General features: G+C 68.8%; 99 protein-coding genes, 1 tRNA gene and 1 pseudogene (2 of these 101 cut by a window edge). 47 read left to right on the top strand and 54 right to left on the bottom strand.

What is annotated here, in order from left to right:
• A protein-coding gene (locus tag OHA77_RS00810) for an ATP-binding cassette domain-containing protein (protein WP_406315332.1) crosses the window boundary here: on the bottom strand, positions 1-1,295 show its 5' portion. The gene continues 628 nt to the left of window position 1, outside the view; the window shows 1,295 of its 1,923 coding nt (coding positions 1-1,295); it begins with the start codon at positions 1,293-1,295; the stop codon falls past the left edge of the window.
• Positions 1,296-1,791: 496 nt separating this feature from the next.
• Here OHA77_RS00810 and OHA77_RS00805 point away from each other — a divergent pair, with 496 nt between their 5' ends.
• A complete protein-coding gene (locus OHA77_RS00805) occupies positions 1,792-2,349 on the top strand; it encodes an NUDIX hydrolase (RefSeq protein WP_406315331.1) in 558 nt (185 codons plus the stop codon).
• Here the strand turns inward: OHA77_RS00805 and OHA77_RS00800 are convergent.
• Complete coding sequence (locus tag OHA77_RS00800) at positions 2,324-3,574, bottom strand: hypothetical protein (RefSeq protein ID WP_406315330.1); 1,251 nt, start codon at positions 3,572-3,574, stop codon at positions 2,324-2,326. The genes OHA77_RS00805 and OHA77_RS00800 overlap by 26 nt on opposite strands.
• A 79-nt stretch (positions 3,575-3,653) precedes the next feature.
• Between OHA77_RS00800 and OHA77_RS00795 the strand changes: the two genes are divergently transcribed.
• Entirely contained in the window at positions 3,654-4,184 is a 531-nt protein-coding gene (locus tag OHA77_RS00795) for an NUDIX hydrolase (protein ID WP_406315329.1), read from the top strand.
• 20 nt (positions 4,185-4,204) lie between these two features.
• Here the strand turns inward: OHA77_RS00795 and OHA77_RS00790 are convergent, their stop codons facing one another.
• The 12 genes from OHA77_RS00790 to OHA77_RS00735 all read right to left on the bottom strand — a co-directional run bounded on the left by OHA77_RS00790 (position 4,205) and on the right by OHA77_RS00735 (position 12,661).
• Entirely contained in the window at positions 4,205-4,744 is a 540-nt protein-coding gene (locus tag OHA77_RS00790) for an NUDIX domain-containing protein (RefSeq protein ID WP_406315327.1), read from the bottom strand.
• Positions 4,741-5,583, bottom strand: a complete 843-nt coding sequence (locus tag OHA77_RS00785; RefSeq protein WP_406315325.1) for a class I SAM-dependent methyltransferase — start codon at positions 5,581-5,583, stop codon at positions 4,741-4,743. Before OHA77_RS00785 ends, OHA77_RS00790 begins: the two co-directional genes overlap by 4 nt.
• Positions 5,584-5,641: 58 nt before the next feature.
• Entirely contained in the window at positions 5,642-6,565 is a 924-nt protein-coding gene (locus OHA77_RS00780; RefSeq protein ID WP_406315324.1) for a DUF2797 domain-containing protein, read from the bottom strand.
• Positions 6,566-6,598: 33 nt separating this feature from the next.
• Entirely contained in the window at positions 6,599-7,294 is a 696-nt protein-coding gene (locus tag OHA77_RS00775) for a dTMP kinase (protein ID WP_406315323.1), read from the bottom strand.
• 20 nt (positions 7,295-7,314) lie between these two features.
• Positions 7,315-8,388, bottom strand: coding sequence for a hypothetical protein (locus tag OHA77_RS00770; protein ID WP_406315321.1), 1,074 nt, complete (start codon positions 8,386-8,388; stop codon positions 7,315-7,317).
• A complete protein-coding gene (locus OHA77_RS00765; protein WP_406315319.1) occupies positions 8,385-9,206 on the bottom strand; it encodes a hypothetical protein in 822 nt (273 codons plus the stop codon). Before OHA77_RS00765 ends, OHA77_RS00770 begins: the two co-directional genes overlap by 4 nt.
• On the bottom strand, positions 9,206-9,751 hold the full coding sequence (gene folE, locus OHA77_RS00760; protein ID WP_406315318.1) for a GTP cyclohydrolase I: 546 nt from the start codon (positions 9,749-9,751) through the stop codon (positions 9,206-9,208). Before folE ends, OHA77_RS00765 begins: the two co-directional genes overlap by 1 nt.
• 154 nt (positions 9,752-9,905) lie before the next feature.
• Entirely contained in the window at positions 9,906-10,631 is a 726-nt protein-coding gene (locus tag OHA77_RS00755) for a 7-carboxy-7-deazaguanine synthase QueE (RefSeq protein ID WP_406315316.1), read from the bottom strand.
• The gene (locus OHA77_RS00750) at positions 10,628-11,068 is read right to left on the bottom strand and encodes a 6-pyruvoyl trahydropterin synthase family protein (protein WP_406315315.1); all 441 of its coding nucleotides are present in this window, start codon (positions 11,066-11,068) and stop codon (positions 10,628-10,630) included. The genes OHA77_RS00755 and OHA77_RS00750 overlap by 4 nt, the downstream gene beginning before the upstream one ends.
• 304 nt (positions 11,069-11,372) lie before the next feature.
• Complete coding sequence (locus OHA77_RS00745; RefSeq protein WP_406315314.1) at positions 11,373-11,690, bottom strand: hypothetical protein; 318 nt, start codon at positions 11,688-11,690, stop codon at positions 11,373-11,375.
• Positions 11,691-11,787: 97 nt separating this feature from the next.
• Positions 11,788-12,117: a hypothetical protein gene (locus OHA77_RS00740; RefSeq protein WP_406315312.1), complete on the bottom strand. Its 330-nt coding sequence runs from the start codon at positions 12,115-12,117 to the stop codon at positions 11,788-11,790.
• Between the two features lie 223 nt (positions 12,118-12,340).
• Positions 12,341-12,661, bottom strand: a complete 321-nt coding sequence (locus tag OHA77_RS00735) for a hypothetical protein (RefSeq protein ID WP_406315310.1) — start codon at positions 12,659-12,661, stop codon at positions 12,341-12,343.
• Between the two features lie 522 nt (positions 12,662-13,183).
• On the opposite strand from OHA77_RS00735, the gene OHA77_RS00730 reads away from it, so the two are divergent.
• From OHA77_RS00730 to OHA77_RS00720, 3 genes are all read left to right on the top strand, one after another.
• Positions 13,184-14,494 carry a hypothetical protein gene (locus OHA77_RS00730; RefSeq protein ID WP_406315308.1) on the top strand — a complete coding sequence of 437 codons (1,311 nt, stop codon included), beginning with the start codon at positions 13,184-13,186 and terminating at the stop codon, positions 14,492-14,494.
• Positions 14,491-15,384: a phosphotransferase family protein gene (locus OHA77_RS00725; protein ID WP_406315306.1), complete on the top strand. Its 894-nt coding sequence runs from the start codon at positions 14,491-14,493 to the stop codon at positions 15,382-15,384. Before OHA77_RS00730 ends, OHA77_RS00725 begins: the two co-directional genes overlap by 4 nt.
• Before the next feature lie 84 nt (positions 15,385-15,468).
• Positions 15,469-15,542 (top strand) — tRNA-Ile (locus tag OHA77_RS00720).
• Here the strand turns inward: OHA77_RS00720 and OHA77_RS00715 are convergent.
• The 5 genes and pseudogenes from OHA77_RS00715 to OHA77_RS00695 all read right to left on the bottom strand — a co-directional run.
• Positions 15,540-16,451 carry a 1-aminocyclopropane-1-carboxylate deaminase/D-cysteine desulfhydrase gene (locus OHA77_RS00715; protein WP_406315304.1) on the bottom strand — a complete coding sequence of 304 codons (912 nt, stop codon included), beginning with the start codon at positions 16,449-16,451 and terminating at the stop codon, positions 15,540-15,542. The two genes, OHA77_RS00720 and OHA77_RS00715, sit on opposite strands and share 3 nt — an antisense overlap.
• Positions 16,452-16,897: 446 nt before the next feature.
• Entirely contained in the window at positions 16,898-23,569 is a 6,672-nt protein-coding gene (locus tag OHA77_RS00710) for a LamG-like jellyroll fold domain-containing protein (protein ID WP_406315302.1), read from the bottom strand.
• A gap of 1,043 nt (positions 23,570-24,612) precedes the next feature.
• Positions 24,613-24,960 carry a DUF6262 family protein gene (locus OHA77_RS00705; RefSeq protein ID WP_406315300.1) on the bottom strand — a complete coding sequence of 116 codons (348 nt, stop codon included), beginning with the start codon at positions 24,958-24,960 and terminating at the stop codon, positions 24,613-24,615.
• 59 nt (positions 24,961-25,019) lie between these two features.
• On the bottom strand, positions 25,020-26,261 hold the full coding sequence (locus OHA77_RS00700) for an IS256 family transposase (RefSeq protein ID WP_406315298.1): 1,242 nt from the start codon (positions 26,259-26,261) through the stop codon (positions 25,020-25,022).
• Between the two features lie 122 nt (positions 26,262-26,383).
• Positions 26,384-27,316: pseudogene (locus tag OHA77_RS00695) on the bottom strand (IS701 family transposase); the annotation flags it as partial.
• A 649-nt stretch (positions 27,317-27,965) separates the two neighbouring features.
• Between OHA77_RS00695 and OHA77_RS00690 the strand changes: the two are divergent.
• Complete coding sequence (locus tag OHA77_RS00690) at positions 27,966-28,478, top strand: DUF6624 domain-containing protein (protein ID WP_406315296.1); 513 nt, start codon at positions 27,966-27,968, stop codon at positions 28,476-28,478.
• A gap of 35 nt (positions 28,479-28,513) precedes the next feature.
• Here the strand turns inward: OHA77_RS00690 and OHA77_RS00685 are convergent, their stop codons facing one another.
• The 3 genes from OHA77_RS00685 to OHA77_RS00675 all read right to left on the bottom strand — a co-directional run bounded on the left by OHA77_RS00685 (position 28,514) and on the right by OHA77_RS00675 (position 31,298).
• Entirely contained in the window at positions 28,514-29,074 is a 561-nt protein-coding gene (locus OHA77_RS00685) for an AAA family ATPase (RefSeq protein ID WP_406315294.1), read from the bottom strand.
• A 141-nt stretch (positions 29,075-29,215) separates the two neighbouring features.
• Positions 29,216-29,917, bottom strand: coding sequence for a PolC-type DNA polymerase III (locus OHA77_RS00680; RefSeq protein WP_406315293.1), 702 nt, complete (start codon positions 29,915-29,917; stop codon positions 29,216-29,218).
• 493 nt (positions 29,918-30,410) lie between these two features.
• Positions 30,411-31,298 (bottom strand): NAD(P)-dependent oxidoreductase, encoded by an 888-nt coding sequence (locus tag OHA77_RS00675; RefSeq protein WP_406315291.1) that lies wholly within the window; start codon positions 31,296-31,298, stop codon positions 30,411-30,413.
• 31 nt (positions 31,299-31,329) lie between these two features.
• Between OHA77_RS00675 and OHA77_RS00670 the strand changes: the two genes are divergently transcribed.
• On the top strand, positions 31,330-31,695 hold the full coding sequence (locus tag OHA77_RS00670; protein WP_406315290.1) for a helix-turn-helix domain-containing protein: 366 nt from the start codon (positions 31,330-31,332) through the stop codon (positions 31,693-31,695).
• A gap of 208 nt (positions 31,696-31,903) precedes the next feature.
• Here the strand turns inward: OHA77_RS00670 and fxlM are convergent, their stop codons facing one another.
• From fxlM to OHA77_RS00625, 9 genes are all read right to left on the bottom strand, one after another.
• Positions 31,904-33,127 carry a methyltransferase, FxLD system gene (gene fxlM, locus OHA77_RS00665; RefSeq protein WP_406315288.1) on the bottom strand — a complete coding sequence of 408 codons (1,224 nt, stop codon included), beginning with the start codon at positions 33,125-33,127 and terminating at the stop codon, positions 31,904-31,906.
• A gap of 98 nt (positions 33,128-33,225) precedes the next feature.
• On the bottom strand, positions 33,226-33,753 hold the full coding sequence (locus OHA77_RS00660; RefSeq protein ID WP_406315287.1) for an NUDIX domain-containing protein: 528 nt from the start codon (positions 33,751-33,753) through the stop codon (positions 33,226-33,228).
• A gap of 114 nt (positions 33,754-33,867) precedes the next feature.
• The gene (locus OHA77_RS00655) at positions 33,868-35,910 is read right to left on the bottom strand and encodes a PQQ-binding-like beta-propeller repeat protein (RefSeq protein ID WP_406315285.1); all 2,043 of its coding nucleotides are present in this window, start codon (positions 35,908-35,910) and stop codon (positions 33,868-33,870) included.
• 215 nt (positions 35,911-36,125) lie between these two features.
• Positions 36,126-36,827, bottom strand: coding sequence for an ABC transporter ATP-binding protein (locus OHA77_RS00650; protein WP_326822617.1), 702 nt, complete (start codon positions 36,825-36,827; stop codon positions 36,126-36,128).
• On the bottom strand, positions 36,824-38,620 hold the full coding sequence (locus tag OHA77_RS00645) for an ABC transporter permease subunit (RefSeq protein WP_406315283.1): 1,797 nt from the start codon (positions 38,618-38,620) through the stop codon (positions 36,824-36,826). Before OHA77_RS00645 ends, OHA77_RS00650 begins: the two co-directional genes overlap by 4 nt.
• Before the next feature lie 50 nt (positions 38,621-38,670).
• Positions 38,671-39,540, bottom strand: a complete 870-nt coding sequence (locus OHA77_RS00640) for a branched-chain amino acid ABC transporter permease (protein WP_406315281.1) — start codon at positions 39,538-39,540, stop codon at positions 38,671-38,673.
• 1 nt (position 39,541) lies between these two features.
• Complete coding sequence (locus tag OHA77_RS00635) at positions 39,542-40,684, bottom strand: ABC transporter substrate-binding protein (protein ID WP_406315279.1); 1,143 nt, start codon at positions 40,682-40,684, stop codon at positions 39,542-39,544.
• 124 nt (positions 40,685-40,808) lie between these two features.
• The gene (locus tag OHA77_RS00630) at positions 40,809-42,524 is read right to left on the bottom strand and encodes a thiamine pyrophosphate-binding protein (RefSeq protein ID WP_406315278.1); all 1,716 of its coding nucleotides are present in this window, start codon (positions 42,522-42,524) and stop codon (positions 40,809-40,811) included.
• Positions 42,521-43,969: an aldehyde dehydrogenase family protein gene (locus OHA77_RS00625; RefSeq protein ID WP_406315276.1), complete on the bottom strand. Its 1,449-nt coding sequence runs from the start codon at positions 43,967-43,969 to the stop codon at positions 42,521-42,523. Before OHA77_RS00625 ends, OHA77_RS00630 begins: the two co-directional genes overlap by 4 nt.
• Positions 43,970-44,172: 203 nt before the next feature.
• Here OHA77_RS00625 and OHA77_RS00620 point away from each other — a divergent pair, with 203 nt between their 5' ends.
• From OHA77_RS00620 to katG, 6 genes are all read left to right on the top strand, one after another.
• On the top strand, positions 44,173-44,952 hold the full coding sequence (locus OHA77_RS00620) for an IclR family transcriptional regulator (RefSeq protein WP_406315274.1): 780 nt from the start codon (positions 44,173-44,175) through the stop codon (positions 44,950-44,952).
• Positions 44,953-44,967: 15 nt separating this feature from the next.
• On the top strand, positions 44,968-46,125 hold the full coding sequence (locus OHA77_RS00615; protein WP_406315272.1) for a CaiB/BaiF CoA transferase family protein: 1,158 nt from the start codon (positions 44,968-44,970) through the stop codon (positions 46,123-46,125).
• A complete protein-coding gene (locus OHA77_RS00610; RefSeq protein WP_406315271.1) occupies positions 46,122-46,865 on the top strand; it encodes a citryl-CoA lyase in 744 nt (247 codons plus the stop codon). The genes OHA77_RS00615 and OHA77_RS00610 overlap by 4 nt, the downstream gene beginning before the upstream one ends.
• A 165-nt stretch (positions 46,866-47,030) precedes the next feature.
• Entirely contained in the window at positions 47,031-47,990 is a 960-nt protein-coding gene (locus tag OHA77_RS00605) for a ThuA domain-containing protein (protein WP_406315270.1), read from the top strand.
• A gap of 131 nt (positions 47,991-48,121) precedes the next feature.
• Positions 48,122-48,559, top strand: a complete 438-nt coding sequence (locus OHA77_RS00600) for a Fur family transcriptional regulator (protein WP_406315268.1) — start codon at positions 48,122-48,124, stop codon at positions 48,557-48,559.
• A 32-nt stretch (positions 48,560-48,591) separates the two neighbouring features.
• The gene (gene katG, locus OHA77_RS00595; RefSeq protein ID WP_406315266.1) at positions 48,592-50,823 is read left to right on the top strand and encodes a catalase/peroxidase HPI; all 2,232 of its coding nucleotides are present in this window, start codon (positions 48,592-48,594) and stop codon (positions 50,821-50,823) included.
• A gap of 72 nt (positions 50,824-50,895) precedes the next feature.
• Here katG and OHA77_RS00590 read toward each other — a convergent pair whose 3' ends face one another.
• The 4 genes from OHA77_RS00590 to OHA77_RS00575 are packed head-to-tail and all read right to left on the bottom strand — an operon-like array spanning position 50,896 to position 55,321.
• On the bottom strand, positions 50,896-52,191 hold the full coding sequence (locus OHA77_RS00590; RefSeq protein ID WP_406315265.1) for an ABC transporter substrate-binding protein: 1,296 nt from the start codon (positions 52,189-52,191) through the stop codon (positions 50,896-50,898).
• A 6-nt stretch (positions 52,192-52,197) separates the two neighbouring features.
• Positions 52,198-53,610, bottom strand: coding sequence for a glycoside hydrolase 43 family protein (locus OHA77_RS00585; RefSeq protein WP_406315264.1), 1,413 nt, complete (start codon positions 53,608-53,610; stop codon positions 52,198-52,200).
• Complete coding sequence (locus tag OHA77_RS00580) at positions 53,607-54,476, bottom strand: carbohydrate ABC transporter permease (RefSeq protein WP_406315262.1); 870 nt, start codon at positions 54,474-54,476, stop codon at positions 53,607-53,609. Before OHA77_RS00580 ends, OHA77_RS00585 begins: the two co-directional genes overlap by 4 nt.
• Positions 54,473-55,321: a carbohydrate ABC transporter permease gene (locus OHA77_RS00575; protein ID WP_406315260.1), complete on the bottom strand. Its 849-nt coding sequence runs from the start codon at positions 55,319-55,321 to the stop codon at positions 54,473-54,475. Before OHA77_RS00575 ends, OHA77_RS00580 begins: the two co-directional genes overlap by 4 nt.
• A gap of 257 nt (positions 55,322-55,578) precedes the next feature.
• Here OHA77_RS00575 and OHA77_RS00570 point away from each other — a divergent pair, with 257 nt between their 5' ends.
• The 3 genes from OHA77_RS00570 (at position 55,579) to OHA77_RS00560 (ending at position 59,628) form a co-directional block, all read left to right on the top strand.
• Positions 55,579-56,592 carry a LacI family DNA-binding transcriptional regulator gene (locus OHA77_RS00570; RefSeq protein ID WP_406315258.1) on the top strand — a complete coding sequence of 338 codons (1,014 nt, stop codon included), beginning with the start codon at positions 55,579-55,581 and terminating at the stop codon, positions 56,590-56,592.
• A 113-nt stretch (positions 56,593-56,705) separates the two neighbouring features.
• Positions 56,706-58,124, top strand: coding sequence for a pectinesterase family protein (locus tag OHA77_RS00565; RefSeq protein ID WP_406315256.1), 1,419 nt, complete (start codon positions 56,706-56,708; stop codon positions 58,122-58,124).
• 40 nt (positions 58,125-58,164) lie between these two features.
• Positions 58,165-59,628, top strand: a complete 1,464-nt coding sequence (locus tag OHA77_RS00560; RefSeq protein ID WP_406315254.1) for an RICIN domain-containing protein — start codon at positions 58,165-58,167, stop codon at positions 59,626-59,628.
• Between the two features lie 268 nt (positions 59,629-59,896).
• Here the strand turns inward: OHA77_RS00560 and OHA77_RS00555 are convergent, their stop codons facing one another.
• Positions 59,897-60,490: a TetR/AcrR family transcriptional regulator gene (locus OHA77_RS00555; protein ID WP_326822636.1), complete on the bottom strand. Its 594-nt coding sequence runs from the start codon at positions 60,488-60,490 to the stop codon at positions 59,897-59,899.
• A gap of 187 nt (positions 60,491-60,677) precedes the next feature.
• Here OHA77_RS00555 and OHA77_RS00550 point away from each other — a divergent pair, with 187 nt between their 5' ends.
• The 6 genes from OHA77_RS00550 to OHA77_RS00525 all read left to right on the top strand — a co-directional run bounded on the left by OHA77_RS00550 (position 60,678) and on the right by OHA77_RS00525 (position 68,019).
• Entirely contained in the window at positions 60,678-61,871 is a 1,194-nt protein-coding gene (locus OHA77_RS00550) for an NAD(P)/FAD-dependent oxidoreductase (RefSeq protein WP_406315252.1), read from the top strand.
• Positions 61,872-61,958: 87 nt separating this feature from the next.
• Positions 61,959-63,170 (top strand): cytochrome P450, encoded by a 1,212-nt coding sequence (locus OHA77_RS00545; RefSeq protein ID WP_406315250.1) that lies wholly within the window; start codon positions 61,959-61,961, stop codon positions 63,168-63,170.
• A gap of 43 nt (positions 63,171-63,213) precedes the next feature.
• The gene (locus OHA77_RS00540; protein ID WP_406315248.1) at positions 63,214-63,414 is read left to right on the top strand and encodes a ferredoxin; all 201 of its coding nucleotides are present in this window, start codon (positions 63,214-63,216) and stop codon (positions 63,412-63,414) included.
• A 263-nt stretch (positions 63,415-63,677) separates the two neighbouring features.
• On the top strand, positions 63,678-66,770 hold the full coding sequence (locus OHA77_RS00535) for a BTAD domain-containing putative transcriptional regulator (protein WP_406315247.1): 3,093 nt from the start codon (positions 63,678-63,680) through the stop codon (positions 66,768-66,770).
• 77 nt (positions 66,771-66,847) lie between these two features.
• A complete protein-coding gene (locus OHA77_RS00530; protein WP_406315245.1) occupies positions 66,848-67,459 on the top strand; it encodes a TetR/AcrR family transcriptional regulator in 612 nt (203 codons plus the stop codon).
• The gene (locus OHA77_RS00525; protein WP_406315244.1) at positions 67,456-68,019 is read left to right on the top strand and encodes a carboxymuconolactone decarboxylase family protein; all 564 of its coding nucleotides are present in this window, start codon (positions 67,456-67,458) and stop codon (positions 68,017-68,019) included. The genes OHA77_RS00530 and OHA77_RS00525 overlap by 4 nt, the downstream gene beginning before the upstream one ends.
• Before the next feature lie 117 nt (positions 68,020-68,136).
• On the opposite strand, the gene OHA77_RS00520 is transcribed toward OHA77_RS00525, so the two are convergent.
• Complete coding sequence (locus OHA77_RS00520) at positions 68,137-68,580, bottom strand: hypothetical protein (protein ID WP_326822643.1); 444 nt, start codon at positions 68,578-68,580, stop codon at positions 68,137-68,139.
• Positions 68,581-69,340: 760 nt separating this feature from the next.
• Positions 69,341-70,366, bottom strand: coding sequence for a hypothetical protein (locus OHA77_RS00515; protein ID WP_406315242.1), 1,026 nt, complete (start codon positions 70,364-70,366; stop codon positions 69,341-69,343).
• 203 nt (positions 70,367-70,569) lie between these two features.
• On the opposite strand from OHA77_RS00515, the gene OHA77_RS00510 reads away from it, so the two are divergent.
• Positions 70,570-71,103: a TetR/AcrR family transcriptional regulator gene (locus OHA77_RS00510; protein WP_406315240.1), complete on the top strand. Its 534-nt coding sequence runs from the start codon at positions 70,570-70,572 to the stop codon at positions 71,101-71,103.
• A 46-nt stretch (positions 71,104-71,149) separates the two neighbouring features.
• On the opposite strand, the gene OHA77_RS00505 is transcribed toward OHA77_RS00510, so the two are convergent.
• Positions 71,150-71,470, bottom strand: coding sequence for a hypothetical protein (locus OHA77_RS00505; protein WP_406315239.1), 321 nt, complete (start codon positions 71,468-71,470; stop codon positions 71,150-71,152).
• A gap of 91 nt (positions 71,471-71,561) precedes the next feature.
• Between OHA77_RS00505 and OHA77_RS00500 the strand changes: the two genes are divergently transcribed.
• From OHA77_RS00500 to OHA77_RS00485, 4 genes are all read left to right on the top strand, one after another.
• On the top strand, positions 71,562-72,161 hold the full coding sequence (locus OHA77_RS00500; RefSeq protein ID WP_406315237.1) for a TetR/AcrR family transcriptional regulator: 600 nt from the start codon (positions 71,562-71,564) through the stop codon (positions 72,159-72,161).
• Positions 72,158-73,573 (top strand): MFS transporter, encoded by a 1,416-nt coding sequence (locus OHA77_RS00495; protein WP_406315235.1) that lies wholly within the window; start codon positions 72,158-72,160, stop codon positions 73,571-73,573. The genes OHA77_RS00500 and OHA77_RS00495 overlap by 4 nt, the downstream gene beginning before the upstream one ends.
• A 96-nt stretch (positions 73,574-73,669) precedes the next feature.
• Positions 73,670-74,305 carry a hypothetical protein gene (locus OHA77_RS00490; protein WP_406315233.1) on the top strand — a complete coding sequence of 212 codons (636 nt, stop codon included), beginning with the start codon at positions 73,670-73,672 and terminating at the stop codon, positions 74,303-74,305.
• A 279-nt stretch (positions 74,306-74,584) separates the two neighbouring features.
• A complete protein-coding gene (locus tag OHA77_RS00485; RefSeq protein WP_406315231.1) occupies positions 74,585-80,074 on the top strand; it encodes a carboxyl transferase domain-containing protein in 5,490 nt (1,829 codons plus the stop codon).
• Positions 80,075-80,185: 111 nt separating this feature from the next.
• On the opposite strand, the gene OHA77_RS00480 is transcribed toward OHA77_RS00485, so the two are convergent.
• On the bottom strand, positions 80,186-81,019 hold the full coding sequence (locus tag OHA77_RS00480) for an EamA family transporter (protein WP_406319966.1): 834 nt from the start codon (positions 81,017-81,019) through the stop codon (positions 80,186-80,188).
• A 56-nt stretch (positions 81,020-81,075) separates the two neighbouring features.
• Here OHA77_RS00480 and OHA77_RS00475 point away from each other — a divergent pair, with 56 nt between their 5' ends.
• From OHA77_RS00475 to OHA77_RS00440, 8 genes are all read left to right on the top strand, one after another.
• On the top strand, positions 81,076-82,041 hold the full coding sequence (locus tag OHA77_RS00475; protein WP_406315230.1) for an ArsR family transcriptional regulator: 966 nt from the start codon (positions 81,076-81,078) through the stop codon (positions 82,039-82,041).
• 235 nt (positions 82,042-82,276) lie between these two features.
• Positions 82,277-82,843: a hypothetical protein gene (locus OHA77_RS00470; RefSeq protein ID WP_406315228.1), complete on the top strand. Its 567-nt coding sequence runs from the start codon at positions 82,277-82,279 to the stop codon at positions 82,841-82,843.
• The gene (locus tag OHA77_RS00465) at positions 82,840-84,411 is read left to right on the top strand and encodes a hypothetical protein (RefSeq protein ID WP_406315226.1); all 1,572 of its coding nucleotides are present in this window, start codon (positions 82,840-82,842) and stop codon (positions 84,409-84,411) included. The genes OHA77_RS00470 and OHA77_RS00465 overlap by 4 nt, the downstream gene beginning before the upstream one ends.
• A 35-nt stretch (positions 84,412-84,446) precedes the next feature.
• Complete coding sequence (locus OHA77_RS00460) at positions 84,447-85,376, top strand: polyprenyl synthetase family protein (RefSeq protein WP_406315224.1); 930 nt, start codon at positions 84,447-84,449, stop codon at positions 85,374-85,376.
• Complete coding sequence (locus OHA77_RS00455; RefSeq protein ID WP_406315222.1) at positions 85,373-87,424, top strand: FAD-dependent monooxygenase; 2,052 nt, start codon at positions 85,373-85,375, stop codon at positions 87,422-87,424. The genes OHA77_RS00460 and OHA77_RS00455 overlap by 4 nt, the downstream gene beginning before the upstream one ends.
• A 58-nt stretch (positions 87,425-87,482) precedes the next feature.
• Positions 87,483-87,857, top strand: coding sequence for a hypothetical protein (locus OHA77_RS00450; protein WP_406315220.1), 375 nt, complete (start codon positions 87,483-87,485; stop codon positions 87,855-87,857).
• A gap of 276 nt (positions 87,858-88,133) precedes the next feature.
• A complete protein-coding gene (locus tag OHA77_RS00445; RefSeq protein ID WP_326822664.1) occupies positions 88,134-88,364 on the top strand; it encodes a hypothetical protein in 231 nt (76 codons plus the stop codon).
• A 59-nt stretch (positions 88,365-88,423) separates the two neighbouring features.
• Entirely contained in the window at positions 88,424-89,659 is a 1,236-nt protein-coding gene (locus OHA77_RS00440; RefSeq protein ID WP_406315218.1) for a DUF1996 domain-containing protein, read from the top strand.
• Between the two features lie 50 nt (positions 89,660-89,709).
• On the opposite strand, the gene OHA77_RS00435 is transcribed toward OHA77_RS00440, so the two are convergent.
• Complete coding sequence (locus tag OHA77_RS00435; protein ID WP_406315217.1) at positions 89,710-90,531, bottom strand: SDR family NAD(P)-dependent oxidoreductase; 822 nt, start codon at positions 90,529-90,531, stop codon at positions 89,710-89,712.
• A 110-nt stretch (positions 90,532-90,641) separates the two neighbouring features.
• On the opposite strand from OHA77_RS00435, the gene OHA77_RS00430 reads away from it, so the two are divergent.
• Both OHA77_RS00430 and OHA77_RS00425 read left to right on the top strand, forming a co-directional pair.
• Complete coding sequence (locus OHA77_RS00430; RefSeq protein WP_406315215.1) at positions 90,642-91,241, top strand: TetR/AcrR family transcriptional regulator; 600 nt, start codon at positions 90,642-90,644, stop codon at positions 91,239-91,241.
• Positions 91,207-92,325, top strand: coding sequence for an SMI1/KNR4 family protein (locus OHA77_RS00425; RefSeq protein ID WP_406315213.1), 1,119 nt, complete (start codon positions 91,207-91,209; stop codon positions 92,323-92,325). The genes OHA77_RS00430 and OHA77_RS00425 overlap by 35 nt, the downstream gene beginning before the upstream one ends.
• A gap of 18 nt (positions 92,326-92,343) precedes the next feature.
• On the opposite strand, the gene OHA77_RS00420 is transcribed toward OHA77_RS00425, so the two are convergent.
• Entirely contained in the window at positions 92,344-93,540 is a 1,197-nt protein-coding gene (locus OHA77_RS00420) for an MFS transporter (RefSeq protein ID WP_406315211.1), read from the bottom strand.
• A gap of 128 nt (positions 93,541-93,668) precedes the next feature.
• Here OHA77_RS00420 and OHA77_RS00415 point away from each other — a divergent pair, with 128 nt between their 5' ends.
• A complete protein-coding gene (locus OHA77_RS00415; RefSeq protein WP_406315209.1) occupies positions 93,669-94,019 on the top strand; it encodes an ArsR/SmtB family transcription factor in 351 nt (116 codons plus the stop codon).
• 81 nt (positions 94,020-94,100) lie between these two features.
• Here the strand turns inward: OHA77_RS00415 and OHA77_RS00410 are convergent, their stop codons facing one another.
• Positions 94,101-94,688, bottom strand: a complete 588-nt coding sequence (locus OHA77_RS00410; RefSeq protein WP_406315208.1) for a TetR/AcrR family transcriptional regulator — start codon at positions 94,686-94,688, stop codon at positions 94,101-94,103.
• A gap of 79 nt (positions 94,689-94,767) precedes the next feature.
• Between OHA77_RS00410 and OHA77_RS00405 the strand changes: the two genes are divergently transcribed.
• Together OHA77_RS00405 and OHA77_RS00400 are read left to right on the top strand one after the other, a co-directional pair.
• Positions 94,768-95,598, top strand: a complete 831-nt coding sequence (locus OHA77_RS00405) for an alpha/beta hydrolase family protein (RefSeq protein WP_406315205.1) — start codon at positions 94,768-94,770, stop codon at positions 95,596-95,598.
• A complete protein-coding gene (locus OHA77_RS00400) occupies positions 95,595-96,773 on the top strand; it encodes a YbfB/YjiJ family MFS transporter (protein ID WP_406315203.1) in 1,179 nt (392 codons plus the stop codon). The genes OHA77_RS00405 and OHA77_RS00400 overlap by 4 nt, the downstream gene beginning before the upstream one ends.
• Before the next feature lie 449 nt (positions 96,774-97,222).
• On the opposite strand, the gene OHA77_RS00395 is transcribed toward OHA77_RS00400, so the two are convergent.
• Both OHA77_RS00395 and OHA77_RS00390 read right to left on the bottom strand, forming a co-directional pair.
• Complete coding sequence (locus OHA77_RS00395; protein WP_406315202.1) at positions 97,223-97,375, bottom strand: AbfB domain-containing protein; 153 nt, start codon at positions 97,373-97,375, stop codon at positions 97,223-97,225.
• A 101-nt stretch (positions 97,376-97,476) separates the two neighbouring features.
• Positions 97,477-97,884, bottom strand: a complete 408-nt coding sequence (locus OHA77_RS00390; RefSeq protein ID WP_406315200.1) for a nuclear transport factor 2 family protein — start codon at positions 97,882-97,884, stop codon at positions 97,477-97,479.
• A 684-nt stretch (positions 97,885-98,568) separates the two neighbouring features.
• On the opposite strand from OHA77_RS00390, the gene OHA77_RS00385 reads away from it, so the two are divergent.
• Positions 98,569-99,555 carry a DUF1838 family protein gene (locus OHA77_RS00385; protein ID WP_406315198.1) on the top strand — a complete coding sequence of 329 codons (987 nt, stop codon included), beginning with the start codon at positions 98,569-98,571 and terminating at the stop codon, positions 99,553-99,555.
• A 61-nt stretch (positions 99,556-99,616) separates the two neighbouring features.
• Here the strand turns inward: OHA77_RS00385 and OHA77_RS00380 are convergent, their stop codons facing one another.
• From OHA77_RS00380 to OHA77_RS00365, 4 genes are all read right to left on the bottom strand, one after another.
• Positions 99,617-101,317 (bottom strand): nickel/cobalt transporter, encoded by a 1,701-nt coding sequence (locus OHA77_RS00380; RefSeq protein WP_406315197.1) that lies wholly within the window; start codon positions 101,315-101,317, stop codon positions 99,617-99,619.
• Positions 101,317-102,606: a tetratricopeptide repeat protein gene (locus OHA77_RS00375; RefSeq protein WP_406315196.1), complete on the bottom strand. Its 1,290-nt coding sequence runs from the start codon at positions 102,604-102,606 to the stop codon at positions 101,317-101,319. Before OHA77_RS00375 ends, OHA77_RS00380 begins: the two co-directional genes overlap by 1 nt.
• 57 nt (positions 102,607-102,663) lie before the next feature.
• Positions 102,664-104,046 carry a DUF4331 domain-containing protein gene (locus OHA77_RS00370; RefSeq protein ID WP_406315194.1) on the bottom strand — a complete coding sequence of 461 codons (1,383 nt, stop codon included), beginning with the start codon at positions 104,044-104,046 and terminating at the stop codon, positions 102,664-102,666.
• 162 nt (positions 104,047-104,208) lie between these two features.
• Positions 104,209-104,400, bottom strand: coding sequence for a hypothetical protein (locus OHA77_RS00365; protein WP_406315192.1), 192 nt, complete (start codon positions 104,398-104,400; stop codon positions 104,209-104,211).
• Positions 104,401-104,564: 164 nt separating this feature from the next.
• On the opposite strand from OHA77_RS00365, the gene sigK reads away from it, so the two are divergent.
• Positions 104,565-105,158 carry an ECF RNA polymerase sigma factor SigK gene (gene sigK / locus OHA77_RS00360; RefSeq protein ID WP_406315190.1) on the top strand — a complete coding sequence of 198 codons (594 nt, stop codon included), beginning with the start codon at positions 104,565-104,567 and terminating at the stop codon, positions 105,156-105,158.
• Positions 105,155-105,910 carry an anti-sigma factor domain-containing protein gene (locus OHA77_RS00355; protein WP_406315188.1) on the top strand — a complete coding sequence of 252 codons (756 nt, stop codon included), beginning with the start codon at positions 105,155-105,157 and terminating at the stop codon, positions 105,908-105,910. The genes sigK and OHA77_RS00355 overlap by 4 nt, the downstream gene beginning before the upstream one ends.
• Positions 105,911-106,062: 152 nt before the next feature.
• On the opposite strand, the gene OHA77_RS00350 is transcribed toward OHA77_RS00355, so the two are convergent.
• Complete coding sequence (locus OHA77_RS00350; RefSeq protein WP_406315186.1) at positions 106,063-106,692, bottom strand: TetR/AcrR family transcriptional regulator C-terminal domain-containing protein; 630 nt, start codon at positions 106,690-106,692, stop codon at positions 106,063-106,065.
• Between the two features lie 68 nt (positions 106,693-106,760).
• On the opposite strand from OHA77_RS00350, the gene OHA77_RS00345 reads away from it, so the two are divergent.
• The gene (locus OHA77_RS00345) at positions 106,761-108,410 is read left to right on the top strand and encodes an FAD-dependent monooxygenase (RefSeq protein WP_406315184.1); all 1,650 of its coding nucleotides are present in this window, start codon (positions 106,761-106,763) and stop codon (positions 108,408-108,410) included.
• A gap of 353 nt (positions 108,411-108,763) precedes the next feature.
• Here OHA77_RS00345 and OHA77_RS00340 read toward each other — a convergent pair whose 3' ends face one another.
• The 3 genes from OHA77_RS00340 to OHA77_RS00330 form a co-directional block, all read right to left on the bottom strand.
• On the bottom strand, positions 108,764-109,393 hold the full coding sequence (locus OHA77_RS00340) for a DJ-1/PfpI family protein (RefSeq protein ID WP_406315183.1): 630 nt from the start codon (positions 109,391-109,393) through the stop codon (positions 108,764-108,766).
• 63 nt (positions 109,394-109,456) lie between these two features.
• Positions 109,457-110,428: a GlxA family transcriptional regulator gene (locus OHA77_RS00335; RefSeq protein WP_406315182.1), complete on the bottom strand. Its 972-nt coding sequence runs from the start codon at positions 110,426-110,428 to the stop codon at positions 109,457-109,459.
• Positions 110,429-110,856: 428 nt separating this feature from the next.
• The gene (locus tag OHA77_RS00330; RefSeq protein ID WP_326822688.1) at positions 110,857-111,234 is read right to left on the bottom strand and encodes a helix-turn-helix domain-containing protein; all 378 of its coding nucleotides are present in this window, start codon (positions 111,232-111,234) and stop codon (positions 110,857-110,859) included.
• A 131-nt stretch (positions 111,235-111,365) separates the two neighbouring features.
• Between OHA77_RS00330 and OHA77_RS00325 the strand changes: the two genes are divergently transcribed.
• Positions 111,366-111,731: a DoxX family protein gene (locus tag OHA77_RS00325; protein WP_406315180.1), complete on the top strand. Its 366-nt coding sequence runs from the start codon at positions 111,366-111,368 to the stop codon at positions 111,729-111,731.
• A gap of 167 nt (positions 111,732-111,898) precedes the next feature.
• Here OHA77_RS00325 and OHA77_RS00320 read toward each other — a convergent pair whose 3' ends face one another.
• Entirely contained in the window at positions 111,899-114,739 is a 2,841-nt protein-coding gene (locus tag OHA77_RS00320) for a BTAD domain-containing putative transcriptional regulator (RefSeq protein WP_406315178.1), read from the bottom strand.
• A 97-nt stretch (positions 114,740-114,836) separates the two neighbouring features.
• Here OHA77_RS00320 and OHA77_RS00315 point away from each other — a divergent pair, with 97 nt between their 5' ends.
• Together OHA77_RS00315 and OHA77_RS00310 are read left to right on the top strand one after the other, a co-directional pair.
• Positions 114,837-115,289 (top strand): carboxymuconolactone decarboxylase family protein, encoded by a 453-nt coding sequence (locus OHA77_RS00315; RefSeq protein ID WP_406315177.1) that lies wholly within the window; start codon positions 114,837-114,839, stop codon positions 115,287-115,289.
• 34 nt (positions 115,290-115,323) lie between these two features.
• Positions 115,324-115,343: the start of a hypothetical protein gene (locus tag OHA77_RS00310; RefSeq protein ID WP_406315176.1), read on the top strand. It continues 271 nt past the right edge of the window; 20 of the gene's 291 nt are visible here — the first part of the coding sequence; it begins with the start codon at positions 115,324-115,326; the stop codon falls past the right edge of the window.

Below are 115,343 nucleotides of genomic sequence, written 5' to 3'. Positions count from 1 at the left end.
AGCTTCATGAGGGTGGTCTTGCCGGAGCCGTTCTCGCCCACCACGGCGACGATCTCGCCTTGCCGGACCTCGAAGTCCACCTTGTGCAGAGTGTCGCTGTCGGCTTCGGGGTAGCGGTAGGTGACCTGGTGCAGCGCCACATGCCGGGGGCGGTCCGGCACGATGGTGCCGCGATCCAGGCGTTGCCCGGCCGCCTCCTGGACGAACGCCTCCCAGTCGTCGAGGTAGCGGCCGGTGCGCATCAGCTCTGAGCCGTATCCGACGATGCCGGACAGTCCGCTGGAGGCCGAGCGCAGCGCGAAGACCAGGGTGCCGGCGGCTGCGGCGCTGATGGTCGCGGTGCCGAGCAGCACCATCACCCCGGCCCACATAAGGGCCGAGGCCAGGCCGCTGACAGCGGACCCCACGACGTTGATCCTGACGCGTTGCCAAGCGGCCTGGTCGTTGACCCGGTCCACCCGCACGCCGCTGGCCCGGTACTTGTCCAGCAGGTACGGCGCGAAGGTGTCGGTGCGGATCTGGTCGGCCTGCTCCTTGTGGGTCAGGTGCCAGCGCAGCATGCTCAGCATCCGCCGCTCATGAAATGTTTTCAATATCGCCAGGTAGGAGACCCGCTCACCCGCGATGGATGCCAGCGCTTGCGGAACCGCGGTCAGCAGGAGCAACGGCAGCAGGATCGGCGCCAGCGCGGTGATGACCACGGCCGCGGCGACCAACGTGGCCAGGGAGGCCACCAGGTTCTGCGACTGGCCGATCATGTCCTGGCTGACCTCCACGCCCCGGTCGGCCTTGTCGCAGCGATCATTGAACCCGGGGTGGTCGTAGGCGGCCATCTCCGCGTTCGTGGCCGCCTCCAGCATGCGGTATTCCGCCTCCCTGGCGATCCGTGGGCCCAGCCGGCGAGACAGTCCCTGGATGGCGATGCCCAGAACCGCGCGAAGGCCGGCCGCTGCGGCCAGGACCGCGATCGAGGGCAGGGCCGTGCGTAGGCGCGAAGGGTCGTGGGCGGATTGGATCAGCGCACCGAGCGCCGCGGTCGTGGCGAGCAGGCCGAGCGCTTCCAGCAGGCCGGAGATCACCTGGCAGACCAGCAGGACGATCACCGAACGCCGGTCCACGGCCCAGGCCAGGGCGTAGGAGCGGCGGACCAGGTGCGGTAGCCGTCGGCTCAAACGCCTCCAGGTGAGGTGATCCACCCATTCGGTGTTGTCCCCGCCGTTGAAGTTGAACGTCAGCTCTTCGCTGTGCTGTTGCTTTTGGGGGGCGGTGTCGGTGACGGCCGTCTCGTCAGCCACGTCGGCGGCTCCTGTTTCGGGGATGGAGGAGGGTGTATCTGCGGGCCGGACACGCGGTGGCCGCGTCGGCGAGGTCGGTGTGTCTTGCCCTGTGGGGTGCGCGGTTCGGCGGCGTGGTGGGGCGGAGTTCCGTTACGGTTCCGCAGGTTTGCATGGACGCATCACCTCTCATCGCAGTGACGATCAGTTCTCACATGTGCGCTGTGCGTAACGTCTCAGACGGCACTGACATTTACGTGACCTCCGGCGCTTCGCAGGTCACGGGCGGGAGACTGCGGTCCTCCAGCTTCCGGCCGATTCGCCCTAAACGGAGTGCGGGCGCCTGCCGTGCCTGTCCGGCGTGGCCTGCGCGCACCGGTCGGGCCCAACTTGTAAGGTGCCAACCCCTTCGTACGCCACGCGCTTTCTAAGGAGCTGACTGTGCCAATGCTCGTCGCTCACATCAGAGCAATCGGTCATGGAGAGCTTTGCTCTCCGGCTGGTGTGGGGGTGCCTCGTGGCGATCAGTGACTCGGACATCTCGAGCGCGCTATCGGCCTATCTCAAGCGCTACCCGGACGAGGCCACGCTGTTGGCTGAGCCGGTGCAACTGCTGTCTCGGGGAGGGGATTTCGCCTCGCGGCGGAATTTTCCGATGCACGTGACTGTCGGTGCGCTACTGGTCCGCGGTGAGGAGATCCTGCTTATCGAGCACCGCGCGTACGGGATCACGTTGCAGCCGGGAGGTCACCTTGAGCCGACCGATGCCACACTGATCGACGCGGCAGCGCGCGAGTTGGCGGAGGAGACCGGGGTTGACCCCGGCCAGGTCTTCCCAGCATCACAGACTCCCATCTACGTCGAGTACGGCCGGGTGCCGGCACGACCGGAGAAGGACGAACCGGATCACTACCACCTCGACATCGGGTACTCCTTCGTGACAGCGCATGCGGACGTGGGGCGCATCCAGGAGTCCGAGGTGACAGGTGCCGCCTGGTACTCGCTCGATGCGGCCGAGCGCCTTGTCGGGCACCGCATCGCGCGAGCGGTCAGCGCACCGGCCCGGATCGATTGATCGGACCCGTCGAACGCTCCGGTCGGCAGAGGTCAGGCCGAGCGGCGACTGCATCGCGGAGGAAGGTGCGCTTGGAGTAGTAGGTGCGCTCCTGCGTCAGCTCGTGCGCGGTGAGGTAGTCCTGGAGCCAATGGCTGATGCGTTCCATCTCTGCCAGCACCCTGTCCTGATCGTGGTCCAAAAGGTCGCGCGAGCGCCGGTATTCCAGCTCGCATTGCGAGAGCACCACATCCGGTGCGGCAAGAAGTGAACAGCGATCGAGGAAGATGCCGTAGATGTGGCCGGTGACCATGGATTCGCACTGGATGTCGTAGCGGACGCGACGGAAGGGCGGCATGGCCCGCACCTGAAGGCCCATCTCCTCGCGCAGATACTCCTCAAAGTTACTTGGGGGAACGTCCACGCCGGCAGAAAGCTGCTCGCGGCGCGCGAAGGTGTCCTCCATATACCACTTCCGCTTCAACACGTGACCGCCGTCCACCGTCCGGATGAAGGAGGCGTAGCCGAGTTCTTCCTCGGGGCCGGTGACGTCGAAGAGGTGGTTCTCGGTGAAGTAGATCTGGAACTCATCCCGGTACTCCGGTCGGCAGCCTTCCAGGACGCCGTGACGCAGAGCCCGTAGTAACTCCATGGCGGCCGCCCAGATGTCCGTTCCCGGCGTCAGGTTGTACTTGTGCTCCAGCTCGGTCCCGGCGAAGTGAGTCCGGAAGTACCGCTTGTGGTTGTTGAGGCGGAGTACCGCGGAGGCGTGGGCCTCGAGTGCGGGGTCCAACCAGCGCAGGGCCTCCACTGGTCCATCGCCAATCGGCAAGGGGGTGGTGCGGATGAAGCAGGCGTCTTCGGGGTGGAAGCGGATCTGGGCGAAGGCGTGGTAGCCGCTGGCTTGTTGCGCCAGGTAGCACAGCGGTACGAGGCCGGGAGCCGCGGTGGGGCCAGCCATGGCCATTAGGTCGGGGCCGGCAATGGCGTCGGGGAACAGGGCGCTGCCGTCGATCTCTCGGTTCGGTGCGAGCGCGTCGCCGGAGGAGGCCAGCGGGCGGACGGGGCAGGGGCCGAGCGTGTCCCAGCGGACGACTACGGTGGTAGTCGGGGAAGTGCTCACTTCCTGGGGTGGGACCTGAACCAGGACGATGGGGTCGTCCGGCCGACGCGGCGCGGTCTGGTTGAGCAGGTGGATTCCGCCCAGGACGATCCAGGCCCTGCGTTGGGCCGTTTCACGATGCATGGTGGGCCGCTCTTTCCGGAGTCGTGTTCGTGTCGGTGGCTGGCATCCCGTACGGAGGCAGCGACATAAGGTGTACGGGGTGATCCACCGCGAGAACGAAGAGACGATCTTGAATGCCGCGGCCGTCGATGCCGGCCTGGCGGCTTTTGAGTTCGACGGCGCGCGGGTCTGGCTGGAGCAGGCGCGTCGACACCCGATGGAGCCGCTGGCGGCGGATGTCTGGGTGACCGATCCGGACTTCGGGCATGTCCTGCTGGTGAAGCACCGGGTGCGCGGCTGGGTGCCGCCCGGTGGCAAGGTCGAGCCGGGAGAGACCCCTCGCGCCGCAGCAGCACGCGAACTGGTTGAGGAGACCGGGTTGCACGCGGAACTGCTGGACGTGCCGGCCGCGGTTTGTGTGCGTTCCTACCGCTCGGACTGGTCGCCGACGCTTGGTCTGTCGTACGCCGCGATCGCCGGTCTCGACGTGCCGCTGGGCGGGGAGAGCGGGCAGCCGCCGCGCTGGTTCGCCCTCGATGAGGAGTGGGAGTCGGTGTTTCCCGAGGATCGCGCCCGGATCCGGTCGCACGTGGCCCGACTGGTGGCCGCCCGCGCTGTCGGAGCGCGCTGAGCATCGGCTACAGGACATGATCAGATCACCTCGTCGATCTGGTCGAGGGCCTCGCCGGGCATGGTGACGAGCTGGAGGTCGTGGAGGAAACGAACCCAGACCGGTTCCAGTCCCGGCCGGGCCTCGAACTCAGCCGCGGTGACCTGTCCGGCGGCGAAGGCGGCGGTGCGCTGGGCGTACTGCTGGACCTCGTCGGGGTGCAGCCACCGGGGGGCGCGCACCTCGTGGGCCGAAGGGTGGAGCTGCCCGAAGGTCTGGGCCTCGAAGATCGTCCACTGGTGGCCGACAGTGCCATCCGTGGGTCTGCGGCATCGGTTGGTCCGCCAGCCTTCGTGCAGCAGGTGGAGGCGGGTCACGGTCAGGCCGACCTCCTCGGTAACCTCGTTCATGGCGGCCTGCTCGGGGCCGCCATGGGCGTCGATATGTCCGGCGACAGGCGCAATCCCGACCGGTGAGGTGGCACGCTCGAAGACCAGGAGGCCGACTGTGCTGGAGATGAGCACGCCGACGCTGGTGTGGTCGCAGGGCGCGGGGACGGCATCGGAAAGCGGCTGGGTCACGGCCGGCTCCCGGGCTGCTGGACGACGACGACGAGCCAGCTCGTGACGGTCGGCGCGTCGGGATTGGTCTGGGCGTACGCCTTGGCGAGGATGTCCATACGTTGGGCGTGAGTGAAGTCGCCGGTCGGGCGGGCGAAGACGGGAATGGACAGCCACGCCTTCTTCTCCGCCATGGTGCTGTGCTGTGCTGTGACCTCGGCGTCGACCATGGTTAGCCCGGCGGCGGCGAGCTGCTCGGTGATGGTCTCCAGCGACAGCTTGGGGCGGTTCCGGTCAGCTGTCGGAGGCGGGGCGTATCCGTAGTCGCGTGCGGCGATCTGGCGGATCAGCGTGTTCAGCGAAGGGCTGGTACGGCCGGTCTGCTCGTCGGGGTGGGTTACGTCGGCGAAGCCGCCGCCGACATTGAAGACGAATCGGCCGCCGGGCCGCAGGACGCGGCGAACCGCGGCGAACACCGCCGGGGTGTGCGTCTTCCAGATCGCCGAGTTGCACACCACGGCGTCGACGCCGCAGACCGGGGCATGCTGGGCGAGGTCCTCGGCCGGGGCGGTCACCCATGACAGCCGCGGGTCGGTCAGGGTGCGGTGGCCGATGCGCTGCATGGCGACCGCGTTGTCGAGGGAGATAACCCGGGCGTCGGCCGGGGCCAGGGCGAGGATCGCCTCGGCGGTCGCGCCGGTCCCTCCGCACAGATCGACTACCAGACGGCTGTCGGCGAGGTGGGCCCGGCGGGCGAGGTCGCGGCTGGTGGAGCTGTACATGGGGTGGGCGCGGGTGAACGCCGCGTACGCCTCGGCGGTGGTGTTCTCGTCCCAGCCGAGGAGCGCATCCTGGGGCATGGTGTGCCTCATTTCGCAGGGGATGGGCCCGCTCGGCGCAGCGGGGGCGGGCCGGGGGTTAGAAGAGGGAGGCCTGGACGGCGGCGCCGGGCGAGGTGAACGCGCCGCCGAGGGTGATGCGGCGTCCCTTGAGCGTGCCGAGGTCCAGCAGGTAGCCCAGGTCGTCGCTGTCTAACACGACGAGGACTTGGGAGCCGATGCAGGAGAGCGGGGTGAAGCCGTGCTCTCCCTCGTTCACCTCGTGCGGGTACAGCATCCGCGCGCCGTCGGCGTGGCGCAGACGGTTGCCTTCGTCCGGCGGGCACCAGGCTTCCAGGGCGGTCGCGGTGCCGAACTCGGCGAGCGTTTTGGCCGCGCGGTCGACGGCCTGCCGGTGGGCTTCCTCGGCGGCAGGCAAGTCGGCGAGGTCACTCAAGGCTTTGAGCTTGGCCGCGGCCCGAACGGTCTGGGGAATGCCCAGGTGGCGGGTGAGGGCATCTTCGAGATAGCGCACGGCGCGGCCGTCTGGACTCATGGCCAGGTAGGTCGCGAACAACGCCCCCTGTTCGTCGAGGCGGGAGCGCTTGCGCGGCTCGGCTGCGGTGCCGACCTTGGTGGTGCCATCGGCGAAGGTCGCCGCGTACAGCCAATGCGGCTGAGCCATGTACCGCTGGAGTGCTGCGGAGGCGTGGCCACCTTGGTGGAACTGGTGGGCGAAGCGGAAATCGTCTTGCCCCGTGCACCGGGTGCACTGCCCGCTCTGGACAGCCGGTGCGCGGTCGGGGCAAGCGACAGCTTCGACGCGGACGGTGTCGGCGAACCGGTATCGGCCGGTGCACCACCGGCCGGTACCAGTCACGCGGAAGCCGAGGCGCCGGTTCATGAACTCGGCGTAGGTCAGCGGCCCACCGGGCAGCGGGGCGAGCAGCAGCCGGGGGTCCCCGGTGGCCCAGGTGATGCCGTGGCAGATGTACTTGCCGCTGTCGGGCATGGGCACTGGCATGGTGCGTTCCTCGCGAGGATGGGACGGGCGGGATCAGATGGTGAGCTGGAGGCGGTCGGCGAGGGTGCCGGCCGCGGTCTTGAACACGGTGTCGCGGTCCATGCTGGTGACGTCCAGGGACAGCCAGCCGCCGTCCTCGCTCTGCTCCTGGAGTTGGGCGAGGACGGTGTTCTGGTAGCGGATGAAGTCCTCGTCGCCGCTGCCGGAATGGCCGGTCTCCAGGGAGGTGAACTCTCCCTTGCGCAGCAGAGCTTCGCGGGCGCCAACGCGCAGGAAGATCACCAGGTCGGGTTCGGTGAGGTGGGCGAAGACCTGTTCGGCGAGGCGGGTGGAGACGCCGGGGTTGACCGCGTAGCGGGCGAGGATCTTGTGGTGGGCGTTGTCGAGGACGACGTGGGTACCGGCGGCGAGCGCGGGCTGGATGACGAGCTTGTCCTGGAGGGTGTACCAGGCGGCCAACGCCAGCAGCCAGTAGTGATCACCGCAGGCCTGGGCGACGCGGGTGTCGCGCCGGTAGACGACCTCGTTAAGCCGGTCGAGGTAGGCGGACAGCTCCGCGTCCATGGGGACGGCGGTGCTGTGCTTGCCGATGAGGATCGAAGGGTGTCCGGCATCGTTCAGGGCCTGGTGCAGTCGGGCGGCGAGGGTGGACTTGCCTGCCCCGTCGATACCGGTGACCGTGATCTCCCGGCCGCGGGCAAGGGTGGCGGGGCGCGCTTCGACCGTCATGGTCGATTTCCTCCAGGTAGTCAGATCAGGCGGCAGGCCAGGCGGGCCGCGATGATGTCACGGATCCGGTCGACCAGGACGGCACGTCGCCGCAGGACATCGCGGTGACGCTCATTGGACAGGTCCGCCGGGTAGCGGCGGGCGAGATTGTTGGAAATGACGTGGAGGTAGCCGAACCCGATCCCCGCGTGGCTCGCGGCGGCCCCCATGGGACCGATCTCGGGGTCGACGAAGGCGTGTTCAGCGTGCTTGGTCAGCCAGTCGCGGTTCTCCAGCAGGATCGACGGCGACGTCACGTGGACGCCGCTGTGCACCCCGGCCTCAGCGACGGCGACATCGCCGAAGAAGTCGTCCCAGATGACGAGCTCGCCGTCGATGAGGCTCTCGCGGCCGGTGGCGAGCAGCGTGTTCGGCTCGATCTCGGGGGCGAGCGCTCCGACCTTGCCGACGTAGACGACGTCGCGGGCACCGAGGCGGGCGAGTCGGGTGACGACCCGGCCGGCCACGTCGCCCCAGATGCTGTGCTCGAACCCGAGGTAGATCACCGGCCGCCTGTGCACGACGGTGCGCTGCCAGGCGTAGCCTGGGCCGCGCTGCCAGGCGCCTCCGGCCGGGGCGAGGCGCTCCAGCGCCCAGCCGACGATGACGAGATCGCCGTCCAGGTCGAGGTCGAGCCGGTCGATCCCCGCCTCACACGCGGCTGCCTTCGGCGGCTGGTAGGTGATGGTGTTCGCGGGCCGGCCGGTCATCGCAAGGTAGGTGGCGATGATCAGGGCGTAGTGGTGGACGTAGTCGACGCCGGGGAACGCCTTGAGCACCAGCTCGCGGCCGTGGATCTCGGCAGTGGGGCGCTGCCAGTTGAACAGCTTGCCGGTCTTCTCGTGCCGGGAGACCACCGCCGCCCGGTCGTAGCTCCCGACGATCCGGATGCCGTCCCAGGGGTGCTCCTGGATGAGGTGGTGGACCTTGATCTGAAGGTAGCGCAGCAGGCTGTCCGGGCCCATGGTGTGCCCGTTGACCGTGATCGGTGCGGCGCGCAGCAACACGTGCTCGTGCGCGGGGTTGGCGAGGAGGGGGTCAGGCTGGAGACTCACGGGCAGACCTCCGCGATCTGCACGCTGCTGCCGGCCGCCTCGCGTACGACGGCGATATTCCGCCGGATCAGGTCGAAGCGGTCCTCGGGGATCGGGCCGAGCTTCTCGATACGGGGCGTGCTGGGCTTCTCGTACGGACCTTCGGGCAGCAGGGCGATGCCCATCGCGCCGAGGATGACCGGGGCCGCGCCGTCCACGGAGGCGATCCACTCGTGCTCGCGCTGCTCAACCAGCTCCAGGTGTCCGGTCCGGCTCAGCCCGAGCAGCCGGTAGACGATCCGGTCCTCAACCAGGCCGCGGTCTTCCAGGTAGCGGGTGGCCGCCCACCGGGTGCGGCACAGCCGCCCGTCGGGGTCCGGGCGCCGGGAGGCAGGCAGGGCGATGGCACCGACGTAATCGCTGGAGACGAGCGCGTCGTACGTGCGCAGCCACTCCTCGTCGTCCGCGGCGTGCAGGACGGCGCATAGCCGGAAGTCATCTCCGGCTCGGTCGCGGATCTCCCGGGCGGCCTGCTCGCTCGCCTTGAGAGTCGCCGGGCCGTCCCGCATGACGTCAGGCAGGATGATCTCCGCCGCCCCGACGGCGCGCCCGGCTTCGACGAGATCAGCGGCCGGCAGGGCGCACCCGAGGTCGAAGACCCCGTTGTCGACGATGATGTCCGCGCCGCGCTCGGCCTCAAGGGCGAAGAACGCCCGGTACGTCTCGTCGCACAGGACCCGCTGGGCGGCCACGTGGTGAACGCGGGCCGGGTCCTGGGCGACGAAGGCGTCCAGGTAAGCGGGCGGTGCGACGACGGAGAAGTCGATGCTTTGGGCCATCACACGGCCCTCCACTGCCCGGCAACGGTGAGGAACTGCTGCGAGAGGACCGGATCGGTCCGGAAGCGGCCGCCTGTGTGCAGCGTGGTGGTACGGGCCGCCTCCATCCGGACGCCGCGCATGCTCATGCACAGGTGCACGCCGTGCACTGTGACGGCCACGTCCTCGCTGCCGATGGCTGCGGCTACCTCGTCGGCGAGCTGGCGGGTGAAGCGCTCCTGCACCTGGAGGCGCCCGGCGTGGCGTTGCGCGATCCGGCCGAACTTCGACAACCCCAGGACGGTGCGGTCGGCGAGGTAGCCGACGTGCGCGTCCAGCTTCATGGGCAGCATGTGGTGCTCACATAGGGACCACACGTTCAGCCCTCCGACCACGACCAACTGGTCACTGGCGTGGGTTTCGGTGAAGCACGTCGCCATCGCCGAGGGGTCCGGCGACAGGAAGTCGCGCCACCAGGCCGCGACACGGGCCGGCGTGTTGAGCAGGCCCTCGCGGTGGGGGTCCTCTCCGAGAGCGATGAGCAGTTCGCGGACGAGCTCGCTCACGCGGGGCGTGTCTACCGTCGAGCCCGGTACGTCATGGGCCGGCTGTGAAACGGCTCGGTCGGGATGCGCCGTATCAGGGGAGCGCACAGCGTTCGTGGTCATGTTTCTTCCTCGCTTCCAGGGGCTGGGCCAGGAGGTGCGGAGCGGTGGCCGGTTATCGGCCACGTTCGTCGCCCCACAGCAGGACGTGCTGGCGTAGCGACAGCGACCAACCGCGCGCGATCACCGCGTCGACCAGCAGCCGGGCCCGCGTGATGACCTGTTCCGGTGTGGCGCCTTCCGGCATCACCCACACGTCCGGCAGGGCGAAGCGTTCCTGCAGTTGGCTGATTTCCTCCAGGTCGGCCAGGTCGCAGGCGACGAACTTAAACAACGCGTGGCCGCTGGCGGCCAGTACGGTCAGCGTGTCGCCGACGATGCGTTTGTGCTGGGGCAGGTGCGCGTTGGCGAGTTTGGGTGAGACGTTGAACCGCACCCCGTCGACCAGCAGGTCAGAATGCGGCAGCACGGTGCCGTTGGTCTCGATCTCCACCCGCCGTCCTGCCCGCAGCAAGGCACCAACCAATGTGACCAGCGGAAGCTGTTGCAGCAGCGGTTCCCCGCCGGTGATGACGATGAGGTCGACCGGACTGCTCAGCGCCCAGGCGAGAACGTCCGCGACCGACATGCGCGTGGTCTGTTGCCGCAGATCGAATCGGGAGGTGTCCCACGTGAACGGGGTGTCGCAAAACGTGCAGGACAGATTGCACCGCGACAGGCGCACGAACTTGGCGGGCCGGCCGCTGCTGGGCCCCTCACCCTGCAGGGTGGGTCCGAAGCACTCGGCCACCAGGAGAAACTGCTCGCCGGCTGCATCCTGGACCGTTAGGAGGCTGGTCATTTTCGCTCGCTCACCGTGCAGGTGGCGGAGGTTTTCGCGGTCTCGCTGACGACGACCGCGACCAGCCGGCCGGGGATGGCCGGTTCCACGTGCTCGATGAACCATCGCGCCAGGTGCACCGCCAGCAGTTCAGAGGTCGGTTCGACGTTCAGCACCTCGTTGAGGTCGCGGTGGTCGAAACTCTGCTTGATGTAGGCGGCGAACGGCTCCAGCTCACCGAAGTCGGTGATGAATCCCGGGCCGGTCAGCTTGTCTGCGGTCAGCCGTACCTCAACGCGGTAGCTGTGTCCGTGATGGCGGCCGCACTGATGCCCTTCGGGCAGCCCGCCGAGATGATGGGCGGCCTCGAAGGTGAAGTGCTTGCTGATCTCGACATGGAAGCCGTTCAGGCCGTCGCTGCCGTGCGGTGCCCCTGCAGAGGCCTGATGTCCGCTCACCGCTGGCTCTTCTTTCCGCCGCGGCGTGAGGGCGGGGGCCGACCGGTTTTGCTGGTCAGCATCGTTTTCTGGCACTGCCGTTGCCTCCTTATCGGTCTGCTACGGCGCTCTCGGAGGGGGTGGTGTCCCGCTCGGAGGAGGAGTCAAAGCGGGACACCACTGCGACCGGCCGAATGGCTCACGACAGGGGTTGAGGTGTCGTGTGGTCGCATCTGCCCCCGCGAGCGGCCCCTTGGTACGCACCACCGCTCGCGGGAGTTCTGGCGTGACGGCACGGGAGGGTGATCACTGTGCCGTCACGGGTTCATGGCGTCGCCGAGTTCGTGTAGACCTGCTCGGCGATCTTCTGCGCGGCCTTGATCAGGTCACTGCTTGGCGCCTGCCCGGCGGGCTCCTTGTCGGGGTCGGTGCCCCAGTAGATGACGGTGCCGACGTGGTTGGTCCATACGGTCAGGTTGCCGCTGATCACCAGGCGGGGCACTCCCCTCGCGTAGACGATGGACGGGTAGATCTCGTGGGTGTTGAGGGCGGTGCGCAGGCGCTGGATGACGAGGCCGGAAGGGGGGCGTCTGGTGGCCTCGATCAGCCGGTCACCTGCTGGCGTGATGTCGGGCGGACTCACGGTTGTCTCCTTCGGGAAGGGGCCGAGGGGGTGGAGCGGCGCGGCGACCCGTGGGTACCCACCCGCTGGTCGGCTCCAGCAGGCCGCCGCACCGGTCTCACAGCGCCGCCGTCGCCGGCGTCTCTACTGGTTCGGCGAGCTGAGTGGCGATGCGCTGCGCGACTTTCTCCAACTCGGCAACCGGGCCGCGCTCAGCGCGTCGCTCCGGGCCGGTGGACCAGAAGAACGTCAGCCCCTCCGGGTCACCCCACACGGTGAGATCGCTCTTGGCGCGCAGCTGCGGCTGCTCGTCGTCGTAGGCGATCGCGGTGTAGATGTTGTGGGTGTGGAGCAGCTTCTGTAGGCGGTGGAGTGCGACGACCGCGACCTGCCGGGACGTGATCGCGTTCAATCGATTAGCTGCCGGTGTGCCGGGATAGGGGATCACGACCGGGCTCCTTCCATGTTGGTGGGGTGTGGCCCCGGGAGGTGTTCCTCTTGACGCGTCCCAAGGCCGCTCGGAGTGGCAGACCCTTGGTGGCCCCGCAGGCTGGGTATCGAGCGGGCCCGAGGTAAGGGCGAAGGGCCTGCCACAGGTCTGTCGACGGGGAGGTACTGGGGGCCTGCACCCGCACGATTCCCCCGGGCAACCGAGGTGAGTAGGTCGTCGGTCAGCAGCGGGCCCTGAGGACGGTGGCCGTCACGGATTGGGTACGGAGCTGCTCATACTCGATAGCCAACCGAGCGGCGGCGCGGGCCGGCCTGCTTGCGTACGTCCACAACGGCCGGCCACGGCGGTAGGCGGAGCCGGGGACGACCCACTGGTACCGGTGGGTACTCGCACGGACGACCAGGCCCGCGCAGACGGAGATCAGCGCCTCCCCGTGCAGCAAGAACCCGTGCAGGTCGGCGACGATGCCGTGGGTTCTCGCCAGCACCGTGGTGAGGTTCAAGGCCATCCGCACGGCAGGAGGCAGGTCAACGGTGCCCATCAAGATCCGTTCCGAACGTTGTAGGGGTTCGCGTGCCACAGCGGGAGAGCAGACAGTCGCCAAGGTGGAGTCAGTCATCCTTAGCCTCCAGCAGTCGGCTCGCCGTCGCTGCGGAGCGACACGACCGGCGATGTGGTGAGGGGGAGCTCCTCCCACCGCTGGCGAGCCAAGCGAGTGCCTTCCACATGGTGTTCGCGACGTGTCCCTCGGCCACCACGCTCATGGCCGTCATAAGGAAGAGACGCGCGCCCACGTCGCGTCCCTGTCGAGCGATACCAGGAAAGTGAGCCAGGTGGACGGGCCCGGCGGTCTGGCCGGGCAGGCGCGGAGCTTGATGGGGTTCCGCTTCGAGTGCGTGCATCTGGCATCGTCCTTACGTGCGGTGAGGAGTCCTCTTCACCTTGGAGTCATAGCGAGCGCTTGGGAACGCCATCGAGTGGGGCGGTCAAGGGGCAGATTGAGGGCAGATTCGCGGGCCCCCGGATGCCTCGCCGTGCGACGATGCCCGCGAGGAGGTGGGCTGTGGCGAAACCCAACGTGCTCCTGCAGCAGGCGCGTGAACGCGTGCCGTCACCGTCAGCGCCAGGGGAACCCGCGTCGCGGCAGGACCTTGCAGACCTGGTCAACGCCTGGATGCTGAACGAGAAGAACCGGGTGGGGACGTGGACGGCCAATTACGTCGGCAAGCTGGAGCGCGGTCTCGTACGCTGGCCCAATGCCGATTGCCGGGCAGCGCTGCGTGCCATCCTCGGCGTCACACAGGACAAGGACCTCGGGTTTGCCCGACCGCAACGAGCCAGACCGCCCGTTACCGTGATAAGTGTGGATCGACAAACGTTCATCCGTACCGCTGCTCTGGGGATGGCTGCGGCTCTCCCGCTCGCCGAACTCGTGCCCGCCAAACCTGCGAATCTGCCCGCTCAAGTGTCGGCCAACGATGTCCGCGAACTGAAGCACATGGCCAGCGCCTTCCTCACGTGGGATCACACCTACGGCGGCGGCCTGGTGCGAGAGGCAGTCGCCGCGCAACTGCGTTACTCCGTGGCCCTGCTTGAGCAGGCTCGCTGCCCGCCAAGGCTGCGCAGCGAGCTGTTCGTCGCAGTGGGTTGGCTGGGCCAGGTTGCCGCCGCCATGGCGTTCGACTCCTACGTGCACGACGACGCCCGCAAGATGTTCCGGCTCGCGCTTACCTGCGCGGAGGAAGCCGGTGACTGGCATCTGCGGGCCAAGGTGCTGTCCTCGATGGCGCGGCAAGCCATCTGGTGCGGGGACGCCGACAACGGGCTCACCCTTATTGAGCTCGCCATGGTACGGGCAGATCGGCTGACGCCAGCCGAACGCGCCATGCTGCTGTCGGCCAGAGCCAGAGCCCTCGGCAAGCTGGGTATGGTGCCGGAGACCTTGGAGACGATCGGGCACGCCGACGACCAGTTCGCTCGGATTCGACCGGGTGAGGAACCGCCCTGGATGCGCTACTACGACGCCGCTCAGCACGCCGGCGACACCGGGCACGCCCTGTACGACCTCGCCATTGACGGCCGATTCATCGGGGAAGCTTCTACGCGGCTGGCCAGCGCGGTGGCGGGGCACAGTGCCGCCTACGTCCGGTCCCGGGCGATCAGCGGCATCAAGCTCGCCTCGCTCACCATGGCGACCGGAGACCCCGAGGAGGCCGCAGCGATCGGCGCTCGCGCGGTGATCGACGCGGGCACGGTGCGGTCCTGCCGTGCTCAAGACGACATGCGGGAACTGTCCCGGCTTGCCCGCCCCCACGATAAGCGCACGCCCGTCGCCGAGCTGCGGCACCGCATCGCCGCGGCGGTCAAGGCATGACCCAGGTCAGCGCCGAGACGGCCGCCAGAGCAGTTCTCGATACCGCTGGCCGTCGTGCCGGGATCGACGTCGCCAAGGCCGAGCTGATGCGACTCGGCGAGAACGCCCTCTACCGGCTGCCGAACAGGATCATCGCCCGCATCGCCCGTTCCGGCCAGTTGGCCGCGGCCGCGCGAGAGGTGGCGGTGGCGCGTTGGTTGGAAGCCAGCGGCGTGGATGCCGTCCGAGTATTGCCAGATGTTGCGCAGCCTGTCGACGTGGACGGCCGGGCTGTCACCTGGTGGCAGGAGTTGCCACCTCATCGGGAGGGCACCGCGCTACAGGTGGCTACCGCGCTGCGGCGCCTGCACGATTTGCCGCCGCCGACCGGATTCAACATCGGTCGGCTGGATCCGTTCGTGCGGCTGGCCGAGCGGATCGACCGGGCGGTCACGCTGTCGGAGGCGGATCGGGCGTGGATGCGCGCCCATCTGTCGGATTTGGCGGTTCGGTACGCGGCCTTGCCCGAGACTCTGCCCGAGAGCGTGGTGCACGGTGACGCCTGGATCGGGAACGTCGTCAGCGCCGGGAATCGCGTGGTGTTTCTCGATTTGGAGCGTTGCTCAGTGGGACCCCCGGAATGGGACCTGACCTCCACGGCCGTGAAGACGTTCACGCTGGCCGGGATCAGTGTCGAGGACTACGCGGTATTCGTGCGAGCGTACGGGTACGACGTGACGGCGTGGGCGGGGTTCGAGGTCCTGCGGGACATCCGTGAGTTCCGGATGACGTGCATGGCCGCGCAAGTGGCCGCGGAGAACCCTGCGCGGCATGACGAGATCGTGCTGCGGTTGGCGTGCCTGCGCGGCGAGCGCGGGTCGCGCCCATGGCTCTGGACGCCAGTGCCATGATATCGCGGAGCTGACCTGGGTCGATGGCTCCCTACCGGTTCGTGATCTTCGCCGGTAGCATCACAAAATATGAAGCACGATCTCGGGGCGGTAGCTCAGCTGGTTAGAGCAACAGACTCATAATCTGATGGTCGGGGGTTCAAGTCCCTCCCGCCCTACTCCGATCCCGTCTTCATCGGGCCCGTCACTACGGCGACGATCACCGTGCCTGGCATGAAGGTGCCTTGCTCAACCATGGTGAAGATCCCCCACATCATCTTCGCCACATACACCCACTCCAGCAGCATTGCGTGCCGTTCGGCGAAGTCGTCGATGAACGTGTCGAGCTCGGGGCTGCGTTTGGCGTACCCGCCAGCGTGGAAGTCGTAGGCGATCGACCAGTTGGCCGACACCTCACCGTAGGTCGCGGCCTGGAGCCTGGCGACGTCGTCGGCCAGGAACTGACCCCCTTTCAAGATGGAGAAACCCAGCGCCCGCTGACCGACGTTCAGGCCGGCTGCGATGCCCGCGAGCGTGCCCCCAGTACCGACCGGGCAGCAGATGACATCGAACGGTACGTCGATCTCCGCGGGGAGTTCCGCACAACCACGGACGGCCAGCTCGTTGCTGCCGCCCTCCGGCAGCAGGTAGAAGGGCCCGAACTCCTGCCGGAGCGCGTCGATGACAGGCACGGTGTCCTTGGCCCGATAGGTGGCGCGGTCCATGTAGGTCAGTCGCATCCCGCAGTCGGCGGCGAAGGTCAAGACGTCGTTGAGCGGCTGGTGCTCCTCGCCGCGGATGACGCCGATGGTCTGAAACCCGCAGAGGGGGCCGGCTGCGGCGACGGCCCGCACGTGGTTGGAGTAGGCACCGCCGAAGGTCAGCAGAGTCTCATGACCCAGCTCAGCGGCTCGCGTCAGGTTGTGTTGCAGCTTGCGCCACTTGTTGCCGGGCAGGAGTGGGTGGATCAGGTCGTCGCGTTTGAGAAGCAGGCGCACCCCCGCGCGGGCAAGGCGCGCATCGAGGAGTTCCGTCAGGGGCGGTGAGGCTTGCGCTGGCTCGTGCCGGCCGTGCCTCAGGTGGCTCATGTCTTCAGGATGTCAAGCTCATGGTGTAGGATCCGCGTTCCAATGTCACATGGCGAGTCCGTGAGCTGGGCGCTCCTCTGAGTCCGCGCTCCGTGTCACCTTGATCGTTCCGGGTTACGTGTCATTTCCCTGAGCGGAGTGCTGTTCTCCTGCAGTGCCGCCTTCGGTTCCTCTTCAGATGCTTTCAGTACCTCTCGCAACTGATCACGTTCTGCTTCGACCTCCCGTAGTTGGGCTGTTCCCGCCTTGAGCCGGTCGCGTTCCGCGCGCAGGGTTCCGAGCTCGGCCGTGGCCAGTTCTAGGGCCTGTACGGGATTGAGATCAGCGGAATTCGCCTGCGCGATGATCTGTGATCTTGGTAAGTGTGTCGGGCCGACCCTGTGGCGCCGGGCGAGGTCGCCCGGCGCCACAGGTGATCTGGCAGGTGGTTCGTCAGTGGCGATGGGTCATGTCACGGTGAACATGAGGACGCCTGTCAGAGCGGTGTAGCCGTCGTTGTGGAGGTACCAGGCCGCGTACGTTCCCGGGCCGGGCAGGGCGGTGGTGGGGATGGCGATGGCGCCCTGAGCGTCGGGGGCGTATTTCCAGGCGAGGGCCTCCACCTCCGAGGGTTTTTTGTCGACCGGATACAGGCCGATCCAGTTCTTGGCGCTGACGGTGCCGGGCGGGGTGGAGTAGTGGAAGGTGATGTTCGTTCCCCTGGCGACGGACTTGGTGGTGCTGGTGAGGGTGCTCACGGGCGCCGGTGCGGCGGACGTGATGACGAGGGTGTCAGGGGAGAGGTTGTAGTAGGCAGCCAGGCGGCCCACGATGGTTTCGGCGTAGGAGGCCAGGCTGGTGAAGTGGGTGGCCAGCGCGGTTTTGGCTGCTGCGCTCAACGCGGTGAAGTCGCCGGTGGCGCCGACCAGGTAGGGCTGCAGGCGACTGATGAGCTCATAATCGCTGGTGATGCCGAGGGCCCCCATGGCCTGGGCCAGAGACGGGGTGGTGGTGGCGGTGTCCAGGACGCGGCTGACGAAGGTGACCCGGTGCATAATGCGCCAGCAGGGGGGTTTGCGATCAGATTGCTGGGCGCGCTTGAGGGCCAGCGCGTTGGGGTCCTTGCCGCGGTCCAGCCATTCGGGGTCGATGACCTTGCCGTAGAAGTCCTCGAAGTTGTCGGTGGTGGTGTCGAGGTAGAGGGTCATGAAGCGGTAGGCGTCGACGCGGCCGGGCACCAGGATCGGCTTGCCGTCGGTGTCGAACGAGGGGGTGCCGTTGTTGTGTTTTTGCAACTGGTTGCCGGGCGCGCAGGTGACGTCCAGGCTGAAGGTCCGGGTGGCGTCCTTGGACTTGCTGCGAGTGATGCTGTAGCCGGTGGTCGTGGTGGACTCAAAACCGAACTTGGCGCCGACGTTGCCGATCGCGAAGCCCCCGACCTCGCTCCAGCCGATGGCGGCGGTGAAGCTGAAGGAGCCGGCCGTGGTCTCGGTGACCTGGTCGGTGGTGCCGGTGGTTTCGGCGAAGAACCCGCCGGCGGCGGTCCACACGTAGGTGTTGACGATGTTGCGGCGTGAGGCGGCCCGGGTGGCCGCGCGTCCGGTCTCGGGGTTGCCGCCCTGGGTGACCTCGGCGCCGGTGCCGCCCATCATGCCGTTCAGCACCTTGGCCGCCTGGCCGTGGGTGGGGTCGGGGGCGTGGGTCTCGGTGGACACCGATTCGTAGAAGCCCTGGAGCTGCTGCTGTTCGCGCTGGATCCGCTTCTTGATCCGGTAAGCCTCCACCGGCCGGTAGTAGCTGAACTCGCCGCGCTCCCCCTGGCCCGCCTTGGGGAAGTGCGGGTCGGGGAAGGGGCGCAGCCCTTGGGTTTTCTCGTCCTTGGCGTAGCCGACGACGCCGTCCAAGGTGCCCTGCTTGGTGTAGCGGGGATTGATCGGGAAGGGAATCAGGTTCCAGTCGCGGGGTATGTCGGGCGAGGGGAGCATCCGGTAGGCCACCAGGGCGCCGCTGTGGACCAGGCGCAGCGCGTACAGGTCGGCGGTCTCGGACTGCACCACGGCGAATCCGGTGTTGGCCGGCACCCAGCGCCGCCCGGCGGTGGGATTGACCTGCTTGGCCGGGTCGGTGTCCTCCCAGCCGCCGATGACCTCTACCTTGCTGGTTCGGGTGGTGTTGGTGCCTTGGGAGACCTTGGTCTCGTTGCTCCAGGTGTTGGCGTACTTGAGTTCGACGTTGAGCCCGAGATCCAAGGTGGATTCGGCCAGGGGTTGCGCCGTGCCGGCGCCCAGGGGGGCGGCGACGGTCCAGATGCTCTGGGCGGTCGCGATCTCGAATTTCACCTTCGCGGACGTGTCGATGCTGTTGTTTTTGTTCGATGACAGGGCGTTGACGACGTTGTCGGCCTGGACGAAGGCGACGGAGGAGGCGCCCTTGTAGTCGTCGGCGGTGCCGGTGATGAGGTTTTCTGAGGGGATCGGCGGGGCGCCTTCGATGTAGCCGATCAGTTGCGGGTCGAACTGGGCCTGGCCCACCCAGGTGGTGGTCAGCTCGCCGACCTTGTACCCGGTGCTCAGTGCCCAGGACTTGTCGGTTTGCAGGTAGGTGTAAGCCCGTTTCAGCACCCCGATGAGCGAGTCGTCGGTAAGGCGTTGGATGTCGCCGTACTCGGTGGCGGCCGGGGTGGCTGCGATCGTGGTGTGGAAGGCGGTGCGGATGCCGGTCAGCGCGGAGCGGATTTGGGCGGTGTCGGTGGAGATCGGCGCGGTGGACAATACGATCTTGGGGGCCGGAGTTGACTGGGTCAGGTGATGGCCGCTGAGGCCGGCGTCCTTCACCGACGCTCCGGCCACGGTGTCGTCGGCGTCGAAGGGGTAGTAGGCCAGCAGGTCCTGGCGGTCGCCGCGGACGCGGCCGAACATGTTGTCCAGGATCTGTTCTTGGGTGCGGGCGGTGCGCCAGGCCCGGATTTCGTCCAGGTCGCCGGTGAATCCGTCGGCCACCACCGAGCGCGGGGAGGTGGGCCGCACCACGCTCGACGTCGTCCAGATCGTCTTGTCCGAGGAGATGGGGCTGCCGTTGCGGTAGAAGGTGAATCGGTTTCCGTCGGGGTCGGGGGTGCGGACGCGACTCACCGCGTGCAGCGTGGCCGGGTAGGAGCCGCACAGGTCCTCGGTCTGAGATCCCTTGCTCTCGGGGAAGGTCCACCACGCGATCAGGCCGGAGGCCTTGGTGGTGATCGGGACGCCGATCTGGTCGCCGCCCCTGACGACGGTCCAGATCCGCACCTCCGACAGCGCGCCCTTCAAACCGGACGCTGCCTTACCCACCGTCATCCGGCCCAGTTCGACCGGCGCGTCGTTGCCCACGGGCTTGGCGCCGCCGTACCACTGCGAGTCGCCGACCTTCTTGCCGTTGATGAAGAAGCAGATCTCCACCTCGGTCGTCGTCCCCGTCGGGTTCTTGCGGGTGACGGCGACCTTGGTGAAAGTGCCCGCCGCCAGGGCCGTCGTCGACTTGTAGACCTTCGCCGCCTCCGAGCCGGAACCGGGCTCGAAGGAGAAGGCGAGGCGACCGTCGGTGTCCACATACAGGCAGTAGGGGACCGCGGTGTGGTTGCCGGCGCCGAGCGCGCCCTTGCCGACCAGCCCTTGTTTGACGCCGATGGAGTCGAGTTTCACAAATGCCTCGATGGTCAGATCGTCCACGAGGTCCAGACCGCCCGCGCCGCCGGCGTTGAGGTGGCCGGTGCCGTCCATCTGGATCGCCCAGTCCTGCTCGAACGACACCGCCAGGTGCGCCCATTCGGCCAGGGGGAACACCTCGGAGCTGCGGTAGACCTGCTGGTTGATGTTGGCGTTGATGGCGTAGCCGCGCTCCCCGTTGGTTCGGGTACCATCTTCCACGCCCAGCGCGTACCACGTGTCGCCGACATCGGTGTGCACGATGGTGTCCATGCCGTCGACGAACGTCGGCTTGGCCCAGGCCTCAAGCGTCAGGTTCCCGGACGCGGCCAAGGCGGAGATGTTCGCCGTACTCGCCAGTTCCAGACGATGCTTTTGGGCGGCGTCGAAGGAGAACGCCCGTCCCGGCGCGTCACCGTGCCAGCGCGGCCCCAGCGGTTCGCTGAGATTGGACGCGGTGCCGGCCGGCACCGACGCGGTGAGGGACCCGGCGTAGGCGCTGACCAGCAGTGAACCGTGGGCCGGCGACATGCCGGCAACGTTGCACGAGGCCAGCGTGTAATCGTAGGCCGCGATGCGGACCTTGGCGCCCGTGCCGGCGGTGAGGGGGGCGGTGGACAGGGTGATCTGCGCCGACCCCGACTGCCCGCTTGCCACGGTGCGGCTGTCCTCGCCCACCATGATGGTCGAGCCCACCACCAGGGTGCTCGTCAGCGGTTCGGTCAGCGTCACGGTCTTGTCCTGGACCGACAGAATCGTCCCCAGGGTCGATCCTCGTGCCGAGCCGTTCAGCACCGCGGCCAGCAGGTCGGCTCGGTCGGGGACTGAGGCGAACGTCTCGACCGTCGTGCCCCGGCTCACCTCCACCTTGCACATGCCGGTCCCGGCCGCGGTCACCTTCACGTCGAAGTCGGCCAGCTTCATCGCCACATCGCGGCCGGACAGGCGCAGCGCGCCGCCCGTCACCGCGATCTCCTTGACCGCAGGGGAGATGGTGGTGGCGTAGTAGACGGCGAAGAACTGGCCCTCGCCGCCGCGGAAGTACAGCGCCACCTCACCGGTGGAGGCATCCAGCAGCGCAGGGGCGTGAGTTGTCCAGGCGAAGGACAACAAGGCGCCCAGCACGGTCAGGCCTGAGCGGTCGATGCATACCTTGGGCATCGCCACGACCGCCTCGGCCGCGCCGATCAGCGCCCCGGTCAGCGTGGCTTGTGCGTTGAGCGCCGTCTCCAAGGCCGCCTTGTCCGCCCCGAGTCGCTTTTTGGCCTCGGACTGGCGATCGGCTTCCGGATTCAGGGCGGCCATCTCGGCGAGGAGTCTTCTCTCCCTGTCCCGGTGGCCGCCCCAGTCGCGAGCCGGGCCGACGATATTCCGGTTGAGCGCGACCAGGCTGATGGCGCCTCCGTCGTACAGTTCGTGATCGATCTGGGCCAACCGCGCCCTGGTGCCCGCGAGCCGCTCCGCGAGCGCCTGGTCGTTGTAGAGCTGACCGCGGGCCGTGGTGACGGCCTCCTGAGCGGCCCCCAGTTTGTTGCTGTCCTTGGTGGGGTCGGGCGTGCCGACCCACGTCAGATCGATCACTGCCGGCGCTGTGGCCAGTTTCCCCTCCGTCGACAGAGCGAAGTCCAAGGTCGCCACGTAGGAGCGGCCGGTCGGCTCACCCGTCGGCGGCGGCCCGGAGGTGGCGAAGGCCAACAAGACCCGCGCCTGTCCCTTCTCCGGCGACGGCGTGTGGTCATACCCCGTCACCGCCGGGTGCTGCTGGTAGTACAGGGTCGCGGTCAGGCCGAAGACCGCCTTGCGCCCGGTGATCGAGAACGACTGGTGGCTCACCCCGGGGCCGTCGAACAACGGGGCGTCCGAATCGGTCCACACCGGGCCGGCGGCGAAGGTGCCCTCGAACTTGTTGACACCGCGGTCGCGCACCGTGGTGCCGGTGCCTTCGTCGAAGGGGAGGTAGGCATACAGCCCAGTCTCGGTGCCGGTCGGCCGTTGTCCGCGCGCCGAGAAATCCGCGCGGGCGAGCGTCCAGATCCGCACCTCGTCGATATGGCCGTTGAAGGGGTCGGCCGACGCCGGACCGGAGACGACCCGTTTGCCGACCAGGAGCTGGGAGGTGACCTCGACGGTCGCGGTTGTGGCCAGGGTGCCTGCGGCCACGCCGTTGAGGAACAGTTGCATTTGTGATCCGTCGAAGACTGCCGCCACGTGGGAGTAGGCGCCCATCGGCACCGCCGCGGTGGAGGTGAGGGTCTGCGAGCCGTGACCGAACAGCAGTTTGCCGTCGGCCTTCAGGCTCAGATGGGCCGGGGTGGCCGTGCCGGTGGTGTCGGTGCGGCCCATGATGAGGCCGGTGGTAGTGGCGGTGGCGGGCTTGATCCAGGCCTCCATCGTGTATGGCCCGGCGGTCACCGCTGTGGAGGTCTTCCCCACAGCCACCGGGGCACTGGCGGTGTTGTCGAATCGCAGCGCGGTGCCTCCCCGGTTCTGCGGGGGGCGCACCGGCACCAGCAGTTTCCCGGTGTGCGAATCGATGCCCGGGGCCCGCTCCAGCACCGAGCTGGCGAATTTGGGGTCGGGGCTGGTGTAGAGCTGGGTGCCGGCGACGTTGAACAACCCCTCAGGGCTTTGTTCCAGGTTGTAGCTGTGCAGCAGGCCGGCGTCGTCGGCGGTGAAGATCTGCCAGCGCGAAAACCCCGAGATGGCGGTCGGCAGCGACAGCACCGAGAAGATCCCGCCGCTGAGCTTGCCAGCGAACGACAGCTTCAGGGTCGGCTCGTAAAACAGCTGCCCCTCCATGTCGCGGGTGCCGAGGGTGTCTCCGCCGGAGGCGGGGGCGATTCGGCTGCGGCTGCGCTGGTAGCGCGCCTCCACGACTGGTTTGAGTTCGGCGCCGACCAGCACGAACCGGTCGCACAGCAACACCGAGTCGGCCGCGGCGACCTTGGCCCCGCCGACCAGGGTGTAGTCCTTGCGCGCGGGGTCCCCCGACCACAGGCCCCCGCTCGTCTTATACACCGACCCCGGATCACCGGAGGCGAGCGACTGGCGAAACACCAGGATGTGCCGGCCGTCTGAGAGCACCTGGATGGGGAAGGGCGAGGTCAGCCGAGCCGTCGTCGACAGGAACGGATCGTCTTCTCCCGGCAGCAGCTTCTCCGAGAACGACGCCTCCACCGAGCCGCGCCTCTTCACCGTCGGCATGACCGCCGTCAGCGGCGTCTCCGTGCCCACCTCGATGAGTTCGGTGGGGAAGGGCAGCAGTCCCGGGTCGTTGTTCCAATAGGCCGCATCCAGCGCTCCTCGCGCCCGGTCAGCCTGGTCCAGGCTCAGCACGCTGTAGTAGATATGCCGGTCGGCTCCCACTGCGAAGGCGACGACCATGCCGTCGTGGCGGACCATCGTCGTGGAGGTGTACTGACGGTCCTTGTAGACCTTCACCAGGTTTTTGTCATGCACGAAGAAAACTCCTGACCATTGACGCCTGAAAAGCACGTGAAGACATCCGCGCACCACAAAACAAAACGCGATGCGACCAGTTGAATGCGTGCGCTAAATACGTACGCGAAAGAATGAGATGTGCGCGTCCGCTAAGGGGGCGCGCAACAACGGCTCGAATATCACCCGTCGGCACCGTGAGCCGACGTGTGCGACCCATGCCCGACGGCACTGCAGAGCTTTCGCCCCGTCACCTGGGCAGGCAGACGCCGCCCTCCAGCTTGACTCCCTGTCTGTAGGACCGAGGCGCGTCTTAAGCGACAGCGGTGCACATCCCACCGATACCGCCTGCCCAACACGAACCATCACTAAGACATCACATCGCGTGGCAAATAACAACAGACAGTTTCGGTATGGTGCGCCGTTTTTCAGCGTGGCTGCGATTTCCGCATCATTGACTTGAAATCCTTGCTATCTCGACTGTCACCAGAAATATGGCCTGGCCTTTTCCTGTATGAAGGGGGGCCATATCATGCGGCAGGGACAGCTATTTTGATGTAAGTTTTCTGATGGTTTCACGGCGCCTCGGTCAGTCCGTAATAAGGGATCACCTATCGGCCGTAATCTGCGCCTGGCCGATACCCGTTCCACCAACGGGCAGTGCGTCCGTGCTCGGAGCAACCGTCGAGGCCACCGTGGACCGGCATCGGTGGACGCCCTGGAGCGCGACGACGATCCATTAGCACGCCGCCACGCACCAATGACTCAAGGCCGTCACGCGAAGCCACAGAGCAAGAACACTGCCATTCGGGGGACTGTGCAAAAACAACGGCTCCGGCCCACTTTCGGTGGTGACGGAACGTGTGCATCAAGCTGATGTCGCGGAGCTAGGCGGTTTCCCTGCCGGACGCATGCGAGACGGCGCGGTCGCCGGTGCCCCTACTCGCCGGGCCATTCCGCGAGACCCTTGTGACGGGTTGATTCGTCTCCAGGGCGCCTTCATCACCTGTGACCACGCTTGGTCACCGCCGAAAGTGAGCCCGCGCCGAAAAAGACAGAGCCGTTCACTGGACGGGCCCAGGTCGCGCTTCGGCCGAGGTGCCTGAGCCCAGTTCGGCCTCGCGAACGGGCCTGCCTTGTTTTTCGATCGCTTCCTTGATGTGCTCGCGCAGTCCTTCGGCGTATACCAGCCAGTGCGAGACGCGGGCAGTACGAGCGAGCTTGAGGAAGGTGATCTTCTCTTCGGCCTCGAACATCTCCTTGAGGGCCTTGAGTACTCGACCTCGCTTGATCTCGCTGTCGCGTGCTCTGGCCTCACGCAGCACCTGGGCCGGGGTCCGTTTGGCTGGGGCCCCGTCCGACGTTCTGTCGCGGATCTTGTCTGAGGAGGTGACGTCGGCGTCTTTGAGCACGGGTCACGTCCAGCGGAGTGGTGTATGAGTTGATCTCCGCGTGATCCTGTTTCTGCAGGTTAAGCGGTAAGTGTCTGTGGGATGGGGTTCTGCTGCGGTGTGTCGCCGCAGATCATGCGTAGCCGGGTTTTGGCCAGCACGTCCAGGCCCATGTAGCGGCGGGCCTCGGTCCACTCGTCGGTCTGCTCGGCCAAAACCGCACCGATAAGGCGGACGATCGAGCTGCGGTCGGGGAAAATGCCGACCACGTCGGTGCGGCGGCGGATCTCCTTGTTCAGCCGCTCTTGCGGATTGTTCGACCAGATCTGCTTCCAGATCTCCCGTGGGAACGCGGCGAAGGCCAGGAGCTCGTCGCGGGCGGCATCCAGGTGCTCGCACGCGGCCGGATACTTGGCCTCCAAGGCGTCGATCACCCAGGCATGCTGGGCACGCACCTGCTCGGCGGTGGGCTGGTCGAAGATGGTGCGCACCAGCGTGGCCACCCACGGCTGCGCGCTCTTGGGCACCGTGGTGAGCAGATTGCGCAGGTAATGAGTGCGACAACGCTGCCAGGAGGCGCCGGGCAGAGTCGCGCCGATCGCCCCGACCAGCCCGGCATGGGCATCGGAGATGACCAGCTGCACCCCGGAAAGGCCGCGGGCGACCAAGCCGCGCAGGAACGCCAGCCAGCCGGCGCCGTCCTCGGCCGAGGTGACCTCCAACCCCAATATCTCCCGATTGCCGTTGGCGTTGACCGCGGTGGCCACCAGCACGTGCACGTTGATGATCCGCCCGCCCTCGCGGACCTTCTGCGTCAGCGCGTCCAGCCACACGAACGCATACGGGCCCGCGTCCAATACGCGGGTGCGAAAGGCCTCCACCTGTCCGTCCAGCACCTTGGCCATCTCTGAGACCTGGCTTTTGGAGATGTGTTTGATGCCGAGCTGTTCGACCAGTTTGTCCACCCGTCGTGTGGAGACCCCCAATAGATAGGAGGTGGCCACCACGCTGATCAGGGCTTGTTCGGCGCGGCGGCGGCGCTCCAGCAGCCATTCGGGGAAGTAGGAGCCCGAGCGCAGCTTCGGGATCGCCAGCTCGACGGTGCCGGCGCGGGTGTCCCAGTCACGGGACCGGTAGCCGTTGCGCCGGTTGATGCGCTCGTCGCTGCGGGTGCCGTAGTCGGCGCCGCACAGGCCGTCGGCCTCGGCTGACATCAATGCCTCGGCCATGGTCTTCACCATGGATCGCAACAGATCCGAATCCCCGTGCTCGATCTGCTTCGCCAGCCAGGTCGCGGGGTCCACACTGTTGTTCACGGCCATCGCTTTCTTCTCCTTCGATCATGGTTTCGCAACCTGAAGGATCACGCGATGGCCGTCCTCATTTCACGACGCCACGCCATCTAGCTGGGGAAACTCATACACCACCTCCGTGGACGCAACCCGTGGTGGTGCCAGCCACTCCAGGTACGGCCCTCGAAGTGATCCAGGCCCAGCCCGGTCTTCAGCTCACGGTAGTCGTGCTCGATGCGCCAGCGGATCTTCGCCATTCTCACCAGGCGCCGCAGCGGGATATCGCCGGGCAGGGTGGACAGCCAGTACTTGGTCGGCTCGCTCTCGCCTGGCGGCCATTCGGCCAGCAGCCAGCACACCGGCAATTCCCCGCCCGCATACGCGCGGCGGATCCGTACCCCCGCCGGCCGTACCCGCAGCGCGGCGAACCGCGAACGCAACGGCCCCTTGGACCCCATCCGCCAGCGCACCGTGTGCAGCGCGCGCCGCCCGCCCTCTGCCACCAGCTGCCGGGCGCTGATCCGCCGCTGCCGGTAGCGGGGCACCGGCCGCCGCCCGGTCCCCGCATACGGCGCGACGCTGCGGCAGGCCCCGGCCTCCAGCAGCGCGGTATCGGAACGCACCCCCACCACATAGCCGATGCCGCGCTCGGTCAGGCCCAGGCGAAAGGCCCCGTCTTGGCCATAGCCCTCATCGGCGACCACCAGCGGTGCCTGCAGCCCCCAACTGCCCAGCTCGTCGATCATGTCCAGCGCCAGCTGCCACTTGGGCACATGACCGACGTCGGCGGGGATCCGGGCCCGGCGCCGGCGTGCCGCCACCGCGGCCGGATCCTCCGTGCGCGGCGCGGCCGCATCCCACTGCTCAGGCACGAACAACCGCCAGTTCACCGGGCAGGACGCGGCATCGGTGACCAGATGCACGCTCGGCGCGACCTGGCAGTTCGCGGTCTTACCCAGCGCCCCGCAATACTGCGCGGCCACCCCCGGCGACTCCTGGCCGTCCTTGACAAAGGACACATCATCGACCACCCAGGCGGCCGGGCCGATCGCCGCGTCCATCCGCCAGGCCAGCTCGGCCAAAACCAGCTGATGCGACAAGCCTTAGAACCCAAGCGTCCGCCACAGGGTCAGTTTTCACCCGTCGTCGACAACATGCGTGGGGAGGACGCCGTCACGTTGTAGCCCGCTTCGCCCAACGCCGGCTCACCCCCACATGCGTGGGGAGGACGAAGCGGGGCATGCGATTGACCGGTGCTTTCACGGCTCACTCCCACGTGGGGGTGAGCCGCGGGGGTGTCGCTCTACGGGCAGGAGCCAGGTGTCCTCCCCGCGCACGTGGGGGCGAGCCGAGTTCGCCGCGATTAGCATGCCGACCGATGACGTCCTCCCCACGCATATGGGGGTGAGCCGGAGACGGAGTACGAGACCAGGTTCCACGGGGTGTCCTCGCCACGCCTGTGAGGGTGAGCCGGCAGGCGAGAAGCGCGATGTCAACGCAGTGATGTCCTCCCATGCCCGTGGGGGTGAGCCGGGTGCACGCTTCCGCCCTCATTCTGGGAATTCCTCCTGGGGTCACCAACAGCCGGCGGAACGCGGACAACTTCGTTGCTCAGCGGCTCGGATACTTCACTGTCCACCGCCCATTGGCGGAGGGAATCCGCGCCGAGCAGGAGACGACATCCTGGATCCTCGTTATCGTCGATCGCTGCCGCTGGCCTGAGGAGAACACGTCATGTTCGATGCCGAACTCCGCGATGAGCTGCTGCGCCGCATGGAACGCGACCAGGCGGTACGGACCGCGGCCCCTATCGGCGAGCCTCTGTCTCGGGAGCTCGACCAGGAGTGGGATGCCGTCGATACCGGTAACACCGCGTTCCTCAAGCGGGTGATCGCTGAACGCGGCTGGCCGGGCAGGGACATGGTCGGCGAGGAAGCCGCACACGCCGCATGGGTCCTGGCCCAGCACGCCGACCAGGATCCGGAGTTTCAGCGCGGTTGCCTGCCGCTCCTGAAGGCCGCTGTCGATGCGGGCCAGGTCACACCGTCGGAGTGGGCATATCTCCTCGATCGCGTGTGTGTGGCAGAGGGCCGCTCTCAGGTGTACGGCACCCAGTACTGGACGCAAAACGGGGTGTTCGGGCCCCGGCCGATCGAGGATCCCGATCGTCTTGACGAACGATGTGCCGAGGTCGGCTTGGCCCCGCAGGCCGATTACGACCGCACGATGCGTGAACTGTATGAGTGACGTTGCCGGCCTGGACGTCGGCGGTGCCGGGGGACTTACCGGGGGTCGCCGCTGACGACCTGCTGGACGGAGGCGGTCAGTCCGCTCTCGCGCAGGATCTGCTGCATGGTCGTCTCCAGTGGGCTGTCCTCCCCGATGACCGTCTCGCCGCCCTCCGGCAGCAGGTCGCGTTCCACATACCATTCGCGCATCTGCTCGCCGCTGAACTGTGAGCGCTGCGGCCGGGTGGTGTGCCGGCGCAGCGTTTCGGCCAGGGAGACGTCCAGGTAGAAAAAGGAGCTCGGCCCGGTGTGGTCGCGGCGCAGCGCGGCCAGCATCGGCGCGTACCGGCTCGCGTACAGGATGCCTTCGATCAGGACGTGGTAGCCGCGATCCAGGCAGTGGCGGGCGATGGTGTCGATGAGCTCGATGTTCGCTCCGTCCGGTACGTCACGCTCCCGGAGGATGTCGCGCCGGATGGCGTCCTGGCTGACCACGGCCAGGTCGCGGTCGCGGGTGGCCTGCAAAGCTCGTGCGGTGCTGGTCTTGCCTGAGCCGGAGTTGCCGCGCAGCACGATCAGGTGGGTGGAACCCCGAGAGGTGCATTCGGTGCGCATCAGGTCAGCTTAGTGAAGCCCATCCGAATCGGCCGGTGAATCCCTCCCACTGAACGCCTGTACATGACCTTTTGGGACGCCAGGAGGAAGACGACTCGGAACGGCTATAGATGTCATTCATGGCACCCGGCCTCGATGCGGTCAGAAAAGTTCTTCCTGGGCGCCCACGACAACGGGGAGGCGTTTGGGTGCCACACCGGCGGCGGCGTCCAGGTGACGCAGGGTGGGCCACCGGCGCGTTCTGCTGTTCTCCGCGAGGATGCGACGCAGCACCAGAGCGGTGACCTCCACATCCGGCATCGCCCGATGGCGGTCGACCGGTCTCGGGATGCGCAGATGCTGCAGCACTTCGTCGAGAGCGTGGGAGTTCAGCTCTGGGTAGGCAAGGCGGGCCAGGCGAACGGTGTCCAGCAGCGAGATGGCCGCGAGGGTCGGGCAGTGCTCCCGCTGGTGGGCGATCAGATTCGCTTCGGTGCTGGCGTGGTGGGCGATGAGCCGGTACGGCGGTGCAGTCAGCATGGCGTCCAAGGCGGCCATGACGGGCCCGGGTCCGGCCGCATCGGCCAGCATGGCGGCGGTGATGCCGGTCTGGCGGACGTCGAAGGCGGTCACCGGTACTCCGGCCGGTGGTTTGATCAATGCCTGGAAACGCCACGACTCCACCAGTTCATCCCCGTTGGAGACCAGCGCCAGGGCGGCGACCTCGATCGGGACGGCCGGCCGCCCCGCAGGCGTCAGCGCCTCGAAGTCGATGACCACGTAGGTGAGCGCGGATCGGGCGACGCTCCGGTCGCCGGCTGGTCTTTCGCCGGCCGACGAAGAAAGCCGGCGCGTCTTGTTCATACCGGGCCCCTCACTGATCATTCGACGTGGAGGAGACGGCTTCCGATGTGCCTGTGATCGGTAGTTGGCGGTTGTGAACGACAGATGGCGGATGTAGGTTGGGTCGGCCTGTGCAATGTCACCATGATCGGCTCTGGTGGCGTTGGCCGATTGTTCTGGGGAAACTCAGGTTGGTGATAGTGGCCCCGTGCCGCTGTCGCATCGTGCCGCTGAGCTTCCCCCCGTACGCCACGTCGCTGTCCACCGCCGTGGCCAATCTGGACCCAGTGCGAGCCCTTCCCTCGGCTCGGCGCCGATCTCATATGGCAGGAACAACTCCTCTAGCCCGCACCGATCCGAGGGCACCGCAGGTGTTGCGCGCACAGTCACCAACCGAACACAACACACGATCAGTGGTGGCGCGATTACTTCTCGATGAACGAACTCAAACTGAGATCAAACGTCTCTCAGTGGCGCCCATCTGACGGTTCCAAGGCGCCAACTATCGATCACCTCACCGAGGGTTGAGGATCTCGGTGATCCGGAGGAACCCGTCGGTGCCGTGGCCCCGTCCGATGGCACGGCGCGCCAGGCCTTCGGCCGCACGCATCACGCCCGCGTCGATGCCATGGGCCTCGGAGGTGTGGACGATATGGGCCATGGACGACACCGCCGAGGTGATCGGGTTGCCTTCGCCGGAGAACCTACCGCTGTCCACGTCCTCCACAGCCTGCTCGAAGATCGGCGGAAGGATCGTGCCGATTCCCTTGGCGAACGGTGCCAGTTCCCGCGCGGTGACCCCCTCGGCCCTGGCCACCGCCAGCGCGTGTGCGTAGCCCGCCATCGCGGTCCAGAAGATGTCGAGCAAGGCAATGTCGTATGCAGCCGCCCTGCCGATGTCCTCGCCGAGGTGGGTGTGGGTGCCTCCCAGGGCGTCCAGCGTCGGTCGGTGCTCGCGGTAAAGCTCCTCAGGACCGCTGTGCAGAAATACCCCGGCCGATGTTCCGATGGTCGTGATCGGCGTCATGATGGCACCATCCAGGTACCCGAAGCCGTGCTCGGCCGCCCAGGTCGCGTTGTCCCGGGCCCGGTCGGGGGTGTCGGCGGTCAGGTTCACGACAGTGCGCCCCTTGAGCGCGTCGGTGACTGCGCCACGCCGCACAATGGCGTCCACCGCGTCATAGTTCACCACGCAGACCACGGTCAAACTGCTCGCACCGACCGCCTCTTCGGGCGATCGAGCGCCGACCGCTCCCCGCTCGGCCAACTCCCCATCCTTGCCCGGCGTCCGGTTCCATACCGTGGTCCGCAGGCCGGCGTCCAGGAAGGCGCCAGCCAGGGCCCGACCCATCGGCCCCAGGCCGAGCACGGTGACGGCAGACTGTTCAACGTGTGAGGTCATGCCTCAGCTCCTCGACAATTAGCAAACAGTGATGAATGGGATGACGATGACGCGCAGCCGTGCCCAGGACCCGAACGTCTGCGGCGTGACCGCCGCGATTGCCGTGATCGACGGCAAGTGGAAGACGATATTGCTCTGGCTCCTGGAATCCGGTCCGCGCCGCCCCGGCGAGCTACGCCGGCGGCTGCCGGGCCTCACCGAGAAGGTGCTGACTCAGACGCTGCGGGAGATGGAGGCCGACGGACTGGTCCACCGGGAGGTGCACGATGTACGGCCGTTGAAGACTGTGTACTCTCTGACCTCATTCGGCCATGAGCTCTCCGAAGCGCTGGCACCGCTTTCCGACTGGGGCCATCGCCGCCTGGAGAAGCTGGCCGCATCGCAACCAGTCTCTTGAAACACCGCCAACCTCCCCATCTCATCTGGATGTGAGGGCCCTTCAGCCCGCACGACCAAGCATCCGGCTGCCATGGGCCGGTCGACAAGTACCCACAAAAAGGTGGCTACCGCAGGTAGCGCGGAGTACTGGTGTGGCTACGCCAACTATCGATCACAACCGCCAACTACCGATCGCAGGCACACGAGGGTGGTGCCGTCCCCGATTGTTATCGGGGAGGCCAGGAAACCGCGATCTTGATGTGGCGTTTGGTCACAACGGGACCGTTGAGGAGTTGATCGTCGGTATTCACCGGATGGATCGTGTACTGCGGGCCAGGACCGTGGCGGTGGTCGCGGTCCCATGCCCGCACGAGGTCGGCCAAGGTGTCCGCCAAAGCGGGAGCGTCTGGACCGAACGCGTGGGTGCCGATCTCGACAGTGTCCTCGTCCGGCTTGCGCCTCGTGAGGTAGGCGAAGCTCTCCCCGTCGACGACGGCGTTGCACATCACGTAGTTGAACGGGTTCGCGAGGGCGGCGGCCACCTCCTCATCCTCGTTGTCGAAGGACAGGAGACAGGAACCGGAGTGGGTGGTGGCCAGCCAGGTCTGGAGCGTATCGGTCCACTCGCCGGTCCGGATCGTGACTCCTGTCCATGTTCCTGCCTGCCCGGCCTCGAACACGCGCTCCAAGACGTCGGGGTCTACCGGGCAGGGTTCCTCATCGAAGCGCAGCCGTACCTTCCCCCCGCGCAGCGGTACCCAAAGCCGCGGCCGTTCGCCGGCCCCTTGCATCGGGACGAAGCCGCACAACTTCTTCGACGTGCTCACCAGTCGGCCGCCGGACTTGATGAAGCCGATCGAGCGGGTAAGACCCCGCACCCGTAGCGGTGCTGTGAGCGTTCCTCCCTCGACAAGCTGCTCGATCCAGGCCGGCGGGACGTCCGCGGCCTCGACCGTCACCACGATCGCGTCGAAGGGCGCGTGCTCCGGGCAGCCGAATTCCCCGTCGCCGAGCACCACGTTGATGTGCGCGTATCCGGTCTCCTCCAGTAGGCGGCCGGCCCGGTTCGTGATGTCGGCGTCGATATCGAGGGTGGTGACCTGGCCGTCCGGTCCGACGATTTCGGCGATCACCGCGGCGTTGTAACCCCCCGATCCCACCTCTAGAACCCGCATGCCCCGCGTGATCCCGGCCTGCTCCACCATCTGGGCCTGGATCTGCGGCGCCGACACCGAACTGATCGCGGTTCCGTCCGCGGCCCACTTCGTCCGGACGACGGTTTCGGCTTCATACGCCTCCTCCAGTGTCGCCTCGGGGGCGAACACATGCCGGGGCACACGAAGAAACGCCGCAGCGACCTCGGCTCTGCGGATCGCCTCCAACTCCCACAACCGGCCGACCATGGCCGCCCGCAGCGATTCGTCGGTCTGCGGGATCGTCTCGGTGTCCATCTCGCCGACGGTAGTACGGCCGGCGCCTGTCCTGAGGAGGGATACGCCGTCTTCCTGCTCGGCCATGGCTCCTCTTTCCGTCGTTCGGCTGAGGTGTTTTACGTCGCGTGACGATCCCCATCCGAAGGGTGGACGGATGTGCAGGGCGAGTTCGGTCCTTCGGCTGCCTGGAGGTGCGGCTTTCCGGTCGGGTACGCCGACCGGACTGCGGCATACGGGGAGCCCTGCCGGTAGTTCTCGACCCCGGCCGCCGTGGAGGGGTAGGTGTTCGGCGGGAGCCGGTCGAGAGGGAACCACCCGATCTGGGCGCACTTGTGCGGTTCGGCGTTGACCGGCTCCCCGACCCAGGTGCGGGCCTCGAAGAAGACGCCCAGGCGGGCCTGCTCATCCGCGTTGCGAAAGTGGCACAGGTGGGCGAAGCGTAGATCACCGGTGGTGAGCCTGACACCGACCTCCTCGAAACCCTCTCGGATGACGGCTTCTTCGATGGTCTCGCCCTCTTCCAGGTGCCCGCTGGGCAGGTTCCACCAGCCGTCGGCGTAACCGGTGCCCTGGCGTTGGGCCAGGAGCACCTGGCCGTCACGGACCAGGATCAGCATGGCGTCCACGATCGTCCGATACCGCATGGTGTCCCCTCCTGCGGAGGCCGGCCCGTTCCGGCTGGTCACTAGGGCCTGTTCTGGGTTCAGATCATAAGGTCGTGCTGCGCGGTGCCGTCCGGCCCTGCTCGCCGGCCACGGTCACGTGGGCAGGACCTCGATCTTGCCGGTGGGACGGGGGCTGAAGGTGTCGTTGAAGAAGAACTCGCCCGGCCGGGTGAAGGTGTACTGGAACGACTCGCCCGGCTTGAGCCTGATGTCGAACAGCCCCTCGAAGAACTGGGTGGCGCCGTGGATGTTGGCGTTGTCCGCGGGGTTGACGAAAGTGACCGTGGTGCCGGCCGGCACCCGTAGATGGGTGGGGGCCATGGCGTTCACCGCCGTGGACTCGACCGTGCCGACCTGACCCGTGGCGGCGTTGTAGGTACGGGCGAGCACGACGGTGTTGTTCACGGTGCTGCCGTCGACCGGACCGCCGGAGACCGGCCGCCGGATCACCGGGGCGGGCGGGGCGGCCGCCGGAGGCACGGTGCCGCCCAGTTTGAAGGCCCACAGGTGGTCGCCCCGGGCGGCCGAGTCACCGTAGGGGATGCTGGTGCCGCCCGCATAGACGGCGATGTACTGCTCCCCGTCGATCTCGTAGGCGATCGGGCTGCTGCTGACGGCGGCGCCGGTCTGCCAGCGCCACAGCTCGCGGCCGTCCCGGGCGTCCAGGCAGAGCAGGTTGCCGTCGGGCTGGCCGATGAACAGCAGGTCGGAGGCCGTGGTGAGGATGCCGTTGCCGTGCGCCAGCGAGTACGGCATGTGCTTCTTCCACCGGACCCGGTTGGTGCTCGGATCCACGGCCACCACCCCGCCCGTCATGTACTCGCCGGGCGGCCGCAGCCCGTTGGACGCCTCGGTCAGCGAGTGCGCCGCCGCGACGTAGCCGAAGCCGGTGTACACGAGCCGGGTGCTGTGGCTGTAGGACTGGTGGTTCCAGTCGGCGCCGCCCCCGTGTCCGGGGATGGTGAGGATCGGCACGTCCCAGTGCGGGGTGAACAGGGACCCGATCCGGTAGTTCGGGACGGCGCGATGCGGGGCGCCGGGGATCTCGGTGCCCAGCGGCTGCCGCACGGGGGTCTGCTCGGTCCAGCCGCCCTGGCGGGGGAACGGCTGGGTCGGCCAGGTCTTCTGCCGGGGCTCCTGGGGCACGGGCAGTTCGTCGATGCCCAGCGGGGCCGAGCCGTCGGCCCGGTCGAGGATGTAGTACATGCCGGTCTTGCTGCCGTAGACGACGAGTTTGCGGACCCGGCCGCGGATGCGCGCGTCGACCAGGACGGGCGCCATGACGTTGTCCATGTCCCAGATGTCGTGGTGGATGGACTGGAAGTGCCAGCGGTAGGCGCCGGTCTTCAGGTCCATCGCCACGATCGAGTTGGCGAACAGGTTCTGGCCGCCGCGTTCGGAGCCGTCCTGGGAGGAGCGGCCGCCCCTGGCGTTGCCGAACGTCCAGTAGACCAGGCCGAGCTCCGGGTCGATGGCGCAGTGCATCCACGGGGTGGCGCCGCCGGTCTGCCAGGAGTCGCCCTCCCAGGTGTCGTTGCCGAATTCGCCGGGTCCCGGCGTGCTCCAGAAGTGCCAGACCAGCTCGCCGGTCTCGGCGTCGAAGGCGAGCGCGGCGCCGCGCGGGCCGTCGTTGGTGCCGCAGTACAGCATGCCGTCGTGGTAGGTGACCGCGACCTTCTCCAGGTTGCCGTAGCCGCTGTGCTGCCGTTCCCAGATCACCTGGCCGGTGCGCTGGTCGAGAGCGATGAGCCAGTTGTCGTTGGCGCAGGTGTAGACCTTGCCGGCGCCGACCGCGACGCCGCGCCGGGTAACCGCTCCGCGGGTCTGCAGGTATTTCCACCTGACGGCGCCGGTGCGGCCGTCCACGGCGGTGACGTTGCCCAGAGCCGACTCGATGTAGAGCACGCCGTCCACGGCCACTGCGGTGCTCTGGCTGTTGCCTGCCATCAGCCCGCCCTCGATGTTGTTGACCCAGGCGGCCCGCAGCCGCTTGACGTTGCCGTGGTGCAGCGTGCGCAGTCCGCTGTGGTTCTGGTTCGCCAGGTTTCCGCCGATCTTCGGGAAGTCGGTGTCGCTCCGGTGGGTGGTCGCAGCGGCCGGGCCGGGCCGGGCGAGCACGACAGCGGCGGCACCCATGAGTAATTCTCTGCGACGGATCATGATCATCCTCTCCCGGGTCCATTAGGTGGATTTATAGATCCGACTAATGGACGCACGATAGATCTTGCCCCCGGCGGGGTCAATAACCATCCGCAACCGATGTGCGGATCTCTGGTTCCACTGGGCGGACCATGACCCGGAGGGTGGACCGAGCCGCTGCGACGTGGTCGGCGGCTCGGCCGGGCGGGCCGTCACAGGCCGAGATAGATGCGCCGCACCTGGGGGTCTTCACGCAGCTCGGCCGAGGTGCCGGTGGCGGCGATCTCCCCGTTCTCCATCACCAGGCAGGTGGTGGTGACGTCGAAGGTGAGCTTGGCGTTCTGCTCGACCAGCAGGATGGCCAGCCCGTCGGCGTTGAGCCGCTTGAGGATGCCGGCGATCTCCGCCACGAGAATCGGCGACAGGCCCATCGAAGGCTCGTCGAGCAGCATCATCTTGGGCCGGCACATGAGCGCCCGGCCGACGGCCAGCATCTGCTGCTGCCCGCCGGACAACGCGCCGGCCAGCCGGTGGCGCATCTCGGCGAGGATCGGGAACAACTCGAACACCTCGTCGATGGGCGTGTGCTTCCAGCTGCTGGTGTAGGCGCCGAGCAGCAGGTTCTTCTCCACGGTGAGACCGGGGAAGACGTGCCTGCCTTCGGGGACGTAGCCGAGCCCGTGCCGTACCAGAGTGTGCGGCGCGGCGCGCAGCAGGTCGTGCTCGCCGAAGCGGAGCGCCGTGGCCCGGCGGGGCGCCAGGCCCATGACGGCCTTGAGCGTGGAGGACTTGCCGGCGCCGTTGGCACCGATGATCCCCAGCGCCTGCCCGGGCTCGACGGTGAAGCTCACGTCGTGGGCGGCGCGGACACCGCCGTAGTGGACCGACAGGTTTTCGACGGTCAGCGTCGTCATCGGGTCGCCTCCTCAATGGCGGACTCGGCGGGGGCAGCCATGGAATCGCCGAGGTATGCCTGGACGACGGCGGGGGCGACGGCGACCTCGGCGGGGGTGCCGTCGGCGATCACCTTGCCGCCGGCCAGTACGGTGACGTGGTCGCACAGCGACATGACCAGGCTCATGTTGTGCTCGATCACCACCATGGTGACGCCGGCGTCCCTGATGGAGCGGACGATGTCGCCGAGCTGGCGGACCTCCTCGCCGTTCAGCCCGGCGGCGGGCTCGTCGAGCAGGAGCAGTGACGGAGACATGGCCATCGCGCGGGCCATCTCGATGCGGCGCTGGATCCCGTACGGCAGCGCGCGCGGGATGGCGGCGGCGAAGTCCGCCAGCCCGAACCTGGCGATGATCTCGTCGGCGTGCGCCCCGAGCGCCCGTTCGTAGCCGAACACCTTCCAGGGCAGGCCCAGGTAGCGCCAGATCCAGGAGGTCCGGGTCTGGTCGAGGCCGAGCAGGATGTTCTCCCGGACGTCGAGGTCCTCGAACAGGCGCAGGTTCTGGAACGTGCGGGCGACCCCGCGCTGGGAGAGCCGGTACGGCCTCGCCCCGGTCACGTTGTGCCCGTGCAGGCGTACCTTGCCGGCGCCGGGTGTGTAGAAGCCGCTGACGATGTTGAACAGGGTCGTCTTGCCCGAGCCGTTGGGGCCGACGATGCCGCGGATCTCGCCGCTCGTGACCGTGAGGGAGACGTCGTCGAGGGCGGTCAGCCCCTTGAAGCGCATCGTCACGCCCTGGATCTCCAGCACGTCCGTGCCGGCTGCGGGGTGCGCGGTCCGTTCGTAGGGTTGGAAGGGGCCGAGCAGCACCCGTGTTCCCGCGCCGCGGCGCCGTAGCAGGGATCGGAGCCGGCGGGGCAGCCCGGCCAGTCCGGTGGGGGCGAAGACGACCACGAGGACCACCACGATGCCGTAGCCGAGCTGGGCGTAGGCGGACACGTCCAGCAGCGCCTCCCTGACCGCGGCCAGTGCGACGGCGCCGAGGACGCAGCCGATGATGCTGGCGCGACCCCCGATGATCACCATCGCGAGCAGGAGGAACATGTTGGCGATGTTGAACGACTCGGGCGCTACGAAGCGGATGAGCCCGGCGTAAAGGACGCCGGCCAGGCCGCCGTACACGCCGGACAGCACGAAGGCGGTCATGCGCAGCAGCGGGATCTCCGCGCCGAGCGAGCCGGCCGCCAGGTCGTCGTCGCGCATCGCGCGCAGCCTGCGGCCGAGCGGCGAGTGCGTGACGAACAGCGCGAACGCCAGCGCGAACGCGAAGACCACCAGTTCGACGTAGTAGAACAGGTACGCGCTGGACAGGTCCAACCCGAACAGCGTCGGCACGGGGATGTCGCTGATGCCCTCGGCGCGGCCCGCGATGTGGGCGTTGGTGACCCAGTTGGTGAAGGCCAGCGCCAGGCCGAGGGTGACGATGCCGAGGTAGTGCGACTGCATCCGCAGCGCCGGGATGCCCACCAGCACGCCGAAGACCGCGGCCACGACCAGGGCCAGCGCCGCCGCCGACCAGAAACCGAAGTCCGCCCGCGTGCACAGGATGGCGACGGTGTAGGCGCCGACGCCGAAGAAGGCGACCTGCGCCAGGTTGATCTGCCCGGCCACGCCCATGGTCAGGCCCAGGCCGATGGCCAGGATCGCGAAGATGATCGCGACGTTCACGACGTGCATGGAGTAGCCGCCCAGCCCGTACGGCAGCAGCCAGGCGACCACCGCGAGAGGGGCGAGGTATGCCAGACGTTTCATCGAATCTCCTTGAGCATGGAGACCCCGGGGCTTCAGCCGTGGGGAGGAGGTCAAGCGCGGTTCACCGTGGTCTCTCCGAAGACGCCGGTGGGGCGGATCATGACGATGACCGCGAACACCAGGAACGTGACCAGCTCGGAGTACTCCTGGAAGTTGCCGGCCGCGAAGGCGTCCAGCAATCCGAAGGTCATGCCGCCGACGATCGCACCGGGCATGCTGCCGAAACCGCCGAGCATGGCGGCGGCGAACCCCTTGATGCCCAGCGTGCCGCCCATGGTCGGGTTGACGTACAGCATCGGCCCGATCAGGCTGCCCGCCAGCGCCGCCAGGCCCGCGCCGATGGCGAAGGCCATCGCGTTGCTGCGGCCGACGTGGATGCCGACCGCGGTGGCAGCCTGGTGGTCCATGGCGACCGCCTGCATGGCCGCGCCGCGCTTGGTGCGCTGCAGGAACAGTGCGAGCAGGCCGGTGGCCGCCGCCGCGACGGCGATCACCAGCAGGCTGTAGGTGGGGATGCGGATCCCGCCCAGGTCCAGCGGCTCGGTCGGGACGGGGGAGGGGACCGCGTGCCCGGTCGCCCCCCAGATGAGCACCGCGCCCGCCTCCAGGACGGCGCCGAAGCCGATCGTGCCGATCAGCATCAGCGTGAAGTCCTTGTTCTCCAGCGGCCGCAGGAAGCGCTCGATGATCAGCCCGATGAGGCCGGTGACCGCGATGGCCACGGCGACCGCGATCGCGAACGGCAACCGGGTGGCCAGATAGAACGTGGAGGCGGCGTACGCGCCGATCATCACGACGCTGCCGTGCGCGAAGTTGACCAGCCCCATGGTCCGGTAGACGATCGAAAAACCCATCGCCACCAGTGCGTACACCGCCCCGAACGTGACCCCGCCGATCAGGGTCTGAAGGAAGACCTGCACGTCAGCTCGCGCCTTCGGGAACGACCTTGCCGTCCTTGACCAGGCCGATCTTGGTGGCGTGGATGCCGACCCCGGACTCGTCGTAGGCGTAGTCGCCCAGCAGCCCGGCGCGCTTCACGCCGCGGATGGCGTCGGCCAGCGGCTGACCGCCGGCGCCCTTGGTCTGCTTGAGCGCCTCGATCAGGATCGACGCGCCGTCGTAGGCCTTGGCGACGTGCATGCGGGCGTCCTCGTTGTAGACGGCCTTGTACTTGGCGGCGAACTCCTTGATGGGCTCGCTGGCCTCGTTGCTCAGATACGGCGAGCTCACGATGGAGCCCTCGACGTTGCCCAGGCCCGCGGTGGTCGCGTACACGTCAGTGCCCATCGGCGCGCCGCCCGCGAACAGCGACTTCAGGCCCAACTCCCGCGACTGCTTGGCGATCAGGCCGGACTGGACCTCCTCGGCGCCGATGAACAGCACCTCGGGCCCCTGCTCGCGGATCTTGGCGAGGTTGGCGTTGAAGTCCTTCTGGTCGGGGGTGACGACCTCGTCGGCGATCGCCGTGATGTTCCTGGACTTGAGCGCGGCCAGGAAGGCGTCGTGCTCACCGGCACCGTACGCGCCGTTGTTGCTGATCAGTGCGATCTTCTTGTACCCCTTGTCGTCCACCAGGTACTTGGCGAGTGTCTCGTCGAACGTGACGCTGGTCGGCGCGTTCAGGAACAGGAACGGGCTCTTCAACTCGGCGAGCTTGGGCGACTGACCCGAGGTGATGTTCGGGATCTTGGCGTCCTTGAGGATCGGGGCCATGGCCAGGGTGACCGCGCTCTCGGCGGTGCCGAGCATGGCGACGTAGCCCTCGCTGGAGATCTTCCTGGCCAGGTTGGTGCCCACCGTGGGGTCGCCCTGACTGTCGAACAGGTCGAGCTTGATCTGCCGCCCGCCGACGCCGCCCGCCTTGTTGGCCTCGTCGATGGCGAGCTTGACGCCCTTGTGCTCCCAGTGGCCGAGCGGGCTCAGCTGCCCGCTCTGCGCGTTGATATTGGCGATCTTGATGGGACCCGTGGTGTCCGCCTCCTGACCGGCCTGCTGACCAGGGGCGGAACAGGCGGCGAGCGCTATCAGTGCCGCGGCGGAAATGGTGATTCTTGCGGAGGACAAGTGATTCACCTCGTAAGGGGGGTAGGTGAAAGTGCGGTGATCGACACGACCGCGTAATGCACGGACTAGTACGTTAGTTATACGGCCTGGTGAGACCTGGAGAAATATCGAACGGGCAACGGTTTCAGTCGGTGAAAACGCCCTGGTAGATGTCCTTGATGTTCCAGTGCCCGGGGGTCGGCACGGGCTCGTTGACCATCGGCACGTCGATGAGCGTGGGCCGCCGGTTCGCCACCGCCGAGCGCAGGGCCGCCCCGAACTCCTCCGGCACGGTGACAGTGTGGCCGTCGGCGCCGCACGCGGCGGCCAGCGCCGCGAAGTCGGGGCTGTAGGGGAGCCCGGCGGGGTCGGTGAAGTCGCAGCCGTGGCTGCGGCCGAAGTGCGCGGACTGCAGGTCGGAGATGGTGCCGTGCGCCCTGTTGTTCATCACCACGAAGATGACCGGCGTGCCCTGTTCGACGGCCAGCGGCAGGGCGGGGAGCTGGGCTCCCATTCCGCCGTCGCCGATGAGCGCGACCACGACGCCGTCCGGCCGGGCGAGCTGGACGCCGACGGCGGCGGCCGGGCCGAACCCCATGGTGGAGGCGCCACCGGGAGCGATGAAACGGCCCTCGGGCGGCAGTTCGTAGCACTGCGCGACGCCGTTCTTGTTCCAGCCCACATCGGTCACCAGGATCGCGCCGGGCGGCAGCGTGTCGCGCAGATCGGCGAGAATGCGCTCGGGCCGCAGCGGGAAGGCGTCGCTGCGGCCCCGCTTCCGGCTCTCGGTGAACAGCTCCGATCTGGCCGCGCGGATGCGCTCGCGCAGTTCGGGCCGGTCTGCCGGCGGATGCGACGTGGCGGCCTCGGCCAGCGCCCGCACGGCGAGTCCGACGTCGGCGACGGCGCCGATCTCGACCGGGTAGTTGCGGCCGATCTCGGCCGGGTCGATGTCGATCTGGATCAGCCTGCTGCGCTCGCCGAGCGTCCAGGTGAAGCGGGGGTCCCACGAGCTGGAGTCGGTTTCGGCGAACCGGGTGGCCAGCGCCAGCACCACGTCGGCGTCCCTGGCGTAGGCGTTGGTCAGCTCCAGCCCCCAGAACCCTGTCATGCCGAGCACCAGCGGATGCGCGTCGGGGACGGTGCCCTTGGCCATCAGCGAGTGCGCGATCGGGATGTCCAGGTGCTCGGCCAGTGACAGCAGTGCCTCGCCGTCTTCGCGCAGTCCGCCGCCGACGTACAGCAGCGGCCGCTCGGCGTCCGCGAGAGCCGCGGCGATCTGCTCCGCCGTCGCGGCGGGCAGGTCGGGCGGCGCGGCGTGACCGATCGGCGGGTACGGCGCCGCGGACCGCGAGAAGACGTCCATCGGCACGTTGACCAGCACCGCTCCAGGCCTGCCCGTCGTCGCCGTCCAAAAGGCCCGCTCGACGGCCCGGCCCAGATCCTGGGATCGGTGCACGTTCCAGGCGCGCTTGACGAAGGGCCGGAAGACCGACGCCTGGTCGGCGTCGGCGTGCAGATTGATCTCCTGATGCGGATGGCGGCCGTGGTAGTAGGACGGAATGTCGCCGGAGATCACCACCATCGGTACCGAGTCGAGCGCGGCGGTCATCACCCCTGTGGTGGCGTTGGTCAGGCCAGGCCCGACATGGACGAGCAGCACGCCGGGCTTGCCCGAGGCGCGGGCGTAGCCGTCGGCCGCGTGCGCCGCCGCCTGCTCGTGGCGGGCGATGACGAAACGGATGCGGCTGTCGGCCAGCGCGTCGAGCACGGCGATGTTGGTGTGCCCGCAGGTGCCGAAGACATATTCGACACCGAGCTCCTCGAGCTGGGCGACGAGCGCGTGGGCGCCGGTGGTCACTGTTCTCCCCAGATGGTCAGCCCGCGAAGGAGCAGGGTCTTGGTCACGGTGAAGTCCTCGATCATCCAGCGGGGCGACTCGCGGCCGACGCCGGAGTCCTTCACGCCACCGAACGGGATGTGGTCGAGGCGGAAGTTCGACGAGCCGTTCACGACCAGGCCGCCGACCTCGAGCTCGCGCCAGGCGGTGACGATGCGGCGCACGTCGTGGGTGAACAGCCCGGCCTGCAGGCCGTACGGGCTGCGGTTGCACTCCTGGACGACCTCGTCGAAGCCGTCATAGGGGAGCACGGCGACGAGCGCGCCGAAGACCTCCTCGCAGACGACCTTCGCATCGGTGGGTGGCGCGACGACCACGGTCGGCGCCATCACCGCGCCGGTCCGGCTGCCACCGGTCGTCACCACCGCACCGCCGCGCACCGCCTCTTCGGTCCAGCGCGCCACGCGCCCGGCGGCCTCGTCGTCCACCATCGAGCCGACGTCGGTCGCCGGGTCGAGCGGGTCGCCCACGGTCAGCGCCCGCACCTCGCCGGTCAACGCCTGGGTGAACTCCTCGAACCTGGTGCGTTGCACGTAGACGCGTTGGACGGAGATGCAGCTCTGACCGGAGTTGCTGTATCCGGTGCGCGCGCAGACGCGCGCGGCCTCCGCCACGTCGGCGTCCTCGCAGACGATGGTGGCGGCGTTGCCGCCGAGCTCCAGCAGCACCCGCTTGGGCCCGGCGGCGTGGGCGACGGCGGCACCGGCCGTGACACCGCCGGTGAAGCTGACCACGGCGATCTCCGGCGCGGCGCACAGCCGCGCGCCCACGTCACCGCCTCCGTGCAGGATCTGCACGGCCTCCTCCGGCATCCCGGCGTCGAGCAGCAGCCGGACCAGGGCGGCCGAGACGGCCGGGGCCTGCGGCGGCGGCTTGACGATCGTGGTGTTGCCGGCCGCGAAGGAGGCGGCCAGCTTGTGAGCCAGCAGGTTCGCCGGAGCGTTGAACGGTGTGATCGCCAGCACCGGGCCGGCCGGGGCGCGCTGCGTGATCGCGGTGTTGCCCACCCCGCGGGCCCAGCCCGCCACGGGCAGGACCTCGCCGCCGATCGCCCTGGCCTCGGCCGCCGCGACGGCGAACGTGTCGGCCACCCGCAGCATCTCCCCGCGGCCGTCCTTGAGCGGTTTACCCAGCTCCAGGGCCAGGAGCCGGGCGAACTCCTCGGTGCGGGCGGCGACCGCGGCCGAGGCGCGTTCCAGTATCGCCGCGCGGGTGGCCGGGGCCAGCCGCGCGACCGCCCCGGCACCTTGGCGCGCGTAGTGGAGCGCCGTGGTGATGTCGTCGGGCTGGGCGAGCCGGGCCCGGCTCACGATCCGCCGCACATACGGGCCGACCCGCTCGGAATGGGGGCCTTCACTCAGCCATTTCCCGGCGATCAGGCATTCGGCTTCGTGGACTGCGTCCATGTCATCTCCATAGAGATCCGCTTGACGGTTCTTATGAACCGCGCTGTGGATTTCCTCACGGTATGAGGAGGCAAAGGTTCTGGCAAGAGGGACGGCTGATCCATATAGTGGAGCATATGGACCGCTGCACGGACTAGTGTTAGCGTACGGACCGCGTGCGAGAGTGAGCGGCAGATTCACCTTCGACTCACAAGTGAGGACCCGTGCCTTCGACGAACAACCCAGCAGACTCCGGTGAGAACGGTGGCGGCGTACGCAGCGTCCAGCGGGCGTTCGACATCCTGTCTCTGCTCACCGAGGACCGCCGGACGCTGACGATCCGCGAGGTCGTCGACGAGACGGGCCTGGCCAAGACGACGGCGCTGCGCCTGCTGCAGACCTTGGAGCACATGGGGCTGCTGTGGGCCACCCGCAAGGGTTACGCGGCGGGGCCGGCCCTGTGGCGCTGGGCGCATCTCGCGCGCCACGCCTGGGAGCTGCCCCCGGAGACCGTCCAGCTCATGCGCGAGCTGGGGGAGCGGCACCGGGAGACCGTCAACCTCTACGTCCTGCGGGATGTCCACCGCATCTGCATCGCCCAGCAGGAGAGCCCGCAGCCGCTGCGCCACGTCGTGCGGGTCGGCGACGAACTGCCCCTGTGGTCGGGCGCCTCCTCGAAGGTCCTGCTCAAGGACGCCCCGGCAAGACTGCTGTCGCGTATCGCCCGCTCCTCGCCGCACGGCGAGGAGCACCTGGCGACGTTGCAGGAGTGGATCGCCGGGGCCGCCCGGGACGGCTACGCGGCCAGCCACGGTGAGCGCGATCCGGGCTTGTCAGCGGTGGCCGTCCCGGTGACGGGCGCGTCGGGCGCGACCGTGGCGGCGCTCTCGCTGAGCGGCCCGACGGTCCGCTTCGGCGAGGAGCGGGTCCAGGAGTTCGTCGCGGACCTGCGGGAGGCGGCCAAGCGCATGTCGGATCGAGGCTTCGACCATCCCCTGACCTGACCTTATGGAGCGTGAATGCAGCAGTTGCCACTGGACGGCATCAAGGTCGTGGACCTGACCAACGTTCTGGCCGGGCCGTACTGCAGCTACCAGCTGATGCTGTTCGGCGCGGAGGTGGTCAAGGTCGAGATGCCCGGCGGCGGGGATCTCGCCCGCCGCCTCGGCCCCGACCCCGAGCTCAACCAGGAAGGACTCGGCGCCTCCTTCCTGGCCCAGAACGCCGGGAAGAAGTCGGTTGAGCTCGACCTGAAGAGTCCGGCGGGCAGGCAGGCGTTCGAGGCCATGGTGGCCGGCGCCGACGTCCTGCTGGAGAACTTCAGGGCCGGTGTCCTGGCCCGGCTCGGTTATGGCTGGGATCGCCTGCGGGAGCTCAACCCCCGCCTGGTCTACTGCGCGATCTCGGGGTTCGGTCAGAGCGGCCCGATGAGCAGGGCACCCGCCTACGATCAGATCATCCAGGGGCTGTCCGGCATGATGAGCGTCACCGGCACCCCGGAGACGGCGCCGCTGCGCGTCGGCTTCCCGATCTGCGACTCGATCGGGGGGCTGATGGCCGCATTGGCGATCTCCGCCGCCCTGGCCGGGCGCGAGCGCGGTGGGGCCGGCTGCTCCCTGGACCTGTCGATGCTGGAGGCGTCCGTCTCCGCGATGGGCTGGACGGCCTCCAACTACCTGGTCAGCGGCGTCGAACCGGAGCCGATGGGCGACCAGAACGCCACCGCCGCGCCGTCGGGCACCTTCGAGACCGCCGACGGGCCGCTGAACATCGCCGCCAACCAGCAGGTCCAGTTCGAGGCGCTGTGCCGCCTCGTCGGGCGGCCGGACCTGCCCGCCGATCCCAGGTTCACCGCGAGAGAGGCGCGCAAGGCCCACCGCCAGGCCCTGAACCACGAGCTCAACCAGGCGTTGCGGGCCAAGACGGCGCTGGAGTGGGAGGAGATCCTCTCACGAGAGGGCGTCCCGGCTGCCCGAATCCTCACCGTGGCCCAGGCGCTGGCACTCGACCAGCTCAGTGGGCGCGGTTTCCTGACGGAACTGCCGTTCCCCGGTGGCGACGAGCGCCGCGTGACGGTCACGGGCAATGGCGTCCTCATCGACGGCACTCCGCTGCGCCCGCGCGATCCCGCTCCCCTCCTCGGTCAGCACAACGCAGAGTTCGGAGTGGCGTCATGAGCATCGTGGCCGACTGGTGGGGGACATCGGTGTCCCGGATCGAGCCCAATGTCATCGAACTGCAGGGCCGGCCGGTGCAGGAGCTGATCGGGCAGATCGGCTTCACCGAGATCATCTGGCTTATGCTCCGCGGGCAGCTGCCGGACGAGCGGCAGGCCGCGCTGCTGGAGGCGGCGCTGGTCTCCTCGGTGGACCACGGTCCGCACGCCCCGTCGATCGCCGTCGCCCGGATGGCGATCACCTGCGGCGTCGGGCTGAACAATGCCGTCGCCACCGGCGTCAACCTGCTGGGCGACGTGCACGGCGGCGCGGGGGAGCAGTGCGTGGAACTGCTGGACGAGATCGTGCGCACCGGTGACGCGGCCGCCACGGTGGCCCGCTGGCGGGCCCGCGACAAGTACCTGCCCGGGTTCGGGCACCGTTTCCACACCCGCGACCCGCGCCGTGACCCGCTACTCGGCCTGGTGGACGACGCGGTGGCCGGCGGCGTGGTGTCCGGTGCCCACCTGCGCGCGGCCCGGCAGGTGGAGGAGCTGATCAGCCCGGTGCCGATGAACGTCGACGGTGCCACCGCAGTGATCTACGCCGAGCTGGGCTTTCCCGCACCCCTGGCCCGCGGCCTGTTCGTGCTGAGCCGCAGTGTGGGCATCCTCGCGCACACCTGGGAGGAGTCGGGCCAGGGCCGCCGCAACAAGGGACCCATGCCGCCCTCCATCCTGCCCACCGACCTCAGGGCCTGACACGGGGGAGCCCGCCATGCGGGTGAAGCGTGACACGACGGACGCACGATAAGTCGGACGCGGCGGTGAAGCAAGAGCTTGTTCAAGGAGCCGGCGCTGGATACGCTCAAGACCCCTCGGCGGACCAAATGATCCACCTGGTGGATCGAAGCACGTGAGGTGCTCATGCGCATCAGGCGTTCGTCCCTGTCCATCGCCGTTGCCGCCGGCGCGGCGGCACTCCTGCTCACTGCCCTTTCCCCCAGCTCCGCGGCCGCACCCGGGCACGGCAAGGGAGCCGAAAACCTTGGCGACCCCGACTACGGCGTCTGCCGGGGTACCGACTCCCGCTGCTACCACGACTGGGGCAACTTCGACCCGGCCGAGGGCTACCGCCTGCTCGTCTACAGCCGCACGGCCGGCCCCCGCCACGCCCACCTGGGGACCCCGCTCGGCTCCGGCATGAACCCGCCGCTCAACGACGACAACGTCGCGGTCAAGGCCATGCTCGAACTGGGGCGGGAGAACGGGTTCGCCGTCGACTACACCGAGGACGTCACCCAGCTGTCCTCGGCCGGCAGGCTGCTGTCGTACAACGCCGTGATGTTCCTCAGCACCACGCGCGACACCCTCGACGACGCCGCACAGACCGCCCTGCGGCAGTACATCCGCGCCGGCGGCGGCTTCGTCGGCGTCCACAACGCCTTCGGCACCGAGTACAACTGGCCCTGGTACGAGGGCCTGCTCGGCAACGCCAACTTCTACGACCACAGCGCCAACCAGCCCGGAGTCGTCGAGACCGTCGGCAGGCGGGACGCCTCCACCCAGGGGCTGCCGCAGCGCTGGGCGTTCTCCGACGAGTGGTACAACCTCGTGCCGTTCCCGACGCGGGTCCGGGTGCTGGCCGAGGTGGACGAGAGCACGCTGGCCCGAGGGGTGCGCGGCAACCTCGGCCACCCCGGCCACGGTGACGACCACCCGGTCAGCTGGTGCCAGTACTACGACGGCGGCAAGGCCTGGCTCACGACCCTCGGCCACGACGTCAAGGCGTGGACCGACGAGCCGATGGACGGCGATCGGTACTTCGTCCAGCACCTGCTCGGCGGGGTCACGTCGGTGCTCGGCATGGCACCGTTCTGCCGCTGACCCGGATCTCCCGGCCGCTGCCGGATTCCGGACGTCACGTGATGACGGTGCAGACGTCGCCTGATTCGGCGCAAGACTTGGACCATTCATTATCTTGTACCGTTCGTGTATATAACGGTAGGTTTGGCGCCATGACCGCACCCAGGATCCCGACCACCGCCGAAGAACTGCGCGGTGCCGGCCTGCGGGTGACGGCCGCCCGCGTCGCACTGCTCGAGACCGTCCGGGGCGGCGACCACCTCGACGTCGAGACGATCGCCTCCGGGGTGCGCGATCGCGTAGGCCATATCTCCCTTCAAGCCGTGTATGAGGCCCTCCACGCGCTCACCGCGGCGGGACTCCTACGCCGCATCGAACCGGCCGGCAGCCCGGCCCGGTTCGAGGGACGCGTCGGGGACAACCACCACCACGTCGTGTGCCGGTCGTGCGGTGTCGTCGCTGACGTCGACTGCGCGGTCGGCGAGGCGCCCTGCCTGGCCGCGTCCGACGACCACGGCTTCTCGATCGACGAGGCCGAGGTCATCTACTGGGGCCTGTGCCCCGGCTGTTCCACCACCCGCAGTTCCTGAGCACCGTGATCAGCTAGTCCGGAAGGATCTCCATGTCCGAGAACCATGATGCAATCGTCACAGACGCGAAGACGGAGGGCGGAGGTGGCTGCCCGGTCGCGCATGAGCGCGCCTCGCACCCGACTCAGGGCGGCGGAAACCGCCAGTGGTGGCCGGAGCGGCTCAATCTGAAGATCCTCGCCAAGAACCCCGCCGTGGCCAATCCCCTCGGCGAGGAGTTCGACTACGCCGAGGCGTTCACGACCCTCGACCTCGCGGCGGTGAAGCGGGACATCGCGGAGGTGCTGACGAGTTCGCAGGACTGGTGGCCGGCCGACTACGGCCACTACGGCCCCTTCATGATCCGGATGGCGTGGCACAGCGCGGGTACCTACCGGATCAGCGACGGCCGCGGTGGCGCCGGGGCCGGCCAGCAGCGCTTCGCCCCCCTCAACAGCTGGCCGGACAACGGGAACCTCGACAAGGCGCGCCGCCTGCTGTGGCCGGTCAAGAAGAAGTACGGCCAGAAGCTCTCATGGGCCGACCTCATGATCCTCACCGGCAACGTCGCCCTGGAGTCGATGGGCTTCACGACCTTCGGCTTCGCCGGTGGTCGTGAGGACGTCTGGGAGCCCGAGGAGGACGTCTACTGGGGTCCCGAGTTCACCTGGCTCGACGACCAGCGCTACACCGGCGACCGGGAGCTCGAGAACCCCCTCGGCGCGGTGCAGATGGGCCTCATCTACGTCAACCCGGAAGGCCCGAACGGCAACCCGGACCCGCTGGCCGCGGCCCGCGACATCCGTGAGACGTTCCGCCGGATGGCGATGAACGACGAGGAGACGGCCGCGCTGATCGCGGGCGGTCACACCTTCGGCAAGACCCACGGTGCCGGCCCGGCGGACCACGTCGGCGCCGACCCCGAGGCCGCCTCGCTCGAGGAGCAGGGCCTCGGCTGGAAGAACACCTACGGCACCGGCAAGGGCGGCGACACGATCACCAGCGGTCTCGAGGGTGCGTGGACGAACACCCCGGTGACGTGGGACAACAGCTTCCTTGAGATCCTGTACGGCTACGAGTGGGAGCTGACCAAGAGCCCCGCCGGCGCGCACCAGTGGAAGCCGAAGGACGGCGCCGGGGCCGGTACCGTCCCTGACGCCCACGACCCGTCGAACAGCCACGCCCCGACGATGCTGACGACCGACCTGGCGCTCCGCATCGACCCGGTCTACGAGCAGATCACCCGACGCTGGCTCCAGAACCCCGACGAGTTCGCGGACGCCTTCGCCCGGGCGTGGTTCAAGCTGACCCACCGCGACATGGGACCGGTCGTGCGCTACCTCGGCCCGGAGGTCCCGGCCGAGACGCTGCTGTGGCAGGACCCCCTCCCCGCGGTGACGCACGAGCTCGTCGACGCTGCGGACATCGCCTCCCTCAAGGGCCGGATCCTCGCCTCGGGCCTGTCGGTGTCCCAGCTCGTGTCCACCGCGTGGGCGTCGGCCTCGTCCTTCCGCGGCAGCGACAAGCGCGGCGGTGCCAACGGTGCGCGCATCCGCCTCGAACCGCAGAGCGGGTGGGAGGTCAACGACCCCGACCAGCTGGCGACGGTGCTGCGCACCTTGGAGGGGATCCAGGAGGCCTTCAACGCCGCCCAGACCGGCGGCAAGCAGATCTCGCTCGCCGACCTGATCGTGCTCGCCGGTGGTGCGGCCGTCGAGCAGGGCGCCAAGGACGCCGGCTTCGACGTCGAGGTCCCCTTCACGCCGGGCCGCGTGGACGCGTCGCAGGAGCAGACCGACGTGGAGTCGTTCGCCGCGCTCGAGCCGACCGCCGACGGGTTCCGCAATTACCTCGGGAAGGGCAACCGGCTGCCGGCCGAGTACCTGCTGATCGACCGGGCGAACCTGCTGACCCTGAGCGCCCCCGAGCTGACGGTCCTCGTCGGTGGCCTCCGCGTCCTGGGCGCGAACTACCAGCAGTCGCCGCTCGGCGTCCTCACCACGACCCCCGGGTCGCTGACCAACGACTTCTTCGTCAACCTGCTCGACCTGGGCACGACGTGGAAGGCGACGTCCGAGGACGCGAACACGTTCGAGGGCCGCGACGCGGCCACCGGCGAGGTCAAGTGGACCGGCAGCCGGGTCGACCTCGTCTTCGGGTCGAACTCCGAGCTGCGCGCGCTCGCGGAGGTCTACGCGAGTGACGACGCGAAGGAGAAGTTCGTGACCGACTTCGTCGCGGCGTGGGACAAGGTGATGAAGCTCGACCGGTTCGACCTCGTCTGATCACGACGTCCAGGTCGGCCCACGCCGGCCGGCCTGGACGTCCTCAGCCCGAAGGGTCTCGACACCGTCCGCTCAGGACCCTCCGTTGCGCTGTTTGTAGGCCGCCTGCGCCTCGGTCAGCTTGGCCGCGAACTGGTCCAGGAAGTCCTTGGCGCTCAACTGGCCCAGCAGCACCTTCTGGAACAGCGGCTCCGCCCACGTCTTGGTGATCTCGTTGAACTCCGGCAGGTGGTAGGGCATCTGCACGACCTTGGTCGCCGGGTCGTTCAGCACCTGTTGCGCCTCGACGACGTGGGCCGCCTGCACCCCCTGCACGTCGGTGTTGGCCGGGATGACACCGGATTTCTCGGCGATGTAGCCGCCTATGTCCTTGGTCGCGAAGAACTCCGCCAGCTTGAACGCCGCCTCCTTGTTCTCGCCGGCGGAGAACACGGCCACGCCGCTGACCGGGTTGGACAGCACCGCCTGTGTCCCGGAGTCGGACGTGGGCACGGAGAAGGAGGCCACCTTCTCCGGGCCGAGCGCCTTGATGTGGTCCTGGTAGGAGCCCAGGTTGTGCTGCATGATCGCGATGCTGCCGGCGGTGTCGAACTGGGCGACCATCTTGACGTAGTCGTTCTGCAGATCGCCCTCGGGCGTGTTCTTCTTGTACAGCCCGGCGTACTTCTCCAGCGCCGTCACGTTGCGCGGGTCGTTGAGCGTGGCCTTGCCCGAGGCGTCGAAGAACTCCGTGATCCCGGACTGGCCGTAGACGACCTCCAGCATCTGGGCGATGGAGCCGGCGCCACCGCGGATGGTGAAGCCGAACCTGTTCTCACCCGGCTTGGTCAGCTTGTCCACGGCCGTGAAGAATTCGCTCCACGTCTTGGGTGGTTCCAGCCCGGCCTCCTTGAACCAGTCCTTGCGGTACCAGAACGCGCCGGCGTTGGTGGAGATCGGGATGATGTACGCCTTCCGGTCCGGCACGATGTTCTTGATGGTGGTCATGAGCGCCTCGTTGAACTTGCCGTTCAACGCGGGGTTGGCGGCGATGCGCTCGTCCACCGGCTCCAGCGCCTTCTGGGCGACGAGGATGCCGAGCCCCGAGGTGGCCACGTCGGCCACGTCCGGCACGCCGCCACCGGCGATGGCGGTGTCGATCTTCTGTGCCGACTGCGCGATCGGCACGCCCACGTAGTTGACCTTGACAGTCGGGTTGGCCTTCTCGAACTCGGCGATCACGTGCTGCCAGATCGGCGTGCGCGCGGGGCCGGCGTTGGTGTCCCAGAAAGTGATCTCGGTCGTGCCGTCGGATCCCGCGTCCGAGCCGCATCCGGCCAGGACGGCCGTGGCCAGCATGATCGCGGCCATCGGCGCGTGTCGTCTCATTGCCTTCTACCTTTCGATGTCCACAGTGAACGTTTCGAAGATCGCCTGGCCGCTGCCCCGCCCGGTGGCGAACAGGCCGAGCACCGCCCCGACCCACTGGCCCTGCGTGGCCTGGAAGGGCGCGCCGATCTCGCGCAGCCCCTCCCCGGTGTCGGCCAGGAACGTGACGAGCGCGCCGTCACCGATCCGTGCCCCGACGGTGACGGGCCCTTGGACGGGCACCGGTTCGGCGGACCCGCACACCAGCACCGTCCGGTCAGCCGTGCGCTCCAGCGCGACACAGGCGTAGCTGTCGCCGAGCACGGCCAGCCCCGCGCGGCCCTTGCCGTCGAGCGCGAGCCGCGTGGTGACCGTGCAGGGCTCGCCGGGCAGTCGCTGCCCGAGCACGGACGGGCGCTCCCTGAGGTCCTCGGGCCCCGGCACGCAGGCCAGGCGCAGCGTGCCGTCCCGCAGCTCCCACCACGACGGGTCCGGGTCGGCCTGCCAGCTCCACTGCAGCCCGAGCGCGGGCCCCGCGAAGTCGTCGGAGGTCGCGGGTGTGCTCAGCGTGCCGCCGGAAACGGGCATGGGGCCTTCGAGCACCGGCTCGCCCCGGTCGCCCAGCACCGGCCAGCCGTCCTGCCACACCATGGGCTGCAGGTGGACGACCCTGCCGTAGGGGCCGCGGTCCTGGAAGTGCAGGAACCAGTGCCCGCCGGACGGGGTGTCCACCCAGCCGCCCTGATGCGGGCCGTTGACCTCGGTGCCGCCCTGCTCCAGCACGATCCGGTCCTCGTACGGGCCGAAGATCGAGTCGGCCCGGAACGCCGACTGCCAGCCCTGCTCCACGCCACCGGCCGGCGCGAAGATCCAGTACGTGCCGTCGCGCTTGTACAGCTTGGGCCCCTCCAGCGTCCGGTAGCCCGGCAGCAGGTCGGCGTCGACGATCAGGGTGCCCTCGTCGAGAACCCCGCTCCCGTCCGGCGCCATGCGGTGCAGGGTGAGCCGGTTGTTCACTCCGGCGCGGCTCTTCGCCCAGCCGTGCACCAGGTACGCCTGACCGTCCTCGTCCCACAGCGGGCACGGGTCGATGAGCCCGGCACCCGGTTTGACGACGTGCGGCGCGGTCCACGGGCCCTGGGGATCCTCGGCGTTCACCCGGCAGATCCCCACGTCCGGGTCGCCGTAGAAGATCCAGAACCGTCCGTCGTGGTAGCGCAGCGCGGGCGCCCACACCCCGCAGCCCGGCCGTACGTCGTCGTAGCCGCCGGTTACGGCGTGGCCGATGATCGTCCAGTTGACGAGGTCGCGGGAGTGCAGGATCGGCAGCCCCGGCACCTTGTTGAAGGTGGAGACGGTCAGGTAGAAGTCCGCTCCCACGCGGATCACGTCGGGGTCGGACCAGTCGGCGTTCAGTACGGGATTGCGGTAGGCCGTCATCCCTTCACCGCCCCGGCCGACATCCCCTGGACGAGGTAGCGCTGGATGAAGGCGAAGACGATCACGACGGGAAGCGCGGCGACGACACCGCCGGCGGCGAGGGCGCCGAAGTCGACGCTGTTCTCGCCGAGGTTGTAGGCCAGGCCCACGGGCACGGTGAACTTCTCCTGGTCGTTGATGAACATGAGGGCGAAAAGGAAGTTGTTCCAGCTGTGGATGAAGGCGAACGAGCCGACCGCCACCAGCGCCGGGCGCAGCAGCGGGAGCACGATGGCCAGGAAGCCGCGCAGCCGGCCGCAGCCGTCGACCCAGGCCGCCTGCTCCAGCTCGTACGGGATGTTCCTGATGAAGCCGCTGATGAGGATCAGTGAGAGCGGGAGCTGGAAGACCGTCTCCGCGATGACCAGGCTCCACAGCGAGTTCGTCAGCGACAGCGTCCTGAAGATCTCGAACAGTGGGATGATCATCAGGGCGCCGGGGATGAACTGCGTGCAGAGCATTCCGATCATGAACGCGCCCTTGCCGCGAAAGTTGTAGCGGGCCAGCGCGTAGCCGCCGGCCAGGGCCACGACCGTGGTGGTGACGAGCGAGGCGAGGCCAACGAGGAGACTGTTCTGGAAGAAGACGGCGAACCCCATCCCATTCCAGACCGTGTCGAAGTGCTCGAACGTGATCGGCCACGGGAGGATCGACGTCGATCCCCTCGGCCGGAAGGCGAAGACCAGCATCCAGTAGAACGGCACCAGCGTGAACAGCAGGTACAGGGCGAGCGGCAGGTAGATCTGCCACCGGGACACCCGGTCGGTGCTCTTGACGGGCGTGGTCTGCGGCTTCGTCACCGGCGGACGTTCGATCACCGTGGTCATGACTTCGCCCCGAATTTGCTCAAGCGCAGGTAGGCAACGGAAAAGAAGGTCAGGATCAGGAACGCCACGGTGGTCAGTGCGGTGGCGTAGCCGAAGTTGTGCGACTGCGCGGCCAGCGAGGCCACATACAGCGGGAGCGTGGTGGTCTGGTGCGCGGGCCCGCCACCGGTGAGGGTGTAGAGCAGGTCGACGTTGTTGAACTCCCACACTGAGCGCAGCAGCGTGGACAGGATGATCGCGTCCCTCAGGTGGGGCAGCGTGATGTGGAAGAACCTGCGCATCCGGCTCGCGCCATCCACCGAGGCCGCCTCGTAGAGGTCCTTCGAGACCGACTGCAGGTCGGCCAGGAGCAGGATGGCGAAGAACGGCACCCCGCGCCAGAGTTCGGCCACCACGGCCGTCCAGAACACGGTGCCGGGGTTGGCCAGCGGCGCCGCGCCGTACTCGATCAGGCCCAGGTCGGCCAGGTAGCGCGACACCCCGGTGAACGGGTTGTAGAGCAGGACCCAGATCGCGGTGGTCAGCACGCCGGAGACCGCCCACGGGGAGAACACCAGCGCCCGCGACATCGCGCGGCCGACGAAGCTCTCGTTGACGATCAGCGCGAGCGCGAGCCCGAGCAGGAACTGCAGCACCACCTCGACGGCCACCCACCGGACGCTGAAGCCGAGGCTCTGCCAGAAGATCGGGTCCTCGAAGAGGAGCGTGCGGAAGTTGTCGAGCCCGGCGAAGCCGTTGTCCCAGGGCTTGGTCACGTTGTACCGCTGGAGGCTGTAATAGATCACGCTGGCCATCGGGTACACGAGGAACCCGAGCATCGCGACCACCGACGGAGCAATCAGCACATACGGTGTCCACCGTCTTGTTCGACGGGGTCGGGAGCGGGGTGGATGCGCTGAGATGACGGCCAACGTGTATGACTCCTTCGAAGGGTTTGAGGCGCTTTTCGGCAATTGGTTGCGGGAAACGTTGCGGTAACGCGGACGCAACGTCAATGGCAGGCGAACGCCTCGGAAGCCACTAGCAGGTAAAACGCCGTAATCTGGAAATTTTCGCGATGGCAGCCTGGCCTCTCACCGGCGTGACGGAGGACAGTGGGACGATGACCATCGAGGATCTGCCCACGTCACTGCCCAAACTGGCGGTGATCGCCCGCGAGGTGGGGGTCTCGGTGGCGACCGTGTCCAAGACGCTCAACGGCAGACCCGGCGTCTCCGCGCACACCCGGCGGCTGATCGTCGAAGTGCTGGAGCGGCACGGCTATCCCCGGCACCGCCTCAAGCCGGCCAAGGGCAGCGTGGTCGACGTCGTGTTACAGGGGCTGAGCTCGGCGTATGCGCTGGCGATCCTCGAAGGCATGGAGGACGCGGCCTGGCGGCTGGGCGTGGACCTGGTCGTCTCGACCGTGGTCGGCCGCACCAAGAACGGCCAGCCACCGCCCGCCTGGCTGGACCGGATCAGCGCCCGCGACAGCGCGGGAGTGCTGCTCGTGCGCACCTTGCCGACCGCCGTACAGCGGGCCTGGCTGGCCGACCACGGCATCCCCGCGGTGATCGTCGAGCCGCCGCGCAAGCCGCCGCCCGGGCTGTCCGTGGTCGTCTCCGCCAACCTGGCCGGCGCATGGGCCGCCACCGAACACCTCATCGGCCTGCGGCATGAGCGCATCGCCATCGTGACCGGCCGCCCCGGCGTGCCCTGCGCCGCGGAGCGGCTGGCCGGCTACCGCCAGGCCATGGCCGCGGCCGGGCTGCCGATCGACCCCCGATGGGAGCTGTGCGGTTACTTCCAGATGGACAGCGCCCTCCAGGTCACCAGAGCGATGCTCGTCGATCTGCCCGAGCCGCCGACCGCCGTGTTCGCCTGCTCCGACGCCATGGCGCTCGGCGTTTATCAGGCGCTGGCCGAGCACGGTCTGCATGTGCCGGATGACGTGAGCGTGGTCGGTTTCGACGACTCGCTGGCGGCGGGATACGCCACGCCTGGACTGACGACCGTACGCCAGCCCTGGCCCGAACTGGGCCGAGCCGCGCTTGCCGCGCTGCTCTCAGACGAGCCTCCGGCGAGGGCGGAGGTGCAGACCGCTCTCGTCGTACGGTCCAGCACCGCTCCCGCCTGAAAGTTTCAGCCGCGACCTCTGGTTTTTGGCTCGACTTAGTTTGTTGAGTTGACAAACCTATTGGGCGTGCTTCTTCCTCGATGGTCAGAAGGAAGGGAGCACGCGAAATGTTCGTGCGTAAACTCGCAGGCATCGGCCTGCTCGTGGCGACGGTGATCGCCTGGGGAGCACCGGCGCCAGCCGCGCAGGCGGCCGACGTGCCCGTGGCCGGTGGCGTCTACCAGCTCAAGGTGACCAAGAGCGGCATGTGCCTGGATGTGGTGGGCGGTTCGAAGGACAACGGCGCGCTGTTGCAGCAGTGGGGCTGCACGGCCGATGCCTGGCAGCAGTTCACCGTCGTCTCCGCCGGGTCGGGGGCCTACACGATCCGCAACGTGAACAGCGGCCGGTGCCTCGATGTGCCGGATGGGGCGGCCACCAGTGGACTGCGGCTGCAGCAGTGGGGGTGCGGTGACGGCACCAAGTCCAACCAGCAGTGGCGGTTCGTCGCCTCGGGCAGCGGAACGTACCAGGTCGTCAGCGCCGCCACCGGGCTGTGCATGAGTGATCAGGGCGCCTCCACCACCTCCGGCGCCGCGATCATCCAGGAGACCTGTACGGCCAACACCAACAAGCAGTGGGCCTTCAACCCCGTGTCGAGCGGTAAGGCCACGGTGGCGGCGGACGGCTCCGGCACGTACCGGACCGTGCAGGCCGCCATCGACGCCGTGCCGGCCGGAAACGCGAGCCGGGTGACGATCACCATCGCGCCCGGAACGTATCGGGAGATCGTGCGGATTCCCAGCAACAAGCCCTATGTCACCCTCCAGGGGCTCGGTTCTTCGGCGAATCAGACTGTTATCGTTAACAACCACTATGCGGGCGAATACGGGACGTCCGGCAGTGCGACCGCGTTCGTCGACGGCCATGACTTCGTCGCCACCAACCTGACGATCTCCAACGACTTCAACGAGGATCCGGCCGTCAGCGGCCACCAGGCGGTGGCGCTCAACCTGACCGCGGACCGGGCCCGGCTGACCAACGTGCGCCTGCTCGGTGACCAGGACACGTTCCTGGTCAACAACTCGACCCGGGCCTACCTGTCGAACTCGTACGTGGAGGGCACCGTCGACTTCATCTTCGGCGGCGGCACCATCGTCTTCGACAACTGCGACATCTACGAAAAGCGCAGCACCGGCGGTCCGATCACCGCCGCGAGCACGGACGCCGCGAAAACCTACGGCTTCCTGTTCTACAAGTCCAGGATTTCCGGAGCGTCCGCGACAGGCAGCACCAGCCTGGGTCGCCCCTGGTACCCCAACGCCCAGGTGCTCTACCGGGAGTCCACGCTGGGCTCCCTGATCAACACCGCCCAGCCGTGGACTGACATGTCCGCCAACTCCTGGAAGAACGCCCGCTTCTTCGAGTACAAGAACACCGGGGCAGGAGCCGGGACGAACTCCAACCGGCCGCAGCTCGCCGACGCGCAAGCTCCGAACTACACCCCGCAGAAGTATCTGGCCGGGTCCGACGGCTGGAACCCCGTTGGCTGACCCGCTTCATCCCCGTGCTCTCCGCTTCGGAAGGACAACCATGCGTGTCTTGAACGTCCGCGCTCGTGCCGCCCGGGTGGCCGTCTTCGCCGTCCTCGCCGTGCTGACCTCGTTCGGGGTCGCGATCTCTCCCGCGCAGGCGGCCACGCCCGTGGCCGGTGGCGTCTACCAGCTCAAGGTGACCAAGAGCGGCATGTGCCTGGATGTGGTGGGCGGCTCGAAGGACAACGGCGCGGTGTTGCAGCAGTGGGGCTGCACGGCCGATGCCTGGCAGCAGTTCACCGTCGTCTCCGCCGGGTCGGGCGTCTACAACCTGGTCAACGTCAACAGCGGACGCTGCGTCGACGTCCCCAGCGGCTCCACGACCTCCGGCGTGCGGCTGCAGCAGTGGGGATGCGGCGACGGCACCAAGCCCAACCAGCAGTGGCGCCTGACCGCATCCGGCAGCGGCACCTACCAGATCGTCAATGTGGCCAGCGGCCTGTGCATGAGCGATCAGGGCGCCTCCACCACCTCCGGCGCCGCGATCATCCAGGAGACCTGCACGGCCAACACCAACAAGCAATGGCTGTTCGCCCCGGGTTCCGGCAGCGGCAGAACCTGGTCGAACACCGCCGACGGTTTCGCCGCCACCAGCGGCGACGGTCTGACGACCACCACCGGCGGCGCGGTCGGCGCCACTGTCACCGTCACCACCTATGCCGATCTGGTCAAGTACGCCACCGCCGGCGCCCCCTACGTCATCAAGGTCGGCGGTGCGATCACCGTCACGCCGTACGGTACCGAGATCAAGGTCGCCTCCAACAAGACCATCCTCGGCGTCGGCACCAAGGGCCACATCGTCAACGGCGGCTTCTTCCTCGGCGCCGGCGTGAGCAACGTCATCATCCGCAACCTGACCATCCGCGACACCCGCATGGCCGACGACGATCCCGACGACAAGACCTATGACTACGACGGCATCCAGATGGACACCGCCCACCACGTCTGGATCGACCACAACACCATCACCCGGATGAACGACGGCCTGATCGACAGCCGCAAGGACACCAGCTACCTCACCGTGTCCTGGAACGTCCTGTCGGAGAACAACAAGTCCTTCGGTATCGGCTGGACCGACAACGTCACAGCCCGCATGACGATCCACCACAACTGGATCCACGACACCAACCAGCGCAACCCCAGCACCGACAACGTCGCCTACGCGCACCTCTACAACAACTACCTGCAGAACATCGCCTCGTACGGCAACTACTCGCGCGGCGCCACCAAGATGGCGATCGAGAACAGCTACTACGACACCGTCAAAGACCCCTTCTATCCCGACTCCACCGCGCAGCTCCGGCAGAGCGGCAGCATTGTGGTCAACTGCACCGGCAACCAGAGCACCAACGGCTCGGCCTTCAACCCGAGTTCGTTCTACTCCTACACCCTCGACCCGGCCGCCGACGTGCCGTCCCTCCTCAGGAGGTACTCGGGGCCCCAGGCCAACATCGGCACCTGACGTCGCCGACAGACCTTTCGGTCACCGTGCCGGACCGGGTCATGAGCTCAGGGTTCTGATCACATAGCACCGTCGAGGTCGCCGGGCCGGCTCCGGCCCGGCGACCTCGACGATTGGCGGCCGGGTATCGACCGTCGGAACGTCTGTGACACGTGTCACGGGACCACGGGCGGCCGGCGGATTCCAACGGCGTGTGAGGGGAGGACCTGAGCCTGCCCGAGCCGGGACACCGCCGGGAGGAACGGCGAGATCCGAGGTGGCGTGGACCTCAGGTGGGCATGTCGGCGTCGACGCGGTAGAGCGCGCTGAAGAGCGGCTGGGTCAGGGCGGCCATCTCGGCCGGGGAGCGCGGGCATCCGCGCTGGAGCCAGTCGGCGGCCACGCCGATGAGCGCTCCGGCGGTGAACGCGGCCGGAACGTTGTGCGGGATGTCCGGCGACGGTTCGATGCGGTCCGAGAGGTCGCCGCCGTCGGTGATCTGGCGTATGCGGTTATAGACGGCCGCGGAGCTACGGCGGCGGATGTGGTCGGCGACGCGTGCGCTGCCCTGCGGCCCCAGCAGGGCGCGGTAGAGCCCGGCGTGCTCGGCGAGGCTGGCGAAGAACGCCTCCAGCGACTGGGTCGCGTTCTGCGCGGGGTCCGCCGCGTCGGGGCCGGGGGAGGGCACAGTCTCGATCAAGTCGTCGATCATCGCGGTGCAGGCGGCCTCGGCCAGCTCGTGAACGTCCCGGTAGTGGTCATAGAAGGTCGAGCGGCTCACTCCGGCGCGGTCGGCGACGTCGGCGACGCTGATCCGGGACAGGTCCTGCTCCTCGACGAGCTGGATCAGCACGCGGGCCAGGGCGGCGTGAGTGCGTCGCACGCGCCGATCACCGGAGGAAGCGGTGCTGTCTCTCATCGTGGCCACATCCCTCAGTTTACCATTTACCGACATATGTAGGTTTCCCTACACGTGTAGGGTAGCCTGAAGGCACGGGACGACCGAAAGGATCACGTGATATGCCGATACGTGTACGCCGGGCCGCTGCCCTCCACCCGAGCGATGCCTCGTGACCTCGCTCGGGAGCATCCTGATCGTCGGTGCGTCGGCTGCCGGTCTGAGTACGGCGGAGGCGCTGCGGCGGCACGGTTACCAGGGCGGCCTGACGCTGCTGGACGCCGGACCCCATCTTCCCTATGACCGGCCACCGCTGTCGAAGCAGGTCCTGGCCGGTGCCTGGGAGCCGTCCCGCACCCAGCTCCGCAACGAGGCGCAGCTGGATGGGCTGCACGCGGAGTTCGTGCTGGGCGAGCCCGCCGTCGCGCTGGACGCTGCGGCGCGTGCCGTCACCACCGCCTCGGGCCGTGTGCTGCGTGGTGATGCCCTGGTCGTCGCCACCGGCCTGGCCCCCCGCCGGCTTCCCGGCCAGGACGGGCTGGCCGGCGTGCACGTGTTGCGCACCCTGGACGACGCGCTCACCTTGCGTACTCATCTGACCGCCGCCGAGCGGCTCGTGGTCGTGGGCGAGGGAGTGCTGGGCGCCGAGATCGCCGCCACCGCCCGCACCATGGGCCTGGACGTCACCCTCGCCGGAATGGGGCGCACCCTCCTGGGCGACCAAGTCGGTGACGTGATCGGCGAGATGCTCGCCCAGACGCACGCCGAGCGCGGAGTCCGGCTGCGGCTCGGCGTCACCGTCGAGGGGCTGACGGGTGCCGACGGACGGGTCACGGGGGTGCGGCTGGCCAGCGGCGAGTTGCTGTCCGCAGACGCGGTCGTGGTGGCCATCGGTTCCCGCCCGGCGACCGGCTGGCTGCAGGACAGCGGGCTGACCGTGGGTGACGGGGTGGAGTGCGACTCGCGCTGCCGCGCCGCCGAGGGCGTCTACGCCGTCGGGGACGTGGCCTCCTGGGATCACGAGGGGCTCGGCCGGCGGCTGCGTCTGGAGAACCGCACCAACGCCACCGAACAGGCACAGGTGGTGGCGGCGAACATCCTGGGCGCCGATCGCCCGTACACGCCGATCCCCTACTTCTGGACCGACCAGTACGACGTCAAGATTCAGGCCCACGGCCTGCCGTCGCCGGCGGCCGAGGTGACCATCGCCGAAGGCGACCCGGCACAACACCGCTTCGCCGCCCTCTACCGCGAAAACGGCCAGGTCACCGGTGTGATCGGCTGGAACATGGCCAAGCAGGCCCGCCTCCTGCGGCAACAGGCCCTCGGCAGCCGGCAGCCCACCCACCCCCTCACCCCCGCGTGACAGCGGCGAGCGGCGCCGGCACGCGACACGAGCCGGACAGCCGCCTGCTCGCAGGCGAGCGACCATCCACCTAAAAGGAGATGCCGAATGAGTGTCAACGAGCAGGTCCTGAACTACCCGATCCCCAACGACGCGGCGCTGGAGCCGGCCGCCGAGTGGGCCGAGCTGCGCAGCACGTGCCCGGTGGCGCACGTGAAACTGCCCAGCGGTGACCAGGCGACGCTGCTGACCCGCTACGAGGACGTCAAGCAGGTGCTCGCCGACCCGCGCTTCACCCGCCAGCTCACCGCACCCGACGCGGCCCGGCTGTCGGCGGACGGGGGAGGGGTGTTCAGCAGCGACATGGCACAGATCATCCCGGACGGAGGCGAGGAGCACCAGCACTGGCGGCGTCTGGTCGGCAAGTGGTTCACCGCCAAGCGGATGGCCGCACTGCGGCCCGCGATGGCGGAGATCGCCGAGCGGCTCATCGACGACATGGTCAAGCGCGGCGCACCCGGTGACCTGAAGGCGGGCCTGGGCTTCCCGCTGCCGGTGTACGTCATCTGCGACATGCTCGGCGTGCCGGCCGCCGACCGGGACCGGTTCTCCTACTGGTCCGACACCCTGCTCAACCTCACCCGCTACAGCAAGGCCGAGAGCGACGCCGCCCAGGCCGAGTTCTTCGAGTACATGTCCGGTCACGTCGCCGCCAAGCGCGCCGAGCGGGGCGAGGACCTGCTGAGTGAGCTGATCGCGGTCGGCGGTCCCGAGGACGGCGGGCTGTCCGACATCCAGATCATGGTCACCGGCATCGCGCTGCTGGTGGCCGGGCACGAGACCACCGCCAACATGATCGGCAAGATGGTCTCCATGCTGCTGGCCGACCGCAGCCGGTGGGAGCGGCTGCTGGCCGACCCGTCGCTGATCCGCACGACGGTGGAGGAGGCGCTGCGGCTCGACGCCAACTCCGGTTTCGGCCTGCCGCGCTACCTGCCAGAGGAGACCGAGGTCAGCGGCACGATTCTGCCCCGCGGCACCACGGTGGTGTGCAGCATGGCCGCGGCCAACCGTGACGAGAGCGCCTTCGAGGCCGCCGCGGAGATGGACCTGAGCCGCAGCCCGAACCCGCATCTGTCCTTCGGCGCCGGCGCCCACTCCTGCCTGGGCCAGGCGCTGGCCCGCACCGAGCTGCAGGTCGTGCTCGAGGTGCTGCTGCGCAAGCTGCCGTCTCTGGAGCTGGCCGTCCCGGTGGAGGAACTGGAACGGGTGGAGGGGCTGGCCGTCGGCGGTCTGCGCACGGTCCCGGTCCGCTGGTGACCCGCCGCCGCCGAATCCGACGAACAGAAGAGAGGAACCCGATATGAAAGTCATCGTGGACGAGGACAAATGCTGCGGTGCCGGTCAGTGCGTGCTGATCGCTCCGGAGGTGTTCGACCAGCGCGAGGATGACGGCATCGTCATCCTGCTTGAGCCCGAGCCCGGCGCGGACCAGCACACCCTGGTCCGCGAGGCCGCCGCCGTCTGCCCCGCCGCCGCCATCGAGGTGAGCGAGGAGGCGTGAGCGTGAGGCGCGCTCGGCCCCGGTGATGGCCGGCCCTGCGATGGCCGGCCACCTGGTCGAGCGACGGCCGCCACCAGCGCGGTGACAGTGAGCGTGAGAAGGACGGGTATGAGGAATCCGAGGAGTTCGGCCGGGTGGCCGCCTTCATGCTCTCGCCAGCGGCCTCGCACCTGACGGGAACGATGCTCGCCGTGGATGGGGGTGGATTGCGGGCCCTATAACCATGCCGGCCGATCGGCGCCGATCGCGTGGGCGAAGCCGATATGGTGATCACCATGGGGGCTCGCGAGGTGGAGTTCAGAATCCTGGGCCCGTTCGAGGTCGTGATGGACGGGCGGGCGGTGCGGCTGAGCGGGCAGCGCGCCCGGGCGGTCCTGGCCATGCTCGTGGTGCACCACGAGCAGATGATCACCATCGATCGCCTGGCTGAGGTCTGGGGCGCCGACCCGCCGTCCACCGTGCGCAACCAGGTGATGACCGCGATAACTACGGTACGCCGCGCGCTGCGGGAGGCCGGCGCCGAGCCGCAGCTCATCGAGACCGTGGGTTCCGGCTACCGGCTGCGGGGCGGCCTCATTGACGCCCAGCGAGCAGAACAAGACATCGAGCGAGCCCGGCGGGCGACGAGGGAAGGACGACCGGCTGAGGCGAGCGACCTTCTGAGCCGGGCACTGGCGTGGTGGCGAGGTCCGGTGCTCGCCGATCTGGAGCTGCCGGAGGTGGAAATCTCCGTGAGCCGGTGGGAGGAGCTGCGGCTGGTCGCCCTCGAAGAGCGGGCCGAACTGGAGTTGGCGCTGGGCCGGCACCGTAACCTGGTCGGCGAGTTGGCGGCGATACTCGCCGAGCAGCCACTACGGGAACACCTGCGCGGGCTGCTCATGCTGGCCCTCTACCGGTCGGGGCGGCGCTCAGACGCACTGGAGATATACCGCACCGGACGGATCCTGCTGGCCGAGGAACTCGGACTCGACCCGGGGCCGGAACTGCGCCAGATCGAGGCGGATATCCTCACCGAGGATCCCGGCCTGAACGTCCCGCCAGAGCAGCAGGCGCGGCAGGCTCCGGCTCCCGCCGAGCTGCCGCCCGACGTCATGGGCTTCGTAGGGCGTGAGCACGATCTGGCCGCGTTGCAGCGCTGCGCCGTTCCCGACAGCTCAACCATGGCCACCGTGACGGCCGTTACCGGGGCGGCCGGGGTGGGCAAGACGGCCCTCGCCGTACGTTTTGGCCACCAGATGGCCGACGAATTCCCAGACGGGCAGCTCTACATTGACCTGCGGGGGCACTCGCTGCATCCGCCGATGGCGCCGCTAGAGGCGCTCACCCGGATGTTGAGGTCGCTGGGCGTGCCAGCCGAGCAGATCCCCGGCGATGAGGAGACGGCCGCGGGCCTGTACCGGTCATACCTGTCGGGCAGGCGAATACTCGTACTGCTCGACAACGCCCACACAGCCGGTCAAATACGACCGCTGTTACCGGGTGCTCCGGGCTGCCTCACCCTGGTCACCAGCCGGGACACGCTCGCCGGGCTAGCAGCCTCCCATGGCGTCCGGCGGCTCTCCTTGAGCATGCTTGATCAAGCCGAAAGCCTGAAACTGCTGGGATCGGTGATCGGCACTGAGCGCCTGGCGGCCGAGCAGCGAGCGGCGGAGGAGATCGTCCGGCTCTGCGCCCGCCTGCCGCTTGCCCTGCGCGTGGCCGCCGCCACCCTGGCCACCCATCCGCACTGGTCCCTGGCCGACTACGGCACGGCTCTGGCTGCCAGGCGGCTGGACGTACTCCAGATCGACGGCGACTTGGCGGTGCGCGCCGCGTTCAACCTGTCCTATGCGCGGCTACCGCCCCCCGCCCAGCAGTTGTTCCGGCTGCTCGGCCTGGTCCCGGGTCCAGACGTCACGGCCCCGGCCGCCGCGGTCCTGGCCGACATCGACGTGACGCACGCTGAGCGGTTGCTGGACCGGCTCGCCGACGCTCACCTTCTCACAGAACACCAGCCGCGCCGCTACGCCTTTCACGACCTGCTGCGCCAGTACGCCGAAGAACTCGCCCGGCAGGAAGACGACCTGGCGAGCCGTCGTGAGGCCGCCGAACGCCTCGGCGTCTGGTATCTGGCCAAAGCCGCCTGGGCAGCCGAGATCGCCTATCCATCGATCACCCGGCTGCCGGCCATCGAAGCGGTTAGTCGGCGGCCCGCTGCACAGGCGCCGGACGAGCACGTCGATGGCTCGCCGGACTGGCGTAGCGTGGCTGTGCACTGGTTGCAGGACGAGCGTGCGAACCTGGTCGCGACTGCGGTCCATGCGGCTGAGCGCGGGCCGCGGCACCACGCGTGGCTGATCGCCGATGCCCTGCGCGGCCATCTGTTCCAGCACATCGACATCGCCGACTGCGTCGCTGTCGCCGAGGCGGCCCTGCGCGCCGCCACGGCTGAGGGCGAGTTGTCCGGCCTGGCGGCGGCACAGCTCTGCACCGGTGCCGCCGCTCAGTTACGCTCCGACTACGGTCAGGCACGCGCCGCCTACGCCGCTGCCGCGCGCTACAGTGAACGGGCTGGATGGCCTCAAGGCGCCTCCGCCGCCCATAACAACGCCGCCGCCGCCTGCCACGATCAGGGCGAGCTTCAGCCTGCCATCGACCATCTCAACGTCGCCCTGCAGATCAACCGCGACATCGGCAATGTCTACGGCGAGACGAGCGCCCTGAGTAATCTGGGTGTCATCTACCTCGAACTCGGTGCCCTCGGCGAGGCAGAGCGACACCTGCGCAGTGCCGTGGCACTGCACCGGACGCTACGCGACAGCCCTCTGAGCTTCTCGTTGAACGAGCTCGCGACCGTCCGGCGCCTCCTCGGGCACTTCGACGAGGCCCTGGCCCTGGCCGCCGAGGCGCTCGCACACGATCGCGCAAGCGGCCTGCCTGTGCCTGAGGCTAAAAGCCTCGCCACCTTGGCGGAGATCCACCGCGACGCGGGCCGTCTCGGCCCTGCCCTCGAGCACGCGATCACGGCGTACGACCTGGCCGAAAGCACCCATCATGTCTATGCCCTGTGCAACGCCGCAAACGTCCTCGGCACCGTCCGTACGCTGGGCGGACGCTACCGCGAGGCGGTTAACGTGCATCAACGGGCCCTCGAACTCGCGACGGAGGCGGGCATGCGCTACATGCGAGTCAGGGCCCTGCTCGGGCTCGCCCGCGCGCACCTCGGTACAGGCCGGCGCGACCTGGCGCTCTCTCTCGCCGATGAAGCGCTGGAGCTGGCCCGCCCGACGAGCTACCACCTCCAGGAGGGCATCGCACTGGCCATAGTGGCGGAGATCGGCCGGGTGTGGGAACAACGTTCCGCTCAGTCCTTATGAACGTCCTTAGCGGGTTGCTCTTGATGGCTGCATGGTCCTATCTTGGAATGGTCGTTCCAAGATAGGTGGTTGGCAAGATGGCGGACATCAAGCACTTCGACCCCGAGGCGGCGCTGGACCAGGTGGTGCGCCTGTTCTGGGAGCGTGGGGCCGATACCCCGGGCATCGCCGATGTCGTCGAGGTCACCGGGCTCAGCCGGTCCAGTCTGTACGGGACCTTCGGCGGCAAGGGCACGTTGCAGGTGGCCGTACTGCGCCGTTATCTGGACCGGCAGTCGCGGCCGGTATTCGACGCGCTGGCCGCCGACACCCGAGGTGTGCCCGCCGTCGCCGCCTTCTTCGAGCGGCTGGTGGCCGCACGCTGCACGGGCGAGCACGCCCGTTGGGGTTGTCTGGTCACCAACACCCACGCCACGAGCGGCCGGGAGTCACCCCAGATCCGGCAGGTGCTGGACGATCATCATGAGGCGCTGCAGGCGGCACTGCACGCCGCGTTGGAATCAGCGCGTGAGCACGGTCAGCTGCGCCCGGGTCAGGACGTGGCGGCGGGTGCCGAGACGCTCGCGCTGCTCGCCTACGGAGTCAACCTGCGCTCGCGGGCCGGAGCCGAAGCAGCCGGACTGCTGGCCGGTGTGCGCGCCGTCCTGGACGGTTTCACCGAGATCACCACCACCGAGGAGAGACGATGACTCATTTCCATGTCTACGACGAGGGCGACGCTCCCGAAGCGGCGCGTCCGATACTGGAGGCGGCCAAGAAGCGCATGGGATTCGTGACCACGCTCAACGGGGTGATGGCCGAATCGCCCGAACTGCTGGCCGGCTACAACGCTCTGGCCGAGCAGTTCGGCAAGTCCTCCCTGCCCGGTCCGGCCAAGCACGTCGTGTGGATCACAATCAGCGTCGAGAACGGCTGCGAGTACTGCGTAGCCGCCCACTCCACCCTGGCCCTGCGCGCCCGCGTCCCGGCCGAGGTGGTCGAGGATCTGCGCGCCGGCAAGCCGCTGCAGGACGCGGCGCTGGAGGCGGCCCGCCACCTCACCCAGACGATGGTCGCCCAGCGCGGCTGGCTCGACGACGCTGACGTCGAGGCGTTCCTCGCCGCCGGCTACACCCGCCGCCATGTGCTCGACATCGTGCTCGGCGTCGGCATGAAGACTCTGTCGAACTACACCAACCACATCGCCCACACGCCGCTGGATCCGGCCTGGCAGGACCAGGAGTGGACTCGCGAGCAGACGGCTCTCTGACGAACTCGCCTCTGGAGCCCACGGGGACCCGGCCGGGTCCCCGTGGGCCACGTCGAACAGCTCAGCCCGATTGGGCGGCGACGCCGAGGCTCAGCCGGGCGCTCAGGTCCGGATTCCTCAGCTGTCAGTCGTGACCGCAGCGTACTGGTACTTCGTGTAGCCGTTCTCGTCCCCGGAGTGCGACCGGCCGGTCATGACATGGTAGGGACTCACCGAGGCGGAGTGGTTGCTCTCCTTCATGTTCGAGCTCCAGATCCGGGCGAGGACGCGCAGCTGCCTCCCCTGCCAGAACAGCGCACCGTACTGGTAGTTCGTGTAGCCGTTCTCGTCCCCCTTGTGCTGCCTGCCGATGATGATCTCGTTCTCACCGGTTTCGAAGAGCGAACTGCTCTCCTTTCCAGCGGAAACCCAGCTTCGGGGCTCCACGGTGGCCTGCTCGCCGTTGATGAGGATCCGGCTGCAGTAATACGTCGTGTAGCCGTTCTCGTCCCCGGAATGCTTGCGGCCGGTCATCACCTGGTCGGCAGGACAGGCGAACCAGGCGCCACTCGACTCTTTCACGGTCGACGTGGTCTGGAGTTGGACTTCGACCGTACTTGCCGTGGCAGCGGACGCAGGAGTTCCGGGTACCAGGGTCAGGACGGCTGAAGCGGCGGCTGCCATCGCAGCGGGCAGAGCCCTCTTGTACATGTTCACGTCTTTCGGGTTCCTTTCTGGCATCGTTCGGTGTCGTGAAGAGCGGGTGCGCCGGTGGTCCACGCCTTTCCGGAAAACACCGGGTGCGGCTTGTGCGGCTGGTGGCGCGCTGATCTCATCCCTCGTATCGGCTGCGTGCGTTGAAAGGCCGCTGCAGCAGATGAGGGTTGCCATGGAGGCCGGCACCGCGCCTCCGAGGCTTCCCCTTTTCGGGTTTCGATCTGCGACCAAGACTGGCGGCCGCCTCTTGTGAATGATGAGGAGCCGACTTGCAGCCATGAGGCCGACGACTTGGAAGCCATTGGCAAGCGTCTGGACCGAGTAAGCGAGAAAGGAGTACGCCGTAGGCCGGAGCCCTGATCGGGTGCCGCTGGGAAACGTGCCGGGACGCTGTTTCGTCCATATCAGAGGTGAGAGCCGCCGTCGTTTCACCGTCGTGGCGGTGGGGCGGAAGGAGGAGGCAGCCTGAACCGGGGGCGCCGCAAAGGGTGCGCAAGGGGGCGAGGCCGGGCTTGGGAGCCTCGGCGGTGGGCGGGAAGTGCCCAGGCCCCACCATGGGGCCCGACAGCCGGGCCGCCGGGTGGGCGCCGAGAACCACGACCCGCTCAGGACCGCTCTGGCTGTCTCAGTGCTCCCGGTGGTAGTCGGCGAGGGCGGCGAATGCGGCTTTGGGTTCCCATCGCATGTCGGGGTAGGTGGCTCCGTGGCGGTCCTCGTAGACCTTGACGATCCCGTAGCTGGCCAGGTCCAGGTCTTCGCGGGGGTCGCCGTCGGGGCGGTGCAGGTGGTCGTACAGCGCGAAGGTGAACACGAAGGTGCTGTCGACGCCGCCGGCGTCGAAGGCCTCCAGCAGCTCGCGCAGATACGCGGCCTGACCGGCCTCGTCGCGGGCGTACTCACCGTTCAACCGAACAGGGGCACGGGTGTCCTTGTCGTACTCGACGATCTCCAGGCCCTGAGCGCCCCTGTCGCCGGCACCGTGGTAGCCGGCCGCGCCGAACTCGGTGATCGCGACCGGCTTTCCCTGCGCGACGAGGTCGTGGACGCCTTCGGCGAAGCGGTCGGCGATCTCAGCCGACCGGTAGAGATCCATGGACATGATGTCGAAGGGCGTCCAGTCGACGCGCTCGAGCGGTACGGAGGCGTAGGTCACCTTGCCGCCGAAGTGCTCTCGGACGAGAGCCACGGCCCTGCCGAGGAAGTCGTTGACGCGTGTGCCGACCTCACCGATATGTTCGCGCAGATGATGGGGCTGCCTCAGCAACTCGACCCGCTCGTCGGTGCTGTCTCCGGGCAGGAATCCCTTGTTCATCAAGCTGAGCTCGGCGCCGGTGACGAACACGACCTCGGCTCCCTGCTGCCTGAGCCGCTCCGCGCGCACGGCGCAGTCGGCGAACAACGACAGCATCTCGTCGGTGGTCAGTTCAAGAGGATAGGGAGAGAACCAGACCTCGAGGCCGAGGTCGGCGGCGTGCGCCGCCGCGAGCTCCATCCGTTCCGGATCGCCACCCATGACGCGGACCGCGGTGCAGTGCAGGTCATCACGGATGACGCGCAGCTCGCGCTCGACCACCTCCGAGTCGAAGAACTTGTGGCCGATCGCTCCGTTGTAGACGAAGCCGGTGTCGTAGCTGATGCCTTTGGCTCGCATGTCGCGCCTTTTTCCAGCGGAAATATTTACGGTACTCGCCGTACCCTAGTTGCCGGGGGCTAGGGATGACAACCAGAATTGGAGGGTACGGTCGGTATCGATTTCGGGAAGGGGCCATGGTAGGGGAGTCGAGGGGACAGTCAGGTGCCGGGCAGACGCGGCGACGCGGAGCCGCCCTGGAGGAGGCGATCCTGCGCGCTGCGGTGGACGAACTCACCGAATCCGGATACGCCGGGTTGACCATGGACAAGGTCGCCACCCGTGCCGGCACCAACAAGAACGCCATCTACCGCCGCTGGCCGAACCGCCTCACGCTCGGCATCGCCGCCTATCGGCAACTGGTCACGGCGGTCCGACCACCCGACACCGGCAGTCTGCGCGGCGATGTCCTTGAGGTGCTACGCCAGGCGAACCGCCACTGGAGCTCCCCCCTCGGCGCGATCCTGCGCGAACTGTTCGCTGCGGCCGGCGGCGCGTCGGAACTCCTGGCGCAGCTGCAAGAACGTTCCAGCGACGCCGTGGTCGCCCCCTGGCTGACCATCCTGGGGCGCGCGGTCGCACGCGGTGAAGCTGCCCCCGAAGCGCTCCATCCACGGGTCGCCACCGTGGCCATCGTCCTGCTGCGCAATGAATTCGTGGTGCGCGGGGTCCCTACCGCACCCGACGATGTCCTTGTCGAGATCGTCGACGAGGTGTACCTGCCTTTGGTACGGCGACGCGATCCGGCCAAAAGCTGATCTTCCGCCGGCGCCCGGAACCGTTCCCGGATCTCCGGCCGGTGGCCTACGGCCGCCGCGCCATCAGGAGCAGCCGGGGGCCGCCGAACCGGAACGGTGTGCCGTCGATGTCGCCGTACAGCTCGACGCCGGTGAACCCGGCCGCGGTGACCAGCCGGACGGCCTCCGCCGCGGTGTAGACGTACTGCACCGACGTCCCGCGATGCTCCTGCGTACCCCGGCGGAAGGTGAACGAGGTGAGCCGGCGGCTGTTCACCGCGTCGTACTCGTTGGCCGAGACGGCCTCGACTCCGCCGAGCGTCATCGGCGGCTCCGCCAGGACCAGACCCGGCGGCAGCGACCGCCGCTCATCGCTCAACGTTGCCATAGACAGTGTCTACGACATTTGGTAGACACTGTCTATGGAACCGGAGAGCTCCCTTAGGGAACGGCTGATCGACGTCGGCGTGGAACTTGTGATGACCGATGGAACCGCCTCGCTGGGGCTGCGTGAGATCGCCCGCCGGGCGGGGGTTTCACACGGGGCTCCGCGCCGGTACTTCCCCACTCATCACGCCCTGCTCTCCGCGATCGCCCGACGCGGTTTCGCGGACCTCGGAGCCCGGTTCGCGGCCGCGACCGGCGGCACGACGTCGCCGCGCGGTCAGTTGCAGGAGATCGGACGGGCGTACGTCGGTTACGCGCTGGAGCACCGCGGCATGTTCGAGCTGATGTTCCGGCACGACCTGCTCGACAGCGAGAAGCACGCATCGGACCAGCCGAGGCTCCGGGAGTCGACTCTCCCGTTGTTCCAGCTCATCGTCGGGCTCGTCGTCCGGTACCGAACGGAGCAGGACGCCGCGCACCGGCCCGGCGCGCCGAACGAGGCCGGGCCGCCGGCAGCCGTGACGGCCGCAGCCCTCTGGTCGAACCTGCACGGCGTCGCCCAACTCTGGTCCTGGGGCAGCCTGCAACTCGCCCTCGGCGCCCCGCCACCGGGCGGAGCACCCGGTGGCGACGATCTCGACCGGCTCGTCGCGGCGGCCCTGGACGCTCATCTCGGCGCGGCGAACTCATGACCGCAACCGTACGGCCGCGCCTCGCACTCCTGGTCAGCGTGGCCGGTGCGATGATCGTCGCACTGGACGGCACAGTACTGATCGTGGCGCAGCCCAGCCTGCAACGCGAGTTCGGCGCGAGCGTGGCGCAGGTCCAGTGGACAAGTACCAGTTACCTGCTCGCGGTGGCCGCGCTGCTCGTCATCGCCGGGCGCCTCGGCGACCGGTACGGGCACCCGCGGCTGCTGTTCGTCGGTGTGCTCGGCTTCGCGCTCTCCTCGGCCGGCATCGCGCTCGCGCCCGGCGTCGGGTGGGTGATCGGCCTGCGCGCCGTACAGGGCCTGTTCGGTGCGCTCCTCCAGCCGGCGACACTCGCGCTGCTGAGGCTGGCGTACCCGGCGGACCGGCTCGGTACGCCGGTGGCCATCCGTACCAGCGCGATCGGAGTGGCCGCGGCGGCCGGCCCGGTACTCGGGGGTGTCCTCGTCGCGCACCTGGGCTGGCGTGCCATGTTCGTGGTCAACATCCCGATCGCGGTCGCGATCGCCGCAGTCACCCTCGCCGTACGGGCGCCGGCGCCTCCGCGTACCGGATCCCAGCGGCTCGACCTCACCGGCGCGGCCCTGCTCGCGACCGCGCTCGCGCTCTTGGTGCACACTCTAGTCGGCGTATCGGTGAACGGGTGGATCGCCGCCCCGACACTGCTCGGGCTCGTCGCCGTCGTGGGCGTCGCGGCGGTCCTCGTCGGGCACGAACGCCGTACCGCGCACCCGATCGTGCCGCCGGTCGTGGCGCGGTCGGTACCGGTGGCGGCATCGATGGCGATCCTGCTGGTCACCACCGGCGGTATGTTCGGTGCGCTGTTCGTGGCCACGTTCTTCTTCCAGGACGTACTCGGACTCGACCCGCTCGCCAGCGGGCTGCGGGCACTCCCGCTGACCGCGCTCATGGTCCTCGGTGCGCCCGCCGCGAGCGCCGCGCTGCGCCGGTACGGCCCGCGCCGCACCGCGGTCGCCGGTACCGTTCTCGTCGTCCTTGGCATCGCGGGTCTGTCCCAGCTCGGTCCCACCAGCACGTGGATGGTCACCGGCGCGGCCTTCGCCGTACTCGGTGCGGGGTTCGCCACAGTGATGGTCACCGCCACCGGGACCGTCGTCGGTGAGGCGCCGCCCGGGTACGCCGGGGTCATCGGGGGGCTCAAGCAGACCGCCACGAACGTCGGCCCGACCTTCGGTATCGCCGTCGCCGCCGGCATGATGCCGCTGAGCTCGTCGGCCGCCGGTTCTCCGGCGATGGGCCCCACCCTGATGATCCTCGCCGGACTCGCCTCTCTCGCCCTGCTGCCGGCGTCACTGCTGCCCCCGCATCCAGCCCGCCGCGCGAAAGGCGGCACGGCCGACCCAGCCGATCACGACGTCCACGCCGTCGGCTGACCAGCACGCGACGCGGACCTCAGACTCCGACCAGCCGGGTCCGCCGGCTCCGTCGACCACCCGCATCATCGTGAAACGATCGGTAGGGTCGGTGGCATGCACGATGTACGGGTGCTGTTGATCGGCGGGACGTCGAACGCCGGGAAGTCGACCGTTGCCCAAGCGGTGGCGAAGAAGCTCGGGTTCGAGGTCCAGTCGACGGACAAGCTGGCACGGCACCCGGGGCGGCCCTGGAGAACGCCGGAGTGGGAGGTGCCGCCGCACGTCGCCGAGCACTACGGATCGCTCACGGTCGACGAGTTGATCACGTCAGTTCTCGGTCACTATGAACGGCTGTGGCCTCGCATCGAGGACCTGATCACGGCCTACGCGACCGGGGGCACCGTCGGGGCGGGACTGGTCCTGGAGGGGTCGGCGCTCTGGCCCGTCCGCGTCGCGAAGCTGAAGGTCCCGCACACGGCCGCCGTATGGCTCACCGCGGACGACATCGTCCTTCGCGCCCGGATGCATGCGGCCGGCCACTACGAAGCGGCGACGGAAGAGGAGCGGCACCTGATGGACAAGTTCCTCGCCCGTACCGAGCGATATCAGACGCTCATGCTGGATGCCGTCGACAGGTTGGGCCTGGATCGCCTCGAGGTGGGCGGCCGATCCGTCCCGGAGCTGGTCGATGCGGTGCTCGCGACCGTCGACGCGCAAAAGACGACAGGGCGGTCGTCCAGCGGGCGGTGATCAGGCACGCTTGCCGTCTTTGTCGCTGCGTGACAAACGGAGCACCCTCACTCGCGGCTAGTCTGAACGGGCCCCCGAGTCCACGAGCCGCCACGAGACCAAGGTCACACCGGTCCCATGGCACACCACCCCGGCGGGCGCGTTTGTGCGATCCCCACAACTCCGGCCGCGAAACACGTTTAGTCCCCGCCATTCCGGTATCCGGGGACAGCCGAGAGCATGTACCCCGGTTGTGGTAAGGACGGCCGCCGTATTCATTGTCTTCGAAAGGTCCGCTCAGTGTTCAGTCGTGTCGCCATCGTCAACCGCGGTGAAGCCGCCATGCGGCTCATCCACGCCGTTCGGGACTTAGCCGCGGAGACGGGGACACGGATCGAGACCGTCGCCCTGTACACGGATTCCGACCGGACGGCCACGTTCGTCCGCGAGGCGGACATCGCCTACGACTTGGGGCTCGCTGCGAACCGGCCCTATCTGGACCACGCGATCCTCAAAAAGGCACTGGTCGAGACCGGTGCGGACGCGGCCTGGGTCGGTTGGGGCTTCGTGGCGGAGGATCCGGCGTTCGCCGACCTGTGCGCCGAGATCGGCGTGACGTTCGTCGGCCCGAGCGCCGAGGCGATGCGCATGCTGGGTGACAAGATCGGCTCGAAGCTGATCGCCGAAAAGGTCGGTGTGCCCGTCGCGCCGTGGAGCCGCGGTCCGGTGGAGACGCTGGAGGAGGCGAAGGCGGCGGCCGACCGGATCGGCTACCCGTTGATGCTGAAGGCGACCGCGGGCGGCGGTGGTCGTGGTATCCGGATGGTCTCCGACGCTGACGAGCTGACCCATGCCTACGAGCTGACGCGCCAGGAAGCCGCGCGCGCGTTCGGCAGCGGCGTCGTGTTCCTGGAGCGCCTGGTGACGGGCGCCCGGCACGTCGAGGTGCAGGTCATCGCGGACGGACAGGGCACCGCGTGGGCGCTGGGCGTGCGCGACTGCTCCGTGCAGCGGCGCAACCAGAAGATCATCGAGGAGTCCGCCTCCCCGGTCCTCGACGCCGAGCAGGTCGCCGAACTGAAGGCGGCGGCCGAGCGGCTCGTGCTCGCGGTGGACTACCAGGGCGCGGGCACCGTCGAGTTCCTCTACCACCCCGGTGAGCGGCTGTTCGCGTTCCTTGAGGTGAACACGCGCCTGCAGGTCGAGCACCCGATCACCGAGATCACCACCGGCGTCGACCTGGTGAAGGCCCAGTTGCACGTCTCGGCGGGCGGCAAGCTCGAAGGCGGCGCGCCCGAGGAGTGGGGTCACGCCGTTGAGGCACGCCTCAACGCCGAGGACCCCGACCGCGACTTCGCACCCTCGCCCGGCCGGATCGCGCGGCTGGCGCTGCCCAACGGCCCCGGCATCCGGGTGGACACCGGGTTCAGCGAGGGCGACGTGATCCCCGCCGACTTCGACTCGATGATCGCCAAGATCATCGCGCACGGCCGTGACCGCACGGAGGCGTTGGCCCGACTGCGCCGCGCGATGACGCAGACGACCGTCATCATCGAGGGCGGCGTGACGAACAAGGGCTTCGTCCGCGTGCTGCTCGACGAGCCCGCGGTGATCGACGGGTCCGCCGACACCGGCTGGATCGACCGCGTGCGCGCCCAGGGCGTCCTCGTGTCGCACCAGCACTCCGCGATCGCGCTGATCGCCGCCGCCGTCGAGGCCTACGAGGACGAGGAGGCCGTGACGCGGCAGCGCTTCCTGTCCACCGCGCACGGCGGCCGTCCGCAGTCGCAGCACGAGAGCGGCCGCGCGCTGGAGCTCAAGCTCCGCGACGTCGGCTACCGCGTCCAGGTCGCCCGCACCGGCGGCCACCGGTTCCGCGTCGGCGTCTCGGCGGGCGGCCCCGAGCACGCGGCCGACGTCGACATCGAGCGCTTCGACGAGCACAGCGGCCAGATCACCGTGAACGGCGTCCGCTTCAAGGTCGTCACGAGCACGCACGGCCCGATCCACCTGGTCGAGGTCGACGGCATCACGCACCGGATCAGCCGTGACGAGGGCGGCATCGTGCGCTCGCCGGTGCCCGCGCTCGTGGTGGCCACGCCACTGCAGGCGGGCGACGAGGTCGAGGCCGGCGCGCCGCTGCTCGTGGTCGAGAGCATGAAGATGGAGACCGTGCTGCGCGCGCCGTTCCGCGGCCGCGTGCGGGAGCTCGCGGTGTCGATCGGCAGCCAGGTGCAGGCGGGCGCCCGCCTGCTCCGCCTGGAGCCGCTGGGTGACGGCGAGCAGGCGGCCGGCCCCGCGGCCGCGGCGAAGGAAGTCGAGCTGGACCTGCCGTCCGAGCCGGTGGACGTGCCCGCGGCCGAGCGGGCCGCCCGCGGTCTGCAGGACCTGCGCAGCCTCCTGCTGGGCTTCGACATCGACTCGCAGGACGAGAAGCGCCTGCTCGCCGGCTACCTGGCCGCGCGCGCCGAGCTCGTCGCGACGGGTGAACACGAGCCGGCCGGTGAGGTCGAGCTGCTGCGCCTGTTCGCCGACCTGAGCGAACTGAGCCGCAACCGGCCCGCCGGTGAGGAGCCGAAGTCCGGCTCCGCGGTGCACAGCCCCCGCGAGTACTTCCACACATACCTGCAGTTCCTCGACTCGGATCGGTCCGGGCTGTCGGAGAGCTTCCAGCAGCGGCTCACGCACGTGCTGTCCCACTACGGTGTCGAAGGCCTGGACCGCACGCCGGAGCTGGAGGATGCGGTCTTCCGGATCTTCCTGGCCCAGCAGCGCGCGTCCGCCGACGTCGCCGTGGTGACGACCCTGCTGCGCCAGTGGGTGAACGAGGCCCCGCCCGCCGAGGCGGACCGCGTCACCGTCGGCCTGGCGCTGGAGCACCTGGTCGCCGCCACCCAGGTCCGGTTCCCGGCCGTCGCGGACCTGGCGCGCGGCATCGTGTTCGCCTGGTTCGCCCAGCCTCTGCTGCGCCGTACCCGTGCCAAGGTCTATACGGCCGTGCGCAAACACCTGCGCCACCTCGACCAGCACCCGGACGCGCCCGACCGCGCCGAGCGGATCTCCGCGATGGTCGCCAGCGCCGAGCCGCTCGTCCGGCTGGTCGGCCGGCGGATCGGCCGCGAAGGCGCGGACCCCGTGCCGCTGCTGGAAGTGCTGAGCCGCCGCTACTACGGCAACCGCGCGCTCAGCGACATCCGGGTGAGCAAGGTGGCGGGCTGCACGTTCGTCGTCGCCGACCACCGCACCGCGACCGGCAACGGCCGCGTCGTGACCACCGCGGTCGACTTCACGGCGCTGGCCGAGGCGGTCAAGGCGGTCGACGAGCTCGCCGGTGACGGCGAGCTGGTCGCGGACGTCTACCTGACCTGGTCGGACGGCCCGAGCGACCCCGACAAGATGGCCATGCTCCTGCGTGAGGTCCTGGTCGCGCAGCAACCGTCGAACCAGGTCGGCCGGATCACCACGACCGTCGCGGGCAACAGCGGCGCCGTGATGCACCACCACTTCACCTTCCGGCCGTCCGCGGACGGCTTCGTGGAGGAACGGCTGCTGCGCGGGCTGCACCCGCGCATCGCCGAGCGCATGCAGCTGGAGCGGTTGCGCGACTTCGACCTCACCCGGCTGCCCTCGCCCGACGAGGAGGTCTACCTCTTCCGGGCCGCGGCACGGCAGAACCCGTCCGACGAGCGCCTCGTCGCCCTGGGGCAGGTCCGTGACCTGACCCCGTTGCGCGACGACGAGGGCAGGCTCGTCGCGCTGCCCGCGGCCGAGGACACCCTGGCCACGTGCCTCGACGCGATCCGCCGGGCCAAGAAGCCCGGCGCGAAGATGTCCGCCACGAACCGGATCGTCATCTACGTGTGGCCGCCGACCGACCTCTCCCCGGACGACCTGGACACCGTGGCGAAGCGCGTACTGCCGACGACGGCGGGCGCGGGCCTGGAGGAGGTGCTGTTCCTCGGCAGGCGCCGCGACGGCGTCACAGGCGAGCTCGTCGACATCGCCGTCCGGATCGGCTACGACGTGGGCTCCGGCGTGCAGTTGTCCGTCGTGCCGCCGCCGACCGAGCCCATCGAGCCGCTGGACGACTACCGCCAGGAGGTGCTGCGCGCGCACAGCCGTGGCACGCACTACCCGTACGAGCTGACCGGCATGCTCGCCGGGCCGTTCGGCTCGTTCACCGAGTACGACCTGGACGAGCACGCGAAGCTGGTGCCGGTGAACCGGCCCAAGGGACGCAACACCGCCGCGCTCGTCGCGGGTGTCGTCAGCACGCCCACGCCGCGCCACCCGGAGGGTATGACCCGCGTCGTGCTGCTGGGCGACCCGACGAAGGCGCTCGGCGCGCTGTCCGAGCCCGAGTGCGCACGGGTGATCGCCGCGCTCGACCTGGCCGAGCAGCTGCGGGTGCCGCTGGAGTGGTTCGCGCTCTCCGCGGGCGCCCGGATCTCGATGTCGTCCGGCACCGAGAACATGGACTGGGTGGCGGCCGCGCTGAAGCGGATCGTGAACTTCACCCAGGACGGCGGCGAGATCAACATCGTGGTCGCGGGCATCAACGTCGGCGCCCAGCCGTACTGGAACGCCGAGGCCACGATGCTCATGCACACCAAGGGCATCCTGGTGATGACGCCGGACTCCGCGATGGTACTGACGGGCAAGCAGTCGCTCGATTTCTCCGGCGGTGTGTCGGCCGAGGACAACCACGGCATCGGCGGGTACGACCGGATCATGGGCCCGAACGGCCAGGCGCAGTACTGGGCGCCGGACATCCGCGGTGCACGGGAAGTCCTGATGTCGCACTACGACCACAGCTACATCGCGCCGGGGGAGAGCCGTCCGCGCAAGACGGTCACCAGCGACCCGGTGGACCGCGACGTGTCGGCGTTCCCGCACGCCGTGCCGGACAGCGACTTCACGACGGTGGGTCAGATCTTCTCCGTCGAGTCCAACCCGGACCGCAAGAAGCCGTTCGACATCCGTACGGTCATGCGCGCGCTGGCCGATCAGGACCACCCGGTGCTGGAGCGGTGGGCGGGCATGGCCGACGCGGAGACCGCCGCGGTCCAAGACGTCCACCTCGGTGGTCAGCCGGTGTGCCTGCTGGGCATCGAGTCCCGATCCGTACCGCGCCGCGGATTCCCTCCCACCGACGGCCCGGACACCTACACCGCGGGCACCCTGTTCCCGCGGTCGTCCAAGAAGGCCGCTCGGGCCATCAACGCCGCCAGCGGGAACCGTCCGCTGGTCGTGCTGGCCAACCTGTCGGGGTTCGACGGATCGCCCGAGTCGATGCGCAAGCTGCAGCTGGAGTACGGCGCGGAGATCGGCCGCGCGGTGGTGAACTTCAAGGGCCCCATCGTGTTCTGCGTGATCTCGCGGTACCACGGCGGCGCGTTCGTGGTGTTCTCCAAGGCGCTCAACCCGAACATGACCGTGCTCGCGGTCGAGGGCTCGTTCGCCTCGGTGCTCGGCGGTGCTCCGGCCGCCGCGGTGGTCTTCGCGCGCGACGTCGACAAGCGGACCGGCAACGACCCCCGCGTGCTCGCGCTCGCCGCCCGTGTCGCGGCGGCGCCGACTGCCACGCGGGCCGCGTTGACCGCCGAGCTGGCCGAGCTGCGGTCGTCCGTGCGGGCCGAGAAGCTCACCGAGGTGGCCACCGAGTTCGACCGCGTGCACAGCATCCAGCGGGCGGTCGACGTCGGCTCGGTGGACGCGATCATCAGCTGCGCCGAGCTGCGGCCGCGGATCATCGAGGCGGTCGAGAAGGGCCTCGCCCGCCAGGTCTGACCTGGTCATGAAGCCGGACGTCCGTGCCCTTCCGGGTGGGCGTCCGGCTTTTCGCGTTCCTGCGGAGATGTACCGCGGTGCCATGTCCCTGGTGTTCTGTCGGAGGAATGCTCAGGTGGGGGCGGTGAGCATGATGATCCCGAGAGTCACGGTCACCGCGGCCGCGACCCGGCGCCATCCGAAGCGTTCGGAGAAGAAGACGGCGCCGATGATCGCGCCCCACACGACACTGGTTTCGCGTAGCGCGGCGACCTGGGCCAGCGGGCTACGGGTCTGGGCCCACACCACGATGGCGTAGGCGAGCAGGGACACGATGCCGCCCGCCGCCGGCATCTGCCAGCCGGTACGCAGCGCGGGGGCGACGGCGCGGCCGCGCACGGCCAGAGCCATGAGGGCGACCACGGATCCCTCCAGGAGGAACAGCCAGGCGATGTAGGGCAGCGGATGAGAGGTACGTCGCACGCCGAGCCCGTCCACGACGGTGTAGGCCGCGATCGACAGACCGGTCAGCAGTGCGGCGGTGACGGCCGGGCCGGTGACAGTGGTGCGGTGCCGGGCGATGGCGAGCGCGACCAGTCCACCGCACACCACGACTAGGCCGGCGGACTGGAGCGGGCTCAGCCGCTCGCCCAGCACGGCACCGGCGACGGCGACCAGAAACGGCGCGCTGCCCCGCGCCAGCGGGTAGACCTGACCGAAGTCGCCGAGGTCATAGGAGCGGATCAGCAGCGCGGTATAGGCGACCTGCAGGACCACCGAGGTGAGCAGGAACGGCCAGGCCGGTCCCGCCGGCGGCCCGGCGGCCACCGCGACCGGCAGGGACACCAGCGCGGAGGCGGCGCCCATCACCGCGAACGCGGTGTACCGGTCAGGGACCGCTTTGGCCAGGGCGTTCCAGACGGCGTGCAGAAGCCCGGCGAACAGGACGGCGAGTGCGGTGACCATGGTGCTCACCCCACCGCCTGTCCGGCCGGGCCGACAGTGATTTAGCCTGGGCCTCAATGCACGAGCTGATCCTGGACGTCGGCGACCTCGCCGAGACCCGCTTCGCCCTCTCCCCGCTGCTGGAGACGGTGCTCAGCCTGCGCATCTGGCACCAGCCCGGCTACTACGTCCGGCAACGCCCCTGGCTGGCGGCGGCCGCACGTGGTCTCGGCGACCTCGACATCACTTTGCTGCTGGCCCTGGTCGGCCCCCGCCGGCTCGTCCCGGACTTCCTCACCCCGCGCCCGGGGCGTCCGTTCACCGACTTCACCGCCGAACTGGACCGCGCCCGTGCCTGCGACCCCGACCGGGTCGCCGCCGACATCCGCGCAGCCCACGCCGGTGGCACCCTCCCCGACCTGCTGGGCTCCGAGCTACGGCGGCCCGCTCGCCTGCGCGACCGGCTCGCCGACCTGCTGCAGACCTACTGGACCGCGACGATCGCCCCGCACTGGCCGCGTCTGCGCGGCGTGCTGGAAGCCGACCTGCGCTACCGGGCCTCCCGTCTGGCCGATGGGGGCGCCACCCTGCTGTTCGCCGACCTGGACCCCGCCATCACCTTCCACCACGGACGGCTGCGCACCCGCCTGAACATCCCCCACGCCGACACCCGCACCCCCGTCACCGGCCGCGGCCTCTGCTTGGTCCCGACCCTGTTCGTCAACGCCCCCGGCACCCCCAACAACCCCGACCATCCGCCGATGATCATTTATCCGGCGCGGGGGTCCGCCACCGCCTGGCAGCCGCCCCTACCGGCGCCGGCCGTCCTGGCCGCGCTCATCGGTGCGCCCAAGGCCGCCATCCTGACCGCCCTGGTCCAGCCCCGTTCCACCACCGACCTGGCCCACCTGCTCGCCGTCACCCCCAGTGCGGTCTCCCACCACCTGAAGACGCTGCACGCCGCAGGACTGGTGGGCCGAGCCCGCGCCGGGCGCAGCGTCCTGTACACCCGCACCGCTCTCGCCGACCAACTCACCTCCTGACCATGCCCGTCAACCGGTGCCCAGCCCTAGCCGGCAGTGCACAGGGGAGCCGGGTTTACCGGTGTGCGCCCGCCGCCGCCGCGCGAATCACCATCCCCTGCCTGACATCGTCATGAAAATTCACCACAAGTCGGTTGTTGATATCACTTGATCAAAAATTCCGATCGCGATACCTTGCCGATGATCAAGGAACAACGCCTTGGTCCCCGTACCGCGATGAAAGAGACAGCGGCTGATGCGCGACCACCCCCCTCGACCGGCCGCTGTGACGCGGCGGACCATGCTCCGCGCGTCGGGCGCGGCAGGCTCCACCCTGATCATCGGTATGGCTCTGCCCACCCCTGCTGCCGCCGCTGCCGACGAGGCGTTGTCGCCCCAGCAGCGGGAGATGGTGCTGCAGGTGGCCAAGGCCGGAGCGATCTACCCGATCGAGGTCCCGAGCTTCGGCGAGCGCGGTACGGCGAGCAGCCGTGTCACCGCCTCCCGGCTCAAGGACGCCGAGGTCAGGCTGCAACCGGCCCGGCTGGCGGCGGTCCGCACCGGGGCGGACCTCCTGATCTCCCAGGGCCTCCTGGCCGCGCCGCGTCCGGCGCTGCTCGCGGGCATCGGCCGGGCCGCCGCCACGGCGGCGCCCGCTGAGCGGCAGGCCCTGATCGCGGTGGCCGCACTGGGCGCGGCCACCGTCTCCCGCCATCTCGACCCCGCGTCCGACAGCCCCGCGACCGTGTGGATCGGCGGACTGGCTCACCTGCACGACCGCGGTATGCAGCCCAGCGTCCTGCGGCACCTGGAGACCCGATGAACCTCAACCAGGACACCCAGGCCCGGCTGCACCGGGGCAAGCGGAAGATCCTCGACGACTTCGGCGCCGATCCCAACGTCACCGGCGCCGGCATCGGCTTCCGCCGCCGCGACGGACAGTGGACCGATGAGCCCGCGGTCGTGGTCCTGGTCGCCAAGAAGCGCCCCGAGGCTCTCGTGTCCAACCGCCGGCTGCTGCCGAGAACCGTCGAGGTGGACGGGAGTCCCTGCGAGGTCGACGTGATCGAGGCCGGCCCGTTCCGCATGGGCCGGGTCAGCGATCCCGCACGGGAGGTGACGCCGGCGGCCGTCGTGGGGGTCACCGGACGCATGCGGCCGCCACGGCCGGGCTGCAGCATCTCCAACCCCCTGGACGGCGATGCCGCGGGGACACTCGGGCTGTTCGTTCTCGACAAGACGGACGGCACGGTGTGCCTGATGTCCAACAACCACGTGATGGCCCGCATGGGGGAGGGCGTCAAGGGCGAGAAGATCATCCAGCCGGGGGTCCACGACGGCGGCACGGCGGCGAAGGACACGATCGCCACGCTGAAGCGCTGGGTTCCCATCACCACGGCCGGAACGAAGATCGACGCCGCCATCGCCCAGCTCGTCGACCAGATGAACCTGTCCCTGCAGCCCGCTCTCGACCGCATGCCGCCGCTGGGGGTCAAGCACCCGGCCATCGGCATCTTCACCGGCGGTGACGACTACGGGACCGGCGTGATCACCAGGATCGACCTCGCGCTCACCGCTCTCAACGTGGTGCCCGCCGTTCCCGCCCCGGACGGCAGGGTGGCGGCCGCTCCTCCTGAGGCGGTGAAGGCCCCCGAGCCGTTCATGAACATCGAGAAGGTGGGCCGGACCTCGGGCTACACCTCCAGCATGATCACCGCCATCGGCGTCGAGTCGGTCATCCTGACCCCCCTCGGGATGGTCCTCTACACCGATCTCGCCCTCACCGATCGCTTCGGCCTCGCCGGCGACTCCGGATCGGTGGTGTTCCACGGCGGCGAGGGCAACACGCTGGTCGAGCCCGAAAATCAGAGTTCGTGCCCGCTCCTCGGGAGCATCGGGAGTTATTACGGCCTGCCGCTGACCGGGGACAACGACCTCGCCGACGACCTCCGGGACAATTTCCTCGCCCAGAGCCTGGTCGGCAGGCTCCTGATCCGCATCCCCTACATCAACCAGCAGGCGGTGATCGACCGGCTGCAGGGAAAGCATGCCACGGGGAACGAGACCTCTTACGCCTCGCAGTACTACACGAAGTATCACGACTTCATGGCCACCGTGCTGGCCGACCCGAACTCGACCGCCGTCGTCACGCAGGAGAACCTCGACGACGCCGCCTTCGTCATCTACGGCCTGGCCCAGTCGGTGCTGACGCCGGAGGAGGCCCAGGTCGCCTACACCCTCCTTCAGGAGGCACTGCTGCCCACCCTGGGCATGAACCGCCGCCAGGTCCTGGAGTACATGAACGGCCACGACCTGTACACGCTCGTCTACGACGAGATCGCCAAGGTGCCCACCATCGAGACGAACGGCCCCATCGAACTACCGCGATGACGACCACTGCCACTGATTCCGTACCACCCGGTTCCGTGCCCGATTTCACCTCCCAGGTGACCGACCGGCTCCTCCGCCTGGCCGATGGCCTGCCGGAGCCGGTCCGGGCATCGGTACGTACGCTCGTCGCCGGGCCGGGCAAGTTCGTCCGGCCACGGCTGCTGGCCGCCGGCGCGGGCTTCGGCGCGGCCGATCCCGGCCGGCTGGTACGCCTGGGCGCTCTGGTGGAACTGATCCACCTGGCCTCACTCCTGCACGACGACGTCATCGACGAGGCGGAGACCCGCCGGGGAGCGCCGGCCGCGCACGCGGCCGTCGGCACCGAGCAGGCAATGCTCGCCGGGCTGGCCTGCTTCGCGCTGGTGGGCACGGAGGCCGCCGATCTCGGAGAGGGCGTCGCCGGGGCCGTGAGCAGGACTGTCGCCAGGCTCGCCTATGGTGAGCTGCTCGACGTCGAGCGTGCCTTCGACACCGCCTTCCCCCTGCCCGCCTACCTGGAGCTCGTGCAGAGCAAGACCGCTGAGCTGTTCCGGCTCTGCTGCCTGCTCGGCGCCGCAGAGGTCCGGTCCGGCCCCGGGGAGGCAGATGCGCTCGTCCGGTTCGGCACGGCGCTCGGCGTCACGTTCCAGATCCTCGACGACTGCCTGGACCTGAGCCCGAGCCACTCCGGCAAGCCGGTCGGCACCGACCACGCGCTGGGCCTGTTCGGCGCCCCCACCCTGTACGCGCTGCGAGCGGACAGCGGCGGAGAACTTGCCACGCTGCTGCTGTCGCCGTCGTTCAGCATCCGCGACATGCCCGAGGTGTACTCCCTCGTCAAGGCCCATGGCGGGCTGGAGGCCGCGGCACGGCTGGCCGCCGACTGGCACGACCAGGCGCTCGCCGCCCTGGACGAGCTACCCGCCGGCGGGCCCCGCGACCACTTGGCCGCGCTCGCCGCCTCGCTCCTCCAGGCCCGCTCGTGACCGCGCCGCTCGCCGCCGACGTGCTGATCGTCGGCGCGGGACCGGCCGGCGCGATCACCGCCGCCGAACTGGCCCGTCACGGCCTGCACGCCGTGCTGGCCGGAGAGGAGACCGGGGAGGCGGACTACGACCTCGTGCTCAGTGGCGCCGCCATGCGCGGTCTGGCATCCCTCGGCGCGCTGGAGGAGGTCGCCGCCCGCGTCGTCGACACCGTCGAGCTGCGGTTGGGGCAGGGCGGCGGCCATGTGCTGCCCGAGGCCGTGAACGCCGCGTGCGACCGGCGCCACCTCGTCGACGGACTCCGCCGGCTCGCCGTCACCGCCGGAGCCACCTGGTTGCCGGGCACGGTCACGGATCTGGAACGGCGGGAAGGCGCCTGGCACGCGTCGACCGGCGACACCACCGTGTCGGCACGCCATCTCGTGGTCGCGACCGGAGCTCCTTCAGGCGGCACGCCGCACGCCACCGGCCTGCTGTGCGCGCAACGGTACAGCGGGGTGAACCTGACCGCGTCGATCGTGCTGGCCCTGCCCGCGCCGCGCACCATCGACCCGGCCGAGCGGCCGACGTGTGTGTGGGCGGTCCCAGGAGCTCAGGCGGGCACCTGCACGATCGGCGCCTCCAGGATCGGCTCTGCCGACCCTGACGAACTCCTCGAAACCGCCCGGGCCGTCCTCGCCGAGGGGGACCAGCGCTTCGCCGGGGCCGTCCCCGCCGGTCCGCCGGTCACCGGAGTCCTCAACAGCGGTTTCGCCCCCGAGCACAGCGTCCGCGACGGGCGGCTCCTGGTCGGCGACGCGGCCGGACTGGTCAACCCTTTCACCGGCGAAGGGCTCAGCTATGCCGTGCAGAGCGCCCTGCTGGCCGCCCGCGCCATCGCAGCGCATCCGGACGATCCGGACGCGGCCGGGCGAGCGTACACGCGACGGCTGTCCGCGACGTTCGTCGGATATTTCGAGACGGCGACGCACGCCGCCCGCCGCTACCATCTGGCCTGGCGGGTCCTCGTGGCCACGGCCGACGACGAGCGGCCCGTCTCGGCCAAGCTCCGGCGGGCCGTGCTGACGCCGGATGGTTTCTCCGGGCTGACGGCCGCCGACCTGATGCCGCTGCCCGCACCTGATGTGGCGCTCCTCGGGCCGTTCCTGCTCGCCTGCGACGAGGTCGCGGTCAGCACCGTCCGCAAGGAATGGCCGTTCATCGCCCGCCTGCTGATTGCCGGAGAGCATTCCCCGCACCAGCGGCTGCGCCCCGCCGCGCCGTTCTTCGCCGCCTTGCTGGCCGGCGGAAACCCGCCCGACACCGCCTTCGTCACCCTCGCCGCCGCGATCGAGCTCGCCACCCTCGGGGCGCTGGCCTTCCTCGGCCCGATGCCCCCGCGCGCGGCACCGGGCAGGAGGGTGGACTGGGCCGTCGCCAGCACCGTGCTGGCCGGCGACTTCCTCCTCGCGCAGGCATCACGGCTGGTGGCGGCCTCGGCTCCGGAGGTGTCGTGGTCGTTCGCGGACTGGCTGGGCGAGCTCGCCGCGCTCCGGTCCGCCAGGATCGATCCGACCGGGCGGTCACGGGCCGGGGAGGTGTTCGCCGCGCTGCTGGAGTTCCCCTCCCGCATCGGGGCGCAACTCGGCGGAGCACCGCCCGAGACCATCCGTGCGCTGCGGGACTTCGGCAACCACAGCGGGCACGCTTTCCTGCACGCCGAAGAGGTCCTGGCGGTGCGCGGCGAGCGGACCCGGCTGGATGTCACACTGCCCGGAATGCTCTCCGGGCGGCTCTCGGCCATCCCCGACATCCTCCCGGAGGTCACCGGCGGTCTTCTCGCCGGTGACCTCGGCGCACGATCGAGAGCCCTGGACCTTGCCGTGACCGCTTGCCGTGACGCCCACCGGGCGGCCCTGGGCGCCCTTGAGAACGTCGCACACCCGGTGTCCGCGCGCATCCTGGAGAGCTTCGTCGCGACCGTGTGCGCACCCTGCGCGCCGACGCCGACGCCGACGCCGACGCCGACGCCGACGTCGGCCCCGCCACCGTCTCCGGCCGGCGCGTGACGCCCTCCTTTGCCGCTCCCGGGCTCACAACTCCGGACGGTGACCGTCTGCCCGCTTGATGTTCCTGTCCGACCTCTTCGTCGACAGTGCCCGGCTGCCCGGCTCGCTGCAGGCCGTCGCCGAGTGGAATCCCGTCTCCACCATCGTCCAGGCGGCATACGATCTGTTCGGCAACGCCGATCCCGCCACGGCCGTCTCAGGCGCGTGGCCGCTCCAGCACGCGGTGCCGGTCCTTCCATCGGAGAATCCCAGTAGTTTCGGGAGGATTTTTGTCGGATATCGCCGACCTGTGCGAACGCCGGGTTATTTCGTGATCATGAAGGGAGCGCTCCCTATAAAAGAGAAAACTCCTTATGAAGATGAGGTGACACAAGGGTGTCCTATCGACACTCTGCCGAATTCCCCAGCCACCTTGGCTGACCCGCTCGGCTGACTCGGGCAGGTGGGCTCCCGCTCGCGAGATGAAGCATATGGCCAGTTCATCGAGTAAGCGCGGATGCCGTCGGCTCTTCCAGAGTCGCTTTCTCGGCCGGTCGGACGGTTGCCGGCCCGGATGCCGACTGTTTCCCTCAGGTTAACCAGGCTCTTGACAGGACTGACGGGACATCGCACTCTCTCGTCAAGAGAGCGCTCCCTGGACTGCCTTCTTTGCACCTCCTGCACCCGAGGAGACGCGATGTGCTCGTTCCGAAGTCTGGGTCATCGCCATTTGACTTTCACGGTCACCGTGGCGGTCGGCCTGATCACGTCCCGTCTGGCGATCGTGCCCGTAATGGCGTCCGACGCCCCGCTGTCCCCGGACGAGGCGGTGACCACCCCCTCCTCCGAGAGGGCGGATCTCGCCCCGTCCGCCGCGGACGGCGGCACCCACCGGTCCAGTTCCTTCAGCGATCTCCGTTCTCCGCTCTCCCCTTCGAAGGAGCACTCATGGAACGGGTAGTCCCACCCGCCGGCGTCCGCCGGCGCCGCTTAAGCCTGGCGGTGCTCATCAGCGCACTGGTGACGCTCTTGAGCACATCCCTGCCGGCCGTCACCGGCCAGGCCAGCGCGGCTGAGATCCCCTTGTCCCAGGGCAGGCCGGTCAGCGCCTCCTCGACCGAGAACGCCGCCGCACCGGCCTCCGCCGCGGTCGACGGCAACGGCGGCACCCGCTGGGCCAGCGCCTTCAGCGACCCCCAATGGCTGCAGGTCGACCTGGGGGCAACCGCCACGATCAACAAGGTGGTGCTGAACTGGGAGAACGCGTACGCCACCGCCTTCACTATCCAGACCTCCGCCGACGGAGGCAGCTGGACGACTGTTCACACCACCACCGCCGGCACCGGTGGCAACCAGACTCTGAACGTCTCAGGCAGCGGTCGCTACGTGCGGATGCACGCCACCAAGCGCGCCACCCAGTGGGGCGTGTCACTGTGGGAGTTCCAGGTGTACGGCACGGGCGGCAGCACCCAGCCTCCGCCCGGCGGAGGCGGCCCCATCGTGCGGGTGGCGGAGTTCCTCGCCGAATGCCCCTACACCCACCGTCTGCCCGACGACCCGATCGTCTTCCCGGGTCTTCCCGGCGGGTCGCACATGCACAGCTTCTTCGGCAACACCTCCACCAACGCGCACTCCACCGTAACGAGCCTGCTGAACGCCGACAGCAGCTGCAATCCGCGAATCGACCTGTCGTCGTACTGGGTGCCGACCCTGTATGCCGACAACGTGCCGGTGGAGCCCACCGGCACCACCTTCTACTATCTCGGCGAAGGCGTGCGTGATGACGTGATCGCCCGCACCCAGCCCCTCCCGCTGGGTCTGAGAATCGTGGCCGGCAACGCCAAGGCGACGCAGCCCGACGACAGTACGATCTCGCGCTGGTCATGCCTGCACGCCGGGCAGGTCGGCGCCTCGAAGGACTTCGTCAACTGCCCGGCGGGCACGATGCTGGAGTCCTACCTGGACTTCCCGCACTGCTGGAACGGCAGGGACCTGGACTCCGCCGACCACAAGAGCCACATGGCCTATCCGGTGGCGGGCGACTGCCCGGCGTCGCACCCGGTGGTGGTACCCAAGCTGCGCCAGGTTCTGCGCTATCCCGTCAACGGGGACCCGGCACGGTTCCGGCTGGCGTCCGGCCCCGGCTACACGATGCACGGTGACTTCTTCAACGCCTGGCCGGAGGCGGAGATGGAGCAGCGCGTGCGCGACTGCATCCGCCCGATCATCAAGTGCGGTGCCGACGGCCGTCCCTGATCCGTGAACCCGGGCTGATCCAGCACCATTCCACTGGGGACGGTGCTGGGTCAGCCCGGCGCCATGCGGCTGAGATGTTCCCAGGCCCGGTACGACCCGGTCCGGGCCCGGTTCAGCTCTTGAACCTGGTCGTAGGAGCGGCTGCCGACGATGAGCCGCCGGGGCGGGTCCGGCAGAGCGGCCAGTTCCATGATGACGGGAGCGGCCGTGCTCGGGTCCGGGCCGGCGTCGTCGCCCCACATCTCTGCCATTTCGGCGCGCAGGGCCTCGTAGTGCGAAAGGGGCTCGGTCGCGGTGGTGCCTGTGGTGAAAAGACCGGTGGCGTAGCCTCCCATCTCCACGATGGTGACCTTGATTCCGAACCGATCGACCTCCATCGCCAGCGCCTCGCTGAGCGAGTCCAGCGCCACTTTGCCCGCACCGTAGAAGCCGACGGAGGCCATGCCCCCGCCGCTGCCCATCGAGGTGACCTGCAGGATGCGGCCGGACCCCTGCGCGCGCAGGTGGGGCAGCACAGCCTGGGAAACCCAGACGGCGCCGAAGAAGTTCACGTCGAGATGAGCCCGAATCTGCTCCTCGGTGGCCTCCTCCACCATCCCGTACAACAGCCCGTCGGCGTTGTTGACCACGACATCGAGCCTTCCGAAGGCGGCCACCGCCCGCTCCACCCCTTCGAACACGGCTTGGCGGTCGGAGACATCCAGCGGAAGCCGGACCAGATCGTCCGGATGCTCACCGGCCAGATCCTCGAGCGGCTCGATGTTGCGGGCAGCGGCCACCACATGATCCCCGGCGGCGAGTGCCTCTTCTGCGAACGCCCTGCCCAGCCCTCGGGAAGCACCGGTGATGAACCACACTCTGGCAGTCGTCATAGAATCCACCTCCTCGTGATGAGACGATACGTCTCGACTCGATTTTGATTACCGAGGTCGCCATTGTCAAAACGAACCGTTCCGTCTTGTTGGGGTACTAGTCTCGGTGTATGCCCAACACCAAGAAGCCGGACAGTTCCCGGCGCAGCGAACGCTCACGCCAGGCGATCTTCGCGGCCACCCGCGCGATGATCTCCGAGGCGGGGTACGGCAAGGTCTCGATCGAGGCCATCGCCGCACGGGCGGGCGTCGGCAAGCAGACGATCTACCGGTGGTGGCCGTCCAAGGGCACCTTGATCTTCGACTCCATCCTGGCGCTCAGCGAGGACGCCGAAGGGCAGGGCATAGCGCTGCCCGATACCGGTGACATCGAGGCCGATCTGAAGCTCGTGATGCGCGCGACGGTCGCCGAGTTCGCCGATCCGGACTTCGAGCGGCCGATCCGGGCGCTCACCACTGAGATCATCAATGATCTCGACCTCGTCACCCAGTACCAGGAGAAGCTGGCCCGTCCCATGGACGACGCCAAGAAGGCGCGCTTGCGCAGCGCGCAGCAGGCGGGCCAGCTCGCCGCGGACGCCGACCTCGACCTGGTCCTCGAAGTGCTCTACGCCCCTCTCTTCCAAAGGTGGCTGCACCGTTCGGGCCCGCTCACCGCCGAGTACGCCGATGCTCTTGTCGACATCACGCTCAGGGCCTTCCGCCCCTGAGGACTTCCCGGCCGTCGCCGACCTACGCGCGGTCGCCGCCGAACACCGACGAACGGACTTCGACGTATTCGGCGCCTACCAGCACCGCTACCGGTTCCCGCCGCCGCTCGACGACGCCGCGCTGGAGGTCGTCGAGGCGCGGATCGGATTGTGCTTCCCAGCCGACTACCGCATGTTCTTGACCCGGCTCGGCAACGGCGGCCCCGGTCCGTACTACGGGGTTCACGGAGTGCGGCCGGACGGTGCGTGGACGCGTTTCCGCCCGTTCCCGTTCACGGAGAAGTGGGAGCCGCCCGACCAGGACGACGAGGACTACGACGACGTCATGGAAGCCGCGTTCGAGGGGCTGCTGCCGGTCGCCGAACACGGCTGCGGCTACCGCTCTCACCTCGTCGTCAACGGCTCCGCGGCTGGCCAGGTCTGGTCCGACGAGACATGTGTCGGCGAGGCGCTGGTCCCTGAGGCCGAGTCGTTCGGCGAGTGGTACCACCGCTGGCTGGAGAGCTCGCTGCGTGAGGCGCTGGGTAAGCGGATCGAGGCCACCGTGCACGACGAAACCGGCTGGAGCATCGACCGGCGGCTGCTTCGCCTGCTCCCACCGCCGCTCGCCATTGGCGACGAAGGGCCGGAGGGGGTCCTACGGCTGCTCAGGCGGGCCTACCCCGCCCTCTACGAATGCCGTCACGGCGACGCCCGCGACATCCTTGCCCGAGCTCGCGCGGTCGGCGCTCCGGCGAACTACGAGGTGCGCATCTCGCTCGGGGAAGCAGTGCTCCTGCGCGAGGAAGGCAGGATCGCCGATGCCCTGACCACCGTGGAACACACGATCCCGCGATGCGGCCGGCCGCTGGACAGCGCGCGGCTGCACCGCCTGCGAGTCGAGCTGCTCTTGATGCGGAACCGGCTGGATGACGCGCGTGCGGCGGCCGATGAGCACATTGCGTACTGCCCCGACGACGATTTCGGCTACGTACGCCATGCCCTCTTGAAGGTGCTGACCGGCGGCTCCTCGGCAGGCCGTGGACTCCGTGGTGTCATATGGATGGCCGCCATGCTCTCCGCCCGCCGACTCCGGGGCTCGTAGCGGGAGCGCGGAAAGGCGTTATCCCCTTGCCTTCTCTGAAGTGGCCGGGGCCGGTGCAGGCGTTGTGGGCGTGTGGTTGGTGCGGCGGCGCGCGGTGGCCAGGTGGTGGAACAGAGCCAGAACGGTGACGCCTGCGGCCGGTAGTCCCAGTTCGGCGGGAGCGATCGCGAACGACTCCTGCACCAGCCCGCCAAGGCCGCCACCGAGGGCGACCCCGAGGTAGATGGCCGAGGAGTTGAGGCCGAGCAGAACGGGCGCGGCGGCGGGGCTGAGGACGATGAGCCGGTGTTGCTGTGGAACCACGATGACCCCTACGGTCACGCCCCAGATCGCTGCCCAGGCCAGGGCGGGCGTGAGAGCGTTGGTTGCCACCGGGGTGAGGGCCAGGGCGAGGACGGCGATGATGAGGGTTGCAGTGAGGACGTGTGCGGGGTTGCGCCGGTCGACCAACCGCCCGGCGGCGATGTTTCCGGCCAGGGTGCCGACCCCCCAGGCCAGCAAGATCACGGTGAGCAGCGAATCGGAGCCGCCGGTCGTCTCCCGCAGAGCCGGGCCGATGTAGGTGTAGAGGGTGTAGGCACCGAGGAAGGCCAGGGCCGTGACGACCAGGAGACCTAGGACGCGGCCTTGCTTGAGCGGACGCAACCGGTCAGTCAGCGAGGCGGCGGGGAGTGTCACCTTCGGCAGGCCGACGGCGATCCCGACGGCCGCGATAAGGCCGATCCCGGCGACGGCCCACAGGGTGATGTGCCAATCGGTCCGACCGATCAGCGTGCCGAGAGGAAGGCCCAGCGCGGTCGCCACGGTCAGCCCGCCCAGAACGAAGGCCAGTGCTGTGCCGCGGCGTTCGGCAGGTGCGATGGCCGCTGCGGTGCTGGATGCGGCAGAGGTGATGATGCCTGCGCCGATCGCGGTGACGACGCGGGCGATCATCACCACCCCGTAGCCGGTACCCAAGGCGGTGATGGCGTTGCCGACCACGAACACGCTCAACGCGATCAGTAGCGCGGAACGCCGGTTCAGTCCACTGGTGATCGCCCCCATGACGGGGGCCGACACTGCGAGCACCAGAGCGAACACCGTCACCAGTTGACCGGCGACAGGCGTGGAGACATCAAGGTCGGTAGCGATGGAAGGGAGCAGGCCCGCGATCACATAGCCGTCGGTGCCGACGGCGAAGGTCGCCAGGGCAAGGGGAAGAAGTCGCTTCAACACGGCGGTGTGCCGCCTTTCCGCAGGAGCACTTGGCAGTAGATCGAGCGGCAGCCTAAGCAATATATTGATGCTTGTCCATGTATCAATTAATTGGTAGGGTGCGAGTATGCGGAAGATGGGGAGCGGCAATGCGTGAGGTGGCCCAGCCGGCGACCGAGGCGATCCGACTGGCGGAGGTCCTGCGGGCGCTGGCGGATCCGGTGCGGCTGGAGATCGTCCAGCGGCTCGATCAGACTGGGCAGGAGAACTGCACCGCGCTCGGGGGTGAGATCGATGTTCATCAATCGACGTTGTCGCACCACTACCGGGTGCTGCGTGAGGCGGGCGTGACATGGACCACCGTGCAGGGCCGGTCCCGGCTGGTGCGGTTGCGCCGCGACGATCTCGACGCGCTGTTCCCCGGCCTGCTCGACTCCGTGCTGGCCGGACAGGCCCGCATGCGCGCGACCGCGACCATCGGCGCTAACGAGCCGACTTAGGCACGGTCGGCGTCATCAGCGCGGCCGCGGATCAGCCGGGTGAATGTCCGCTGGAGGTCGGAATCCTCAGGAACGGGGTTGTCAGGCCGGGGTGGAGGCCGACAGCAGGGTGAGCGCGGCGCGGCGGGCGTGCTCACCCGTACCGGCCGCGCCGAGGTGTTCGGCGACGACGGTCGCGCCCTCGACCAGCATGAGCAACTGCCGGGCCAGGACGTGCGGATCGGCGGCTCCGGCACGGGTGGCGATGCCGGTGAGGAGTTCGAGGTAGCGACCCAGGTGGCGCGCGGTGATGGCGCGTACGGCCTCGACATGGTGCTGGGCGGCCGCGTTCACCATCGCACAGCCGCGGAAAACCGGCTCGTCGTACCACTGCCGGAGGGCGTCGAACACCGCCGCGAGCTGGTCGGTGGGATCGTCTCCGGCTGCCGCGACGGCATCGGCCAGCCAGGTCGCCACCCGCTCGCTCCGGGCCTCCAGCATGGCCTGTACGAGCCCGTCCTTGGTGCCGAAGTGCCGGTAGAGCGTCTCTTTGGACACCCCGATGCCGGCGCACAACTCGGTGACGCCGACGCCGTCGAGGCCGCGCTCATACAGCACCAGGGTGGCCGCCTCCAGGATCGTGGCGCGGGTGCGTGCTGGGTCGATCGTCGAGCCTTTGGCGACTGGCATGCGATAGATGGTACCGATTGGTTCGATCGGCTGCTAGCGTTTCGGATCGTAACGATCGGTTCGATCTTTGGAGCATGTGATGACAGACCCGCTCGCCGCCGACCCCCCGAGCGATCGTGAATTTCCGGCCACCACGCCCGCGCTGACCTTCGACAGCGGCGGAGCGACTCTGCGAGGGGTCCTGCACGTGCCGGCAGGCCGGGGGCCGCACCCGGTCGTCGTACTGCTGCACGGGTTCCCTGGTAACGAACGCAACTTCGATCTCGCACAGGTGCTGCGCCGCGCGGGCTACGCGTCATTGGTGTTCCACTACCGCGGATCGTGGGGAGTCGGTGGCTCGTGGTCGTGGTCTCACGTACTCGAGGACACGGCGGCGGTCGTGGCCGGTATGCGCGACCATGAACTGGCGGCCGCCTACCGGTTCGACCCCCGGCGATTGATGGTGGTCGGCCATAGCCTCGGCGGGTTCGCCGCGCTGATGACCGCGGCGGCGGACCCGTCGATCGCCGCGGTCGCCTCGGTGGCCGGGTTCGACTTCGGTGCGGTGACGGCGCTCTGTCGTGACGACCCAGGTCTGCGGGCCGGCTATGTCGAAGCATTCGAGGGCGAGCTCGGCCCACTCCGGGGCACCAGCGGGGAGGCACTCGTCGACGAGATGGAGGCAGCCGGGGAAACGTGGGGGCTGACCCGCCTCGCACCGCTGCTCGCGGACCGCCCGGTACTCCTGGTCGGCACCAGCCTGGACGCCGTGACCCCGCACGACGTGCACCACGAACCGGTCGTCCGGGCGTACCAGGCGGAGCCCGTGAAAGAGCTTGAACACCACGTGTTCGCGACCGACCACTCTCTGTCGGACCACCGCGTGACGCTGGCGCGTACGGTCTTGAGCTTCCTCGAGCAGCACCGATGAGGCCACCGATGTGGCAGGCGGTACGGCTGGCTCTCGGCACCGCTTCGGCACTTGGACTCGCGCGCTTCGCGTACGGGTTACTCGTTCCGGCCATGCGTGAGGACCTCGGTTGGAGCCTGGCCGAAGCCGGGGCGATGAGCACCGCAAACGGGCTCGGCTACCTTCTCGGCGCGTTGGTGGCCGCGGTCGTCGTCCGCCGGCTGGGCACCGCCGCCGCCTTCCGCTGGGGCATGGTCCTCACGGCGGTGGCTCTGGCCGCCACCGCGATCAGCGATGACTACCTGGCGCTGCTGACCGCACGAGCCGTCGCCGGGGCGGCGGGGGCGGTGGTGTTCATCACCGGCGGTGTGATCGCATCGCGCATCGCGACCCGCGTCTCCTCCGGCGCGCCCATCACCGTCTACTTCGCCGGCACCGGGCTGGGCATCGTCTTCAGCGGCGCGACCATCCCGGCGCTGGAGGATCACTGGCACATTGCCTGGATCGGTCTGAGCGTCGCCGCCGGTCTGGCGACGGTGGTCAGCTGGACCGCCGCACGCACGGACGAGGACGCGCCGGCCGCCACCGCCGGGCGGGCACGGGTGCGTCCGGTCTGGCGAACCGCCCTGGCCTATGTGCTGTTCGCCACCGGTTACATCACCTACATCACCTTCTTGTCCGCCTATCTTGCCGACCGGCATGCGCCGATCACGCAGGTGGTGCTCGTCTGGACGTCGCTGGGCCTGGCCGTCATGGCGGCGCCCGCGCTGTGGAGCCGCCCGATCACCGACTGGCCCGGCGCCCGGGCCCTCGCCACATTGCTCGGCATCCTCAGCGCTGGAGCGGCGCTCGCCCTTGTGGCGCCCGCACCGCCGGTCATCCTCGCTTCCGCGATCATCTACGGGGCGACGTTCATGGGTGTTCCCGCGGCCGTCACCGCGCTCATCAGGGGCGACACCCCGCCCGCGGACTGGACGGCCACGTTGGCGGCCTTCACCATGCTGTTCGCGGCCGGTCAGACCGTCGGCCCCTGGATCGCCGGCATCCTCGCCGACCACACCTCGACCGAAGCCACGCTGGTGTGGACCGCGGTCCTGTGCGCCGTGGCGGCTGTGATCGCGGCGACGGTTCGCCGGCAGCATCCCGCACCGCCGACCACGGAGCGCGACCCGGCATCACCGAGACGGGGCGCCTGAGCCGGGTCCCGGTGAGTCGGCAGCTGCATGGCACCGAACCCGAGCCGCCGCACGCCGATCGCACCCCCGACGCGGAACGCGTCCGATGTCATGTGCCGGTTTCGCCTCTCACCCGAAGTCGATCATGGCAACAGCGTCGGTGATCGTCCAGATATTCCAGTGGAGGGCAGGCCCGTCAGGTCCCGGCACCGATCGGTCTGCAGCTGAATACCGGTCCGCTCGGGGACACCCGGTGTCGTACGAGCGGGGACGTGCGGCAAGAGCCGTCTGTCGGGGTGGGTGCTGCGGGCGCGGCCGGCGGCGGCGCGGATGGTGGGTCGCATCTCCGGTGCCGAGACGGTCGTGCTTGGTCAATCCGGCACAGCCGTTCGGACCGCCCGCGTTGAGGCGGGATCGGCCGTGCCGGATGAGAATCAAGTGAGAAGGTCACGGCGGAAATATAGGCGGGATCAGGAAGCCCATGGGGATGCCAGAGCCCAGGTCGTGCTGGTCGGGTAGCCGGTGCTCGTGTCGTGTGCTGAGCCGCCGTTGGCGGCGATCCACACCGCGAGGTCATGGTGGCGCAGGTAGCGGTTGCCGTAGTTGTACGCCTGCCAAGGCACTCCCTGGCCGCCGAATCCCGGCCGCTCCCCACGTAGGGACGAACAGGGGCTCACCATGCCTTCGCAGGGTGAGGGCCGGATTCAGCGGTAGCTTGATCGGCTCATTGGTCGTGGACCGGAATCGGCTCAGCCAGCGCGGCGCGTCCCGGAGGCGCGGGGAAGGGGTCGGCGAAGTACTGGGTCTCGTGCGTTACGAGACCATCGGTGATCTCCATGACGCTGAGCGAGTATGTGGGCACGCCGTCATAGGTGATCACGCATTCGCTCACCCAAAGGTCGCCGCGGCCCAGGATCCGGCGGACGGTGAAATGGCGTTCGGCCGGGTGCCCGCCGCGTTGTGCTTGGATCCTTGACCGGCCGCTGAAGCGCTCGCCCGACTGCGGGTAGTCCAAAATCGCGTCTGCGGCGTAGATCGCGTGCTCAGCGTCGACGTCCCCGCGTTCGGAGGCCTCCCAGTGCTGCCGGAGCCGAGCCCGGATATCGGCTTCAGGATCAATCGCGCTGCTCACCCGTTAGCTCCTCATGGTCAAAAGGAATATCGCCGGCTCGCACGCCAGATGTCACCCCTACCCTCCAGGTGGGTCGGAGCGTCGGTAAGAATCATGTCGTCCAGGCCCAATCGAGCAAGGGCATGCATCCAAAGTCGACATAAAGGTAGATATCGAGCACTGCAACCTGCAGAAACACGTCTGTGATCGTTGTTGTGTCGGACTTACCCCGCCATGTTCGAGCCGAATCTCTTCCTGTCGCGGCCTGGTTCGCCGCACTGTCTGAAACTCGGGTGCCGCCGTTGCCGGCGATTCATGCCTGGTTGTCGTAGTGGCGCAGGTATCGTGCCGGCCGGCAGGGTGAAGATGCCGAGCATCAGGGTGAGTGCCTTTCGGCGTACGGACACGGTGGTTCGCCTTCCTGCTGAGGACGCTGGGAGGCACAACCTGTCTCCTCTCACATCGCCGTACCTGACGAAGCGGATTTGTTGGCGTCAAGGTAAGCGGCCGGTGTAATCGGCTGTCACGTTGAGTTCTTAAGGGAGGGGCTTTTCGCGATAAGGCAAGATGGGCGAGCCCGTGCCGCTGAGTGGCGCTTTCGTCGCGACCTGATCGACGCGCCGGTTCCCAAAATTTGAGGCCGGGACTCATCATCTGAAATGATCAAAATAGCCACTGTCGCCCCTCGGTATCGCAGGAGAAATCTTGTTCAAGCATCGTGGTCTGACCTTGTCCGCAGCGCTTACCGCGCTGTTCGTGTGCGCCGCGGTTCCCGGCGCGGCGGCGGACAAGGAGACGGCTGATCCGACATATCCAGGGCCGATTTACCGCACGGTCACCGACAAAAGCGGGCTGCTGTCGTTACAGACCAACGGACGGCCGGATGGGCGGGATATGGTCTTCCGGATCTCGGGATCCGTTTACGCCAATATCGAGGGCAACACTTACGACCCGCAGCTGCGCCATGGCCAGAAACTGTTCAACATCGAGGGCTACAACATCCGTCGGCTGTACCGGGTACCCGGCACCACGCAGCTCTACCAGCTCTCCCGCGAGATCGTCTTCTACACCGACCCCGCCGACCCCACGAAGATCCTGCGGGAGTGGAAGAACCCGATCGACCTTCGGACCTACCCCGTCGTCCCCATCAACAACGACACGGTGAACTTCGGCCCGTTCAACGTCACCCCCTCCTACGCCGGCCCGCCACTGCGGCAGATGCACGATGAGACTGCGTGGACCAGTGACATCCCGGTTCGCACGGACCTCCGCCTCGCGTTGGGCGAGTCGTTCGGCCTGGTGAACGGCGTCTACGCGGCTCAGGAGATGTTCGACTTCTCCGTCGACGCCCGCGAGATGGCGGTCCGCACCATTACGGGCACCGTCCCCAAAGGTGCTATGAAGACCAAGATCAGCTGGTCGAGAACGAGCCCGTGGGCGCCGTTCATGTGCCTGCCGGAGACCGGCGTCCGCGGGCAGCTCACCTACCACGCCCGCAGTTGGTCGCTGCCGTCCTACCTTGACCTTGAGCCGTGGCTGCGTGCGGAGATCGACGCCGCCTATCCGCTTTTCAAAGCCGCTCCCACCGCGCCCGGCCCGAGCGAGAACTCCTGGACCTCCTTCTACAACAAGCAGTTGGGTAAGGGGGCCACCACATGGACCGGCTGGTGCGCCGCCAACGGAAAGGCGTAATGACCATGATCAGGCCGAGATCCCTGCTCTGCGGGTGTTCCCCGGCGGGCGGACGGGGTCGTCAGGCGGCTCCGGCCAGGCCCCGCACGATCAGCCCCAGGCCGAGCGCGACGACGATGGCGGCGGTGCCGATCGGGGCGAGGGAGGACAGGCGGGCCGCCAGGCCGTTCCCCTTCACCGCCATGCGGTCGAGCCGTCCCGCCAGCCTGACCAAGAGCAGGCCGGTGGCGGTCAGCGTGCCCGCCATCCCGACACCGTAGGCGAACACCAATGCGATCCCGAACCAGGTGCGGCCGAGCGCGATGGCGCCGAGCAGGACGACGAGCGCCGAGGGGCTGGGCACCATGCCTCCCGCCACCCCCATCCCCACCAGCCCGCGCCGCGAGCGCGCAGCCCGCTCGGCTTGGGCGGGCGTTTCCCGGTCCAGCAGCGCCGTCGCGACGGCTTCACGGGCCGGATGCGTGTGGCCGTGCGCAGAGCCATCGCCCTCATGGCCGAAATGGCTGAAACGGCTGGAGCGCTGGTCATGTCCCTGAGCGGAAGGCATGTCCTCACGTCCGTGCCCGTGCCCGTGCCCGTGCCCGTGCCCGTGCCCGTGCCCGAATAGATCATGTCCGGAGGAGGCATCGCCGCGGTGCGCGCGCCAGGCCGACCGCAGGAGACCCGCGCCGATGACGGTGATCAGCAGACCGCTCGCCAGACCGAGCCAGCCGAGCACGCTCTCCCCGGTGAGGGTGGAGAAAGCGCTCAGCAACAGGCCGACCACGAGGACGCCCAGTGTGTGGGTGGCCGTCACGGTGGCGCCGACGACCAGCGCGTCGCGTGGGCGGCCGCTGCGCCCGGCGAGGTAGGCGGCCATGATGGTTTTACCGTGGCCCGGGATGAGGGCATGGCCTGCGCCGAGCACCGCGGACAGCAGTACGGCGAGCAGGCCCAGCGGTGCGGTGAGCGACTCGGCGGCGACCAGCCCGGTGAACAGGCGGTCCAGTGCGGCCAGCACGTCTGCGACGGGCCCGTTCCAGATCAGCGGCAGGGCGATCGCCGTGGAACCGGTCCCCGGGGTCACCGTCAGTTCCGCCGTGCGCTGGTTGAGCGGGCCGGCCAGCAGGTCGTCAGGGTAGGCCCGCAGCTCCCGGCTCGTACTGGTGCTCGGCACGGACGACCGCACCAGTCGTATCCCTCCGGAGGACACTGCGGTGATCTCTCGCCAGCCCAGCCGGTCGGCCAGGAAGTCGTCGCCGAAGCTGACCGTTCCGTTCCCGGCGCGCACCCGGGAGGTCGGGGTCTCGGCGGCGGGGGCTGCGGGAGCGGCGGGTGTCCGGAGCGCTTCCGCAGTGGCGGTCAGGCGACACTCCAGGCGACTGGTCTGCAGGCCGCCCTGGCCGGGCTCGTAGGTGAAGGCGGTTTCGAAGACCCGCCATGGCGTCGCGGTTCCGTTCACCGTCAGATGCTGCGCGATGGCGAGTTCGGTGCACCGGGCGGTGCCGTAGGACGACCGCTCGGCCGGTGAGACCGTTCCCGACCGGTCGGCGTCCACCGTGGAGCGGGCCTGGAGGGTGGGCAGTTCGGCGCTGTCTACGACCGCGAGGTTCTCCACCCGGTCCGGGGTGATCCGCAGGCCGTTGTAGTGGTTGACGGTGAAGTTGCCCAGCGGGTGCGCCACCTGGGCGAAGGCGGGTACGGCGGGCAGCACGAGCGCCGCCCCCACCGCCAAACCGGAGACGGTCATGACGACCGCCGTCCGGGAGGTCTTTGCTCGCATCATGAGAACCTCGCCAAGGCGGGAAGGTCGGGGGAGAAGGCGGGGTCGGCATCGCGGGCCCGTGCGGCCGACTTCTTGGACTCCGCGCTCAGGCCGAGTGAGCGTTCGATCTCGGCGCGGTGGTGGTGGAGCAGGGCGTTGCGCCAGCCGGTGGCGGTGGCCTTGCGCGCGTAGGGCAGGGCCTGCCGGTCGCGGCCGTCGCGGTGCAGGGCCCAGGCCAGGGCGTCGGCGGCGACCACGTTGGGGTTGCGGGCGTATTCGGCCTCGGCGTGGTCGACGGCCCGCGCCGCAGAGCCGTGGTCGGCCTCGAACTCGGCCCAGGTCAAGTCGTCCCCGACCCCGGCCGCCTTCATCAGCTCCCGCTGGGCGCGCAGTAGCGCCCACTGCTCGGCGGGATCCTTTCCCGCCGCCGACAGCACCTCGCCGTACTCGATGACGTACTGGGCCAGGGGCAGCCGCCCGACCACGGCGGCGTAGCGCCCGGCGGCCTCGTCCAGCCGGCCGTCGAGCGCCGCGGCCCTGGCGGTCCCGGCCAGGGCCGGGGCGAAGTCGGGGGCGGCCTGCAGCGCGAGACGGTACTGCTCGGTGGCGCCGGGCAGGTCGCCGGAGTGCAGGGCCAGCTCGCCCAGGTAGTGGCGGCAGTAGGCGACGTCGGCGGGGGAGACGGCGTCGTCGAGAGCGTGCTCCAGCATGCGGCGCGCCGCCGTGCGATCCCCTCGGAGTTCGGCGTCGTAGGAGGCCCGGGTGAAGGACGCGACGCCGGGGCGCAGCTCCATCAGCCTGTCGATCGCCCGCGTGGCCTCGCCGTAGCGGCCGAGTTGGGTGTAGGCGTCGGCCAGCACCGCTTGGGCGCCCTGACCGTAGGGGTTGGCGGCCTGCGACAGCTTGGCCAGCCGTACGGCCTCGGTGAAGTCGTGGCGGCCGGCGGCGAGCGCTGCTTGGCCGGTCAGCGCGGCGAAGTTGCCGGGGCTCAGCGCGGCGGATCTGGCCAGCGCCTGCTCGGCCTTCGGATAGAAGGACGGGTCGGCGCTCAGGCGTGCCTGCTGGACGTAGGCCGAACCGAGCTGCGCCCAGGCCTGATGGTCGCCGGGCAGCCGCCGGAGCCGGGTGGTCAGCGCCTGGATCGCACCGGTGAGAGAGACGGCCGAGACCGGGGTCTCGACCAGCTGGAGCGGGGCGCCGGCGACCGGCGGCGTTCGATCACCGGGGATCAGGGCCGCTCCTGCGGTCAGTGCCGCCGCCAGGGCCAGCACGCCCGCGGCGAGCCGGGCTTTTGCGGATGTCTTCATGGTGATTGCTCCAGAGCCGGTGCGGGACCCGGAAGGACCGGGTCCCGCGGTGTCGGGTCAGCTCTCGTTGACCGAGGTGTCGCCGGGCAGCGGGATGTAGGGGAACCGCGTGCCGAGCGGCTTGTCGTTCTGGTTCACCTTGTCGCCGGTCGCCAGCGCGTCGACGAGCTTGCCGCTCTGGGCGGCGCCGGCCATCGCCTGCAGGGCGATGTCGATGACGTCGTCGCCGAGGCGGCGGCCGTTCGGGAAGCCCTGCAGGTCGCCGGCGAGCACGCCGAGCCGATCCGGTTCGGCTGCGGGCGCGATGGCCATGTTCAGCCGCAGCATCTCCGACGGGCGCAGCTTCCCGGCGTCCTTGTTGAGACTCTGGGAGTTGAGGTCGGCCTTGATCGGGCCGTTGGTCCTGGCGATGCCGGTCAGGAAGATCTCGACCAGGTCGGCCCGGGGGGTCCTGGGCGCCTTGAGACCGTAGATGGCCGCAAGGAGACGCGGGACCTCCGGGTGGGTGACGCGTTTGACGACGGCGGCGACGTCGGCGTCCTGGTACGGGGGCAGCGCGTTGAAGGTGTCTTTCAGCCCGGCCGGGACCACGACCTCGTTGACCAGCGGCTGGCCCAGGCGGGAGACCTGGACGTAGCCCTTCGGGCTCCACTTGTCCACGGTGGACCAGACGCCGATGACCGGGTTGCGGCCGGCGTCGCCTTTCAGCGCGACCTCGTTCTTGGGCACCTGCAGGGCCAGGCTGTGCACGTTGTAGCCCTTGAGAGTGTCCTGGCCGACTTCGGACAGGTTGCCGCCGTAGAGCAGGTCGAAGACCCGCAGATCGGCGAAGAACGCCTCGTCGGCCTGGCCGGCGAAGGCCTTCCCACCGCCGGGCAGAGCCTTGATCGACTGGGTGCGCAGCGACCCGTAGTCGGGCATCGAGGCAGCGCCGGTGTTACTCGGGGCCACCACCCCGTCCTCGACCAGGGTCCGCGTCCCGTTGTGGGTGATCTTCTTGAGCGTGTAGCGCTGCCGGAACAGCAGGTTCTTGTCGTTCAGCGAGGTGATCGGGCCGTTGTCGTACAGGAAGGTGGCCGTGCCGCGCTTGTCCTCGTTGCGGAACGTCCACTGGTAGACGGTGTCGGGCTTCGCGTCACCGTCGCTGTCGATCTTGATGTTGTAGCGGGAATCGGTGTCGAACTGGTAGAAGTTCGGCCCGCCGTTCGGTTCTTCGAACGGGATGAAGTTGGCCATCAGGGTAACGGTGTCGGGCCTGTCCGGGCTGACGAAGGCGTACACGTCGGTGTTGTCGTTGCGGGGGTCACCCGCGATCATGGGCGCCTCGCGGTGTGAGGACGCCACGCCGGTCTCCGCTCTGAGCAGGGCGAACGAGGAGGCGGTGAGTGCTCCCGCGACACCGATGCCGATCAGGGCGCGCCGATTGATTCGGAGCTCCATGTGCCAGTTGGTCCTTTCGGCTGCCGGTCACGGGTGCGACCGGTCTGTGAGTTGTGGGGGAGAAGCATCCGGCCGGATTCCTCAGCCCCTATTCGCCGCTGGACCGCCCTTGGATTGGTCGATTTTTTCGGACCGCGAATCATCGCAAGATGAGGGGAAAATTCAGTGATCGGTCTTGTTGAAGCGCTGATGTGCCGTGAGGTTGGTGGGGTGGATCTCGCGCACCCGCGACAGACCAAGCGGGTGCGCGCACCCCGCAGCGGTGCGCCGGCCGTCGACGGCCGGCGCACCGCCTTCGACATCCATGCCGGCCTCGATGACGTACGGCGAGCCGCCGGCCGAACCGCCGACCACCTGAACTCCTGACCGATCCTGGCGGCACCGGCCAATCCACACGCCGCACCGCTCCGAAGGAACAGCGAAGCGCGTTGTGCGCGCATGGCAGGGAGAACGCCTGACATCGTCCCCTCCTTGAAGGAAGGGGATTCCCACGGGATGTCCACGCTCAAGGAGATGCGATGAAGCCCAAAGGGGTGCCGAGACCGGCGGAAGGCCGCGACTTTTCCCAGAGCGGCCTGGGAGACCTGCTCGAACACGTGGCGCGCGGGGATCGCGTCGCCTTCGAACGGGTCTACGACCTGATCGCCGGTCCCGTCTACGGGCTGGTCCTGCGCGTGCTGCGCGACCCCGCCCAGAGCGAGGAGGTCGCCCAGGAAGTCCTCGTCGAGGTGTGGCGCAACGCCGCCCGCTACGAACGCGTCCGCGGCTCGGCGACGGCCTGGGTCATGACGATCGCCCACCGCCGCGCCGTCGACCGGATCCGTTCCGCCCAAGCCGCCGTCGACCGTGAGGACCGCGTGGCCAGGCTGGAGGTGCACCGCCCTTTCGACGAGGTCGCCGAATCGGTGGAGACCCGCCTGGAACGCGAACGGCTACGCCGCTGCCTGGCCGGGCTCACCGAACTGCAACACCAATCCGTCACCTTCGCCTATTACGGCGGATACTCCTACCGTGAAGTCGCCGAACTGTTGAAGGTGCCGCTGGCGACGGTGAAGACCCGGATGCGTGACGGGTTGATCCGCATGCGCGACTGCTTGGGGGTGGAACGATGAACGACGCCGAAGAGGGCCGCGACCCGCACACACTGGCCGGCGCCTACGTCCTGGACGCCCTCGATGTCCCTGCCGACTGGCTGCGCTTCGAAGAGCACCTGAGCCGCTGCGCCGAGTGCGCACAAGAGGTACGTGGTCTGGCTGAGACCGCCGCCAGGCTCGGCCACGCCGTCGCCGCCGATCCGCCGCCGGTACTGCGCGAGCGAGTGATGGCCCAGCTCGATCACGTCCGTCAGCTGCCGCCGTCCGTCTCCGCGCATGCGCACGGTGCACGGAGTGGGGCCCCGTGGTGGCCCCGTCTCGCGGCGGGCCTGGCCGCCGCGGGCCTGGCCGCCGCCGTGCTGCTGGGCCTGATCGCGGTCCGCGCCCAGGAGCAGCTGGAGCAGCTCCGGCAGCGCGACCGGCAGATCTCCACCGTCCTGGCCGCCCCCGACGTCCGCACCCTCACCGTGACCGCGCAGCAGGGCGGTACCGCCACCGTGGCGTTCTCCCGTGCGGAGGGAAAGCTGGTGTTCCTGGCCGGCGGGCTGGCCGCCCTCCCCGACAGCAGCACCTACCAGCTGTGGCAGATCGGACCTGCGGGCATCCGCTCGGCCGGGCTGATGCGTCCCGACGACTCCGGCCACACCCCGCCCATCGTTACCGCCCCCGCCGCGGCTACCACCCGGCTCGGTGTCACCGTCGAACCCGAAGGCGGTTCCGCCCAGCCCACCGCCGAGCCCCTGCTCCTGGTCGACCTGCCCGCCGCCTGAGCCACGACAGCTCCACAGCACGGCCACCCATCAGGGTCCTGGCGGGTGGCTGTGCGGTCCGGGCTTCGGCGGCGCAGCGGCGAGGCCGGCTGACACGAGATTCCGGACAACGGTTTTAAGATCGAGAAGCTGGCAGGTGGCGGAGCGGGGCATCAGCTCGGCGGCGGGGAAGAAGTCAGGTGGTCGCGCATACCGTTCAGGATGGTGGACAGGCCGTGTTCGAAGGTCTCCTCGCCCTGCGGGTGGCCGCTCTGCGCGATGGCCTCGAACAGGGCCGGGTGGTCGGCGAACCAGTGGCGGGCCTGTTCGAGATCGTCCTGTGGTGGGCCTGCGGATTGTGCCTGTTCTTCCAGCACGAATCCGGTGACGTAGTGGCCCAGGGTGAACAGGCCGCGCAGCGCCTCGCGCGGTGGAAATCCGGCGCGCCGGAGGGACTCCAGTGCGGTCTGGAACATCGGCAACGTGCTGGGGCCGGGGCGGGCGCCGACGAACAGCCGGGCGGCGTCGCGGTGGGCGTTGAGCATGCGCCGCTGGTTGCGCATGCGGTCGGCGAGCCAGTCCTGCCAGGGCTCGCCCTCGGCCAGGGGCCGTAGCGGGATCTCCCGGGTCAGCGCGTCGGCCATCTCATCCAGCAGCTCCTGCTTGTTGGCGAAGTGCCAGTACAGCGCTGGCGCCTGCACGCCGAGCTCACCGGCCAGGCGGCGCAGGGTCAGCTGGTCCAGACCGACCTCGTCCAGCAGTTGCAGCGCGGTGGCGATGATCCTGCCGCGGTCCAGTTTCATGTTGACAGCTTAACAACGTTCAGTACATCCTTAACGTCGTTAAATGAAACGGTGTTAAGGAGACTGTGATGGACCACGTCGACGTGCTGATCGTCGGTGCCGGGCCGACCGGGCTGACCTTGGCCTGCGACCTGACCCGCCGCGGCATCAGCTGCCGGATCATCGAACGGAGCCCCACTCCCCAGGTCGGCTCCCGGGGCTTCACCCTCAAGCCGCGCAGCCTGGAGGTTTTCGATGACCTCGGTGTCGCGGACCGCGTCACCGCCGCCGCCCAGGTGCAGTCCCGGACCCGCTTCCATCTGGGCCGGCCGCTGCTGTTCGACCTACGGGTCCCGCCCGCCCCGCCCAGCCGGCGGCGCCCCTACCCCAATTCGCTGGCCATCCCCGAATGGCGGACCGAAGCCGTCTTGCGCGAGCGGCTGACCGAGCTGGGCGGTGCCGTCGAGTTCGGCTCCCGGCTGGTCGACTTCCACTGCGACGATGACCAGGCGGTGACCGCGACCCTGCAATGTGACGACACCACCGAGACCGTGCACGCCTCCTACCTGGTCGGCGCGGACGGCGGCCGCAGCACCGTCCGCCGCCGCCTGGGCCTGGATTTTTCCGGCGCCACCCACGACGGCACCCGCGCACTGATCGCCGACGTGCACATCGACGGACTGAACCACCGCGATGCGGTGCATTTCTGGATGGCCGCCAACGGGCACATCCTGGTGCTGCGGCCCACCCCCCACACCCCGACCTGGCAGGCCGTGGCCTCACTGGCCCCCGACGCGCACGGTGTCTGGCCCGAAGCCTCGCTGCAATACCTGCAGCAGGCGATCACCGAACGCACCGGCCGCACGGACATCCGCCTGAGCGACCCGACCTGGCTGTCGGTCTGGCGCTACAACCTGCGCATGGTCGACACCTACCGCGTCGGCCGCGTCTTCCTGGCCGGCGACGCCGCTCACGTGCACAGCCCGTTCGGCGGCTTCGGCATGAACACCGGCATCCAGGATGCCTACAATCTCGGCTGGAAACTCGCCCTGGTCCTCCGCGGCGCCGCCGACGAGCACCTGCTCGACACCTACCAAACCGAACGACTGCCCGTCGCCCGTGCCATCCTGGCCGAAAGCGACAAGCGCTTCGCCGCCGCCACCCCACCGGCCATCATCCGGCCACTGCTGCGCTTCATCGTCAAGTCGTCCTTCGCCCGCCAGCAGATCAACGACCGAAACGACCACCCCACCTACCGCACCAGCCCGCTGAGCCTGAACCTGACCGGGCGCCGCAGCCGTCTACGCGCCGGTGACGTCGCCCCCGACGCCCCACTCCGACTCGCCCCCGACGCCCCTCGCATCCGGCTGGTCGACCTGTTCCGCGGGCCGCACTTCACCATCTTGACCTTCGGCCCCCGTCACGCCCAGGCAGTCGAGCACGCCACCCGCGACCTCGCCGACCACCTGCACGCCTACACCGTCACCGCATCACGACAGCAGCCTCCCACCGGCGCCACGGCCCTGATCGACGCCGAAGGTCACATCCGCCGCACCTACGGTGCTCGCGAGGGCACCCTGATCGTCGTGCGACCCGACGGCTACATCGGACTCATCGCACACCACGCCACGGACCGGACCCTGCGCGACTACCTCGCCCAAGTCCACCTACGCCCCACCTCACAGCGACCCCTCGTGCCGCCGCCTCACAATGACGAACCCACCCGCCAATCGATCTGAACCCCTTCAAGCTGACCATTCTGAAGTGCTCCGAACCTTCCGGACAGCGAGGTGACCTCAGCAAGATCGACTCGGGCCTTTGGTGCTTGGTGATGTCGGAGCGGTACCGGCAGAGCCGAACCAGGATGGATCGCAATGCCCCTGAAACAGGCGTGGATTTTTCGGTGGAAGAGGTCTCACCACAAGCTTCTTCAGTCTAGAAAGCCCCACGTGATCACTTAACCCGTCACGCTCGACGTCCCTCGGGAGCTGGTTCGCCATCTTTCCATGCCGGCGGTCGAACGCCGCCTTACCTCTCTGGTGCGGGCGTCGCCGTATACGCCTATCGGTCACGGTGACGACCCGAGCCGGTTTCACATGCCTGTGAGTAGGGTTCGTACGGCGGCGATGGTTTCGGGCGCTGCCTTGTCCGGTGAGCCACTGTCGAACGGCGGCTGGGGGTCGTATTCAAGAGAGAGTTGGATCACTTTGGCCGTCGGCTCGCCCCACAGGCGAGCTGCAAGGGTCAAAGCCATGTCGATGCCGGCCGAAACACCGGCGCAGGTGATCACGTCCTTGTCGATGACCACACGTTCGGTGCTGACGATGGCGCCGTACGCGGCAAGGACGTCCCGTACCGCCCAATGGGTGGTCGCCGGGCGGCCGGCCAGGATGCCCGCCTTGGCCAGCAGTGTGGAACCCGAACAGACCGATACGGTGGTGCACCCCGCCGTGGGGCAGGTGGCGGCCAGCCAGGCGATGAGAGTCTCATTCTCCAGAGCCCTGTGCCAGCGTGAACTGCCGGGAACGACGATGAGTTCGGGCTGCGGCATCTCGTCGAAGCCGACGTCGGCCTGGAGTGTGAGCCCGTTGTCACAGCGCACGCCGCCGGCCTGCGCGGCAACGAAGTAAGGTCTCACCTGCGGGTGGCCGGCCAGCACTTCGTAGGGGCCGATGATGTCGAGAGCGGTCATCTGGTCATAAAGAATGAATGCCACATCCATCACAAATATCTCCTCATTGGGCTTGCGTCCTGGTAAGCGCCGCTCCGGAAAGGTGCGGCGAAGTCAGAGCACCACGGTGGTGCCGGTGAAGCGGTCGCGGTAGGCGCTGGGCGGCACGCCGATCTCCCTGATGAACGCCCGGCGCATACTCTCGGAGCTCCCGAAACCGGATCGCCGGGCGATACTCTCCACGCCATCGGGGCCGATCTCCAGCAGGACCCGAGCCGTCTCGACACGGGCCCGCTCCACATACCGGCCCGGGGTCATGCCGACCTGGCGGGTGAACAAGCGGCTGACGTGACGCTCGCTCACCGAGAGCCGCTCGGCCAGCGCCGCGACCGAGTGGTCAGCCGCCGGGTCGGCGGCAATCTCTCCGAGCAGCCGACGGAGCATCTCATCGCCCGGCGGACGGGCTCGCGACCACATGCTGAACTGCGACTGCCCTCCCGGCCTCTGCAGAAAAACCACCAGCCATCTGGCCACCCTGCGGGCCAGGTCCGCCCCGTGATCCTCTTCGATGAGCGCCAGCGCCAGATCCAGCCCGGCTGTGACCCCGGCCGAAGTGCCGACCCCCGCGTCACGGACGAAGATCGCATCCGGCTCCACGGTCACCGCTGGGTAGGTCTCGGCCAGCGCGGCGCAGTACGCCCAGTGTGTCGTGGCCCGCCGTCCGTCCAGCAGGCCGGCCTCTGCCAGCACGAAAGCCCCCGTGCACACCGAGACGGTCCGGCGGGCTCCAGCAGACAACCGCCGCACCTGATCGACCAGTTCGCGGTCACCGACCGCATCGGCGTAGCCCCAGCCACCCGCCACGAGCAGCGTGTCCAGCCCGCCCTCCACCTGTGCCAGATCGGTTTCAACGCCCAGGCGTACGCCGGACGACGTCACCACGTCCCGGCCGTCGAGCGAGGCCAACCGCACCCGATACGAGCCCGGCATGACCCGAGTCGCTCCGTCGAACGCCTCCAGCGGCCCGGCGACATCCAGCAACTGGACACCGTCGTAGACCACCACCAGCACCTCAGCGTCGTTCATGGATCGAGCCTGCAGCAGTCGATGTGATGTCCGCAATGACATGCACCCCACTAATACCGACATGAGTGAAGTCAGGGGATGTTACACAGAGCTATTGATCAGTCTCAACGGGTCCGTCCACTGCAACGCGGCGGATTCGTGCCCGACAGCCGTGGTCGGGTGAATGTGCCGCGATAGCTGTACCGATGGTGCCGGGCGCGGGGGAGAGGCGCCGGGCACTTCCGGACCTACCTGAACTCTGTACGGCCGGCTGGAGCCGGACATGGGCGGCACCTGGACCTGGGAATCGACGGCATCGGCGAGGGACGCGGTGCTCAGGGCCGCGGCGCGTGCCCAGCGGCGAACGAGGACGTCACTCGCCTACCCGGCCGGGGCGCCGTTGAAGCTCGGCCCACCAGGGGCGAAGCGGCTGGAGGTGGGGCATCGGGTCATCGGTTTCGGGTCTGGTAGGCCTCTCGGCTGGCCTCGATGTGCGAGACGTGCTCGATGGCCCAGCCGGCGAGGGCCAGTGCGGGTGAAATGAGGCTCTTGCCGGTGGGGGTCAGCGCGTATTCGACCCGTGGCGGGACCTCGGCGTGCGCCGTCCGGGAGACCAGGCCGTCGCGTTCGAGGTTCCGGAGCGTCAGGGTCAGCATGCGCTGGGAGATCCCGATGATCTGCTGGTGCAGGTCGGTGAAGCGCAGGCTTCCCTGATCGAGGGTCGCCACGATCAGCAACGTCCACTTGTTGCAGATGTGGTCGAGGATGGCGCGGATCGTCCGTCCGCCATCCCCTCGGATCATGCAGGTGTGCTCGTACTCCGACATGGCAGCCTCCTGCCTATAAGGCACATGCATGTGCCTTTTGTAAGGCCTTCAATAGTGACGCATCATGAGGCTGCTTACGACTGGTAACCATCGTGGCCGGCGCCACGTCACTAGCTTCCGAGGTGTCCTTCGTGGAGATTTCCTACTGGATCGTCGCGGCGCTCCTGGCCGCTTTCTACCTTTATGCCGGAGGCAAGAAGATCACCCAGAGTCAGGAGCAGCTCCAGCCGATGATGGGCTGGGTCGACACCGTTCCCATGCCGCTCGTCCGCTTGATCGGAGTCTTGGAAGTCCTCGGCGCGGCCGGTCTGATCCTGCCGCCGCTGACCGGGATCGCGTCCTGGCTCGCCATCGCCGCGGCGATCGGTCTCGTCCTGATCCAGATCGGCGGCATCGCGGTCCACCTGAGCCGCGGCGAGGTCCGGCAGATCGGACTCAACATCGCCCTCCTGGCCGCCGCCGCAGCAACTGCCTGGCTCGGCACCATCTGGCTCTGAACCGTCTGTCCAACGTCGTCATGACGTCGTCGGGCGCGAAGCGGCGGTGCGACAGCTGGAGGCATCATGATGAGAATCGCCTGGCCCACGCTGCGCACCCGGTGGCTGTCCTTTACCGGCCACTTCGTCGCCCTGGCGCCCGGTGCGGCTCTGACGGCCGCGCCCGGTCAAGAGCCGGCCTCCAGCAGCTCCTCGCCCGGGGGACGGTCCTGCTCTGCGGATTCTTCGGCGTGCTCCAGGAAGGTGCGGACCTCCGCGGCCTCCGGAACACCGAGCTCCCCGTAGAGGGCGAGAGCCAGTCGCCCATGCTCGCAAGCCTGCTCCGAGTGCCCGAGTGCCAGGTGGGCACGCGCCAGTCCATCGTGAGCACGCGCCTGCTCCGGCCGGTTGCGGGCCAGGTCGGCGAGCGCGAGCGCGGCCGTGTGCTCCTCGACCGACCGCGCCGGGTCGCCCGCCGCCTCGGCCAGCCCGTTGAGCGCGGCCGCCTCGTCGGCGGTGTTGCCGAGCTTGCGGTAGAGAGCCGCGGCCTGTTCGTGGCGGGTGCGTGCCTGAGCGAGCTCGCCCTGGTGCCGGAGGACGACGCCGAGGTGGTCGAGGATCACCGCCTCCCCGGCCGGGTTGCCGACCTTGCGGTGCAGCGCCAGTGCCAGGTCGAGATGGCGCCGGGCCTCCTTCGGACGGTCGGCCCGGTCGAGGACGAGGGCGAGGATGCCGAGCACGTGGGCCTCGCCCCAGGTGTCGGCGCCGATCCGGGTGAGGTCGAGTGCCTGCTTGAGGTACTGCTCCGCCTGCGTGTCCTGCCGCCGGCGCAGGGCCACGTTCCCCAGCGTGAGCAGTGCCCTGGCCCGTTCATACGGCTCCTTGCACACCTCCAGAGCCTGGCCGGCGTGCTCCTCCGCGCGCTCGTACTCGCCGAGTCGCCAGTAGGTCCACGCCAGGTCGCTGAGCGCCTGTACCTCGAAGTCGCGGCGGGCGTGGCCGAGCTTGCGTGCGCGCTGGAGCGCCAGGGTCTGCAGCGTGAGCGCGTCGTCGTGGTGTGCCTGCCGGTCGAGGTAGGGGCGCATCGCCAGGGCAAGCATGCCCACGCAGATCTCGGGTCCGTGGACGGCGGTCGCGATGATGTTGGAGCGTTCGGCGTCCAGCCAGGTGATCGCCTGTTCGGCGTTACGGATCGGCGGGATCGGGGTGGTCGGCTGCGGGATGCCTTCGCGGTGGCTGAGGCTGTCGGGGAAGAGCCGATCCACGGCGGCGCGGGAGCGGTGCAGGTAGTAGGTGAGCAGTTGCAGGACCGGGACGGTGCCGTCGTCCTCGGCGATCGAGCGGGCGTGCTCGCGGAGCAGGTCGTGGAAGGTGTATCGGCCCGGTTCGAGCTGCAGGAGCATGTGGGCGTCGAGGAGGCCTTCGAGGATCTCTTCGGCCTCCTCCTCCGAGATCCCCGCCAGCGCGGCCGCGCCGTAGGGGTCGATGTCGCGGCCGGGCACCAGCCCGAGCAGGCGGAACATGCGCTGCTCGGTTTCATGGAGGTGCTCGTAGGAGAGGGCGAAGGCCGCCGATACCCCGTCCAGGAGCCGGCGATGGTCCCGCAGCCGGCCCGCCAGGTAGGACACGGTCCAGCGCGGGCGGTGCTGGAGGCGGGCAGCTGAGATCCGGATGGCGAGGGGGAGGTGCCCGCACAGCTGCAGCACCTCGCGTACGGCGTCCGGCTCGTGACGAGCGCGTTCGCCCACGATCCGGGCGAACAGCCCGGCGGCGTCCTGTTCGCCCAGCACGTCGACCGACAGCGCGTGGGCGCCGTCCAGGTCGACGAGCCGCCGCCTGCTGGTGATCAGGACGAGGGTCTCGGAGTGCCCCGGCAGCAGGGGGCGCACGTGGTCGGCGTCGAAGGCGTTGTCCAGTACGGCGAGCACGCGGCGATCGGCCAGTTCGGCGCGCCACAGGGCGCTTCGCTCGCCCGGTGTGACCGGGATGCGGTCGGCGGGCACCCCGAGCTGGCGCAGCAGGGCCTCCAGCGCGGCTGCGGTGTCGACCGGCTCCCGGCCTGCGGTGTGGGCCTGCAGGTCGAGGAAGAGCCGGCCGTCCGGATAGCGGGCAGCCAGCCGGTGGGCCACATGGACGGCGAGTGTGGTCTTGCCGATCCCGGGCATGCCGTCGATCGTGACGACCGCCGACTCGTGGTGCCCGCCCGCGAGCCGCTCCAGCTCAGCGGTCCGTCCGGAGAAATCGGGAATGTCGTAGGGCAGGAAGGAGCGCCGTGTCGCCGCGGGCCGCGGAGGCTCAGCCTGCTGTGCGGCGTCGGCCAGGCGTAGCGCCGGATCGTCGGCCAGGACCGCCCGCTCCAGCTCGGTGAAGGCGTGCCCGGGGTCAAGGCCCTGCTCGTCCGCGAGAGCCGTACGGTAAGAACGCGCCGCGGCCAGGGCGTCGGCTTGCCGCCCCGCCCGGTGCAGAGCCAGGACGAGGTGGCCGTTGAGCTTCTCGCGGAGCGGGTCGGCGGTCACCTGGGCGGCGAGCTCGTCGAGCAGATCGCTGTGCCGCCCGGCGGCGAGCTCGCCCTCCACCAGGCGCTCGTAGGCCGACAGCCGCCGGTCGTTCCAGAGCTCCCGGACGCCGGTGACGTACTGCGCGTGCACGTCCTCCAGTGCCTCGCCGCTCCACAGGTCCAGGGCTTTTCGCAGCTCATTGGTGGCTACCAGCTCGGTGAACTCCTGCGCGTCTACCTGACCGGGCTCCGGCTGTGCGACGTAGCCGCCGGCCCGCGTCTCGAGGAGCCGTACGGCTCCCGCGCTACGCAGTACCTTGCGGATCGCGGTGATCGAGGCATGGATCTGTGAGCGGGCGGTGTCGGGCCGGTCGTAGCCCCACATCGCGTCGATCAGCCGCTCGATGCTGATCACCCGGCCGGCATTGAGCAGGAGGTAGGCCAGCACAGCCCGGTGACGTGGGGCGATGCCCGTCAGCGGCTCGTCGTCGACGATCAGCTGGACGGGGCCGAGCAGGGTGAAGCGCAGCATCGTTCCTCTGTCACATCGCATCGTGGGCGCATAGCGAATGTATCAAGCAGGGCAGTCAATCTGATTTCACACGAACCGCAACCGGAGGAGAAGCACGATGGAAGCCCGGATGAAGAACCCCGCCACGATCATCCCCGCCGCGCAGAAGCCGATCTTCGAGCTGATGCAGGCCGCTCAGTCGCAGGGACTGCCCCAGGAGCTGATGGAGATGATCCACCTGCGGGTCAGCCAGATCAACGGCTGCAGCTTCTGCGTCGACACCGGCTACAAGAACCTGCGCAAGATCGGCGAGAGCGACGAGCGTATCGGCCTGGTGGTCGCCTGGCGCGAGGCTCCGTACTACACCGACGCCGAGCGGGCCGCGCTGGAGCTGGCCGAGGCCGCCACCCGGCTGGCCGACCACACCGACGCCGTCTCCGACGAGGTCTGGAACAACGCCGCCGACCACTTCGACGAGCAGCAGCTGGCCTCGATCCTGCTGATGACCGCCGTCACCAACCTCTTCAACCGGCTGAACGCCCCGATCCGGCAGGTCGCCGGCAGCTGGTAGGCCCCGACCCCCACACACGGAAGGAGACACCGACATGTCCGTCGTCCGCTCGCA

It is taken from the genome of Streptosporangium sp. NBC_01639 (assembly GCF_045209755.1).
Taxonomy (GTDB): domain Bacteria; phylum Actinomycetota; class Actinomycetes; order Streptosporangiales; family Streptosporangiaceae; genus Streptosporangium.
The sequence above is the reverse complement of the archived record's forward strand: the minus strand, read 5'-3'. Positions and strand labels throughout refer to the sequence as shown.

What these genes read in the sequence shown, in the direction of transcription:
- OHA77_RS00800 (WP_406315330.1), bottom strand. Translation starts at nt 3,574, where the DNA reads ATGCATCGTGAAACGGCCCAACGCAGGGCCTGGATCGTCCTGGGCGGA.
- OHA77_RS00785 (WP_406315325.1), bottom strand. Translation starts at nt 5,583, where the DNA reads ATGCCCCAGGATGCGCTCCTCGGCTGGGACGAGAACACCACCGCCGAG.
- OHA77_RS00780 (WP_406315324.1), bottom strand. Translation starts at nt 6,565, where the DNA reads ATGCCAGTGCCCATGCCCGACAGCGGCAAGTACATCTGCCACGGCATC.
- OHA77_RS00775 (WP_406315323.1), bottom strand. Translation starts at nt 7,294, where the DNA reads ATGACGGTCGAAGCGCGCCCCGCCACCCTTGCCCGCGGCCGGGAGATC.
- OHA77_RS00765 (WP_406315319.1), bottom strand. Translation starts at nt 9,206, where the DNA reads ATGGCCCAAAGCATCGACTTCTCCGTCGTCGCACCGCCCGCTTACCTG.
- OHA77_RS00755 (WP_406315316.1), bottom strand. Translation starts at nt 10,631, where the DNA reads ATGACCAGCCTCCTAACGGTCCAGGATGCAGCCGGCGAGCAGTTTCTC.
- OHA77_RS00735 (WP_406315310.1), bottom strand. Translation starts at nt 12,661, where the DNA reads ATGGGCACCGTTGACCTGCCTCCTGCCGTGCGGATGGCCTTGAACCTC.
- OHA77_RS00725 (WP_406315306.1), top strand. Translation starts at nt 14,491, where the DNA reads ATGACCCAGGTCAGCGCCGAGACGGCCGCCAGAGCAGTTCTCGATACC.
- OHA77_RS00715 (WP_406315304.1), bottom strand. Translation starts at nt 16,451, where the DNA reads ATGAGCCACCTGAGGCACGGCCGGCACGAGCCAGCGCAAGCCTCACCG.
- OHA77_RS00700 (WP_406315298.1), bottom strand. Translation starts at nt 26,261, where the DNA reads ATGGCCGTGAACAACAGTGTGGACCCCGCGACCTGGCTGGCGAAGCAG.
- OHA77_RS00690 (WP_406315296.1), top strand. Translation starts at nt 27,966, where the DNA reads ATGTTCGATGCCGAACTCCGCGATGAGCTGCTGCGCCGCATGGAACGC.
- OHA77_RS00685 (WP_406315294.1), bottom strand. Translation starts at nt 29,074, where the DNA reads ATGCGCACCGAATGCACCTCTCGGGGTTCCACCCACCTGATCGTGCTG.
- OHA77_RS00680 (WP_406315293.1), bottom strand. Translation starts at nt 29,917, where the DNA reads ATGAACAAGACGCGCCGGCTTTCTTCGTCGGCCGGCGAAAGACCAGCC.
- OHA77_RS00675 (WP_406315291.1), bottom strand. Translation starts at nt 31,298, where the DNA reads ATGACCTCACACGTTGAACAGTCTGCCGTCACCGTGCTCGGCCTGGGG.
- OHA77_RS00670 (WP_406315290.1), top strand. Translation starts at nt 31,330, where the DNA reads ATGAATGGGATGACGATGACGCGCAGCCGTGCCCAGGACCCGAACGTC.
- fxlM (WP_406315288.1), bottom strand. Translation starts at nt 33,127, where the DNA reads ATGGACACCGAGACGATCCCGCAGACCGACGAATCGCTGCGGGCGGCC.
- OHA77_RS00660 (WP_406315287.1), bottom strand. Translation starts at nt 33,753, where the DNA reads ATGCGGTATCGGACGATCGTGGACGCCATGCTGATCCTGGTCCGTGAC.
- OHA77_RS00655 (WP_406315285.1), bottom strand. Translation starts at nt 35,910, where the DNA reads ATGGGTGCCGCCGCTGTCGTGCTCGCCCGGCCCGGCCCGGCCGCTGCG.
- OHA77_RS00650 (WP_326822617.1), bottom strand. Translation starts at nt 36,827, where the DNA reads ATGACGACGCTGACCGTCGAAAACCTGTCGGTCCACTACGGCGGTGTC.
- OHA77_RS00645 (WP_406315283.1), bottom strand. Translation starts at nt 38,620, where the DNA reads ATGAAACGTCTGGCATACCTCGCCCCTCTCGCGGTGGTCGCCTGGCTG.
- OHA77_RS00625 (WP_406315276.1), bottom strand. Translation starts at nt 43,969, where the DNA reads ATGGACGCAGTCCACGAAGCCGAATGCCTGATCGCCGGGAAATGGCTG.
- OHA77_RS00615 (WP_406315272.1), top strand. Translation starts at nt 44,968, where the DNA reads ATGCAGCAGTTGCCACTGGACGGCATCAAGGTCGTGGACCTGACCAAC.
- OHA77_RS00610 (WP_406315271.1), top strand. Translation starts at nt 46,122, where the DNA reads ATGAGCATCGTGGCCGACTGGTGGGGGACATCGGTGTCCCGGATCGAG.
- OHA77_RS00605 (WP_406315270.1), top strand. Translation starts at nt 47,031, where the DNA reads ATGCGCATCAGGCGTTCGTCCCTGTCCATCGCCGTTGCCGCCGGCGCG.
- OHA77_RS00600 (WP_406315268.1), top strand. Translation starts at nt 48,122, where the DNA reads ATGACCGCACCCAGGATCCCGACCACCGCCGAAGAACTGCGCGGTGCC.
- katG (WP_406315266.1), top strand. Translation starts at nt 48,592, where the DNA reads ATGTCCGAGAACCATGATGCAATCGTCACAGACGCGAAGACGGAGGGC.
- OHA77_RS00590 (WP_406315265.1), bottom strand. Translation starts at nt 52,191, where the DNA reads ATGAGACGACACGCGCCGATGGCCGCGATCATGCTGGCCACGGCCGTC.
- OHA77_RS00585 (WP_406315264.1), bottom strand. Translation starts at nt 53,610, where the DNA reads ATGACGGCCTACCGCAATCCCGTACTGAACGCCGACTGGTCCGACCCC.
- OHA77_RS00580 (WP_406315262.1), bottom strand. Translation starts at nt 54,476, where the DNA reads ATGACCACGGTGATCGAACGTCCGCCGGTGACGAAGCCGCAGACCACG.
- OHA77_RS00570 (WP_406315258.1), top strand. Translation starts at nt 55,579, where the DNA reads ATGACCATCGAGGATCTGCCCACGTCACTGCCCAAACTGGCGGTGATC.
- OHA77_RS00560 (WP_406315254.1), top strand. Translation starts at nt 58,165, where the DNA reads ATGCGTGTCTTGAACGTCCGCGCTCGTGCCGCCCGGGTGGCCGTCTTC.
- OHA77_RS00545 (WP_406315250.1), top strand. Translation starts at nt 61,959, where the DNA reads ATGAGTGTCAACGAGCAGGTCCTGAACTACCCGATCCCCAACGACGCG.
- OHA77_RS00540 (WP_406315248.1), top strand. Translation starts at nt 63,214, where the DNA reads ATGAAAGTCATCGTGGACGAGGACAAATGCTGCGGTGCCGGTCAGTGC.
- OHA77_RS00535 (WP_406315247.1), top strand. Translation starts at nt 63,678, where the DNA reads ATGGTGATCACCATGGGGGCTCGCGAGGTGGAGTTCAGAATCCTGGGC.
- OHA77_RS00530 (WP_406315245.1), top strand. Translation starts at nt 66,848, where the DNA reads ATGGCGGACATCAAGCACTTCGACCCCGAGGCGGCGCTGGACCAGGTG.
- OHA77_RS00525 (WP_406315244.1), top strand. Translation starts at nt 67,456, where the DNA reads ATGACTCATTTCCATGTCTACGACGAGGGCGACGCTCCCGAAGCGGCG.
- OHA77_RS00515 (WP_406315242.1), bottom strand. Translation starts at nt 70,366, where the DNA reads ATGCGAGCCAAAGGCATCAGCTACGACACCGGCTTCGTCTACAACGGA.
- OHA77_RS00505 (WP_406315239.1), bottom strand. Translation starts at nt 71,470, where the DNA reads ATGGCAACGTTGAGCGATGAGCGGCGGTCGCTGCCGCCGGGTCTGGTC.
- OHA77_RS00500 (WP_406315237.1), top strand. Translation starts at nt 71,562, where the DNA reads ATGACCGATGGAACCGCCTCGCTGGGGCTGCGTGAGATCGCCCGCCGG.
- OHA77_RS00495 (WP_406315235.1), top strand. Translation starts at nt 72,158, where the DNA reads ATGACCGCAACCGTACGGCCGCGCCTCGCACTCCTGGTCAGCGTGGCC.
- OHA77_RS00490 (WP_406315233.1), top strand. Translation starts at nt 73,670, where the DNA reads ATGCACGATGTACGGGTGCTGTTGATCGGCGGGACGTCGAACGCCGGG.
- OHA77_RS00480 (WP_406319966.1), bottom strand. Translation starts at nt 81,019, where the DNA reads ATGGTCACCGCACTCGCCGTCCTGTTCGCCGGGCTTCTGCACGCCGTC.
- OHA77_RS00475 (WP_406315230.1), top strand. Translation starts at nt 81,076, where the DNA reads ATGCACGAGCTGATCCTGGACGTCGGCGACCTCGCCGAGACCCGCTTC.
- OHA77_RS00470 (WP_406315228.1), top strand. Translation starts at nt 82,277, where the DNA reads ATGCGCGACCACCCCCCTCGACCGGCCGCTGTGACGCGGCGGACCATG.
- OHA77_RS00465 (WP_406315226.1), top strand. Translation starts at nt 82,840, where the DNA reads ATGAACCTCAACCAGGACACCCAGGCCCGGCTGCACCGGGGCAAGCGG.
- OHA77_RS00450 (WP_406315220.1), top strand. Translation starts at nt 87,483, where the DNA reads ATGTTCCTGTCCGACCTCTTCGTCGACAGTGCCCGGCTGCCCGGCTCG.
- OHA77_RS00435 (WP_406315217.1), bottom strand. Translation starts at nt 90,531, where the DNA reads ATGACGACTGCCAGAGTGTGGTTCATCACCGGTGCTTCCCGAGGGCTG.
- OHA77_RS00430 (WP_406315215.1), top strand. Translation starts at nt 90,642, where the DNA reads ATGCCCAACACCAAGAAGCCGGACAGTTCCCGGCGCAGCGAACGCTCA.
- OHA77_RS00415 (WP_406315209.1), top strand. Translation starts at nt 93,669, where the DNA reads ATGCGTGAGGTGGCCCAGCCGGCGACCGAGGCGATCCGACTGGCGGAG.
- OHA77_RS00410 (WP_406315208.1), bottom strand. Translation starts at nt 94,688, where the DNA reads ATGCCAGTCGCCAAAGGCTCGACGATCGACCCAGCACGCACCCGCGCC.
- OHA77_RS00405 (WP_406315205.1), top strand. Translation starts at nt 94,768, where the DNA reads ATGACAGACCCGCTCGCCGCCGACCCCCCGAGCGATCGTGAATTTCCG.
- OHA77_RS00400 (WP_406315203.1), top strand. Translation starts at nt 95,595, where the DNA reads ATGAGGCCACCGATGTGGCAGGCGGTACGGCTGGCTCTCGGCACCGCT.
- OHA77_RS00380 (WP_406315197.1), bottom strand. Translation starts at nt 101,317, where the DNA reads ATGCGAGCAAAGACCTCCCGGACGGCGGTCGTCATGACCGTCTCCGGT.
- OHA77_RS00375 (WP_406315196.1), bottom strand. Translation starts at nt 102,606, where the DNA reads ATGAAGACATCCGCAAAAGCCCGGCTCGCCGCGGGCGTGCTGGCCCTG.
- OHA77_RS00370 (WP_406315194.1), bottom strand. Translation starts at nt 104,046, where the DNA reads ATGGAGCTCCGAATCAATCGGCGCGCCCTGATCGGCATCGGTGTCGCG.
- sigK (WP_406315190.1), top strand. Translation starts at nt 104,565, where the DNA reads ATGAAGCCCAAAGGGGTGCCGAGACCGGCGGAAGGCCGCGACTTTTCC.
- OHA77_RS00355 (WP_406315188.1), top strand. Translation starts at nt 105,155, where the DNA reads ATGAACGACGCCGAAGAGGGCCGCGACCCGCACACACTGGCCGGCGCC.
- OHA77_RS00350 (WP_406315186.1), bottom strand. Translation starts at nt 106,692, where the DNA reads ATGAAACTGGACCGCGGCAGGATCATCGCCACCGCGCTGCAACTGCTG.
- OHA77_RS00345 (WP_406315184.1), top strand. Translation starts at nt 106,761, where the DNA reads ATGGACCACGTCGACGTGCTGATCGTCGGTGCCGGGCCGACCGGGCTG.
- OHA77_RS00340 (WP_406315183.1), bottom strand. Translation starts at nt 109,393, where the DNA reads ATGGATGTGGCATTCATTCTTTATGACCAGATGACCGCTCTCGACATC.
- OHA77_RS00335 (WP_406315182.1), bottom strand. Translation starts at nt 110,428, where the DNA reads ATGAACGACGCTGAGGTGCTGGTGGTGGTCTACGACGGTGTCCAGTTG.
- OHA77_RS00330 (WP_326822688.1), bottom strand. Translation starts at nt 111,234, where the DNA reads ATGTCGGAGTACGAGCACACCTGCATGATCCGAGGGGATGGCGGACGG.
- OHA77_RS00320 (WP_406315178.1), bottom strand. Translation starts at nt 114,739, where the DNA reads ATGCTGCGCTTCACCCTGCTCGGCCCCGTCCAGCTGATCGTCGACGAC.
- OHA77_RS00315 (WP_406315177.1), top strand. Translation starts at nt 114,837, where the DNA reads ATGGAAGCCCGGATGAAGAACCCCGCCACGATCATCCCCGCCGCGCAG.